Source organism: Luteolibacter yonseiensis, assembly GCF_016595465.1.
In the GTDB taxonomy this organism is placed as follows: Bacteria; Verrucomicrobiota; Verrucomicrobiia; order Verrucomicrobiales; family Akkermansiaceae; genus Luteolibacter; species Luteolibacter yonseiensis.
Genome location: NZ_JAENIK010000002.1, coordinates 1 through 115343, shown reverse-complemented (window position 1 = coordinate 115343; position 115343 = coordinate 1). Strand labels below are relative to the sequence as shown.

The 115343-nt window shown below is 61.2% G+C and carries 77 protein-coding genes, 2 tRNA genes, 1 other RNA gene, 1 pseudogene and 1 riboswitch (1 of these 82 running past the window's edge); of the genes and pseudogenes, 43 read left to right on the top strand and 38 right to left on the bottom strand.

The genetic code is table 11. The features are described 5' to 3' along the window. The 3 genes in view from JIN84_RS01455 to JIN84_RS01445 are tightly spaced (at most 37 nt apart) and all read right to left on the bottom strand, a layout consistent with a single transcriptional unit that may run on beyond the window. Positions 1-6760 carry the 5' portion of a choice-of-anchor D domain-containing protein gene (locus JIN84_RS01455; protein ID WP_200349242.1) on the bottom strand. Its footprint begins 3869 nt before the window's first position, so the window shows 6760 of its 10629 coding nt (coding positions 1-6760); its start codon is at positions 6758-6760; its stop codon lies beyond the left edge, outside the window. A 37-nt stretch (positions 6761-6797) separates the two neighbouring features. After that, positions 6798-8780 carry a hypothetical protein gene (locus JIN84_RS01450; RefSeq protein WP_200349241.1) on the bottom strand — a complete coding sequence of 661 codons (1983 nt, stop codon included), beginning with the start codon at positions 8778-8780 and terminating at the stop codon, positions 6798-6800. Between the two features lie 24 nt (positions 8781-8804). Then, positions 8805-14417 (bottom strand): choice-of-anchor Q domain-containing protein, encoded by a 5613-nt coding sequence (locus tag JIN84_RS01445; protein WP_200349240.1) that lies wholly within the window; start codon positions 14415-14417, stop codon positions 8805-8807. A gap of 748 nt (positions 14418-15165) precedes the next feature. Here JIN84_RS01445 and JIN84_RS01440 point away from each other — a divergent pair. The 5 genes from JIN84_RS01440 to JIN84_RS01420 all read left to right on the top strand — a co-directional run bounded on the left by JIN84_RS01440 (position 15166) and on the right by JIN84_RS01420 (position 23994). After that, on the top strand, positions 15166-18309 hold the full coding sequence (locus JIN84_RS01440) for a DUF1800 family protein (RefSeq protein ID WP_200349239.1): 3144 nt from the start codon (positions 15166-15168) through the stop codon (positions 18307-18309). A gap of 2 nt (positions 18310-18311) precedes the next feature. Next, complete coding sequence (locus JIN84_RS01435; RefSeq protein ID WP_200349238.1) at positions 18312-19853, top strand: DUF1501 domain-containing protein; 1542 nt, start codon at positions 18312-18314, stop codon at positions 19851-19853. 94 nt (positions 19854-19947) lie between these two features. Next, positions 19948-21054 carry a vWA domain-containing protein gene (locus JIN84_RS01430; RefSeq protein WP_234043134.1) on the top strand — a complete coding sequence of 369 codons (1107 nt, stop codon included), beginning with the start codon at positions 19948-19950 and terminating at the stop codon, positions 21052-21054. A gap of 46 nt (positions 21055-21100) precedes the next feature. Continuing rightward, the gene (locus JIN84_RS01425; protein ID WP_234043133.1) at positions 21101-22558 is read left to right on the top strand and encodes a sulfatase; all 1458 of its coding nucleotides are present in this window, start codon (positions 21101-21103) and stop codon (positions 22556-22558) included. A 17-nt stretch (positions 22559-22575) separates the two neighbouring features. Further along, complete coding sequence (locus tag JIN84_RS01420) at positions 22576-23994, top strand: sulfatase family protein (RefSeq protein ID WP_200349236.1); 1419 nt, start codon at positions 22576-22578, stop codon at positions 23992-23994. A 92-nt stretch (positions 23995-24086) separates the two neighbouring features. Here JIN84_RS01420 and JIN84_RS01415 read toward each other — a convergent pair whose 3' ends face one another. The 5 genes from JIN84_RS01415 to cysS form a co-directional block, all read right to left on the bottom strand. Next, positions 24087-24458 carry a Dabb family protein gene (locus JIN84_RS01415; protein WP_325099540.1) on the bottom strand — a complete coding sequence of 124 codons (372 nt, stop codon included), beginning with the start codon at positions 24456-24458 and terminating at the stop codon, positions 24087-24089. A 31-nt stretch (positions 24459-24489) separates the two neighbouring features. After that, positions 24490-24954 carry a TPR end-of-group domain-containing protein gene (locus JIN84_RS01410; protein ID WP_200349235.1) on the bottom strand — a complete coding sequence of 155 codons (465 nt, stop codon included), beginning with the start codon at positions 24952-24954 and terminating at the stop codon, positions 24490-24492. Between the two features lie 214 nt (positions 24955-25168). Continuing rightward, complete coding sequence (gap, locus tag JIN84_RS01405; protein WP_200349234.1) at positions 25169-26215, bottom strand: type I glyceraldehyde-3-phosphate dehydrogenase; 1047 nt, start codon at positions 26213-26215, stop codon at positions 25169-25171. A 459-nt stretch (positions 26216-26674) separates the two neighbouring features. Then, on the bottom strand, positions 26675-28657 hold the full coding sequence (locus tag JIN84_RS01400) for a DNA gyrase/topoisomerase IV subunit A (protein ID WP_200349233.1): 1983 nt from the start codon (positions 28655-28657) through the stop codon (positions 26675-26677). Between the two features lie 94 nt (positions 28658-28751). Then, positions 28752-30149, bottom strand: coding sequence for a cysteine--tRNA ligase (gene cysS, locus JIN84_RS01395; RefSeq protein ID WP_200349232.1), 1398 nt, complete (start codon positions 30147-30149; stop codon positions 28752-28754). 137 nt (positions 30150-30286) lie between these two features. Here cysS and JIN84_RS01390 point away from each other — a divergent pair, with 137 nt between their 5' ends. The 5 genes from JIN84_RS01390 (at position 30287) to JIN84_RS01370 (ending at position 32689) form a co-directional block, all read left to right on the top strand. Beyond that, positions 30287-30637, top strand: a complete 351-nt coding sequence (locus tag JIN84_RS01390) for a Na(+)/H(+) antiporter subunit B (RefSeq protein WP_200349231.1) — start codon at positions 30287-30289, stop codon at positions 30635-30637. A 108-nt stretch (positions 30638-30745) separates the two neighbouring features. Beyond that, positions 30746-31063, top strand: a complete 318-nt coding sequence (locus tag JIN84_RS01385) for an Hpt domain-containing protein (protein ID WP_200349230.1) — start codon at positions 30746-30748, stop codon at positions 31061-31063. A 5-nt stretch (positions 31064-31068) separates the two neighbouring features. Beyond that, complete coding sequence (locus tag JIN84_RS01380; RefSeq protein ID WP_200349229.1) at positions 31069-31551, top strand: hypothetical protein; 483 nt, start codon at positions 31069-31071, stop codon at positions 31549-31551. Between the two features lie 6 nt (positions 31552-31557). After that, complete coding sequence (locus JIN84_RS01375; protein ID WP_200349228.1) at positions 31558-32076, top strand: YbjN domain-containing protein; 519 nt, start codon at positions 31558-31560, stop codon at positions 32074-32076. A gap of 49 nt (positions 32077-32125) precedes the next feature. Next, positions 32126-32689 carry an acyloxyacyl hydrolase gene (locus JIN84_RS01370; protein ID WP_200349227.1) on the top strand — a complete coding sequence of 188 codons (564 nt, stop codon included), beginning with the start codon at positions 32126-32128 and terminating at the stop codon, positions 32687-32689. A gap of 7 nt (positions 32690-32696) precedes the next feature. Here the strand turns inward: JIN84_RS01370 and JIN84_RS01365 are convergent, their stop codons facing one another. From JIN84_RS01365 to ilvD, 6 genes are all read right to left on the bottom strand, one after another. Continuing rightward, on the bottom strand, positions 32697-34415 hold the full coding sequence (locus tag JIN84_RS01365; protein WP_200349226.1) for a hypothetical protein: 1719 nt from the start codon (positions 34413-34415) through the stop codon (positions 32697-32699). After that, positions 34361-35131 (bottom strand): serine/threonine-protein kinase, encoded by a 771-nt coding sequence (locus JIN84_RS01360; protein ID WP_200349225.1) that lies wholly within the window; start codon positions 35129-35131, stop codon positions 34361-34363. Before JIN84_RS01360 ends, JIN84_RS01365 begins: the two co-directional genes overlap by 55 nt. A 52-nt stretch (positions 35132-35183) precedes the next feature. After that, positions 35184-35912, bottom strand: a complete 729-nt coding sequence (locus JIN84_RS01355) for an RNA polymerase sigma factor (protein WP_200349224.1) — start codon at positions 35910-35912, stop codon at positions 35184-35186. A gap of 102 nt (positions 35913-36014) precedes the next feature. Then, positions 36015-36545 carry a hypothetical protein gene (locus JIN84_RS01350; RefSeq protein ID WP_200349223.1) on the bottom strand — a complete coding sequence of 177 codons (531 nt, stop codon included), beginning with the start codon at positions 36543-36545 and terminating at the stop codon, positions 36015-36017. Between the two features lie 355 nt (positions 36546-36900). Then, complete coding sequence (locus tag JIN84_RS01345) at positions 36901-37371, bottom strand: hypothetical protein (RefSeq protein WP_200349222.1); 471 nt, start codon at positions 37369-37371, stop codon at positions 36901-36903. Between the two features lie 10 nt (positions 37372-37381). Continuing rightward, positions 37382-39082, bottom strand: a complete 1701-nt coding sequence (gene ilvD / locus JIN84_RS01340; protein WP_200349221.1) for a dihydroxy-acid dehydratase — start codon at positions 39080-39082, stop codon at positions 37382-37384. A 237-nt stretch (positions 39083-39319) separates the two neighbouring features. On the opposite strand from ilvD, the gene tig reads away from it, so the two are divergent. From tig to clpX, 3 genes are all read left to right on the top strand, one after another. Then, positions 39320-40648, top strand: coding sequence for a trigger factor (tig, locus tag JIN84_RS01335; RefSeq protein ID WP_200349220.1), 1329 nt, complete (start codon positions 39320-39322; stop codon positions 40646-40648). Between the two features lie 16 nt (positions 40649-40664). Then, positions 40665-41324: an ATP-dependent Clp protease proteolytic subunit gene (locus JIN84_RS01330; RefSeq protein WP_234043131.1), complete on the top strand. Its 660-nt coding sequence runs from the start codon at positions 40665-40667 to the stop codon at positions 41322-41324. Positions 41325-41386: 62 nt separating this feature from the next. Continuing rightward, positions 41387-42670: an ATP-dependent Clp protease ATP-binding subunit ClpX gene (gene clpX / locus JIN84_RS01325; RefSeq protein WP_200349218.1), complete on the top strand. Its 1284-nt coding sequence runs from the start codon at positions 41387-41389 to the stop codon at positions 42668-42670. A gap of 102 nt (positions 42671-42772) precedes the next feature. Here the strand turns inward: clpX and JIN84_RS01320 are convergent, their stop codons facing one another. From JIN84_RS01320 to JIN84_RS01305, 4 genes are all read right to left on the bottom strand, one after another. Then, on the bottom strand, positions 42773-42958 hold the full coding sequence (locus tag JIN84_RS01320; RefSeq protein ID WP_200349217.1) for a hypothetical protein: 186 nt from the start codon (positions 42956-42958) through the stop codon (positions 42773-42775). A gap of 147 nt (positions 42959-43105) precedes the next feature. Next, positions 43106-43702 (bottom strand): HupE/UreJ family protein, encoded by a 597-nt coding sequence (locus JIN84_RS01315; protein ID WP_200349216.1) that lies wholly within the window; start codon positions 43700-43702, stop codon positions 43106-43108. A 132-nt stretch (positions 43703-43834) separates the two neighbouring features. Then, a complete protein-coding gene (locus JIN84_RS01310) occupies positions 43835-45916 on the bottom strand; it encodes a TonB-dependent receptor (protein WP_200349215.1) in 2082 nt (693 codons plus the stop codon). Between the two features lie 122 nt (positions 45917-46038). Further along, on the bottom strand, positions 46039-46425 hold the full coding sequence (locus JIN84_RS01305) for a hypothetical protein (protein ID WP_200349214.1): 387 nt from the start codon (positions 46423-46425) through the stop codon (positions 46039-46041). Between the two features lie 230 nt (positions 46426-46655). On the opposite strand from JIN84_RS01305, the gene JIN84_RS01300 reads away from it, so the two are divergent. Then, a complete protein-coding gene (locus tag JIN84_RS01300; RefSeq protein WP_200349213.1) occupies positions 46656-47924 on the top strand; it encodes a PhoPQ-activated protein PqaA family protein in 1269 nt (422 codons plus the stop codon). Between the two features lie 14 nt (positions 47925-47938). On the opposite strand, the gene JIN84_RS01295 is transcribed toward JIN84_RS01300, so the two are convergent. Further along, positions 47939-48637: an exonuclease domain-containing protein gene (locus JIN84_RS01295; protein WP_200349211.1), complete on the bottom strand. Its 699-nt coding sequence runs from the start codon at positions 48635-48637 to the stop codon at positions 47939-47941. 102 nt (positions 48638-48739) lie between these two features. Next, the gene (htpG, locus tag JIN84_RS01290) at positions 48740-50584 is read right to left on the bottom strand and encodes a molecular chaperone HtpG (RefSeq protein ID WP_200349209.1); all 1845 of its coding nucleotides are present in this window, start codon (positions 50582-50584) and stop codon (positions 48740-48742) included. Between the two features lie 136 nt (positions 50585-50720). On the opposite strand from htpG, the gene JIN84_RS01285 reads away from it, so the two are divergent. Further along, the gene (locus JIN84_RS01285; RefSeq protein WP_200349207.1) at positions 50721-53432 is read left to right on the top strand and encodes an MGH1-like glycoside hydrolase domain-containing protein; all 2712 of its coding nucleotides are present in this window, start codon (positions 50721-50723) and stop codon (positions 53430-53432) included. Positions 53433-53718: 286 nt separating this feature from the next. On the opposite strand, the gene JIN84_RS01280 is transcribed toward JIN84_RS01285, so the two are convergent. The 4 genes from JIN84_RS01280 to JIN84_RS01265 all read right to left on the bottom strand — a co-directional run bounded on the left by JIN84_RS01280 (position 53719) and on the right by JIN84_RS01265 (position 59371). Then, entirely contained in the window at positions 53719-54231 is a 513-nt protein-coding gene (locus JIN84_RS01280; protein WP_200349206.1) for a hypothetical protein, read from the bottom strand. 271 nt (positions 54232-54502) lie between these two features. Beyond that, the gene (locus JIN84_RS01275; RefSeq protein WP_200349205.1) at positions 54503-55591 is read right to left on the bottom strand and encodes a Ca2+-dependent phosphoinositide-specific phospholipase C; all 1089 of its coding nucleotides are present in this window, start codon (positions 55589-55591) and stop codon (positions 54503-54505) included. Between the two features lie 129 nt (positions 55592-55720). After that, positions 55721-56413 carry a hypothetical protein gene (locus JIN84_RS01270; protein ID WP_200349204.1) on the bottom strand — a complete coding sequence of 231 codons (693 nt, stop codon included), beginning with the start codon at positions 56411-56413 and terminating at the stop codon, positions 55721-55723. Positions 56414-56458: 45 nt separating this feature from the next. Next, positions 56459-59371, bottom strand: a complete 2913-nt coding sequence (locus tag JIN84_RS01265; RefSeq protein WP_200349202.1) for a LamG-like jellyroll fold domain-containing protein — start codon at positions 59369-59371, stop codon at positions 56459-56461. A 581-nt stretch (positions 59372-59952) separates the two neighbouring features. Between JIN84_RS01265 and JIN84_RS01260 the strand changes: the two genes are divergently transcribed. Continuing rightward, positions 59953-60105, top strand: coding sequence for a hypothetical protein (locus tag JIN84_RS01260; RefSeq protein WP_200349201.1), 153 nt, complete (start codon positions 59953-59955; stop codon positions 60103-60105). A 26-nt stretch (positions 60106-60131) separates the two neighbouring features. On the opposite strand, the gene hrpA is transcribed toward JIN84_RS01260, so the two are convergent. Next, positions 60132-63827, bottom strand: a complete 3696-nt coding sequence (gene hrpA / locus JIN84_RS01255; RefSeq protein ID WP_200349200.1) for an ATP-dependent RNA helicase HrpA — start codon at positions 63825-63827, stop codon at positions 60132-60134. Positions 63828-63948: 121 nt separating this feature from the next. Between hrpA and can the strand changes: the two genes are divergently transcribed. From can to JIN84_RS01240, 3 genes are all read left to right on the top strand, one after another. After that, positions 63949-64560, top strand: coding sequence for a carbonate dehydratase (gene can, locus JIN84_RS01250; RefSeq protein WP_200349199.1), 612 nt, complete (start codon positions 63949-63951; stop codon positions 64558-64560). A 42-nt stretch (positions 64561-64602) separates the two neighbouring features. Further along, positions 64603-64960, top strand: a transfer-messenger RNA (tmRNA) gene (ssrA, locus tag JIN84_RS01245). 384 nt (positions 64961-65344) lie between these two features. Continuing rightward, the gene (locus JIN84_RS01240) at positions 65345-65914 is read left to right on the top strand and encodes a hypothetical protein (RefSeq protein WP_200349198.1); all 570 of its coding nucleotides are present in this window, start codon (positions 65345-65347) and stop codon (positions 65912-65914) included. A 220-nt stretch (positions 65915-66134) separates the two neighbouring features. Here the strand turns inward: JIN84_RS01240 and JIN84_RS01235 are convergent, their stop codons facing one another. Next, on the bottom strand, positions 66135-66842 hold the full coding sequence (locus JIN84_RS01235; protein ID WP_200349197.1) for a PEP-CTERM sorting domain-containing protein: 708 nt from the start codon (positions 66840-66842) through the stop codon (positions 66135-66137). Between the two features lie 319 nt (positions 66843-67161). On the opposite strand from JIN84_RS01235, the gene JIN84_RS01230 reads away from it, so the two are divergent. From JIN84_RS01230 to JIN84_RS01210, 5 genes are all read left to right on the top strand, one after another. Further along, a complete protein-coding gene (locus JIN84_RS01230; protein WP_200349196.1) occupies positions 67162-68169 on the top strand; it encodes a glycoside hydrolase family 43 protein in 1008 nt (335 codons plus the stop codon). Between the two features lie 212 nt (positions 68170-68381). After that, a complete protein-coding gene (locus JIN84_RS01225) occupies positions 68382-68762 on the top strand; it encodes a hypothetical protein (protein ID WP_200349195.1) in 381 nt (126 codons plus the stop codon). A gap of 217 nt (positions 68763-68979) precedes the next feature. Beyond that, on the top strand, positions 68980-70353 hold the full coding sequence (locus JIN84_RS01220) for an ATP-binding protein (RefSeq protein ID WP_200349194.1): 1374 nt from the start codon (positions 68980-68982) through the stop codon (positions 70351-70353). Further along, entirely contained in the window at positions 70350-71624 is a 1275-nt protein-coding gene (locus JIN84_RS01215) for a tetratricopeptide repeat protein (RefSeq protein WP_200349193.1), read from the top strand. Before JIN84_RS01220 ends, JIN84_RS01215 begins: the two co-directional genes overlap by 4 nt. A 73-nt stretch (positions 71625-71697) precedes the next feature. Next, complete coding sequence (locus JIN84_RS01210) at positions 71698-73119, top strand: alkaline phosphatase (protein ID WP_200349192.1); 1422 nt, start codon at positions 71698-71700, stop codon at positions 73117-73119. A 226-nt stretch (positions 73120-73345) separates the two neighbouring features. On the opposite strand, the gene JIN84_RS01205 is transcribed toward JIN84_RS01210, so the two are convergent. Both JIN84_RS01205 and JIN84_RS01200 read right to left on the bottom strand, forming a co-directional pair. Then, positions 73346-73825: a hypothetical protein gene (locus JIN84_RS01205; protein ID WP_200349191.1), complete on the bottom strand. Its 480-nt coding sequence runs from the start codon at positions 73823-73825 to the stop codon at positions 73346-73348. A 452-nt stretch (positions 73826-74277) separates the two neighbouring features. Beyond that, positions 74278-75969 (bottom strand): DUF4407 domain-containing protein, encoded by a 1692-nt coding sequence (locus JIN84_RS01200; RefSeq protein WP_200349190.1) that lies wholly within the window; start codon positions 75967-75969, stop codon positions 74278-74280. Positions 75970-76329: 360 nt separating this feature from the next. Between JIN84_RS01200 and dgt the strand changes: the two genes are divergently transcribed. Continuing rightward, positions 76330-77607: a dGTP triphosphohydrolase gene (gene dgt / locus JIN84_RS01195; protein WP_200349189.1), complete on the top strand. Its 1278-nt coding sequence runs from the start codon at positions 76330-76332 to the stop codon at positions 77605-77607. Between the two features lie 134 nt (positions 77608-77741). Here the strand turns inward: dgt and hpt are convergent, their stop codons facing one another. Continuing rightward, entirely contained in the window at positions 77742-78275 is a 534-nt protein-coding gene (gene hpt / locus JIN84_RS01190) for a hypoxanthine phosphoribosyltransferase (protein ID WP_200349188.1), read from the bottom strand. A gap of 148 nt (positions 78276-78423) precedes the next feature. On the opposite strand from hpt, the gene JIN84_RS01185 reads away from it, so the two are divergent. The 4 genes from JIN84_RS01185 to upp all read left to right on the top strand — a co-directional run bounded on the left by JIN84_RS01185 (position 78424) and on the right by upp (position 82432). Further along, positions 78424-79344: an alpha/beta fold hydrolase gene (locus JIN84_RS01185; RefSeq protein ID WP_200349187.1), complete on the top strand. Its 921-nt coding sequence runs from the start codon at positions 78424-78426 to the stop codon at positions 79342-79344. Between the two features lie 76 nt (positions 79345-79420). Then, a complete protein-coding gene (locus tag JIN84_RS01180; RefSeq protein ID WP_200349186.1) occupies positions 79421-80308 on the top strand; it encodes a rhomboid family intramembrane serine protease in 888 nt (295 codons plus the stop codon). Between the two features lie 113 nt (positions 80309-80421). Continuing rightward, positions 80422-81807: a sigma-54-dependent transcriptional regulator gene (locus JIN84_RS01175; RefSeq protein ID WP_200349185.1), complete on the top strand. Its 1386-nt coding sequence runs from the start codon at positions 80422-80424 to the stop codon at positions 81805-81807. Between the two features lies 1 nt (position 81808). Continuing rightward, positions 81809-82432, top strand: a complete 624-nt coding sequence (gene upp / locus JIN84_RS01170; protein ID WP_200349184.1) for a uracil phosphoribosyltransferase — start codon at positions 81809-81811, stop codon at positions 82430-82432. A gap of 62 nt (positions 82433-82494) precedes the next feature. Here the strand turns inward: upp and purB are convergent, their stop codons facing one another. The 5 genes from purB to JIN84_RS01145 form a co-directional block, all read right to left on the bottom strand. After that, positions 82495-83913 carry an adenylosuccinate lyase gene (gene purB / locus JIN84_RS01165; RefSeq protein ID WP_200349183.1) on the bottom strand — a complete coding sequence of 473 codons (1419 nt, stop codon included), beginning with the start codon at positions 83911-83913 and terminating at the stop codon, positions 82495-82497. Between the two features lie 517 nt (positions 83914-84430). Continuing rightward, complete coding sequence (locus JIN84_RS01160; RefSeq protein WP_200349182.1) at positions 84431-85375, bottom strand: LamG domain-containing protein; 945 nt, start codon at positions 85373-85375, stop codon at positions 84431-84433. Further along, positions 85372-86112, bottom strand: a complete 741-nt coding sequence (locus JIN84_RS01155; RefSeq protein ID WP_200349181.1) for a hypothetical protein — start codon at positions 86110-86112, stop codon at positions 85372-85374. Before JIN84_RS01155 ends, JIN84_RS01160 begins: the two co-directional genes overlap by 4 nt. Continuing rightward, the gene (locus JIN84_RS01150; RefSeq protein WP_200349180.1) at positions 86109-89498 is read right to left on the bottom strand and encodes a hypothetical protein; all 3390 of its coding nucleotides are present in this window, start codon (positions 89496-89498) and stop codon (positions 86109-86111) included. Before JIN84_RS01150 ends, JIN84_RS01155 begins: the two co-directional genes overlap by 4 nt. A 77-nt stretch (positions 89499-89575) precedes the next feature. Further along, positions 89576-90385 (bottom strand): LamG domain-containing protein, encoded by an 810-nt coding sequence (locus JIN84_RS01145; RefSeq protein WP_234043128.1) that lies wholly within the window; start codon positions 90383-90385, stop codon positions 89576-89578. 206 nt (positions 90386-90591) lie between these two features. Here JIN84_RS01145 and JIN84_RS01140 point away from each other — a divergent pair, with 206 nt between their 5' ends. Then, positions 90592-93228 carry a sigma-70 family RNA polymerase sigma factor gene (locus JIN84_RS01140; RefSeq protein WP_200349178.1) on the top strand — a complete coding sequence of 879 codons (2637 nt, stop codon included), beginning with the start codon at positions 90592-90594 and terminating at the stop codon, positions 93226-93228. 26 nt (positions 93229-93254) lie between these two features. Continuing rightward, positions 93255-94178 carry a glycerophosphodiester phosphodiesterase family protein gene (locus JIN84_RS01135; protein ID WP_200349177.1) on the top strand — a complete coding sequence of 308 codons (924 nt, stop codon included), beginning with the start codon at positions 93255-93257 and terminating at the stop codon, positions 94176-94178. 64 nt (positions 94179-94242) lie between these two features. On the opposite strand, the gene JIN84_RS01130 is transcribed toward JIN84_RS01135, so the two are convergent. Together JIN84_RS01130 and JIN84_RS01125 are read right to left on the bottom strand one after the other, a co-directional pair. Beyond that, positions 94243-95220, bottom strand: coding sequence for a HupE/UreJ family protein (locus tag JIN84_RS01130; RefSeq protein ID WP_234043127.1), 978 nt, complete (start codon positions 95218-95220; stop codon positions 94243-94245). A gap of 20 nt (positions 95221-95240) precedes the next feature. Then, positions 95241-96059, bottom strand: coding sequence for a peptidyl-prolyl cis-trans isomerase (locus JIN84_RS01125; RefSeq protein WP_200349175.1), 819 nt, complete (start codon positions 96057-96059; stop codon positions 95241-95243). 133 nt (positions 96060-96192) lie between these two features. On the opposite strand from JIN84_RS01125, the gene JIN84_RS01120 reads away from it, so the two are divergent. Together JIN84_RS01120 and JIN84_RS01115 are read left to right on the top strand one after the other, a co-directional pair. Then, entirely contained in the window at positions 96193-96993 is an 801-nt protein-coding gene (locus tag JIN84_RS01120; protein WP_200349174.1) for a LamG-like jellyroll fold domain-containing protein, read from the top strand. Between the two features lie 37 nt (positions 96994-97030). Beyond that, positions 97031-103447: an SUMF1/EgtB/PvdO family nonheme iron enzyme gene (locus JIN84_RS01115; protein ID WP_200349173.1), complete on the top strand. Its 6417-nt coding sequence runs from the start codon at positions 97031-97033 to the stop codon at positions 103445-103447. Between the two features lie 725 nt (positions 103448-104172). Here the strand turns inward: JIN84_RS01115 and JIN84_RS01110 are convergent. Further along, a tRNA-Pro gene (locus tag JIN84_RS01110) sits at positions 104173-104249 on the bottom strand. 131 nt (positions 104250-104380) lie between these two features. Here JIN84_RS01110 and JIN84_RS01105 point away from each other — a divergent pair. From JIN84_RS01105 to JIN84_RS01065, 9 genes and pseudogenes are all read left to right on the top strand, one after another. Beyond that, positions 104381-105253: a LysR family transcriptional regulator gene (locus JIN84_RS01105; protein WP_200349172.1), complete on the top strand. Its 873-nt coding sequence runs from the start codon at positions 104381-104383 to the stop codon at positions 105251-105253. Between the two features lie 8 nt (positions 105254-105261). Next, a complete protein-coding gene (locus tag JIN84_RS01100; protein ID WP_200349171.1) occupies positions 105262-106191 on the top strand; it encodes a LysR family transcriptional regulator in 930 nt (309 codons plus the stop codon). A 121-nt stretch (positions 106192-106312) separates the two neighbouring features. After that, positions 106313-107251 (top strand): ferritin-like domain-containing protein, encoded by a 939-nt coding sequence (locus JIN84_RS01095; RefSeq protein WP_200349170.1) that lies wholly within the window; start codon positions 106313-106315, stop codon positions 107249-107251. Positions 107252-107380: 129 nt separating this feature from the next. After that, positions 107381-107494: riboswitch (TPP riboswitch) on the top strand. A gap of 132 nt (positions 107495-107626) precedes the next feature. After that, positions 107627-109615 (top strand): phosphomethylpyrimidine synthase ThiC, encoded by a 1989-nt coding sequence (gene thiC, locus JIN84_RS01090; protein WP_200349169.1) that lies wholly within the window; start codon positions 107627-107629, stop codon positions 109613-109615. 79 nt (positions 109616-109694) lie between these two features. Then, positions 109695-110264, top strand: a complete 570-nt coding sequence (locus tag JIN84_RS01085; RefSeq protein ID WP_200349168.1) for a four helix bundle suffix domain-containing protein — start codon at positions 109695-109697, stop codon at positions 110262-110264. A gap of 166 nt (positions 110265-110430) precedes the next feature. Further along, positions 110431-110757, top strand: a pseudogene (locus JIN84_RS01080) (phosphomethylpyrimidine synthase ThiC); the annotation flags it as partial. 9 nt (positions 110758-110766) lie between these two features. Continuing rightward, on the top strand, positions 110767-111705 hold the full coding sequence (locus tag JIN84_RS01075) for a hypothetical protein (protein ID WP_200349166.1): 939 nt from the start codon (positions 110767-110769) through the stop codon (positions 111703-111705). Between the two features lie 38 nt (positions 111706-111743). After that, a complete protein-coding gene (locus JIN84_RS01070; RefSeq protein WP_200349165.1) occupies positions 111744-112490 on the top strand; it encodes a hypothetical protein in 747 nt (248 codons plus the stop codon). Next, a tRNA-Cys gene (locus JIN84_RS01065) sits at positions 112481-112584 on the top strand. The genes JIN84_RS01070 and JIN84_RS01065 overlap by 10 nt, the downstream gene beginning before the upstream one ends. Positions 112585-112799: 215 nt before the next feature. On the opposite strand, the gene JIN84_RS01060 is transcribed toward JIN84_RS01065, so the two are convergent. Beyond that, positions 112800-114044 (bottom strand): hypothetical protein, encoded by a 1245-nt coding sequence (locus JIN84_RS01060; RefSeq protein WP_200349164.1) that lies wholly within the window; start codon positions 114042-114044, stop codon positions 112800-112802. Between the two features lie 404 nt (positions 114045-114448). On the opposite strand from JIN84_RS01060, the gene JIN84_RS01055 reads away from it, so the two are divergent. Further along, positions 114449-115150 carry a DUF72 domain-containing protein gene (locus tag JIN84_RS01055; protein WP_200349163.1) on the top strand — a complete coding sequence of 234 codons (702 nt, stop codon included), beginning with the start codon at positions 114449-114451 and terminating at the stop codon, positions 115148-115150. Positions 115151-115343: the final 193 nt, after the last annotated feature.

Here is a 115343-nt window from a genome sequence, read left to right as displayed (position 1 = left end):
AGACGACGGAGTTCAGTCCGAGGTGCTTGCCATCGAGAGAGGTCTCCGAAGCGCGGTCGGTAGGGATGTATTCCTGCCACAGCGACTGGCCGCTGGCGGATGTCTGGGTGAGCGTGCCGTTCGCAAGCACCTCCTGCGCCACCACGTCGAGCGGGGCGGCGTCTCTGATCCACCACTCGTAGTAAAGGTCGGCGGTGTTCGCGCCGAACTCACCGTTGTGCTGGAGGGTGACCTTCTCACTGAACGCGTCCGAACCCTCGATGACCTTGATCGCGCCGCGATAACGGTCCGGAATGATCTCGATGATGTGCAGGCTGATCGGCGCGCCGACAAGTTCGGTGCGGTTGTTTTCCGCGATGGTGATGTAGATCGAACCGTTCGGGTTCTGGGTCAGCAGGGTCGGGCTGGGAACGAGCGCGGAGCCGACGCCGAAGCTGTCGAGCGGAACCATCGTCGGTGTCGGCGAGGTTGTCTCGGTGTAGGTGCTGCCGTTCTTGATCCAGAACTTGCCTAGTTCGTTCGGGTAATTGGACGGCTTGGGTTTCACGCCCTGCAGGTTTTTGGCCGCCGCAGAGGCGTTCGTGTTGCCACTGGAAATATCCTCCGGATTCTGAACCTTCAGGTAGATGTTATCGATGGCCGTTCTCCAGGCACTGTCGCTGGAGAGCGCGCGGAGACGGGTGTAATCGTCCTTGGTGAGGACGTTCGGCTCGAGAATGTTGAGCGGGTCGGGACCGGCGGTGAGATTGGAATCGCCGCTTTCCTTGTCGTTCAGACGACCGCGGAAAACGAGTTTCGCGGCGAGAGAGTCGAAGTAGAAGCGCTTCTGCAGGGAGCCGGGCAGTTCCTTGAAATACCAGCGCTCCGCGACGATGAACACCTTGGCCGTGGCGGCGGGTGTGAAGCCGGCACCACCCATCTGCGCGACGGTGAACGGGTTTTCCCGGCGGTCCAGCGGACGGATGATGCGGGCGGATGCCTTGCTCAGGTCATGGCTGTTCGTCGCGGTCGGGCCGTATACCATGCTCGGTGTGGAGCTGTCATAGATCACCTCAGCGGAGGCCATGGCGACAAGCGCCGGCAATCCGTTCGATCCGGGAGTTTCATTGAAGTATTCGCCACCTTGGTAGGTGAGCGTCTCGCCCCGCTTGAGCTTCGGATAATCCTTCCGCCAGTAGGAGGTGTAGTTGACCTTCACCGGATTGAGGGATGTTCCCGTGCCGGTATAGGTCCTGCCGTCGTCCGGCAGCCATGCGACAGGAACACCCGCCGTGGCACCGGCGAGATAGAAGTCGGACCGGAAGGGGTAGAAGAACTGGTGGAAGAACTGGCCGCCGCCTGAGACCACCCAGGCGTTGCTGTTCACGTCACGCCAGAGCGTGCGCTGGTTGACACCGTTCACCTGGAGGCTGTTCCCGCGGGCGTCGCGCATCGGGACGTTCCCGATGACGATGTTGAGCGGGTATGGCGGGATGAGCAGGTCGCCCGCGAACACCGGATAGTCGAACTGGTAGCTGAAGTTCAAAGACTTCGCCGGATCCATGGTGAGGAAACCATCCTCGGGGACGGAAGCCGCCTCGTAGGCGAGGCCGGAACCGGCCGTATTCACCACGGCCGTGCTCGGACGAGGGAAGGCGGTTGCCCCGGTCCGGGTCTTGAACACCTGATAGGCCGCCATCTCGGGCTCGCCCGTGGCGAGGTTGTTCACCTGGACCAGCACCCATGGATCCGAAGTGTAGATGGTGGTGGCGGTGTTGATGTCACGCTGGAGCGCGAAGGCGGCGAGCGGCGGATTGTTCGGCACGTCCTCGCCAAGGTTCTTGACCTTCAGGGCCGCACGGTTCGCAGGAGCCACGAGCGCGTGTTCCTCGTTCGGGTTGTAACCGGCGAGCGTCCTGTCAGGCTGTTGATAGATTTTCAGATCCGCATAATCGGCGAGATCGAAGACCGGCTGGGTGAATCCCTTCTGGTCCACCCCTTCCGAACCGATGCGGCTGGCGATATAGATGGCCTTGTCCTTGTTCGGTCCGAGCGCCGGGAAGGTGACATCCTTGTATTCCGTCGCGATGTACGGCCAGGAGACGTTCGGGTTCGACTTGCGGTCGGTGAGATAGGGATTTTCGTAATAGGCGACCTCCAGCTTCTTCGTGACCTCGGTGAAGAGCTGCTTGTCGTTGATCGGGAAGACCGGCCCCCAGGTGCCGATTTCCGCAGCGCGGTTATAAAGGTCCACATTGTAGTTGGACACCGGGTTCAAGACGTAGCCGCTGCCGCTGAAGGCCGCGTTGTCCAACGTGCTCTCCAATTTGGTGGCGACTTCCTGAAGATCGGTGTCCGCCCATTTTCCAGCATACGGCGTGCTGCCCGCCACCGTTCCGACGGCGATGTTCGGCAGCGATCCCTGGTTGGAGAAGCGTCCGGCCAACGGAGTGTCCTCGAAGTGGAACGAAACGAGCGGACCCACGTTCCGCAGGCGCTTCCCGACGACGGTCATGTCCCGCTCGGTCCGCAAACGGCGGAGTTCTCCGGCGTTCAGGTAACCTTCCGGATCCGTTCCGAGATTGAAAATACGGAAATTGTCCAGCAACAGGCCCTGGCTTGCGGTGGCGTCCACGCCGAATCTCAGCGAGTTCGCCGTCAGTCCGCTGCCAACCGTGGAGGTCACGGCGGTAGGCAACCAACCGGTGACAAAACCTTTTTCCTGACGGAGGCCGTCGAGGTAGAAATCCACCATCGCGACATCCACACCGAAGAAGCTGTTGGTGAAAACGTGGATCACGTAGTGCTTCCAGGAGACTCCCGCCTTTGGCAGCGGATGGGTCACCTTCACACCGCGGTAGTCCGCCGTGACGGTGGCTCCCTCGGGATCAAGGGTGACCTTGAGTCCGCCGCCGCCCGTGCTGACGACCGTGACGGGCTTGTTCGTCGCGGACAAGGAAAGAGCGGTGCCGTTCGCGGTGGCCGGGGTGCTGAGCTGCAGCGTGGTGCCGTTCGTAACGGAGGCGATCTTCGTGCCGGCGGGAATGTTCGTGCCGTTGATACCCATGCCGGCCTGGACGTTCGCGGTGGTGGCACAGGTCACTGCGGTGGATCCGCTGACGGTGACGCAGTTCGCCAGCGTGATTGGAGTGGATGTCTTGAGACCCTTGGCGTTCAGCCAGAAGTCCACGACAAACTTGTCACCAGGATTGATGCTGGTGGTGGCGGGAGAGCTGCCGTTCTGCACGATGCCGTAGACGCCTCCGGGGGCCGAGCCGCTGCCCAGCTGGAGCGCATGGCGGCCGAGCACCAGTTTCTGGTCGTTGCGGGTGATGACGCCCACCGGGGTGGATTGCACGACGCGCACGGCGAGGTTTTCCTTTGCCAGATCCCCGTCCGCGACTTCGTCGATATTCGCGCGATAGCTGAAGAGCACCACGCTGCGGCCTGTGCCGCTTGTCGAGTAAGGCACGCCGGGCACGGTGGTTGCGACGGTGGCGGACATGCCTTTTTCGGCGTATGGCATTTCCTGGAAAGCCCATTCGTCGGTGGCACTGATGTCCAGCTTCGTGGGAGGACGACGGGTTGGAAGCGGATCATACAGATGCCGGTAGTGTGCGGCCGGGGCAGCGGGGAAATCGCTGGAGACCAGTTCAAGAGGAGGCGTGCTGACCACATAGTTCGGCGCGACGCCCTGGCGCCTGCCATCCTCGTCCTCACGGGGGAAAACAAGGGGGGCGCTGTCACCAGGGAATGTCGTGACAATCTCGACGGTATAGGTCTCGGCCGAACCGCTGGCGTCCGCCCAATTCAGGCGGTAGCTGCCGGGCTGCACCGGGAAAAGCTCCTTCGCAAGAGGATCCCAGCGGAGCGCCGCGCCGTTCATCGTGCTGCCTTCCGGCGCGTTGATCTTGGCGTCGATCGAGAGATTCGGTCCGCCATCAAGCACCTTCAGCACCCCGCCCGTGGCAAGATCCGGAACCAGTTGGATGTCCGGGCTCTTGGGATCGAAGCTCTTGCCAAGGGGAACCTCCGCGCGGAAGACGGTAGGGCCATAAAGCCAATGGATGTCCGTGGGCGCCATCGCAACCTGCACGGTGAAAATACGGGAAATCTGGGCGGCTCCCCCACCCGAGGGCAATACCGCGGTGCTGTCCGCGAGCGTTGCGACGGAACTGCCGATCGGTGCGAGGTCCGCTCCCGGAGGCGCCGCGAAATCCGTCAGCGTCCAACGGCGGTCCAAGCTCCGGTAGAACGCTCCAGCCTCCACCTTGCTGCCGACATTCACCCACACCGGCATGTCCGCACCATTTCCATAATAGGTGGCGTCCACGGTGGTCCGGTCGGGCTTGTAGACACGGAGGAAGGACTGGGAGTTCAACAAATTGGAAGTCACGCCGCTGGATCTCGCGTCCAGACGGTAGCGGACCTGTCCGGCCCAGCGCCATTTCAGGCGGACCGGAGCCGACATGCTGAGCGGATTCGAAGATACGAACGCACCTGCCGTGACCGGAATCTCCACGCCCATCTGCGCGCCCGTCTTGTCGAAAAGCGAGTAACCCTGCACGATCAGGCGCATGCCCGCCGACTCGGACAAGCCGTCCAGAGGATTGTCGATGATGGCCGTGAACTGGTCACCGGGTTTGTACCAGAAGCGGCCTCCGCCGTTGACCGATCCGCCATTGGGTTTCCCGGACTCGACGACCGCCGCGTATTCCAAACGCCAGCGCCAGATGATGGTGACGTCATGGGACAGGGTGGTCGCGAAGAATTTCTGCGCCCCCTGCACCACCTGCCCGTCGAGGGCGTAGCCATCGTTCACCAGGCGGTACCATGCGGGGTTCGCATCGGTCACCTCCCCTGCGGCGGGCAATACGGCGAAGTCCTTGTCCAGATAGATGAATTCCGGCGCCTCATAGCGTCTCGAAGCGCCATACGGCTCCTTATAGACTCCGATTTCCGGATTCAAACCGCTGGAGAGCGTGCCAACGTCCTGCAGCGAACCATCCGGGCGGGTGAACTTGCTCACCACATCCACGATGACGGGACGGGTGAAAATGATGGCGGTGGGGGCGCCACCGGGAGGAATCGGACGCGCGGTCTGGGCCGTGTATTGGATACCATCGCTTCCGGCGAAGTTCTCGATACCGACGGTGACGTTGCGGCCGGTGGTGAAGCCCGTGAACTTCTTATACTGGATTTCGATCGAGTTGCTGCCTTCGTAAAGGATGACCTGGAAGGAAACACGGGCCGCGCTGTTCGCATACTCCTCCATGTCCTGATAGTCGATGATGAAGGTCCTGTTCGGCGCGGAGCCGCGTGTCGCGTAGAGGATGTTGCTGCCGGCGCCCTTCACCAAGTCAGTCCAGAACGGAGCGACGTAATTGTTCGGGGCCGAGCTGTTGGGAATGGTGTGCGGGCTGTAGGCGGCGGACTCGCTGCCGAATGTCAGGAGGCCGTTCGTCGACGCGGCGAGGGAGGTGTAGGCCTTGTCATAAAGGAAGAAGGTGAAACCGATGTTCACGGACTGGTAGTAGTCGTCGCCGGAAAGGCTGCCCGCCGTCACCACGTCCGGATCGCTGGTTTTCAGGCTGAACGCGTTCACCGGGGTGGAAGCCAGCTTGTAACCGAAGCTGTCCGAACCGCTCGGCGGAGCCGCGCCGGTGCCGGTCAGCGTGATGTCGAAAGGGTTTTCATCCGGATCGTTGCTCGCGATGTGGAGCGTGGCGGTCCTCGCTCCCGCCGCGGTCGGCTGGAACAGGACGTCGAACGTCGTCACTGCGGAAGCCGCGACGGGGGCCGTCGGGTTGGACGCGATGACGAAATCCCCCGGGTTCGCCCCGTCCTTCGTCACGGTGAGTCCGGTGAGGTCGAGGTTGCCGGAGTTCTGGATGGTGAAGGTGATCTTGTCGAAGCCACCAACCATGGTTTGGGAGAAGGCCTGGGACCCCGCATCCGCGATGTTCGAGGCACCGCGGCCGAGCACGACGATCTCCGCGGCCTGTCCGGTGCCGGAAAGGTTGATTTCAAATGAGTCCTCATCCGAGTCATTGCTCGGAATGTGGAGCACCGCCGAGCGGTTGCCGATTCCGGACGGCGTGAACCTGACTGTGAAATTGGTGCTTCCGGACGGTCCGCTCACGGGAGCGGTCGGTGCCGCGGTCACGGTGAAGTCGCCGGAATTCGTCCCGTCCACGTAAAGGGCCAGTCCGGTAAGGTCCGCGTCACCGGTGTTCTTGATGGTGAACGAAAGGTCCACCGGAGTTCCGACCGGAGAATTGCCGAACGCCTTCGAGCCGCCGTCGTTGATTCCGGTACCGGATTGTTCGACGACGATTTCCGGTGCAAGGGCGGTGCCGTTGAGGGTGATGTTGAACGGGCCTTCGTCCGCATCGTTGTTGGCGATCTGGATCTCGGCGGTCCGCGCTCCCTTGGCGGTGGGGTTGAAGGTCACCGTGAACGTCGTGGTGCCGGATGGTCCGGTCAGCGGCGAGGTGGGAGTGCCTGAAATGGCGAAATCCGACTGGTTCGCTCCGCTTTTCGTTACGGCGAGACCGGTGAGGTCGGCATCACCGGTGTTCTTGATCGTGAACGTCAGCGGTTTGTTGGTTCCCAGATCGATGGAGCCGTAGTTCACGGAGCCACCATCGGAAACGTTCGTACCGGCCGGTTGCTCCACAACGATCTCGGGCGCGGCAGCAACGGCGGCACCCGTCGATGCGGCGAGGATGCAGGCGGCGGCGAAGCCTTTCAGGAGCTGGAGCAAAGAATGATGTTTCATCGCGGTTGGGAAAGTCATGGGAAAGGTTCAGTTGGGTTTACTGGAGGGAATCCACAGCACTGACGCGGCTGAACTCGACGCGTCCTGAAAGGGTGAGATTTGACTGGATCAGACCGCTGAGGGTCTCGGTGCAGGTACCACGAAGACGTCCGGTGATCGGCTGGTCCGCATCGAAGGTCACCTTGAAGGTCCGCTTGACCTGCTGGCCTTTCGCAAGATCGCGGTGATAGGCGTGGCGGAAGGGGTTGCTGCGGTGGAACGGGTCGAGCGTGAGATTTCCCGTGAGTGTCTGGCCCGCGCCCACGGCGCCGGTCATCGGTGTGGTGAGATCGTAGGCTTCCGCAAGCTTCGGCGGCCGTCCGACGCTTGAGAGGAGGTAATTCGGCAGCAGCGTGGGGATCTTCTGCTTCGCGGCGGCGATGGCGCTGGAGCTGCTCGCGATGAGGGAATTCTGGGCGGCGGTGCGGTTGATCGGAGCCTCGCTGAGTGCGGCTTGGAGCGCGGACGACAATGTCGTGAGCGTCAGGAACTTCGGATCCTCGATGAGGTTCCCCTGGCTCTCGCCGTCCAGTTTACGCGGCATGTCATAGGCGACGGCTTCAACACGCAGGCCCACGCGTTTGCCATCGCGTTCCTTGACTCCCTCGAAAAACGGGATCTTCGTTTGATCCACCACCAGCACGGATTCCGCGGCGATTTCCGCATCGGCGGTTTTCGTCTGCATGATCGTCACCTGGGAAAGCAACCGGACGGTCCCCGAGCCATCGGAATGCACGATGATGCGCATGGGGGCTTTCCCGGAGGCGGGCCTGACCGGAGCGCCATCTTCGACAATGCTGGTGACGGAGTCGAAAACAACCTCGCCAACCCACAGACCGGTCACCGTGTCGGCGGGAGTGCCGGGTGTGCCGGCGGGCGGCAGCGGGATCTCGCTCGGGACGGCGGTGACGGGCAGCCAGAACGAAGCCCCGTTCGCTCCGGTCTTCAGGCGATAGACATTGGTTCTCGGCGAGTTGTCGTTCCAGTTGCGTCTCGCTCCGATCGTGAGGATTCCATTCTGCTTGCTGGCGATGGTTTTACCCAGCGGGGCGCTGGCTCCCGCGCCCGGCGCGGTGTCCACCTGGTTCCCACGGCCGTAGCCGACCGTGCCCGCGGCGGGATTGACCACATAGAGGGAAAGATTTCCGGAGCCTGCGTCCGGAGTGATGAGATCAAGTTCCGGCGTGGCCGCGACCGGGCCGGCGTTGCTGAACACGATTTCCTCCAGATCCAGGTCCATCGCATCCGTTCCGGTGCCGACGACCAGCGTATCCGCCGGCCCGCCGAAATCGAGCCGTCCGATCGCCGAATGGTCGAACTCGACCGAAACCGGACCGGTGTAGCTGGACTGGCCGGAGCTGAAAACCCAGTAAGCCTTGCCGGAAGCCATCTGTGCGCCACCGGCAACCTTTTCCCAGTTTCCTGTGGCGGCATTCAAGGTGAAGATCCTGGCGACGGGATGTTTCGTACCGGATGGACCGAAAAACGCGTCAAAACTCGGAGTGCCCTGCAAGCCGAAGCCAACAAGGTTGTAGCGGTCCGGTGTCCACTCCGGACGGTAGAAACCGACTTTTCCGGTCAGCGAGAGCACGACCGGGGCGCCATCCGCGACCTTCACCAGATAGGGACGGTTGCCGGTGATCAGGGACAGGTTGGAAATCCCCGCCGGATCATTGCGCTTCCACTGCTGCCACTCGTCCTCGTTGAAACTCGTGACGCTGCCGGGCTCCCCGGCGAAGAACTCGGAAAGACCCGCCAGCGGTTTGGGTGAGGTGACGGCTTCGATGGATGGATCATCAAACACCGCTTCCGGTGTTTTCTTCTGGCCGTCCGCGTCAAACGGCTCGACTTCCAGCCAGACGGCATTCCAACCCGGAGAGAGGGTGATCGTCTGTCCGGCGGTCTGGGCGTCTGCCGCCACGTTCATCACTCCTGCGAGCAAACCGAGGACCAAGCACCAAAATGACGTGGATTTTTTCATGGAAATGGGTGGGTGAGACATGGACTACTGCAAGGTGACGTGAACCCGGAGGAATTTGGCCGAAGCGGGCACGACCGGGGCTGTGGCGCGGATTTGTGAGGTTTCCGAGTCGCCGCCGACGGTCTGCTCGATGACTCCGGCGGAACTCCAGGTGGCGAGGTCCTCCGACCACTCGACGGTGTAAACCAGATCGGTCGCAGCGAGAACCTTGGTGTAGGTGAGGGTCAGCGCACCGCCGCTGAGTCCCATGACGGGAATGCTTCCGGGCGCCGGAGACAGAGGATCAAGTCCGAAGGCATACTTGAGGAGGTTCGAGATGCCGTCGCCGCTTGGATTCGCGGACATGCCGGAGATGAGCGGGTTCCCGGCGTCGCTGCCGAATTTGGCGAATTTCCACGCATCGTAGGTGGAGATCGCCTGGTTGACACCGAGGGTGGCACCGATGGTCGTTCCCCCGCCGTTGGTCGCGATGGAGCGGAAATAATAAGGACCGGAGGTCGGCAGGCCGTTGACCGCCAGCACCACAGGAAGCGTCGTCGTGCCCACCAGTCCGGTGGAGGCTGGAAGCAGGACCTGAAGCGAGGTGATCTTCCGGACGGCGGATGTTCCGGCCTCTCCTACGATCACGCCACCATTCGCCGTCGCCACAAGGGAGATGGGGTTGAAGAATCCGGCGACGTCACCGAAGCCGTCGAGCACCACGGGAGTTCCCGTGCCCGCGATCGTCACCACCGAGCCATCCGGGCTGATGCGGCGGATGCGGTTGTTACCCTTGTCCGCGACATAGACCACTCCGCCGATTCCGACGGAAAGGCCCACCGGGCTGCTGAAACGGGCGGTCGTGCCGGAGGCGTCCGCAAAATCGGCGGTGGCCACATTTCCCGCGAACACGCTGGTGAATCCATCCGGTGCGATCTTGCGGACCGCATGGCCGGCCGATTCCGTCACATAAACGAAACCGGAGGCGTCCCGGGCGATGCCAACCGGTCCGTCGAACTCCGCCACGTTGCCCGCTCCATTGCCGGAACCGGGCTCGCCCGTTCCTGAAAGCGTGCTGACCGAGCCGTCCGTTGCGACGACGCGGATACGGTTGTTTCCGGAATCCGCCACGTAGAGCCGGCCCAGATTGTCGATGGCCAGGCCCGCCGGATGGGTGAAGCGGGCGGCGGTCGCGATACCGTCCGTGAAGCCGATGGTTCCAAGGCCGGAATAAGTGCTGACGACGCCCGCAGGGTCGATGGCACGGATGCGGTGGTTGTTGGAATCCGCGACGAACAAGGTTCCGGCGGCGTTGATGGCGAGACCGACGGGTTGGTCGAACTGTGCGCCCTCCCCTGCCCCGTTCGCATAGCCCGGCGCTCCGGAACCGGCAAAGATGCTCACCGTGCCGTCCGCGGCGATTTTCCGGATGCGGTGGTCCTGGCGGTCCGCGATGAAAATATTTCCCGCGGCATCGGCCACGATGCCAGAGGGTTGGTTGAATTCTCCGGCAAGCGTGCTGACGTTCACACCGTCGAAATCCGGATCCTGAGACCACTCGAACCAGACATCCGTGGCGCTGTCACGAGGGTTGACGGTCGCATTGAAGGTTGCGGTGCCGGCCCCGGGCAAGGTGGCGTCCAAGGTCGTGAGCACGGGTGGATCCAGCACCACGCCTGCGACCGGGAAGGAAAACACCGTCTTCTCCGGTGCGTCGTTCGTGATGACGACGTTTCCGCTGTAATTTCCGGCGACGGCGGCGGTCACCGTGATTTGGAAATCAGCAGTGCCCAGCGGCGGGATGACGACCACGCCACCCGTCTGTTGGAAACCGCCCGGCAAGGCTACCGAACTGATGGTGAGCGGCCAGGTGCCGGGATTCGAAATGGTGAACTGCCGCGTGAACGGCTGGCCGGTAGGCGTGTTGCTGAAGTCCACCACATCGCTCTGGAGATGGCTCAGTTGGGAGGTGTTGGCGAATACCGAAATCTCTCCGCGACGGGTGACGAAACTGAGGATCTCTCCGGTGATCGAGTCACGGTAGCTGGTGCCGCGTGCGCGGAAATAATAGGTGGTGCCGTAGAGAAGAGGACGGTTCACGGCGGAGAGCAGGTCACGCTCGCCATTTCCATCGGCATCAGGAGTGAGGGTGATGGTGGGCAGCGCGGCGCTGCGTTCGATTTTCCGCAGGCTGCCTTCCTGCGTCACGAGCAGGGCACCGTCCGGGTTGATCGCTATTCCCACAGGCAGGTTGAACCGGCTGGCGGTGGCGGGGAAGAGAGCGACGGTGGGCGTGTCCACCTGCCCGGCGATGCCCGAGCCCGCGAGCGTGCTGACTTCCGCATCCGGCGAGATCTCGCGGATGCGATGATTCCCGGTATCCGTGACGTAGACCACGCCGCCCGCCCCTTCGACCACTCCGCGTGGCGAGGAGAATTTCGCGGCTCCGCCCGGACCGTCCTGGAAGCCTTCGTTACCATCTCCCGCGAGGGTGGTCACATTTCCGGCGGAGATCACACGGATGCTGTGATTGCCGGTATCCGCCACCAGCACCCCGCCGCTGGAATCCACGGCCACGGATTGGGGATTGGAGAATTGCGCGCTCCCTACGACTCCGTTCGCAGAGCCGGGAATGCCGTTGCCGGCGAGTGTGGTGACAGTCCCCGCCGAGATCCTGCGGATCCGGTGGTTTCCGGAATCCGCGACGTAGACAACCCCGTTATCGTCCACCGCGACTCCGGTCGGATAAAGGAATTCCGCCTCGCCAGCCGTGCCCTCGGCGAATCCGGCCACGCCGGAACCGGCGAAGGTGCTCACATCGCCCGCAGGGGTGATGATCCGGATGCGGTGGCTCGCCTCGTCCGCGACGTAGAGGTTCCCCGCACCATCGATGGCGAGGGCGGCGGGCTTCTCAAATTTCGCAGCCGTCCCCAGACCATCATGGAATCCCGGAACACCGGATCCGGCGAAGGTGCTGACCACACCCGCAGGGGTGATTTTCAAGATTTTGTTACCGAGGCGGTCCGCAACGAAGGCATCGCCCGCGGCATTCGTGACCACACCGGAAGCATTTGAAAGAGCCGCGACCGTCGTCACCTCGTAGGGATTTTTCAAATCGGGATCGGTGGAGTATTCGAAACTGACGATCGTGCGGCCGTATTTCGGATCCACGGTGGTGTTCAACACTGCGGCATCCGGAGTGAGCGAGGTGGCCGGCACCGTTTCCACCGAAGGGAAATCATATAGGTAGAAGCTCTGTCCCAAAACCTGCGTGATGCCGGTGGAGGTGGATTTCCAACGGAAGTAATAGGTCACACCCGGATCAAGTCCGAGCGGCAGGACATCCAGTTCGTATTTCACCTGCACGCCATAGCTGTCGTTGAAAGGGGTGGCGGGAACCGTGAGCGGCTTGATCGCAACGCGGCGGATCACATGGTTCTCCGCGTCGGCGACGAGGAGATTTCCATCGAGGGTCATGGATACGCCGGTAGGTGCGTGGAACTCGGCGATGTCGGATTTTCCGTTCACAAGACCGTCATCACCGGTGCCGGCGACGGTGGTCACACCACCGAGCGCGTCTATTTTCCGGATCCGGTGGTTCTGTTCGTCCGCGATATACAGGCTGCCCGCACCGTCCGTCGTGATGGCGGAGGGGGTGTCGAATCGGGCGCTGGTACCGGTGGCATCCATGAAGCCTTCCGATGAACCGGCGAAGGTGCTCACCTCACCCGCATTGGCCCCGTTGGGAACCACCTTGCGGATCAAGTGGTTGCGGCTGTCCGCAATATACAGATTTCCACCGGAAATGACCACGCCGTGGGGAGTGTCGAACTTCGCGAGGGACGGAGTCACGGAATTCTGAAGCCCCTGGCTGCCGGATCCGGCATAGGTGCTCACCGCTCCGAGCGCGGTCACCTTGCGGATGCGGTGGTTGTCCGAGTCCGCGACATAGACATTCCCGGCCGCGTCGAGGGTCAGACCGTAGGGAAAACGGAAGCGGGCGACGGAGCCCGCACCTTCGTTGAAGCCAGCCTCACCCGTGCCTGCCAGATTGGTAACCGTCCAGACTCCACCCGGAACCGCCGGACGGGTCACTTTCGCGATCCGGTGGTTGAAGGTGTCGGAGACATACACGTTGTCATCGGGACCGACCGCCAGCGCGGAGGGAAATGCGAATGCCGCCGTGGGTCCCGGACCATCCGCCCGGCCGAACCCGCCGGTGCCCGCGATGCTCACGACCAGACCGTCCGAGCCGACCATGCAGATCCGGTGGTTCGCCGTGTCCGCGAAGAATGTGTTCCCGAGCGAGTCCTGTGCCACACCGGAGGGGAAACCCAGTTGTGCCGACAGGCGTGCGCCGGTGGACGCACCGGAGGTCCCTGTTCCCGCATAGGTGCTCACCACCGGCAGGAAATTCGGATCGGTGGAAATTTCGAAAACCCCTTCCTGATCCGGCGCGGAGACACGCGCATGGATTGTCACGCCGGTGCGGTTGTATTCCGAGGTCGGTATTTCATAGGCCCCGATGTCCGGCGCGTCCCTGAGGACACGCGGCTGGCCGCGCTGGTCGGTGAGCAGGCTGGTGGAGCCGCCTCCGTCGATCGCGGGCGAGTCCGGCAGCGGAGGCATCGTTTTGGTCGCGCCGCCGTAGTTGCCGAGCGGTGAGAGCTTGGGATCCCCGCTGGTGATGTTGTTGGTACCCGTCCAAGGTCCGAAGGTGTTCGGCCCCTGCGGTGCGGTGTTTTCCGTGAGGATGGTGTTGGTGATGCTCACGCTGGGCGAGCCGAAGAAGTCGCTGTAAATCCCGCCACCGATGCGCACCGCGTTGTTGCCCACGATGGTCAGGTTCTTCATCTCCAGCCGCGGACTGCCGTTGAAGATCGCCCCCCCGTAGAAGTTGGCGGTGTTCCCGACGAACGTGGAGTTCGTCAGCATCAGGGTGCTGGAGAAGTCGGTGTAAAGCGCGCCACCTTCGAAGGCCGTGGTGTTCCGGTCGAAGGTGCAACCGTTCACCGTCATGACGCTCGAGTTGAAAATCGCGCCGCCATAAAGTCCGGCGGAGTTGCCGGTCGAACCACCGTCCACCGTGAACGTGCAGCTTTGCACCGTCATCGTCGCGTTCTGGCCGTTGAAAATTCCGCCACCCGACTGCGTGGCCGAATTTCCCTTGAAGGTGCAGCGGTCCACCACGGATGTGCCCAGGTTGTGGAGGGCGCCGCCGAATCCGTCCGCAACACCGGTGCCTTTGCCTGCCGTAAGCGTCAACCCTCTCAGGGTGACGTTCCCTGCGGTGTCCACACGGAACAAGCGCACCGTTCCGCCACCATCGACGGTGATGCCGTTCGCAAGCGCGCTGGCGTCGATGGTCAGGTTCTTGCTCAGAATCAGCTCGCTCGAAAGGCTGATCGTCTGCCCGGCCAGCGTGGGATCGAACGTGATGGTTCCCCCGGCCGAAACGTCCACGATCGCCTGCCGCAAGGTCCCGGCGCCGGAACCGGCCGCGTTCGTCACCACCACATCCGCCGCGTGGGCACCGACGGATGTCAGGGCCAGGAACAGGGCGGGAGCCCACATGCGTTTCCGGAAACGGCCGCGCATTGACCTGCCGATGCGTTTGCTATGACCCGTCGAAAGGGCGATGGTTGCGATCTGTTTCATGATAAATTGCGACAGAAAAAGGTGAGGACTGGTGGGTTTTGACGGATTCGGAATACCTGACGTGTCTCGGAGACTAGCGGGCGAACCGGAGGATCCGGCACCGCGAACCGGGTGTCCGGCGACATCGGCACCCGACGGATTTCCAACCATCGGGTTTCGCATGCTTGGGAAAAATTGAGGTCCCACGCCCGGAAATACGAGAGGAGGTCTTCGTTGAACCGGTGAGCCAGATTCGTCCACCCGGCCGCAAATTCTCCATCATTCCGGCTCCCTCAACGCGAAAGCATTGAGTAGAGACAACGACTTCAGATTTGCAGTCCGACATGAATGAAAAACGGGGAGGGTTTTCGCCGAGTCAGGAGATTCAACCGGTTGCGAGCATTCCATGCCCCGCACCCATCGCCTCACTCGACCGGTGCATGTCATGCAAATCGCGTTTCGTTGTAAACAAAATAAGAATGCAAATGATTTTTTTGGAAAAATTCCTAAGATAATCATGAACCCCTCCGAGCTCGCGAAAAATCTCATTCAAAACAATACAACATTACCCAATTTACTATTTATTCATTGACGGAAAGCTGAAACCTCCCAAGCATCCCGCGTCCTCCTCAAACCCATTACCACGGGGATCGGGGCGGACACCTACGAACGAGCCCTCGCCGCTCCATTCCTAGGGACGGAAGACCAGACTGCTGGATGAGTTCCCTGAACACCCTGCGAACCATCCGCAGGCTTGTCCGGCCTCTCAATGATCCCATTCAAAAATCTTCTTCCCGCCTTCATCCTCCTCACCCATGGATCTCCCGCATCGGCAGGGGTCGCGGAAATCCGCAACAGCGTCTGGGCGGCCAGATATCAGGCAGGAGATTTATCGCCCGATGCCGACACCGATGGAGACGGCCAGGTCAACCGGGACGAAGCCATCGCGGGAACGGATCCCCGCGACCCCGCGTCACGCATTTCCCTCCTCATCTCCCGCCCCGCCGGACATCCGCTGGTCACCTTTCCCAGCGAACCGGGAAAAAAATACCAACTTCACCGTTCCCGCCGACCGGATGCCGGCTGGACTCCGTTGGAAGAACCCGTCAGCGGCACCGGAACCAGCATCTCATTGCCGGTCACCAGCTCGGAGACCGCATCATTTTATAAAATCAGCGTCACCGATCAGGATACGGACGGTGACGGGGTGGACGACTGGTCGGAGCACCAGCTTGCCGGCTTCGATGCCTCCAAGTCCCGATCATTTCCCGCCGGAGGAGACGATCTTGCGATCGCCACCGCCATCATCGGGGATTGGGGCGGTTCGCTTGAATTGGAGTCCACAGAACCGGACGCGTTCGAGAAAGAAGGCCAGGCGGCGCTCCTCACGATCCGCCGGACGGCGGCTCCTTATCCGCTGACGGTTTTCCTGAAAACATCCGGCGCGTCGGATCCCGCCAAATCCTCCGCCTCGAAGGCCCATTATGAAGCGATCGCGGAAAGGGTCGTGATTCCTGCGGGAGATGCGGCCGTCACGGTGTCCATCCGGCCGGTTCCAAATCTACTGCCCGAGGTGCCCCGCCAGCTCACCCTTTCCGCAGGCGGTGGCCACCAGTCCTCCACTTTCTTCATCCGGGACGCCCGGAACACCATCGACAACCAACGGCTCCTGCTCGCCCACCTCAGGCCTCTTTCCGGCATCACCTCCGGAGGCAGCGGGCTGGCCACGATCAAGCTCTCCGGCGACAACAATCTGGCGACCGCCTCGCTATCTTTCTCCAACCTTAACTCGCCGGTCAACTCGACGCAGATCCTCAATGCGGCGTCCTCCATTCTCCAATCCATCCCCCCTGCGAACTACGGCGGCCAGCCATGGAACATCCGGGCCACCCAGTCATTCCCCACGGATCAGGCGGTGCTCGACGCGCTGCTCTCCGGCCAGGTGAAACTGGGCATCTATACCCAGGCGCACGTCACCGGAGAAATCGGCGGGACCTTCCTGCCTGTGTCCGGCTCCATCGAATTCACCGCGCCTCCCGAGGCCCCGGAGATCGCCCCGCTTGCCGACGATGCGCTGGACCGTGACATCGCCCGGTTTCTCACGCAGGCCACCTTCGGCCCCACGCTTGCGGAAATCGAATCCCTGAGGACCCGGGTGGCGGGCGCGGGAGGAGATCGCATCGCCGCCTATTCCGCATGGATCGACGAGCAGCTCGCGCTCCCCTCCCCCTCGCTGCTCGCCTACACCACCGCTGCCAACGCCCAGGAAAAAGAGGCGCGCGAGCCGGACTACAATCTCAACAGCCAGAACCGCCGGCGGGGATGGTGGCTCTTCGCCATCCGCGCGAACAGCCAGCTCAAGCAACGGTTCGCCTTCGCATTGAGCGAGATCTTCGTTGTTTCCGACGTGGATGCGGTCATCAACCGCTATTCCTACGGCGCGACCGCCTATCATGACCTTCTTGCCGAGGCGGCCACCGGCCCCTATCGCGCGCTTCTCCGCTCGGTTTCGCTGAGTCCCGTGATGGGGCAGTACTTGTCCCATCTCCGCAACGGAAAGGCCACCTACGACACCAATGGAAATCCCATCATCTCGCCGGACGAGAACTACGCCCGTGAGATCATGCAGCTCTTCTCCATCGGCCTGGTGCAACTGCATCCGGATGGATCGCTGAAACTCGATGCCACCGCCTCGCCCATCCCGACCTATACCCAGACGGACATCGGCGAGATGGCCCGCGTCTTCACCGGTTGGTCATTTTCCAAACGCAGCGCCGCGGCCCCACCCTACGCCACCATCGACAACAACACGTTCAACCTCGGCGACGGCACGAAGCATCGCGAGGCGCAGTGGACGAATCCGATGAAGGCCTTTCCCGGACAACACGACACCGGGGCGAAAACGGTGCTGGGCCGGAACCTCCCCTCCGGAAGCAATGCGAACCAGGATCTCAACGCGGTCCTCGATCTCCTGCGCGACCACCCCAATACCGCGCCATTCGTCTCCCGCCGCCTCATCCAGCGCCTCGTCACCGCGAATCCCTCGCCGGGTTACCTTTACCGCGTCTCCCAGGCATTCCGGAACTCGACCGGTGATTTCCCCACGGTGATCAAGGCGATCCTGCTGGATCCCGAGGCACGTTCCGGCGGCACGCTCGCCAGTTCGGGAAAGACCCGCGAGCCGCTGCTGCGGGCGACAGGCCTCATGCGGGCCACCGGCGCCGCCTCCGGCATGCCGCTTTCCGATCTCGCCGCCTATGGATACCCAGCGGAGGAACTCGCGAAATTTCCGGCCGGCACCACGCGCTACCGCCTGAACCGCACGCCAGCCCTCGCCCAATCCCCTCTCTCCGCACCCAGTGTTTTCAACTGGTTCCTGCCGGACCATTCGCCATCCGGCATCATCTCCGCCAACGGGCTCGTCTCACCGGAACAGCAGATCATCACCGAGTCCACCGCCATCACCATCACCAACTTCCTTTATAACGGAATCTTCACCAACGCCGGATTCACCCCGAACATGGGACTGCCCACGCTCACGGGAAATCCACAACGCATCCTTCCCAACCTCGCCCCGCTTCAAGCGCTCTACCTCTCATTTCTCGATACGAACCATGACGGATTTTTCTCACCCACCGATGCCACCACGTTCAACAAACCCGCGGCCCTCGCCATCGCGGATGAAGCCCTGCTGGACCGCATCGACCTGCTGCTGACGTCCGGCGAGCTGAAGGCGCGTTTCGGCAGCCAGCCCGGCACACCCCGCCGCATCATCCTCAACGCGCTCGCCGCCACCAACTCCGGCAACAACGCCAGCACCGATCCCGGCGTGCAGGCCGCCTCCATCAACAACCGGATCAAAACCGCACTCTGGCTCGTCTCGGCGATTCCCCAGGGCGTCACCCAGAAATAGTCATGAAGAGACATCAGAAAGAGGATCTCGTCCGACGGCGCGATTTCATCCGCCAATCCGCCTGCGCGTCGCTCGGCGTGACCGGACTGGTGAACGCGCTCGCCCAGATGCGGCTCGTCACCGCGGCCGTGGCGCAGTCGGCTCCGACGTCCGATTACAAGGCGCTGGTCTGTCTTTTCCTCAACGGCGGCCACGATTCCAACAACCTGCTGGTCCCCTCCGGTGCCGCGTCATCCGGATCGCTTCGCGAGGACTACGTGAATGGCCGCGGCGTGCTGGCACTGCCGTCCGCGGGCCTGAATCCGCTCACCCTGCCGGCCGATACCCGCGCCTTCCAGCGGCACCATGCGGGAACGGTGGCGCCGCTCGGACTGCATCCCCAGGCACCCGATCTCGCCGGCCTCTTCAACCGGAAGGAACTCGCGGTCGTCGCCAACGTCGGTACGCTCGCCTTCCCCGTTTCCTCCCGCGCCGATTACCAGAGCGGAAACATCCCGCTGCCGCCCCAGCTCTTCTCCCACTCCGACCAGCAGACACAGTGGCAGTCCTCCGTCCCGGACAAGGCGTTCGCCTCCGGCTGGGGCGGACGGGCGGCGGATCTACTGCATTCATCGTACAACGCGGGAACCTCGAAGGTCTCGATGTCCATCTCCCTCGCGGGCGTGAACTCCTTCCAGATCGGAACCACCGGACAAGTGACCCAGTACGCCATCAATGACGAAGGGACCGTCCCGCTCTCCGGTTTCGGCGATGCCTATGCCGACGCGGTCAATCCGAACGGCACCTACAAGAGCAATCCCGCCGGCATCCGGCTCAAAGCCTTCGACGACATCATGCGCCTCACCCACGCCAACCTCCACGAGGAGGAATACAACCGCGTCGTCATCCGTGCCCGCGCCGCCGAAGGCACCGTCGGAGCCGCGATCACCGCCGCCGCGGCCACCGGAGTGGACTTCGACACCCACTTCACGAACGCCACCACCAGCCTGGGAAACCAGCTGAAGATGATCGCGAAGCTCATCGCCGGGCGCGGCGTGCTCGGCAACAACCGGCAGGTCTTCTTCTGCCAGATCGGTGGATTCGACACCCACCAGACCCTGCTCTCCTCCCACGCGGATCTCATCACCGAACTGAACCACTCGCTCGCCGCCTTCTCCAACACGCTGCGGGCCCTCGGAGTCTGGGACAAGGTCACCACCTTCACCGCCTCCGACTTCAACCGCACTCTCACGCCGAACAACACCGATCCCGAAAAAGCGGGCTCCGACCACGCCTGGGGCAGCCATGCCATCGTCCTCGGCGGAGCGGTGAAGGGTGGCGACGTCTACGGGCATTTCCCGTCGCTGAAGACCGGAGCCGCCGCAGGTTCCATCGATGCGGGAAGCAACCGCGGCCGCTGGATCCCCACCACCTCGGTGGATCAATATTCCTCGAAACTTGCCAACTGGTTCGGTGTTTCCTCGAACGAACTCGAAGCCGTTTTCCCCAATCTCCCGCGTTTCGATGATCCGTCGCTGTCGTCCGCAAATCTCGCCTTCATCTGACAGGGTCATGAAACATACCAACAAAGCGGGTCCGATCGCGGTTCCCCCGCGTTCCGCTCCACGACCTCCGGGACAAGCGCCCCCCGCCCGCCCGATGAAAGCCTCCGAGGGGATCATCTGGTGGAAACCGGGCGGGGCTTCCCTATGGATCGCCATCGGCATGCACGCGCTGCTTCTCATCGTCGCGATGCTCTGTGTCCGGAGCATCCGCGAAACGCCGGAAGCACGGGTGGATTTCGTGGCCCGAGGCAAGGGAGATGACGACGGCGGAGGTGGCGGCCGAACCTACTCGATCGTGAAGCAGAAACAGACCGCTGTTTTTTCCAAGGCAAGCGCGCCACGGGTCGCGGCGCTCGATGTGAAAAGCAATGTCGTCCTGCCATTGCCGGAGGATGGAGCGGGTATCACCCATCTTCCGGCTGTCGGATTTTCCTCTCTCTCGGGAGGGCTTGGAGGTTCCGGTCACGGCGGTGGCAAGGGTGCGGGTGTGGGCAACGGATTCGGCCCGGGGATTGGAAACGGCGGCGGCCTCGCCCTTCCGACCGCCCGCTTTTTCGATCTGGAGGTCAAGGCGAAGCGCATCGCCTACGTGATCGATTTTTCGAAATCCATGAAAGGCAAACGCCAGCAACTGATGCGGACCGAACTGGTGAAATCAATCGGCCAGCTTGATCCCACCCAGGACTACCAACTCATTTTCTTCGCCGGTCCGGTGTGGCTCGGCGGATCGGTCGTCAGGATGGCGGACGACCAGAAAAGCGCCGTGGTCATCGACAACCAAGGGACCGAACACCGCTGGACCTCCATCAACATCGGCAACTGGGAGATGTCCGGCAGACGCCAGCAGGCGCCATGGCTGAGGGCGGGCGCGGAAAACATCCGGCAGTCGATCGAGACGGTCAGGAAGACCGAGCTCGAGTTCGGCACCTATTGGAAACCCGCCATCGAACTCGCGCTCGGCATGCAGCCGGCACCCGAGGTCATCTATTTCATGACGGACGGCATCGTCAGCAAGAAGGTCTATGAAACCATCGACGAACTCAGCCGCACGGCCAGGCGGCGGAGCACCGTGATCAACACGATCTCCATGATGGAGCCGGACGCGGCGGACGCGATGCGCGCGCTGGCCAAACAATCCGGCGGGGCCTTCACCCAGATCAGCGCGGACGGGACATCGGTCGTCTCCAATTTCAAAAACTGAAACAGCATTCAAAAAACGGTTTCCCATCCAAGTCCAACATCACTCCATGACATCCCCATCCCTTAGAAACATCGCCCTTGCGGGAGCCTCCGCGCTGTGGTCCCTCATGCCACAGACCTCGTTCGCGGACCAGAAGCCGCCCAACATCATCTTCATCCTCGCGGACGATCTCGGCTACACCGACACCTCGGCCTATGGCAGCCGTTACTACGAAACCCCGAACATCGAGAAGCTCGCCGCCGACGGACTGAAATTCACCAACGGCTACACGAACGGCCCGAACTGCCAGCCCACGCGTGCCGCGCTCATCAGCGGCCAATACGCCGCGCGCACCGGTGTCTATACCGTGGGAAACATCGACCGCTTCGACTGGCGCAGCCGCCCGCTCCGCCCGGTGGACAACGTCGTCGCCCTGCCTGGGAACAAGACTACCATCGCGCAATCGCTGAAAAAAGCGGGCTACGCCACCGGCATGTTCGGCAAGTGGCACCTTGGAAACAAACCGGCGGAGCACCCGTCGAAGCGCGGATTCGACGAAGCGATCGTCTCCAACGGCAAACATTTCGATTTCAAGACAGATCCCCAGGTGGACTACCCGCAGGGCACCTACCTCGCGGATTTCCTCACCGACAAGGCCGCCGACTTCATCGAGCGCCACAAGGACGGCCCGTTCTTCCTCTATCTCCCGCACTTCGGCGTCCACGCGCCCTATCAGGCGAAACCGGAGCTGATCGAGCATTTCAAGAACAAGCAAGCCGCCGGAGGACACCACGACCCCGTCTACGCGGCCATGCTCGCCAGCGTGGACCAGAGCGTTGGAAAAATCACCGCCCTCGTTGACAAGCTCGGCATCGCGGAGAACACGCTCATCGTCTTCACCAGCGACAATGGCGGCGTGGGAGGCTATCAGAAAGCCGGCATCAACGCCAAGGGCGTCACCGACAACTCCCCTCTCAAGGCCGGCAAAGGCAATCTCCACGAAGGCGGCATCCGCGTCCCCTACGTTTTCCGCTGGAAAGGAAAGATCGCCCCGGGCGGCGTCACGGACACTCCGATCATTTCGGTCGATCTCCATCCGTCCCTGCTCGCGCTCAGCGGAGCACCCGCTCCCGAGAACCAGCCTCTCGATGGCGTCAGCTATGCGAAACTGCTGGAGGATCCCGCCAAGAAGCTCGACCGCGACGCGCTCTTCTGGCACTTCCCCGGCTACCTGGGAGCGAATGGCGACTCGTGGCGCACCAAGCCGGTCAGCGTGGTCCGCTCCGGCGACTGGAAGCTCATCCAGAACCTCGAGGACAAATCGCTCGAGCTCTATGACCTGAAAAACGACATCGGCGAGGCGAACAACCTCGCCACCGCCCAGCCCGGGAAAGCCGCCGCGCTGCTGGCGAAGCTCGATACCTGGAGGCAGGAAATCAAGGCCCCCTTCCCTACGCCGAACGATCCGTCCAAGGCAGGAACCGCACCGAAGAAAAAGAAGAACCGCGACAGCGCGGACGACTGAACCATCCCACCATCCCTATGAGAATCCTATCCCTCGGCATCCTGCTTGCCACCGTATTCACGGCGCTCGCCCAGGAAAAGCGACCCAACCTCCTCTTCATCTACACCGATGACCAGCGCTGGGACGCCCTTGGTTTCATCCAGAAGCAACAGGGCGGGAAGGCCCGTTTCCCCTGGCTGAAAACCCCGAACCTCGACCGGCTCCGCTCGCAGGGCGCGCACTTCTCGAACGCCTTCTGCACCACCTCGCTCTGCTCTCCCAGCCGGGCGACCTTTCTAACAGGCCAATACACCCACACCCACGGGGTCACGAACAACCACACTCCGCTGCCGCCGGGCACGGTGACCTATGCCACTCTGCTCCAGAAGGCGGGCTACACCACCGGGTTCGTCGGCAAGTGGCACATGGGCAACCAGCCGGAGCGCCCGGGCTTCGACTTCTCCGCCAGCTTCGATGGCCAGGGGAAGTTCTACGACTGCCCCGTGACCATCCGGAAGAACGGCGGGGTGAGGCAGGTGATCGAAGAGAAATGGATCGACGACGCGTCCGCGGACTACGCCATCGGCTTTCTCCGCGAGAACAAGGACAAGCCCTTTTCGCTCACGGTCGGCTTCAAGTCGGTGCACGGTCCGCGCGAGCCGGAGACAGACTTCAAGGCCGCCTACGCGGGCAGCGAAGCGGTCCCCGTCCCGAGCCTCCAACTCACCTCGCCCTTCCGCCCGGAGGCGAAAAACGGAAACAGCTATCGCGGTGAAAACCTGCTCAACTACTTCCGGACCCTCACGAGCGCGGACCGGAGCCTGGGAAGGTTGCTGGACGAACTCGACAAGCTCGGGCTGGACAAGAACACGGTCGTCATCTTCACCAGCGACAACGGTTATTACCTCGGCGAGCACTCGTTGGGTGACAAGCGCTCGGCTTACGAGGAATCCATCCGCCTGCCGTTCCTGATCCGCTCGCCGTTCAACAACGTGTCGGGAAAAACCATCGATCCCCTGGTGCTCAACATCGACATCGCGCCGACGCTGCTCGACTTCGCGGGCGTGGAGATTCCCAAGGAAATCCAGGGCCGCAGCCTGCGGCCGCTGCTGGAGGAGAAGCCACCCGCCGATTGGAGGAAGTCTTTCCTTTACGAATACTTCTACGAGCGGAACTTCAAAAATCCGACCATCCTCGGACTCCGCACCACCACCGACAAGATCATCGTCTATCCCGGCCGCGAGCAGTGGAACGAGATTTATGAAGTGGGCAAGGACCCGTACGAACTGACCAACCAGTTCAACAACCCGGACCACGCCGATCTCAAAAAGCAGCTCCTTTCCGAACTCGAAAGACTCAAGCAGGAAACCCGTTTCCAGGTTCCTTCGACCGTCGATCCCGACAACTTCGGCAACGAAAATCCCAAACGGGGCAAGAACCGGGATCTGGATTTATAAATCGTTTTAACGCACTCCCGTAAGAAGCGATTTCCATACCGGTTTCCCAGATGATCCTCATCTGCGGAAACCGGTGTCAGCGGGAACCGGCATCACTCCGCCTTTGCGGTGTAGTCGAAGACGAACGCCTTTTCCAACAAGCCTCCGAGCTTCGCTCCGAAGGCCTTGTGGGCCTCATGAGGAAGATAGGCTTCGAGCCCCGCCTTGTCCTTGAAGCTCACGAAAAAGCAATGGGTGAAGCCGTCGTTCAGTTTTTCCACGCTCTCGCTCGTCCCCCACTCGTAACCGGTGATGCCCGGGATCTTCTTCGGCAGTTCGGCGAAGGCCTTTTCAATCTCCTTCACCTGCTCCGGCGTGGCGCTGGGCTTGAACTTGAAAAACACGACGTGACGGAACTCGCCCCCGGCGAGGGCGCTGCTTGCGGTGATGGCTGCGGACATGAGGATGAGGAGAAATTTTTTCACGCCCGTTGTTTCCCAGCCATCCGGCGGACTGTCAAGCCGGCGGCAGTTTCATCCCCGCGAGATCCCGGTCCTCACGGGCGGATTCGAGGAACGTCCCATCCATGTCGATGGCTTGTTCCAGGTGGCTCCGGGCGCGTGGTCCGTCACCAAGCGTCCACAGGTAGCAGGCGAGGTTGTAATGGAAGATCGCCATGTCGAACAGCTCCTTCGGACCGCGCAACAATTGATTGCAGGCGGCGAGGGTGTCCCCCGTCTCATGCAGGCAATAGGCCGCGCGCAGGAAAAACTCCGGCACGTCCTCGGCCTTCAGGCAGAGCAGGCGGGCGGTCTCGGATGCGGAATTCCACTGCTCCTGCTCCATCTGCGCGGCCAGCTTGAGTTCCAGGGGACCCCGGAGCATCTGCACTTCCGGAGGCAGGGATTGCAGTTCATGAAGCGCCTCGTCCGCCAGCCCCAGATCAAGCCAGCCGGACGCCGCGCGTAACGTTTTCGACACCACCATCCCCGTGACTTTAGGAAAAACTTTTCACCGTGGCAACAAGGGAGGTTTGGAAAAATGACGGAGGCGTCCGTTCCGCCGGATCGATCATACCCAAAGGCCGTTGCCTTTGGATTCCACGGACCGGTTGCGTCCCGAGGGAACAAAAAAACGGCAGTCCTCGCGGACTGCCGTTTTGAGATTGCGACGGTCATCGACCGGCGCCTGAGGATCAGATACCCTTCTTCACGACGTCCGTAAGGAGGTCGATGACGCGGTTGGAGTAGCCCCACTCGTTGTCATACCAGCTGACGAGCTTGAAGAACGTGGAGTTCAGCTCGATGGAGGAGCCGGCGTCGAAGATCGACGAGTTCTTGTCGTGGATGAAGTCGGTGGAAACCACTTCGTCCTCGGTGTAGGCGAGGATGCCCTTGAGGTAGGTCTCGGAAGCGTTCTTGAGAGCCGCCTTGATCTCCTTGAGGGAGGTTTCCTTGGTGGTCTTCACGGTGAGGTCCACGGCGGAGACGGTAGGAGTCGGCACGCGGAACGCCATGCCGGTGAGCTTGCCGGCCACTTCAGGGCAGACGAGCGCGACAGCCTTGGCGGCACCCGTGGTGGACGGGATGATGTTGATGGCGGCGGAACGGCCCCCCTTCCAGTCCTTCTTGGAAGGACCGTCGACGGTCTTCTGCGTCGCGGTGTAGGAGTGGATGGTGGTCATGAGGCCTTCGGCGATGCCGAAACCTTCCTTGAGAAGCACGTGGACGATCGGGGCGAGACAGTTCGTCGTGCAGCTCGCGTTCGAGATGATGTGGTGCTTGGCGGGATCGTAAAGCTCGTCGTTGACACCGACGACGAAGGTGGCGTCCTCGCCCTTCGCAGGAGCGGAGATGATGACCTTCTTCGCACCGGCGGTGATGTGGCCCTTGGCCTTCTCCGCTTCGGTGAAGAGTCCGGTGGACTCGATGACGACTTCCACGCCGAGGTCCTTCCACGGCAGGCCTTCGGGGCTGCGCGCGCTGACGACCTTGATCTCATGGCCGTTGACGATGATCACATCGTCTTCTTCCAGCTCGGGAGAGGATTTCTTCGACGAAACGGTGCCGTTGAAGCGACCCTGCGTGGAGTCGTACTTCAGGAGGTAGGCAAGGTTGTCGGCAGGAACGATGTCACCCACGGCGACGACGTTGAAGGTGATTCCGAGGTGGCCTTGTTCGACGAGGGCACGGAAGACAAGGCGGCCGATGCGGCCGAATCCGTTGATGGCGATGGTAGTCATGGCAATAATTGGGAATGCCGTGCGATTTTGCGCCCGGCGGCGGAAATTGTGCATGCGAATTGCCATGCGTCAATCTTCAGGGCGAAATCGTTGGAAAAACGCGGGATTTCGAGTAGGAAAATCCGCCGTGGCTCGTTCCGGATCCAAGCCGGACACGAAGTCTGTGGATTTCAACGCGATTCCCGGTCACAAGCCCTCCCAAGAACCGGCTCTTTTTAAAATTTCAATTTCCCGTGCTCTCCCCTCTGAAAACCCTGTTCATGGGCATCTTATGAATTCCGGGTCCGCTATGCGAACCGGCCGCTTGCGGGCACAGGCCCGGGCGCGCAGAATTCCAAGGACCTGTGAGATCCTGACGCGGACGGTGAATTCAGAGCGAAGGCTTTGACTGTTTCACGGGAAAACAGACCGACATACCGCCGCAGGCTGATTTCCACAGACATCGCTGCGGTTCTGGTGCTACGCCCCCGCCTTCGGATCATAATCCTTCGGCGCGCGGATGATTTTCTCGATGCCGTGCTTGGTGACGAGGTTTCCTCCGGACGAACGGCCCTTGATGCCGAACTCGGCGAAGTGCAGCGGGCGGATGAGGTTTTTCATCCGCAGGCCGGACTTGAGGTGGACGAGCAGCATCTGCGCGGCGCTTTCCTCGTTGGTCTTGTGGAAGGCGAAGTAGAGCACGCGGCTGTTCGGCGTTCCCTTGGTGAGATCATACTCCTTGTCCCGGGTGATGCCGCCGACGGTGAAACGTTTGGCGAGGATATGACCGTCGCGGCCGTCGCGGTAGATCATCGAGTAGATGAGGTCCTCCTCCTTGCGGAAGATGGCGACCCGCAGCGGCTTCTGGCCGACGAACACCTTGTCCGCGACCTTCATCACCCGCATTTTCCCGTCCTGGGTGAAGGCGATGATGTCATCGATGGTGGAGCATTTTTCCAACGGCTCGCCGTCCTTCTTCAAACCGTAGCCGGCGAATCCGTTCTTCGCATCGAGGTAGAGCGTTTCGGTGGCGGCGATGACCTGCGTGCGGTCCACCCGGTCGAACGATGCGATCTCGGTGCGGCGCTCGCGTTCCTTGCCGTATTTCTTGGCAAGGTCCTCATACCATCTGATGGTGAACTTGGTGAGGTTGCGGAGGTTCTTCTCCGTCTCGTCGATGAGTTTTTCCAGCGCCTTGATCTCCTCGTCCGCCTTGAAGGAGTCGAACTTGGAAATGCGCTTGATCTTGATTTCCGTGAGGCGCACGAGGTCTTCCTCGGTGACCTCGCGCTTGAGGAGTTTCTTGAACGGCTTGAGGCCGTCGTCGATGGCCTTGAGCACGGCTTCCCACGTCTCGCATTCCTCGATGTCGCGGTAGATGCGGTTCTCGATGAAGATCTTTTCCAGCGAGCTGAAATGCCATTTCTCCGCGAGTTCGCCGAGCTTGATCTCCAGCTCCATCTTCAGCAGGTCGCGCGTGTGGTGCGTGGTGCGGCGGAGGATTTCCGAGACGCCCATGAAGACCGGCTTGCCGTCGAAGATGACGCAGGCGTTCGGGGAAATGCCCAGCTCGCTGTCCGTGAAGGCGTAGAGCGCGTCGCGGGTTTGCTCCGGATCCGCCCCTGCGGGCAGGTAAACGAGGATGTCGGCGTGCGCGGCGGTGTTGTCCTCGATCTTCGCGATCTTGATCTTCCCCTTGTCCGCCGCGGCGACGATGGACTCCATCAGCGCGCCCGTGGTGGTGCCGAAGGGGATTTCCGTGATGCGCAGGATGCCCTTCTTGTCGGTCGCGATCCGCGCCCGGACCCGGATCTTCCCTCCGCGCAGGCCGTCGCGGTAGTCGGACGCGTCCATGATCCCGCCGGTGGGGAAATCCGGAACGAGCGTGAACGGCTGGTCGCGCAGGACGGCGATGGATGCCTCGATGAGTTCGTGGAAATTGTGCGGCAGCACCTTGCAGGCGAGGCCGACGGCGATGCCCTCCACCCCCTGGGCCAGCAGCAGCGGGAACTTCACCGGCAGCGTGTCCGGCTCCTTGCGGCGGCCGTCATAGCTAGGCAGCCACACGGTGGTCTTCGGATTGAAAACCACGTCGTTCGCGAACTTCGTGAGCCGCGCCTCGATGTAACGGGGTGCGGCGGCACCGTCACCGGTCAGGGTGTTCCCCCAGTTGCCCTGGGTATCGATGAGAAGATCCTTCTGCCCCAGCCCCACGATGGCGGCACCGATCGACTGGTCGCCGTGCGGGTGATAGTTCATCGTGTTTCCCACGATTCCGGCGACCTTGTTGTAGCGCCCGTCATCCAGCTCGTCCATCGCATGGAGGATCCGGCGCTGCACCGGCTTGAGCCCGTCGAAAAGATGCGGCACGGCGCGTTCCAGAATGACGTAGCTGGCGTAGTCCAGGAAATAGTCGGAATACATCGCTCCCAGCGAATCGTGGTGGTCGGGATCTTGCGTCATGTCAGTGGATGGTTAAAGAGCCGCGGCCAGCCGTGCAAGCCTGCGGTGCCGGGGCGGCGTTCCATGCCCCGGATCAAGGGAAACAGGCCGGTTTTCAACCGACGGGTTCCAACGTGTAGTCCTCCCTGCCGTCCTTCATCAGCCAGCCTTGTTCGGCGAGCTGGGCGCGGAGCCTGTCGGATTCCGCCCAATCCTTGGCGAGGCGGGCCTGCCAGCGTGTTTCGGCCAGAGCCTTGACCGATTCCGGAACCTCGGAGGATTTTTGCGGAGCCTCCTCAGGCAGGGTGAGACCGAGCGCGCCAAGGATGCGGTTGAATCCGGCCAATGCGGCGGCGGCTTCGGCTCCTGTCAGCGCCGCGGATTCCCGCAGGCCGGTGAAGAGGCCGCCGAGCGCCCCCGGGGTGTTGAGATCGTGGTTCAGGCTTTCCCATGCGGCCTGGAACGGACCGAAATCCGCGCGGGTGAGCATGACATCCGAGCCGATCCTCGCGGCGAGCGCGCGGGCGCCCTTCCCAAGCTTCGCGAGCGCCTCGTGGGCGCCTGCCAGGGAATCCAGCGTGAAATTGAGCGGCTTGCGATAATGCGCACCGATGAGGACATAGCGGACCTCCATGGCGGTGTGGCCCTTCTCCGCCAGATCCGCGAGCGTGTAGAGGTTTCCCACGGACTTCGACATTTTCCCGCCATCCACCAGCAGGTGGGTGATGTGGAACCAGTTTTCCGCGAAATGACCGCCGCACGCGCATTCGCTCTGGGCGATCTCGTTTTCGTGGTGCGGGAAGACGAGATCCACCCCGCCGGAGTGGAGGTCGAACGAATCTCCGAGGTATTCCTGGATCATCGCCGAGCACTCGAGGTGCCAGCCCGGACGACCCTCGCCCCACGGGGACGGCCAGAAATTGTCTCCGTCCTCCGGCTTCCGGCCTTTCCAAAGCACGAAATCCGAGAGGCTGTCCTTCTCGTATTCATCCGAGTTCGAGCGGGCATTCTGGGTCTTGCCGAGGTCCAGCTCGCGCTCGTCCAGACGGGACAGACGTCCGTAGCCGGGATAGGAGGAAATCTTGAAATACACCGAGCCGTCGTCGGAGGCGTAGGCATGCCCCTTCTCCACCAGCGTTCCGATCATGGCGATCTGCTGGGGGATGTGTTCGACGGCTCCCGGTTCGATATGCGGTGGCAGCAGGCCGAGCTTTTCGCAGTCGGAATGGAATCTTTCGGTCCAGCCGCTGGTGAAGTCGGTGAGGGATTTGCCGGCCTTTTGGGAATCACGGATCGTCTTGTCGTCCACATCCGTGATGTTCCGGACGTGCAGCGTCCTCATGCCACCGGTTTCCAGCGTGCGGCGGAGGACATCCTGCAGGACGAACGTGCGGAAGTTCCCGATATGCGCGGGGCCGTAAACGGTCGGACCGCAGCAGTAAAAACGGAAGGTCGTCCCATCAATGGGTCTCAGGTCGCGCTCGGTCCGGGATAGCGTGTCGAAAAGCCGCATGGCGCGGTTTAGGGAGCGGCGGGCCGGGAGCCAAGAGCAAACCGTTTCGCCACCGAAAATCCGATCCGGAGGCGGGTGTTTTTTGTGAATTTAGGGGGTTGGATTTCCGGGAGGCGGGGTTTAGACTGCCGCCACGAATGGAACAAGTGCGAGACGAACGGGTAAAACAAGTCGCGATCGCGGCCGGCATCTTGATCTCCCTTGCGGTGATCGTCCCGGGTCTGCTTGTGGGCTGGCGCTTCCTGCCCGGCCTGTGGGGCGAGTGGCTGGGCACCATGATCGGCATCCTCACCACGCCTTTTTTCATGGAGGCGTCTTTCGCCATCCTGGGGCTGGTGATCGTCATCACGCTCAACCACTGGCGCATCTCGCGGGACGGTGACGAGTTCGTGGAAATCGAAGCTCCGGCGGAGCCCCGTGCGGCGGACATGCGGGCCGCACCGCCACCGGAACATCCGGCGGCCGCCGGGTCGTTGAAGGAAAAATGAGAGCCCGGAGCGTGGCTGCTTGAATCTTTGAACACTACGCGATTAATAGCTTCAAGAACCCGGCCATCCCGGTCTTAGGTAACGGCTGTGAACAGCGACCTACTGCCCATGAACTCGACGAACTTTCTCAAGATGGCGCATGGAGATCTCCCCGGGCTGCGCGCGCTTGCTTTTGATTTTTTCAATGACACCCGCCACCAGATGTCGGGCTGGCGGGCCTTGCTGGAAGCTGGGGATTTTTCCCAACTGCGTGACGACCTGCACCGCTGCAAGGGCGGTGCCTCGCTCTTCGGATTGGAGCGGATCGTCGCCATCATCGGCTCGTGCGAAAGCCCCGCCGTCCTTGAGAGCCGGGGCTTCGACATCGATGTCTTCGAGAACGAGCTCAGCGCCGCGGAAAATGCGGTCCTGTGCATGGAGGCCTGATCCGGATGACGGTCGGCATACAGGCACCGGAAAAGGAACTGCGCTTCACGCGGTCCGGGCAGGCCATCGTTTTTTCCATCACCGCCGCCGTCCTCACCGCGGTGGGTGTCACCCTCCTCGCTTCCGCCTGGTATCGGGACATCAATCCGCTTCTCCCCCACCCCGCCTGGGCCCTGGTGCCATTTGCTTTCGCGATCTTCATGGCACACACCGCGGTGCGTCTGACGAAGCACGCCTACCTCATCCTCACGCCGCTCGGCATCGAGATTTTTCCCTTCTTCCGTCCGGCGGACGGCATGCGGCTCGTGACCTGGCAGGAAATCCACACCGCCGAAGTGGACGGACGGACGAAGCGCCTCACCCTGCACCACGACGCCGGAAAAACCTCCGGCATCCACCTCTCGCTCTCACCGATTCGCGCGGACCGGCGGACCTTGCTTGCCAAAGCCGTGCTCGGGCGCGTATCTCCGCCCGGTAACAACGGCTGAACCAACATGCGACCCCACTCCCGACAAATCCTCACCGTCGAAGAAACCTTCGGCCAGAACGGCTGGCACTGCGAACTCGTGGAAGGCCGCGATGTCCTGCGCGCCGGATTCGACGCCCATCACACGCGCGTCGACCTCATCGCCCAGGCATACCCCCAGCTCAACGCGCTCACCGTGGTCACCGAGTCGCGCCTGAGCCTGGATGAGGAACATCTGCCGGTGGTCCTCGAGCTGCTGGCCCGGGCGAACAAGCAGCTCACGCTCGGTGGTTTCGAGTATGATCTGGACCGTGAGTTCCTCGTCTTCCGCATCACCAATCTTTTCGAGCGGGAGAAATACGACTCGGACATCATTTCCTCCATGGTCCACTGCGGCATTGCGGAACTGGACCGCATCGTCCCCTATGCGGCCATCGTCCGCGACACGCCGGCCGATCTGCTGGACGACCTGGATATCCCCCGCCTGCTCATGCGCGAGGACATCATCCCTCCCGTGCCTGGTGACCAGGAGGAAGAATATTATTGATCCGCGAATCGTTCTCGACCGCCACCCGATCCACGGATAGCACCGGGGCATGAAAACCCTCGCACTGCTGGCCCTCCTCGCACTCCCCGCCTCGGCCCATGAAGCGGACAGCTGGGAGTGGACGCTCGAAAGCGGCTACCTCTGGAACGTCGGCAACAACACGGACATCGACTACGAAATCATCCCCACCCAACTCACCTTGCGGTCGCCGGTGATGTGGACCTGGTGGGAGGATGAAAGCGGTGCGAAGATCGTGGTGAGGAACCGCTTCTCCGCCCTCTTCGAAGCGATCACCCACGGGCCGGAGGACATCTACGTCGGTCTCGCCGCCGCACCTTCCATCGAATATTGGTTCCCATCGGAAAAAACCTCGGCCTTCTTCTCCATCGGCGGCGGTTTCGGCTGGATGAACAGCGCGGGCGGAGAACAGGCGATGGGCCAGGACTTCACGTTCAACTGGTTCACCCAGCTCGGTCTCCGCCAGAAACTCACCGAGGATCTGTCACTGCTGGGAGGCGTTTATTTCATCCACCACTCCAACCTCGGAGCCACCGATCCGAATCCGGGAATCGACGCCCTGGGGTTCACCCTCGGGTTCGGCTTCCAATTCTGACCGACGGTCACCTGTCCGTTGCCGGTTCCTTGGCGGGGCTTTTACGGGTGGAAAGCTCGGCGAGGGTTTGATCGCGTTTGGCCGGGTCCCGGATCAGCAGGGCGATTTCAACGGCATCCTTGCGCTGGCCACGGTCGCACAGTTGAAGCGCGGCCCATTGGCAGGTCTCGTCATGGAGCCCGGCCTCGCGAATCCTTTTGATGGCGGCTCCCGCCACCCAAACGTTTCCAGCGGAAGCGGCGTCGCGGGCGATCGCCGCCAATGTTTGAGTTCTGACAGCGGCATCCGAGATCCTGCTGCTGACATCCAGACGGGCGGCCACGTCATCGTCGCCAATCTGTTCCGCCGACCCCGTGGTATCCATGAGCCCGGGTGTTGGAGGGAATACCGCGGGAATCTCGGGCAATTCGGGCATCTGGGGGAATGGCGCGAAGGGAACCGCCACGACCGGGTTTCCCACTTCGTGATGGATCATGCGGCTGCCGCGGGCGGAGCGAGAGAACAGCGCCATCACCGGAATTCCGAACAACAGCACCGCAGCCGTCGCAACGATTCCGGCGGCCACCATCCATTCCTTTCGCGATGGTTTTGATCCAGCCTCATCCCCTTCCCTTTTGAAGGAGGCCTTCGTATTCGCATCAAACAGGAGCAGGATCAGCGCCCACACGGCAAAAGCGAAGCCCAGGAAAAATCCCGGAGGCGTCAACAGCGCTAGCGCCGCTCCGACAACCGACAGCACATGGTTTTGCCGGTGGAACATCTTCCAGGCACCGATGAATGTCACCACCGAGAACGAGCCGAATAAAAACACCAGCGCCGACACCACGAAGATCGCCGGTCCGTCAATCTTGAGAAACGCGAGGGCGGCGGTGAGGAGGAGGATCACCAGATTGATCCCGGAGGCGGCCATGAGCCCCACCGCAGGAATCTTGAGATTTGATATCCCAAGGGTGGATTTTACCGGACCGGCAAGATTGGTTATCCCGAGGGGGGATGTCTCTCCGTTGTTGAAAAGGGACTTCACCGGTTCGCGCAACAGCACCACCAGTCCCCAAATGCCGGCTCCCAGCTGGCCGAGGATCATCAGACCGTCCAGAGGTGAAGTGAACAAACCGGGCAGGGACAGCACCCCTCCCGCGGTGAGGATCACCGCGCTGGCGAAAGCCCAGTTGTAGGACTCCAGTTTCCTCATGCGGTTGGCCCCCACCAGTGAAACCACATGGACGGTTGTCATGACGATGATCCAGCCCAGACCGAGGGCCAGCAACAGCACTCCGAACGCACCTTGGCCCGGCACCATGAATCCCGGCATCCAGGATCGGACGAAACCCGCTCCACCCAGCAGGAACAGGAGTCCCATCAGCACCACGAAGAGATGTCCGCACAATGACAATCCGCTGACCACCATCATGGCGATGGCCGGAGTTTCCACAGAGGTCTTGATTCCGCCGGAAGCGGGAGTTGCGAAAGAAGCGGCCTGGGAAACCGGTGGCGGGACAGGACCAGCGGGAGCGCCCGTGATGCGCTCCACCTCGGTCTTGAGAAAACTCGCCTGTTGGTAGCGCTGGCCCGGATCATGTTCCATGGCCCGGTGGACCACCTCGTCCAGACGCGAATCCACACCGGTCTTGTTTGACGGCGGTTCGAAATTTTTTCCCGGCAGTTCCCCGGTCAGCATCTCGTAGATGACCACGCCGAGCGAGTAAATGTCGGCCCGGTTGTCCACCTGACCGGGTCTCCGGATTGCTCGGGGGCCATGTAGTCGGGTGTTCCCATCGGCCGGTCATCGCCCGAGGCGTCGGCCCCGAGCATCTTCACCAGCCCGAAGTCCGCGACCTTGAGGCGGCCGTCACGATCCATCAGCAGGTTCTCCGGCTTGATGTCGCGGTGGACGATGCCGCGGTCATGCGCATACTGCAGGGCGTCGCAAAGCGGCGGAACCACCCCGAGCGCCTGCTCCGGGGTGAACTTGTGGGCCAGCAGGAGCTGGCGGAGGTTCGCTCCGTCCACATACTCCATGAGCAGATAGAAAAATCCTCCCGCCTGGCCGAAGTCGTGGACGGTGACGATGTGCGGGTGGCTCATCTTCGCGAGCGCCTGTGCCTCGCGGACGAACCGCTGGGAGAACTCGGGATCCTTCTCCCGCTCCGGGGCGAGGAGTTTCAGCGCGACCAGGCGATCCAGCGAAATCTGGCGTGCCTTGTAAACCACCCCCATCCCACCACGGCCGAGGCAGTCGAGGATCTCCAACTGGGGGAAATGAGGGGCGATCTCGCTGACGGGTGGCGGCGGCAGCGAGGAGCCTTCGCCGGTTAAAAAGGTATCTCCGCCGAAATTGATGGCAGCCAGGCAACGCGGGCAGAGCCCCTCCGGCGCGTCATGGGAGAGCGGGTTTCCGCAACGGGGACAGGATGGGCTGGATATCGGATCAGTTGTGGTCATACCCATCTTTTAAGGAACCGCGCCGCATTGTTACCGCCTCGGAGAAAAAACTTCAACCCCGGCTCAGGACGGCCACCACATGGCGGACCTCGTCGTCCACCTCGTCCGCCGCGGAGACGGTGCCTGCGATTTCCTCACGAAACACCTCGCGGAAACGCTTGCGCAAACGATGGAGGGCCACGCGTGCCGCTCCTTCCGTCATACCGAGGGCGGATGAGATTCCGGGATAGGAGACCTCGCTCCGGTCCACCGTGAGATAGACTTTAAGATGGGAGAATTCCACACCCCGTCCGGTCGTCTCATAGTCCGTCCGGAGCCTCCCCATCGCCTGATCGAGCAACGTCAGCGCCCAACGCTTTTCATAAAGATGATCGGCGGGCTCGGATTCACAGGTCTCCATCAGATAGCGGGACTCGGCGAGATTCGCATCGAGCGAGAGGTGGGTGATGCTTCCCCCGCGTTTCACACACCGGCGCTTGTCCCATTCATTCAGCAGGAACCGTTTCAACGCGAAGATCAGAAACGTGCGGAAGCGGCCCTTCTCCCGCTCCACGGCACGGAGATAATCCTTTTCCAGGAGCTTGGCGAAAAAATCCTGGGTCAGGTCCTGCGCGTCGTGGGCCGAGTGCCCCTGGCGGCGGACGAAGACGTAGAGAGGATACCAATAGGCCTGGCACAGGGACTCCAAGGCCCGGGCGGATGCGGACGACGAGGGATCCCTGGCACTGAGCACGATCGTCCAGCGGGTGGTGAGAAACAGGGGCTGGGCGGCGGTATCCATGGAACGACAACCCCTCCATAAGGATCCACCCGCGTTTGTTACAGCCTGAATTGATACGGACGACCGTTCATGGTCTCATCTGAAACGGCCGCGAGGCGGGATTCATTTCTCGGGCGAGAAGAAAACCTTGCGGCGGTCATGCGAGTTGAACTCCTCCGTGATTTTCGAAACCCACTCCTTGTCGGCATCCGTGGCCTTCAAACTCAGGGGAATATCCACAAGTCTTTCCGGCAGGCAGCGTCTGAGGCACTCCAGGCACGCGCGGATGATCTCTTCCCGTGGATACGCATTTCCCTGTGGAACAACGAAGCTGGCGACATCCATCGTCATCTCGGGCGGGACCCTGAGGTCTCCGATGTCATTCGTGTAAAAGTAAACCTTGCACCGGGATGCGATGTTCACATCCTCCACCGCTTCTTTCGGATTATTGGTGGGAGGGACGTTTTTTGCGGAAATGAGGGGGATCGCCGTTGCCTGGCCGCTATGGGAATACCAGTCGTGGCAGATGACGGGAGCGATGGTGATCCTGCTGTAACCCAGCCCGAAGAAGGGTTGATAGGTGGTGGTGAGCGACGACTCCCCTCCGGATGAAATGGCCGCCGTGAGAAGCGAAAACGCGAGGAGTAGTTTCATGATTTTCAAGTATTCGGGTAATTACCGCCAAAAGGTCTGTCGGATTCCGCCGCACGCGGGGCGCACCTCCGCCATACGACATGAAATGCTTCCGTGGCCGTTTGCAACAGACCATTAGCACGATGGCATGCGAATTGGAAACCGACTTGAGGCGACAACCTCGTAACAAACGCCGGAGGCCGATGCCTCGGTTGACTTTCCTCGCGGTTTCTCAGCCAATCCAACGAGGGCAGGAATAGGGTCCAGACCCGGAAGATCCACTCCCTGACGGACTTCCAGCTCAATACATCAAGCCACATCAAAAGACTCAAGGAATCGGAACCGCCGGAAACGGCCCATGCAGGACTGATCGATCTCAGTCCCAATAAGATTTGCAATAATAGACCTGATCGGAAGAAGCGTCATGCCACATGAACTCCCGAAACTGGAAACCCTCATCTGCGGGAGTATCGTCCTGGCTACGCGAATAAAGAAAGCACCGCGGAGGAGGCGGAGGATCCGACTTGGGCCACCATGTGGGAGCGTTCGGAGTATTCCCGAAGCCTGCCATGGATACCTTCGCAAGCTTGTAGTCACCCTTTTTCAATATGGCATCGTAGGTCGCAGCATCATATTTGAAGCTCATCCACCGCTGGTAACCTCCGAAATAACTCGAAAATTCATGGTACCGGATATCCACGGATTTCAAAGGTGCGATGCCGAACAATTCTTCAAACTCGGCTTCCGCGCCGTTCCCGCCGATCAAGGTTCTGGAGCAGCCGACTGTCAGGAAGGCTGCTCCAGTTAAAAGAAAGGTGCGGACCGCTATGGCAACCGACTTCTGCATCTGTTTGCGATCACAGATACTTGTCCGTCACCGCGCCTTCGCTCGCGGTGGAGACGAGCTTGGCATACTTCGCGAGCACGCCGCGGGTGTAGCGCGGGGCGGGCTGGACCCATTCGGCCTTGCGCTTCGCGATCTCCTCGTCGGAAAGCTTCACGTCGATGCGGTTGTTCACGGCGTCGATGGTGATCTCGTCGCCGTCCTCAAGGACGCCGATGGTACCGCCCATGAAGGCTTCCGGAGTGATGTGGCCGACGACGAATCCGTGGCTGCCACCCGAGAAGCGGCCGTCCGTGATGAGCGCCACGTCCTTGCCGAGGCCCATGCCCATGACGGCGCTGGTGGGTCCGAGCATCTCGCGCATGCCGGGACCGCCCTTCGGTCCTTCCAGGCGGATGACGATGACGTCGCCCTTGTTGATTTCCTTCGCGAGGATCGCCTTCATGCCGTCGCCTTCCGAATCGAAAACGCGGGCCTTGCCGGTGAAGAGCTCGCCTTCCTTGCCGGAGATCTTCGCGACCGCGCCGCCTTCCGCCAGGTTGCCGTAAAGCACTCGCAGGTGGCTGTCCTTCTTGATCGGGTTCGAAAGCGGGCGGATGATCTGCTGGTCCGCGGGATATGGGGTGGTGAATTTTTCGATGTTCTCACGCATCGTTCGGCCGGTGACCGTCATGCAGTCGCCGTGGAGCAGACCGCCATCCAGCAGGATCTTCATCAGCGGCATGGTGCCGCCGATGGCGACGAGGTCGGACATGGCGTATTTGCCGGATGGCTTGAGATCGGCGAGGACCGGGACGTTTTTGCCGATGCGCTCGAAGTCGTCGATGGTGATGTCGATCCCCGCGGCGTGGGCGATGGCGGGGATGTGCAGCGCGGCGTTCGTCGAACCACCGAGAGCGATGAGCACGGTGATGGCATTTTCAAAGGCTTCCTTCGTGAGGATGTCGCGCGGCTTGATGCCGAGGTTGATGAGGTTCACCACGGCGGCCCCGGAGTCGAAGCAATCGCGCATCTTGTCCTCGGACACCGCGTTCTGGGCGGAACCGTTCGGCAGCGACATGCCGAGCGCCTCGATCGCGCTGGCCATCGTGTTCGCCGTGTACATCCCGCCGCAGGAACCGGCTCCGGGGATGGCGCAGGACTCGACGGTCTCCAGTTCCTCATCCGTGTATTCCCCATTGGCATGCTTGCCGACGGCCTCGAACACGGAAACGATGTCCAGATCCTTCTTCTCGCCCTTGATGTGGGCGCAGCCGGGCAGGATCGTCCCGCCGTAAACGAACACGGAAGGACGGTTCATCCGGGCCATGGCCATGAGACAGCCGGGCATGTTCTTGTCACAGCCGCCGATGGCGACAAAGCCGTCCATCCCCTCGCAGCCCACCACCGTCTCGATGGAGTCCGCGATCACCTCACGGGAAACGAGCGAGTATTTCATCCCTTCCGTGCCCATGGAAATGCCGTCGGAAATGGTGATGGTGTTGAAAATCACGCCCTTGCCGCCCGCGGCGTCGGCCCCTTTCGAGGACTCGATGGCGAGCTTGTCGATGTGGACGTTGCACGGGGTGACCTGGCTCCAGGTGGAGGCGATGCCGATCTGCGGCTTGGAGAAATCTTCTTTTTTGAAACCGACGGCGTAGAGCATCGCGCGGCTGGGGGCGCGGTCGGGGCCATCAAGCATCAGACTGGAAAAGGGGCGTGTTGTGTCGTTCATCGCGGGCGGAGCATCCTGCGGATAATCCCCTCACGTCAAGTGCGGGAGATTGTTGAAAGTCACGCGGGTTCCGGGCGGGTGGTTTCCTGAAAAACACCTCTTCCGTCGGCCGGCAGGCCCCGCACCACCGGTTTTCGCCCATGACCGGGCCACCGCGCTTTTCGAACACCTCATTTGACATTCGGCGGAAAATTCCTCTAGTTTGCCCGCCCGACGCCAAAGTCGGTACTATCTATTATGAACATTGTTGTCGAGAAGCAGCCAAAGTGCGTCGCCACCCTTCGCGTTGAAATCCCAGCGGATAAAGTCAACGGCCAGCGCGATCAGATCGTCAGAGGCTACACCAGCAAGGCCCGCGTCCCCGGATTCCGCCCAGGCAAGGCTCCGCGTGCTGTCGTGGAAAAACGTTTCCAAAAAGAGATTTCCGAAGAGCTCAACGGCGTGCTCATCAACGAGGCCTACGACGAGGCCCTCAAGCAGGAGTCGCTCAACGTGCTCGACTTCGGCGTGCCGGAAGACGTGACCACCCACGAAAACGGCTCCGTCACCTTTGTTTCCAAGCTGACTCTCGCTCCGGAAGTCACTCTTCCTGAATACAAGGGCGTCACCGTCACGGTGCCACCCGCCGCCGTTCCAACGGAAGAAATCGAGGCGCAACTCACCGCCCTCCAGGAGCGTTTCGCCGATTTCAACGACATCGAGGGCCGCGCGGCCGAACTGAAGGACTTCGCCGTCATCGACTACACCTCGACTGTCGAAGGCAAGCCAACCGAGGAATTCCTCGGCAAGTCCGCCGGCTACCTCTCCGGCCGCGAGGGCTTCTGGGTCCGCCTTGATGAAAAGGCGTTCCTCCCCGGCTTCGCCGCGCAGCTCGTGGGCGTGAACGTGGGCGACTCCCGCGAGATCACCATCACCCTGCCTGAGGATTTCCCCGTCGCGGACCTCCAGAACAAGGAGATCACCTTCCAGGTCACCGTCAAGGAACTGAAAACGGCCGTGCTTCCCGAGCTCAACGACGAGTTCGCCGCCAAGCTCGCTCCGGACCAGACGCTCGAAGGCATCAAGACCATCATCACCGAGAACATGGAAGGCGAGCGCCGCCGCAAGATCGATGACATGAAGGTCAACCAGATCGTCGCGCACTTCAATTCCCAGGTGAATTTCGAGCTTCCGGACGAACTGATCGCCCAGGAAACCCAGAGCCAGGCCGACGCCATCGTCCGCCAGGGTGTGAAGGCCGGCATGACCGAAGGCGAGATCGAGTCCCAGCAGAGCGAGATTTTCTCCAGCGCCGCCGACCAGGCCGTTTCGAACCTCCGCACGAATTTCATTTTGCAGGAAATCGCCCGCATCGAAAAGATCTCCGTGACGGATCAAGAGTTGGTGCAACACCTCGTCCAGATCGCGAATTCCCGTAAAGTGGCTCCCAAGAAGTTCATCAAGGACATGCAGCGCGCCGGACGCATCCAGAACATCCGCAGTTCCATGGCCATCGGCAAGACCATTGACTTCCTCGTCGAGCACGCGAACGTGGTGGAGTCAACCGAAACAACACTCGATGCTTAACTTCCCCACATCATCAATGAGCAACTCCGGCACGCCGAAAAACTACTACGTCCCCGTGGTCGTGGAGTCGGACGGTCGTGGCGAGCGCTCCTTCGACATCTACTCGCGCCTCCTGAAGGACCGCATCATCTTCATCGGTGTCCCCATCGATGATTTTGTCGCGAACTCCGTCATCGCGCAGCTTCTCTTCCTGCAGATGCAGGACCCGAAGAAGGACATCCACATCTACATCAACTCCCCCGGCGGCTCCGTCACCGCGGGCCTCGCGATGTATGACACCATGCAGTTCCTCACCTGCGACGTGAACACCTACTGCATCGGCATCGCCGCCTCCATGGGCTCCGTGCTCCTGACGGCCGGGACGAAGGGCAAGCGCTTCTGCCTGCCGAACTCCCACGTCATGATCCACCAGGTCTCGGGCGGCGCCTCCGGCACCGCGTCCGACGTCGAGCGCACCATCGGGTTCATGTTCAACCTGAAAAAGCGCCTGAACGGCATCCTCGCCCACCACACGGGCAAGACCGTCGAGCAGGTCGAATTCGACTCGGATCGTGACAATTACATGACCGCCGAGCAATCCGTCGCCTACGGCCTCGTGGACAAGGTCCTCGAAAGCCGCAAGCAGCTTCCGGACGCCGTCGCCGCGGCGATCGAAGACAAAACTCCCGAAGCCTGACGCTTCACCAGCAGCCGGGCACCCCCCGGCTGCTCCATTTTCCCCTATTTTCCCGTAACCTCATGGCACGCGCCTCAAATCTCACCATGTGCTCCTTCTGCGGAAAGAGTCACTCTGAAGTCAAAAAGCTCATCGCCGGGCCGGGAGTCTACATCTGCAACGAGTGCATCGACGTCTGCGCGAATATCCTCGAAAAGGAACTCGGCACCACCGCCACCGCGAAGGGCAAGACGCCCGCTGACAAGCCGGGATTCAAGATCCCCTCGCCCGCCAGCATCCTCGCGAAGCTCAACGAACACGTGGTCGGCCAGGAGAACGCCAAGAAAGTCCTCTCCGTCGCCGTTTACAACCACTACCAGCGCCTGCGCCAGGACCAGGCGAAGGTCGGCGATGAGTTCAAGGACGTGGAGATTGAAAAATCCAACATCATGCTTCTCGGGCCCACCGGCTCGGGCAAGACCCTGCTCGCCCGCACGCTCGCCCGCGTGCTCGACGTGCCGTTCTGCATCGTGGACGCCACCACCCTCACCGAAGCCGGTTATGTCGGCGAGGATGTGGAGAACATCATCCTCCGCCTGCTCCAGGCTTCCGAGTTCGACGTCGCCCGCGCCGAACGCGGCATCATCTACGTGGACGAGATCGACAAGATCGGCCGCAAGACCGAAAACGTCTCCATCACCCGGGACGTCTCGGGCGAGGGCGTGCAGCAGGCTCTGCTGAAAATCCTCGAGGGCACCATCTGCAACGTCCCGCCGCAAGGCGGCCGCAAGCACCCGCAGCAGGAATACATCCAGGTCAATACCGAGAAGATCCTCTTCATCGTCGGCGGCGCGTTCGTCGGACTGGAGGACATGGTGAAACGCCGCCTCGGCAGCAACACCCTGGGCTTCCACGTGGACGCAGCGAAGGAAAACCTCGATGATCCTGCCGTGAACGTTCTGGAAAAAGTCCAGCCCGAGGATCTCCTCCATTTCGGCCTCATTCCGGAATTCATCGGCCGAATCCCGGTCATTTCCGCGCTGAGAAAACTCACCGAGGAGGAACTCATGTCCATCCTCACCGAGCCGAAAAACGCGCTGGTGAAACAGTATGGCAAGCAACTGGCCATGAACGACGTGAAGCTCCGCGTCACCCGCGACGCGCTCCGCGCCCTCGCCGAGGAAGCCGTCCGCCGTGGAACCGGTGCCCGCGCCCTGCGCTCGATCTTCGAGAAAATGATGCTCGAGGTGATGTTCGACATCCCGTCCCGCGAGGATATCGAGTCCGTCACGATCAACCGCCAGGTGGTCACCGGCGAGCGTCCGCCCGCCATCCGCCGCAAGCGTGCGGACCAGGACGCCGCCTGAAATGGCGCTCCGATCCGTCACCGGTCACCTGTTGGGCCGCTAACAATCAGCCGATTGAATCGAAACTTAACTTGATTCAACAAACGCAACTGATAGTTGTTTTCAAGTCATCTGGGACAAGATCCCTGATGCAGAGAAACCAACAACCGAAAACAACATCATGACAACCGTTAAATTCATCATCGCAGCCGCAGCAGCTTCCTTCCTCGCCGCTTCCTGCTGCCCGAATCCGCCAGCACCAACTCCGGCGCCAGCTCCGGTGTCCTCGAAGTAATCTCCCCTCTTCATGGAACCCGGTCCGCCATCGCGGCGGATCGGGTTTTTTTGCGCCTTTTTCCTATCCGGGCATTTTGCGAAACCACGTGATTTCCGCGTCGGCTCATTATGGCCGCAAGATCGTTTCCCTCCAGGATTCCCGCGTATTCCGCCCTCCGGTCAGCCGATCGAACGCTCCACCGCCCAGTATAGCCCGGCGCTCGCGATCATGAGCGAAGCGGGCCTCGCAATGACGGTGCGATACCAGTCCCGCTTCCACCACAATGCCACCGCCGCGGACGCGATGCCCACCACCGCGAGCTGGCCGAACTCGATGCCCATGTTGAAGCTGAACAACGCCGGGAGGAAGTCGCCGGAATCCACCAGGGTTTCTTCAAACGAATGGGCGAATCCCATGCCATGGATCAATCCCGATCCGAAGACCACCCACGGCCTCCAGCGGCTGAGTTTGTCCGAAAACAGATTCTCCCCCGCGACAAACGCGATGCTCAGGGCGATGGCGACCTCCACCAGAACCGTCGGAGCGTGCACGATGCCGTAAAGCGAAAGCCCCAGCGTCAACGAATGCGCCAGGGTGAAAAGCGTCATCTGCAACAGCAACGCCCCCGCGTTTTTCGTGAGAAAAAACAGCCCGAGGATGAACAGGATGTGATCCAGCCCCCCCGGCAGGATGTGGGTGAACCCGATGACGAAATACTCCGGAACCACCGCTGTGGCGGTGGTCAGGATCAGCAGGGCTAGCGCGGGGCGGATCATGGAGCGGGAAAGGGATAGAGCGGACAGGGTCCGCTGTGAAGCGTCAAACGGAGCGCCGGCATCAGCCCGGCGGGTGGCGATCCCCCGTCGGCTGAAAACCAGTGCTCCGTTGATTTCACGTCATGTTTCGACCTAGAAGCGGCGTGTCAGCGAAACCCGGAACGTCCTCGGCTCGGCGGGATGGAGGTGGATGTCATCCACACCCGCCGCAGGTTCTCCCGGCAGACGCGAGGTGTAGAAATACTCGATGTCATTGTCATCCCGGCCCAGCAGGTTCAGGCAATCCACCGCCACCTCCCAATCGTTTTTCCGGTAACCGGCGCGGGCGTTCACCTGCCAGCTCTGGCGGGATTCCACACTGCCGTCCTCGATCAAGGGGCGCGGGCTGAAATAGCGGGAACGCAGGCTGCCAAAGAATCCCTCCTTTTTCCCGATGGTGATACCGGTATTGAGCGTCAGCGGCACCGCGCCGGGAATTTCGTCGTCGGAACCCACGTCCAGCAACTCGCCATGACTCACGGTCAGTTCGTTGTCGAGCGTCAGCCACTCCGAAGCATGCCAGTAGGTGGACCATTCCACGCCGTAGCGGCGGGTCGCGGGTCCGGCTTCGGAGGTGCCGGCGTCGCCCACGTAAAGGAGCTCCGAGTCGCTGTGCAGATAGAACAACGCCAGGGTGCTGACCACGTTTTCCAATGCCTCCGTCCGCGTGCCGAGTTCGAATCCATAAGTCCGCACCAGCGGATCGACGGAATCCGCCGGAAGCCCCGTGACGGGATCCACGGTGATCGTCGTGCCGCGCGCGTCATTGCTGTGGAAACCCATGCCCGCGTTCGCATAAATTTCGGTGTCGGCCCAGGGTCCGAAGATGAGACTCACCTTCGGACTGATGATCGCGTCCGACTCATCGCCGGAGTTCGCCGGATTGTCGCTGTCCACATCGAAATGGAACGCGTCCGCCCGCAGGCCCGGCTGCACACGGAACCACGGATTCACGCGGTAGTTCGCCATCGCATAGAGGCCCACATTCGCTTCGTAAACGTCGTCCACCCGCACGGCGCTCGTCCGGACGGTGTCGGTCGTGTTGTAGAGGCCGATGCCGTCCATCACGTCATGTCGCGTCTGGAGTCCCACGGTGAAGGTGTTTTCACTCCCGAGATCCCACTCATGCCGGACCTCGCCGCCGAAGAAATAGCGCCCGTCCTCCTGCTCGAACTGGTTGCCGGTCACCGACTCGTCCACGGCGGTGTCCGGATTGTCGAGGAAGTAGGTGAAGTTTGAAAACAGGTCGAGGTCGTATTTCCCCGCATAGACGTCCACGTGGGTCCTGCCGTTTCCATGATCGCGGTCCCACGCCCCCATCAGGCTGTAGCGGCTGGATTCACCGCCCACGGTGTCGTCCACGTTTCCGAGGCGGTCGATGCCGTTGCCGATGAGACGTCTCGGGATCTGGTCGGTGGAGTCCCATTCCGCATCGTAGCCCATCGCCGTCAGCGAGAAGGTGTCGTTGCCGGACTTCTTGAAATACTTGAGCAGGCCGTTGAAGCGTTGCGAGTTCCCCTCCCTGTCCCAAGGGCCGTCGTAGTAGTTGTATTCCAGCGCGTAGGTCAGGCCGGAGCGGTCGCCGTTGCCCGGCCCGGACTTGGGTGAGGCGGGAGCGGTGAGATCGATCGTGTCCGCCAGCAGTCCCCGGAGATAGTTGTGCTCGCCGATGCCGATGCTGGCGATGCCCTGTGGCAGCATGTCGAACAGGCGGAACTTCGCCGCGCCCGCCGTGCTGAGATCCCCGAGCTGCCCGTAAAACGGCCCCTTCCAGTAATCGAGGGTTTCCACCATTTCAGGAATGATGGGGTTGAGGTCGGCATAGCCCTGGCCATGCGCGTGGGTGACGAAGTTGACCGGCTGGCCGTCGACGGAAATGGAGAAATCCGTGCCGTGGTCGAGATTGAAGCCACGGACGAAATACTGGTTCGCTTTTCCATCACCCGAGTGCTGGGTGATGATGACGCCGGGCACGACTTCCAGCAGCTCGCCGCGGCGCAGGTAGGGGCGCTCCTGGAGTTCCGCGGCGTTCGCCTGGCCCTTGGACGCGCTCGGTGCGGAACCGATGAGGCTCTCCGCCTTGCCGGTGACGATGAGGGGAGCGAGTTCCTCCGATTGCGCGGAGACGGTGACAGTGAGAAAAAGACAGAGTGGTGTGAATTTGAAAGGTTTCATGATGAGGGAAAGTGGAGAAATGAATCGCAGACACGCGCCCGCCCGACGGCTGGCAACGCATGGGAGACGGACAACGCGCCCGCTCCCGAACCACCGGTGGAACATCACCGGTCACGATCGATTCACACCACTCTCGGCGGCGGACCCGGCGGGGCCTGCGGCCACGCGGGAGTCCAGATCCTCGCATGATCCACCACCTTGCAAAGGCTCGACGACCGCGCGATGGCCAGCGACGTGGACTCCCAAGGTGCCGCATGCAGCTTGGATTTCTCCAGCTTCACCTTCGCGGGATCCGAGGGGGACGGCGACTTGGAATCTCCCTTTTTCCCGGATTCCTCGACCGCGAGGACTGCTTGGAAATCGTCCGAATGCCAAGCTTGCGCCGCAGCCTTCGCCACTCCGGCACGCGGAACCTCGTGCATCGCGACCTTGCAGAACATCGTCACCTGCAACAGCACCAGCGGACCGCCCACCAGCTGGGCAAGCGCCAGCAGGTAGAGCCATCTCATTTTCCCGGTGCGGAAGAAATCCATTACCCGGACACGCTGCGGGAAAGCTCCGGATTTGGCAATCCATCAAACACCGGACCGGATGAATGATCCGGAATGCCCCTGGACAAGCCGGAATCTTCCTCTTGTTTCGGACCGGTGGTCGGCTAGGTTGGCGGATGCGTCTCATCGGGAAAATCATCCTGCCCCTCATGCTGTCGGGCTCCGCGGCTTTCTTGGAAGCCAGGGAAGTGTCCGCGATCCCCACGGACCTCGCCAATTATGTGGCGAAGCCGGAACCGCAATCCACCTGGACCATTGAAGACACCCGTACATTCGGCACCACCACGGCATGGCGGCTGAAGCTCACCTCTCAGGTCTGGCAGGGCATCACCTGGACGCATGACCTGCTGGTCGTGAAACCGGACGGCGTGCCAACCGACAAGGTGCTCCTGCTGAACGACGGCGGCGGAGCATCCGTCCAGCGGGCCATGTATGCCGCCCTCCTGGCCGGCAAGATCAAGGCCCCGGTGGCCATGTTGCTCGGCGTTCCGAACCAACCGTTGTTCGAGGGGAAAAAGGAGGACGACCTCATCGCGGAGACCTTCGTCCGCTACCTCGACACCGGCGACGCGTCCTGGCCGCTGCTGTTCCCCATGGTGAAGAGCGTGGTGAAGGCGATGGACACCCTGCAGGAATTCAGCAGGAAGCAATGGCAGCAGCCGGTGGAGAAATTCATCGTCGGCGGGGCCTCCAAACGTGGCTGGACCACCTGGCTGACCGCCGCCAGCGATCCCCGGGTGATGGCCATCACCCCGATGGTGATCGACGTGCTGAACATGCGCGAGCAGCTCACCCATCAACAACAATCCCTCGGCGGTCCCAGCAACGAGATCTCCCCCTATACCAGCCGCGGCCTCGTCCCCATCGCCGACACCCCACAGGCGAAAAGCCTGTGGACCATGGTCGATCCGTGGACCTACCGGGAGCGTTTCACCATGCCCAAGCTGATCGTCCTGGGGAACAACGACCCCTTCTGGAGCACGGACGCCCTCAACCTCTACTGGGACGCCCTGCCCGGAGAAAAATACATCTCCTACTCCCCGAACGCCGGCCACGACCTGATGGAACGCGACGCCGCAGGCAAGAAACTCAACGCGGACCGCGCCATCAACAACGTCTCCGCATTCGTCCGCCACCAGCTCACCGGCAGGCCTCTGCCAAAGATCGGCTGGAAACACACCACCCTGCCCGACGGCACCCAGACCCTCACCGTCACCACCACCCCCGCCCCCCGCGAGGCGCGCCTCTGGATCGCCCGCTCCGACACCCGGGACTTCCGCAAGGCCCGCTGGGAATCACACCCCATCGAACTCAAGGAAGATCAACCCATCACCGTGAACCTCCCCAAACCGGAAAAAGGCTTCACCGCCTCCTACGCCGACCTCGGCTACCAGATAGATGACCTTCCGCAATGGCTGTGCACGCAGATGCGGGTCGTGGGAAGTGATGTTGATTGACCCTCCGGCCACCTTCAAACCGGCAGGTGGGTGCCGTGCCTTTGGACTCCGTTGAACGCCCGGTCGAGGCCGAGACGCTGCCACATGCCCAGGACGGCCTGGCCGAGGATTTCCACGTCGCCGCGCGCGTCGTGGCGGCGGATGCCTTGCTGGTTGATGCGGAGGCGGGCAATGAGGTGGTCCAGCGAATGGCCGGTGCCACGGGTTTTACCAAAGAGCATCTTGGACATGTGGATGGTGTCGATACCGTGGACCTCGCGCATGGGCAGGCCATGGCGGCGGCAGGTGGCGGTGAGGAATTTGCTATCGAAGCGCAGGCCGTTGTGCGCGATCAGGGTGGCGTCGCCGGACCAGGCGGCGAATTCCATCAGCACCTCCTCCGGCCGTTTCGCATCCGCGACGTGGCGGTTGGTGACGCCGGTGTAGCTCTCGATGAATGATGAGATCCTCCGCCGGGGTTTCGCATAACTCGCGAAGGTCTCCTCCGGACACAGGCAGCCCGCCGTGAACCGCATGGCGGCGATTTGGATGAACTCGTCCTGCTCGGGGTCCAGGCCGGTGGTCTCCAAGTCGTAAACCACGAAGCTTTCCCCCGCGTGCCAGCGGTCGGTCCAGTAGAAGGAATGCCGGCAATCGGGGCAGGCGACACGGGTCCCCATCGCGGACTTCGCGCCTGCGATGGAGAGCGTGCAGCTCGGGCAGTTGACTTTCATAGGTGGGGATCAGAACCACGAAAAACACAAAGCTTCACCAAAAATGTGGAAACCGGCATTTCGTGCCTTCTGGTGTTTTTCGTGGTTTGTCCGGAGCCTTCTTCAGCCCATCGCTTTTTCAATGAGCGCGTTCATGCGCTTCACGGTGTCGCGGGCGTCTTCCAGGAGACCCGCGGCGATGAGGGCGTTGTCGAGAAGCTGGAGCGCGACGAGCTTGGCGAGTTCGGGATTGGAGTCCTTCGCCTCGGAGAGCTTTTTCACCAGCGGGTGGCGCGGGTTGATCTCCAGCTCCACCTTCACCTCGTCTTTGAAGTTCTCGTCCATCGCTTTCATCATCTGGCGGATCTGCGGGCTCATGCCATCGCTTGGAACGAGGGCGATGATCGGGCTGTCCACGAGGCGCTTGCCGCTGGCGACGGAGGTGACGCGGTCGCCCAGCTCTTCCTTGAGGAAATCGCACAGCGCGGTGGTCTGCTCCTCCGTGAGTGAATCTCCTTCGGCGGAATGGTCCTCAAGGTCCACACCACCGTGGCGGATGGAGACGAGTTTCTTGCCATCGAACTCACCGAGCTGCTCGACGACGTATTCGTCCACGGCATCGGTGAAATAGATGACTTCCAGTCCCCGTGCCTTGAACGCCTCGATGTAGGGGCTGCTCTCGACCTGCTCGCGGCTGCCGCCGACGAGGTAGTAGATCGACTCCTGGCCATCCTTCACGCGACCGACATAATCGGCGAACCCGCAGACGGAACCGGCGTCGGTAAGGGAGGTTTCGAAACGCAGCAGCTTGGCAAGCGCGTCCTTGCTCGAGTAGTCCGTGGCGATGCCTTCCTTGAAATAGCGGTCGAACTTCTTGTAGAACGCGCGGTATTTGTCCGGGTCGGCTTCCGCTTCCTTTTCAAACATCTTGATGATGCGCTTGCTGATGACGCTGCCGATCTTCTTGACCAGCGCGCTGTCCTGCATGGTCTCGCGGGAGATGTTCAGCGGGATGTCCGCGCTGTCGACCACGCCCTTCACGAAACGCATCCAATCGGGAAGCAGGCCCTTGGGGTCGGCGTCGATGAGGACTTTTTTCGAATAGAGCGCGACTCCGGCCTCGGTCTTGTTGAAGCCCATGCGCTCGGGATTCTCGCTTGGCACGAAAATGAGCGCGTTGATGGCGATGGGGGCGTCCGCGCTGAAATGCAGACGGTAGGACGGCTCGTCCCATGCCTTGCAGGCGAATTGGTAGAACGCCTTGTATTCCTCCTCGGAAATCTCGGACTTGTTCTTCAACCAGAGCGCCTCGACCTCGTTGATGCGCTTGCCGTTGAGGAAGATCGGGAAGCCGACGAAATTGCTGTAGGTCTCGATGAGGTGCTTGAGACGGGTTTCCTCGGAGTATTCCGACAGCTCCTCCTTCAGATGCATGACGATTTTCACGCCGCGCTCCTGGCCAGGGGATTCCTCGATCTCGTAGCCGGTCTTGCCATCGCTGGTCCAGACGAGCTCCTCGCCGTCGTTCCGCCAGCTGCGGGTGTGGACCTTCACCTCGTCCGCCACCATGAAGGCGGAGTAGAAGCCGACGCCGAACTGGCCGATCATGTTGCCCGGCGTACTGCCGCTGTCCTTCATGTTTTTCAGGAAAGCCTTGGTGCCGGAGTGGGCGATGGTGCCGAGGTTCTTCACCAGTTCCTCGCGCGTCATGCCGATGCCGTGGTCCGCGATGGTCACGGTCTTCGCCTCGGCGTCGGTGGTGATGTGGATCTCCAGCGGCAGCCCGGCGCTGTGGATGTCCTTCTCCGTGCTCTCGATGAGACGGAGTTTTTCCATGGAGTCCGAGGCGTTCGAAATCAGTTCGCGGAGGAAGATCTCCTTGTCCGTGTAGAGTGAGTGGACGACGAGATCGAGCAATTGCTGGATTTCGGCCTGGAAGCTGTGTTTTTCAACGGTGGTATCGCTCATATGGTTGGAAAGTGGTTGGTTCGGAGGAACGGCGGGACAATAGCCATCACGGTCTGCGTGTCAAAATATCCGCGATTTTCCCCATCCATTCTTCAAGGTTGGCAGGTCTGCACGGTTCCTGCTTAACTTCCCCCGCATGCATCGGGAAAACGAGCGACTCGCTGAGGATAAGGCACGTGAGAAAAAATGGAAACGCTGGGGGCCCTACCTCAGCGAACGCCAGTGGGGCACCGTGCGCGAGGATTATTCGGACCATGGCAACAGCTGGGCCAGCTTTCCCCACGACCACGCCCGCCGCCGCGCCTACCGCTGGGGTGAGGACGGATTGCAGGGCTGGACGGACCGCCAGTGCCGCATGTGCTTCGCGCCCGTGCTCTGGAACGGCAACGACACCATCCTCAAGGAGCGTCTTTTCGGTCTCGGTGGAAACGAGGGCAACCACGGGGAGGACGTGAAGGAATGCTATTATTACCTCGATTCCACCCCCACCCATTCCTACACCAAGGCCCTTTATAAATACCCGCACGCGGCGTTCCCCTACACCGCCATCCGCGAGAAAAACCAGGCGCTCGGCCGCACCGGTCCGGAACTGGAACTCGCCGACATGGGTCTCTTCGACGACGGAAAATACTTCGACGTCATACAGGAGGTCGCCAAGCGCAGCCCGGAAGACCTGTTGTGGCGCATCACCGTGACGAATCGCGGGCCGAAGGCGGCGACGATCCACGTCCTTCCCACGCTCTGGTTCCGCAACATCTGGAGCTGGGGGGAGAACCGCGAATCCCCCGCGAAAAAACCGGCCATCAAGGCCGACGGAACGGGCGTCTTCGCCTCCCATGAGACGCTGGGCGACTACCGGTTCTTCGTGGATTCGCCGAATTCGAAAAAAGTCGCACCGTGGTTGTTCACGGAGAACGAAACCAATTTCCAAACCGTCTTCGGCACGGAAAATCCGGCCCCCTACGTCAAGGACGCGTTCCATCGTTATCTCATCCAAGGCGAAAAATCCGCCATCTCCCCCACCCCCTCCGGCACGAAATCCGCAGCGCATTTCAAATTCGTCGTCCAGCCGGGAAAATCGATCACGGTCCGCTGCCGGCTCCACCTGGCCACCGAGGACAACGGAGTGAAGGGATTCCAAGGCTTCGACGAACTCTTCGAGCAACGCATCTCGGAAACCGACGCCTTTTACGAAGACATCATCCCCAAGGGCATCTCCCATGAAGAGCGGCTCATCTGCCGCCAGGGCTATGCCGGCCTGCTGTGGACCAAACAGTTCTTCTACTACGTCGTCGAGGACTGGCTGAAAGGAGACAACGGCGCGCCGCCCTCCCCCGCCCGGTTGAACGGCCGCAACAACGACTGGCAGCATTTCTTCGCGCGGGACGTCCTGTCGATGCCGGACAAGTGGGAGTATCCCTGGTTCGCCGCGTGGGACACCGCCTTCCACATGATCCCGTTCTCCGGGGTCGATGCGGATTTCACCAAGGACCAGCTCCTGCTGCTCCTGCGTGAGTGGTACATGCACCCGAACGGCCAGCTCCCCGCCTACGAGTGGAATTTCTCCGACGTCAATCCGCCGGTGCATGCCTGGGCCGTGTGGCGGGTTTACAAGATTTCCGATCCGAAAGGCAAACGCGACATGCTTTTCCTCGAGCGCGCTTTCCAGAAGCTCCTGCTCAATTTCACCTGGTGGGTGAACCGCAAGGACGTGGAAGGACGCCACGTCTTCGGCGGCGGATTCCTGGGGCTCGACAACATCGGGGTCTTCGACCGCTCCCACGCCCTGCCCGGCGGGGGGCGCCTCCATCAGGCGGACGGCACCGCGTGGATGGCATCCTACTGCCTCACCATGCTCTCGATGGCGCTGGAACTCGCTCTGGAAAAACCCGCCTACGAAGACATCGCTTCCAAATTTTTCGAGCACTTCGTCAACATCTGCGACGCCATCAACGCCCTCGGCGGCACAGGCTTGTGGGACGACGAGGACGGGTTTTATTACGACCAGCTCATCATCGACCATCAGGAGCCGATCCCGCTGCGCATCCGCTCGCTCGTGGGCCTGCTGCCGATGTGCGCGGTCACCGTGCTCAAGCAGAAGACCATCGACGCGCTGCCCGCCTTCCGCAAACGCATGGACTGGTTCCTCGCGAACCGTCCGGACATCCTGAAATACATCACCGCCCGCCGCGTTTCCGGTGACAAGAACCCCGGCCGCTGCCTGCTCGCCATCCCGTCGGAAAAACGCCTGCGCAAGAGCCTGGCCTACATGCTCGACCCGAACGAATTCCTCTCGGACTACGGCATCCGCTCGCTCAGCAAGGCTCATGGTGAGAAACCGTTCATCTTCGACCACGATGGGAAGCGCCACGAGGTCCCCTACACTCCGGGTGAGGCGACCACCGACATGTTCGGCGGAAATTCCAACTGGCGCGGACCCATCTGGTTCCCGACGAACTTCCTCATCATCGAGGCTCTCGAACGCTACGACTATTTCTACGGCGACTCCTTCACCATCGAGTATCCCACCGGTTCGGGAAAAATGGCGACGCTGCGGGAGATCGCCATCGATCTCTGCGACCGCCTCATCTCGCTCTTCCTTCCGGACAAGGACGGCTACCGGCCCTGCTATGGAGACGCCCACCGCTACAGCGATGTGGACCACTGGAAAGACCTCCTGCTTTTCCACGAATATTTCCACGCCGAAACCGGCGAAGGCCTCGGAGCGTCGCACCAGACCGGCTGGACCTCGCTGGTCGTCCGTCTCGTCCGCGAGAGAAGGGAAAAACTCATGAACGTCCGCAAGCCCGGACCCGTCGTGGGGACCACCGTGCCGGTGCCGTTCTGAAACCTTGGACTGCGCGCAGCTAGCTGCCGCTTTCGATTGCCAGCTTGCTGGCCGGGGTGGCGTGTCGAAATTCGAAACCGGGTCCCCTCCCCCTTTGTTACAGCATTTCACGAAATAGCATTGCCGCCGTACAAAAGGATCGTGACTGCGGTTCCCAACCACCAGCCCCCCTTCCTCACAGTCCATGACGGCCACACCATTTCACAAAATGCGTTGGCAATCGATGGGCAGCTTCCTTTGGCTTCGCCCGGCCAGCCACCGGCAATCCGAGGGCCAGCGTCTCCTATCACTCCCCATCCTTTGCCGCGATCTCGTCATATCTGAAACTCGCTATGGTTTTCAACCATGCCGGACTGACCGCCTTCTTGAAATCCGCGGCACTGCACCATTTCCAATCAGATCCCACAGTCACCAGCTTGTGATGCACGGCATTCTGATGGACATAATGGAGCCGTGCCAGATAACTCCGCTGATGAGTCAGAAGGGTTTCCCGATAGTTCTGCCACAAGCGGGTCCGACCATGTGTTCCCTCCCTACGATTCAGTTCCATCGTGGCCAACGCATGGAGTTTCCGGATCAATAATCCAAGAGACTTCCCCGCCCCATCTGCTGTCGACGGGCTATGCCCTATGAAATGATAGTGATTCGCCAAAACCGCCCAAGCCTCCAGCTTCCAACCCGCTTCACCCGAGAGCGAAAGCAACTTGTCCAAAAACCAGTCCTTCATCTCGTCATCAGCAAGTAGGTCCTGTTGGTTGGCCGCGCGTGCCGTCACAAAATAAACACCAGCGGATTCCAACCGATGTGGCGGGGCATGAGGCCAATCACGACTTCCTTTCTTGCAGTCCTCATCCGTTGGATACGACTCCGGCATCACTTGTTTTCCTTGAGATAGATGTGATTCACGGGTCAGGAAGGTAACTATCCGGTATTTTCCCTGTCAATCTGGTGTTCCCGATATTCGATCGATATGGCGGAATACTTCGCAGCGAGCTGCGTCACCAAAGCGGCAGCAAGCTGCTCGCAGTCCAAGATGTCAGCTGCCTCACCGGGTTGGACGAGAGTATCCATCAGGGCTCGACTGGATCACCTGAACCGGACATCGGATTGATCCTCACCAGACGCTTCTTTCCAAAGCCCGCGTGGTATTCCGCTCCGGTGTCGAAATGGTCGGTGCTGATCCACTGGGCGCCGCTGTCGAAAGCCTTCGTCCTCATTTCCGGGTCCGGCTTGTTGGTATCGGCGCGGGTCCGCACGAGGAAACCGGCCTTCACCAGATCACGGATCTTCTCCTGCTCCCGGATCGGATCATTGCATTTGAACCACGCGGCCGCGGGATCGCCGGATGACGGTGCGCTGACGAAAAGCAGCCGCCCTTCGAGCGATGGATTTCCTTCGAGATACAGATCCCTGGTCCGGTCGGTGTTATCGAGCGCGAAGATGAATTTCCCACGGAGTGATTCGATACCCGGCCATCCCTGCTTGATGACACTCTCGCGCAACGTGGGTTTGCCGCCCCTCACATCATCCGGCTTGAGAATCCGGTCCGCCGGTATCACGGAGAGGATCTCTTTTTCAAGATCCATGAGCAGGGAGCGGTTCAGTGTCTCGGGAACGGTCGGAGAGGTCTTCTCTTTCTGATCCTTGCACTCCACGAGGATCATGACCGGCAGATGTTTTGGATTCCGCCCGGACCATTCGAACATCTGCCTAAGCGCGAGGACGAGGGTCGGAGCGTTGCTCCAGCAGTCGATATCGGGAATGTGGAACACCTTGAAACCCGGCTTTGAAAGCAGATCGGGTTGGTGGGGAATGGCCTTCGCCTCGTTTTTCCCCGCCAGTTCCAGCGCTTGGGGAGAAGCGAAGAGCCCGCCTTTTGAATCGGCGAAAATATCGAGTTCGAACTGCCGGACCCCGCCGTCCAACTGATTGGCCAGCGGCGGGTGGGTGTAGTTCCATGATTTCGCCCCAGGATTCGATTCGACGATCTTCGCGAACAACTCCGGAGGCGAGGCGATGTGGTAGGAGTTGTGGCTTCCGATCACCTGGATCTGGTTCAATGCAGGTTCGGCAGACGCCGGAGCGCAGACGGTGGCCAGAATGAGAAAGAAAAAACGCATCCACCATCCGTCGCGGATGAAGGTGGCGCGTCGATTCAAACAACAAGGCGAAATCGTAACAGGCCGGGCGGGATAACGCCCATCCCGACTTCAAGTGAAAGCGGCGGCAGAACGAACTGCCGCCGCCATTGATGATGCGGTCACACGATGGATCCCGCGGTTTCCGGGTCACGCCCTGCGGCGGCGGAACAACGGAATGATTCCCAGCACCCCGAGCAGTGCCGCCGAGGGTTCCGGAACCACGACGTTTCCGACCATCAGCGTGGAGGTCCCGACATAGTCGGTCATGTCCACCACGCCGAAGACGATCTCCACCGGCCCGGCGGACGTGAACTCGTAGCTCACGGTGGAGAATCCGGCCTCATTGCCGAAGACTCCGTTAGCGACGTTGACCGAGAGAGCGGACGAGAACGTGTTCACCACCACGCCGTTCACCATGAAGAACGCGTAGTCCGCGCCCATGGAGTCGTGTGTCCGGAGGTTCCAGTCGAATTTCAACACGTCACCCGCGGCGACGGTCATGCCCAGCTTGACCACGGAACCTTCCGTGGCCTGCTCCAGCACGTCGCGGTCCAGACCACCCGGAGCGATGCCGGCGAAGTCCTCGAGGTCCCCACCCGCCACCAGCGGATCGAAGCCGGATTGATTGATCGCATCCGCACCGGACTCGAGCGTCGAGTGCGCGGTGGTGAGAACCGCCACGTGCCGGCCCGAGTGCAGGCCGGTGGTCACGTCACCACCGGCGGTCCATCCGGCGAGGCCGTTCTGGAATGACGGGATGACCGAGGCGGCGTTCGCCATCATGGATAAACCCGTGGCGGCCGTGACAAAACAGATGGAAGATATTTTGGATAATTTCATGGGATAAGATTCGGTTGTTTGAAGTGTGTGGGCGGTCTGGATCGGTCAGAAGATCAGCACGCTCTTGCCGTGGAGCTGGGTGGCGGGAACACCCGAGAACAGCACCAGGTTCCGGTAGGAACCGGGACGACCCGGCGTCTCGAATTGCAGGACCGCTCCGGACGCGCTGTCCGTGAGGCGCAGCTTGCCGTCCGTGAACGGGTCGCGGCCGGTGTAGTTCAGCTCGTCCAGAAGACCGGCGACGTTCACCATGTCCTCGGCCGGGTTGAAATCCGTGATGGTGTCCATGCCATCACGGGACGAGGTGAAGACGAAGGTGTCCGCGCCACCGCCGCCGGTGAGGTTGTCGACGCCGGGATTTCCGGAGATCATGTCGTCCGACGCCGTGCCGAGGAGGGCCTGGCGGACGCCCGTGCCCTTCACGCGGTTCTTGCGGGCGGTGAGCCACTGGTTCGAGGCAAGCGCACCCTTGGAAACGCGGATCTCGCTGATGTTTCCGAAGAAACCGCCCCCGCGTCCGTTGTTCCACATGCCCGCACCGATGACCCATGGGTTGTTCGGGAATCCGGCGATGCCGTCCGCGGCGTTCACATTCCGCAGCACCGGAGCACCGGCCACATACATGGTGGTGTTCTTGCTTTCCGGGTCGTTGACGATGGCCACGTGGGTCCAGGTGTCGTTCATGATCTCGCCGGACCAGGCGGCGGTGGCGTACGGAGTGTTGTTCGCACGATACATGGTCGGCTCCCACTGCACCTCGCGCAGGTTCGAGATGGCGAACTGCAGCGGCGGGGACTCCGTGCCGCCGCCGCTCCAGCCCGGAAGTTCCCCACGCTTGCCGTCGCGGCCCATGATGAACATCCACGCGTTCGTGGTGGCGGACCACTCCGGGTCCACCTTGAAGATCGCCTCCACCGTGTAGCCCGTGCGGAGGAACTCGCCGTTCAGCGGCGCGGTCGTCCGGGTGGCGAAGTGGCTGCGGCCGGAGCCGATCGTGGTCCGTCCGACGAACCTCACGCTGCCGCCCGCGGCGGAAAGCGCGTGGGAATCGTTGGTCCACACCAGGTCACCGGCCTCCGCACCGTTCGCAAGCGCGACACGGGACATCGGATTCAGGCCGTTCTTCGATTGGTCCGGAATCGTCTGTCCGAACGCCACCGCGCTTCCCACGGCACCGTGGTTGAAGCGCCAGTGGGCGAGCGTCTTGTCTCCGTTGTGCGGGTAGTCCTCCGAATCGAAGGGGCGCACCGGGGCCGTGGCGGCCGGCTGGTCGTAGCCATCCAGGGTCATGTCGCGCACGGTCTCGATGAGCGGCTCGTTGCGGTTGATCGTCCCGGTGATGAAGTCTGGCGCGAACCTCGCGAAGCGCTGGGCGAAATTCATCGGGACCTCGTACTCATTGCTCGCGTCATCCATCACGGCGACGTCGAATTCGTTCAGGCTCTCCTCCGGCTTCACCGGCACCCATGGCGAGAAGCTCAGGGAGCGGATGACATTGCTCTTCAGGTCGAACTCACAGAGGCGGAGGTAGCCGTTGCCGCCTTGGTAGGCCATCTGGTAGTCCACCACCACCTCCAGCACGTCGTTGCCGAAGTCGTTCTTCTTGAGACGGTGCGCGGAGCCGTGGTTGTGACCGCCGATGCCCATGAAGATCTGGTCGTTCTTCTTCACCAGGTTTTCCCACAGGTAGTCGCCGAATCCGCTCGGACGCGCCGTCACGCCGTCGCTGTCCACGGCGAGATAGTCGTGGGTGGAAAGGATGACCGGAAGCGTCGGGTGCGTGTCGATGACCTGCTGCGCCCATGCCACGGAGGCGAGGTCCGCGTTCCACGAGAGCGCGAGCTGGAGGAACTGCTGCCCCTGGAACTCGAAGATGTGATACTGGTTGAAGCCATCCGCACTCATGCCGCGGAAGGTGGACTGCTGCTGCGCGCGGGCCAGCGGGAAGCTCGCCCGGAATGGCTCGCTCGCCAGGTTCCGCTCGTTGCTCCACTGGCCGCCGTTCATCACGTCGTGGTTGCCGGCGAGGATGGAATACGGATAGTCCGCATCATCCAGCGTCTTCATGGCGAGGGACGCGTGGTCCCACTCTCCCGCCGTGCCGGCGCGGTCCACCACGTCGCCTAGGTGCACGGCCATGGGGATCTGGAGCTGGTTCGCGAACTTCGCGATCCACTCCGTCTGCACTTCGAACGGATTCGAGCCGAAGCGTACGGCGAACTGGTTGCCACCGGCCGGAGCCGAGTAGCGTGCGTAGAACTGGGTGTCCGGGATAAACATGATGCCGAAGCTGCTCGTCTCCTCACCTGCGGGTACAACCGTCTTCGGTCCCGCGAAGTGGACGATCGTGCGCTCCGCTTCCACGCCGCGCACGTTGTCTCCGGGAGCGAAAATGCCTCCGGCAGCCGAGCCGAGCTGGATCTCCCCCACCTGCATCAGCGTGGTGGAGGCGCCGCGTACGGCCGGGAAAACCACGAGATAGCTGGTATAGGCCTGCGTGTTCGCGAACGATTTCGTCCACGAGCGGCTCTCGTCCAGCGCGGTCTTTCCGGAAGTGCTGCGGAGGGTCGGAAGGGACACCATGCCCTGCGAGACAAGCGTGAAGTCATCGGATTGGAAGGTGGAACCCGTGAGCGCCTTGTTGGTGCCGAAAATCTGATAGAAAGCGGGATCCCGGCCGGAATCGTCATCCGCGGTCCACAGCTTGATGCTGGTCGCCACGGTGGCTCCCTTCGCGGGAGTGACGAGGATGCCGGTGTTCCCGCCCTCGTAGTTCAGGTATTTCGCGGCGAATCCGTCGATGGCCGCGGCAGGCGGCTCGCCGCCGGGCCAGCGGTTGTTCACCGTGATGGTGGTGGCCTGCGATGCGGCCGTGAGCGAGCCGAACGCGAGCAGGGCCAGGAGACGATCCGTCCGCATCGACCGTTCCAACATATTGAGAGATCTATTATGGGTCATGTTAAGGTATATATATGGTATGTTCGCCCCGCTTCGGAACGCCGCGCGTCCCGGGCGGGGCGCGCACTAGATGGATGCTCGCTCCCATACCCGCAACCGACGGGTCGTGACACAATTGGAACGAGATTATCCCTTGCGCTCACCACCTGAAAAAATTTCAGGCAACCCACAAATATCATCCTTCATCAGGCAGACGAATTGTCATGTGACAGTTCCGCGACACTCTTTTTTCATATAAGTGACACCCTTGCCACAACCACCCCTGAACCCTCTCCCAAGCCGGTTAATTCGAAAAACATCGAAAAATACAGCACGCCACCCCTTTTTCCGAACACCCCAACCACGCGCCCGCCCCACAGACCACACCCTCTTTCCTGAACCACGGATGAACACGGATAAAGATATTACAAAACAAACTCCACACCAAAAATACATTAATACAAAACATCACAGACACCAATACATATACATCCATTACTTCAACATCTAATACTGATCGATAGTACCCAAACCCCCATCCACAAACCCACCCCCCTCTTCCTCCGTGTGTATCCGCGTCCATCCGTGGTTCAAAAATCCAAATGCGAGCGAATCGACATGACAAATTCGGCACCAACGGAATTCCGGCACGACACGCCACCGACGCCACCGACGCCACCGACGCCACCGACGCCACCGACGCCACCGACGCCACCGACGCCACCGACGCCACCGACGCCACCGACGCCATCTAACGGCGGAGGGCCGCGCGGGATACGAGTTATCTACCCAGCATTTCCTCGATCTTCTTCTCGGACACCTTCCCCAGGAGCGGCACGTCCGGAGCGAACAACGAGATCCGGTATTCCTCGAGCACCCAGCCCGGATTCCACAGCGCGGGATCTTCCGGGGCCGCCATATGATCCCCATACCATCTCTCCCACAGCTTGCGGAAGCGATCCATCTTTTCCAGATCCTTGACGATCGGCAGCGAGGAAAGCCGGCCCAGCCGCGAACGGATCGCCTTCAGCCTGCGCGGATATTCCCTCAGCTCGGAAAAACCGGCCCGCCATGCGAAGTCCTTGCGGAACAACCAGGCCAGCTGCTCCTCGATGTCATCCGCGATCTCCCCGAGATTGCGGTCCTTCTTGTTCGCCGCCACCCACCTCTGGATCTCCGGCAGAATGTCAAAAATCTCATCAATGGATTTCCCGATGACCGAAGCGGCATCATACCAGCGTCCCCTGGCGGATTCGGCAAGAGTGCGGAACTCATCCGGGGATCTCGGAAAAACACCGCCCGCCGCGCCCTCCGCCGCCAGCAGGATGAGCGTGTCCAGCGAGGTGCCGCCGGGACCGAGCCGCGGCATCTCCACTTTCGCCATCAGGCCCAGCGGAAATTTTTTCTTCAGGTAATTCACCTGATCCTGATGTGCCAGCCAAAGCAGACGCACACCGCCCTTGCGGTGGGATTCCGCGGCGAGCGCGGCGCTGGTGAACGCGCGGACGCCCACCGATTTCCCCTCATCCACCAGTGCGGGATATGCCGCTCCGCCGGGAGTCATCACCAGTTCCGGCAGGCTTTCGCCATCCCATGAACCGATCCCCGTCCGCTCGATGTCCGCATTCGCCGCAGCTTCGAACCGCACGCGCATGCGTTCGGCGAGCTGGAGTTTCAGCACCGCCACATTGTCCCCCATCGCGAGCTCCGCCCCCTCGTCATCGCAAACCCATATCTTCGTCACCAGTTCCGGCGGAAGCTTGCCGGCGTCGTATTCACCGGCCGGGACATAGGCACCGTTGCGGTCCTTCATGTATTCCGACAACGCCTGATGGATCGACCTGTCTTTCGGTGCGAAGCTCCACAACTCCGAGAAACCGTCCGCCGCCGGGCCGATGGGCTGGCAGATGCGGCGGTAGTCCTTCGGCAGAGAACGCAGCAGGATTTCCGCACGCTCCCGCAGGTTCCCATCCACCCCCCACGCCGGCAGCCAGTCGGGAAACTTCGGCAACTTGTCCACATGCACGCCGATGGTCACACCGTCGTCACGCTCGCCCTGTGCGGCATGATAGTAGAGCGGATATTCCCGGCCCGCATGGATCAAGGTATCGGGAAAACCATCCAGTCCGAGATAGGACAGGTCCTCGTCCACCACATCGGCGACGCCGGGAATCAGGCGATCCTCGTTTTCCTCCAACCATTTGTAAAACGCGGCGGCGGTGTTGATGTTTTCCGGGATGCGCTCCTGATAGAAACGCAGCAGCGCCTCGTCGCTCCACAGCCCGGAGGGACGGCGCAGCTTTTGTTCGATGGCTTCGATCTCCAACCGCATGTCGTTGGCGTGATCGAGGAAACGGCAGCTTTTCTTCAGGCCGTTCCCGATGACGCCCTCGCGCAGGAAGATATATCTCGCCGCCTTGGCATCCACCCGGCCGTAATGGATGCGACGCCCCGCGACGACAGGCAGTCCACCGCAGATGACGGTCTCCTTGCCATAGACAGCGCCCTGGTTCTCATCCCAATGCGCCTCGCCATACTTGCTCTTGCACAAATGCGGGGCGACCTGCTCGACCCATGCCGGATCGATCCTCGCCACGCGCCGCGCCCACAGCCGCGACGTCTCGACCAGTTCCATTCCCATCACCCACTCGAAACGCTTCGGCAGGGAAAACAGGCCGGAGCCGGGGAAAATCGCGAAAAAACCGCCATTCGCGCTGCGGTAGGATTTCGACTCACGGTCCCACAGCCCGAACTGCCGCGGCACACCGGCGAGCAGGGCCTTGTGGATCGTCGTGTAGGCACCGGTGCCGGACAGGTCCTTGCCGATGCCGCCGAGCTTGAGCTTCCACTCGCGCTCCAGCAGGTCCGCGAGTTCGTCGCGCACGTTCGCCCACTCCATCACCCGGCGGGCGTTGAGAAAGGCGGGCCCGCAGAATTTCCGCAGCGCGTTGCGCTGCCAGCGGCCGCGGTTGTCGCGGAATTTGGAGAGATCGTTCCACAGCCGCAGCAGCGCGATGAAGTCGCTGTCGCCATCCTTCCACCTCGCATGGGCCGCGTCCGCCTCGCGCGCTTTTTCCGCAGGACGCTCGCGGGGATCGTTCGACTCCAGCGCGGCGACGATGGGCAGGACTTCCGCCAGGCAATGTTCCTTGCGCGCCTCGATCAACATGCGGCCCAGGCGCGGGTCCACCGGCAGGCGGGACATCTGGCGGCCGTAGTCGGTCAGATTCTTGTCCTTATCCAGCGCGTTGACCTCGCGCAACGTGCGGTAGCCCTCGGAGACCGCTTTCGGCGATGGGGGGTCGAGGAATGGAAACTCGTCGATCTCCGGCAGCCCGAGCGATTTCATCCTGAGGATCACCCCGGCGAGGGAACTGCGGCGGATCTCGGGATCGGTGAATTCAGGTCTCTCGGTGAGCTCCTCCTCATCGTAAAGGCGCACGCAGACACCATCCCGCACCCGTCCGCACCGCCCCTTGCGCTGGCGGGCGCTGGCCTGGCTGACCGGCTCCACCTGCAGGCGCTGCACTCCCTTGGCCGGACTCCAGCGGCTGACACGGGCCACCCCGGAATCCACCACACAGGCGATGCGTGGAATGGTGAGGGACGTTTCCGCCACGTTCGTCGCGAGGATGAGCCGCCGCTTGTTTCCGGGATTGAAAACACGCTGCTGGTCGCCAAGTCCGAGGCGGGCGAAAAGCGGCAGGACTTCCGTGCCGCGATACTGCCGCCCGTCCAGCACATCCGCGCATTCGCGGATCTCGCGCTCGCCCGGCAGGAAAATCAGCACGTCTCCGTTCGGCTCCACGTCCCCGAGGTAGTCCACCGCGCGGGCGACGTGCTGCGACAGATCCTCGTCATCCGAGGGAGGCAGGAAAAATTCCGCGACGGGGAACATCCGCCCCGGTGCCTCGATGACCGGCGCGGGCACTCCGTTGTGGGAGAAGAACTCCGCGAACGATCCAGCATCGAGGGTGGCGGAGGAAATGATCAGCTTGAGGTCCTTGCGACGCTCCAGCACCCGCTTCACATAGCCCAGCAGGAAATCGATGTTCAGCGAACGCTCGTGCGCCTCGTCGAGGATGAGCGCCTCGTATTGTTTCAGGTCCCGGTCGCCCTGCGTTTCCGCCAGCAGGATGCCGTCCGTCATGAATTTGATGCGCGTTTCCCGCGAGGTCTTGTCCTCGAAGCGCACCTGGTAGCCGACGTAATCGCCCAGCGGAACCTTCAGCTCCTCCGCCACCCGCTTCGAGACACTGGCCGCCGCGATCCGCCGTGGCTGGGTGCAGCCGATGCGACCGCCGTCCACGCCCAGCGCCTCGGCGACCATCTTCGGAAGCTGGGTGGTTTTCCCGGATCCCGTCTCACTGACGACGACCACCACCGGATGGGCCCGGACGGCCGCGAGGATCTCCTCGCGATGCTCCACCACGGGGAGCTCGGCGGGGTAATTCCAGTTTCCAGAAAACGCACTCATGTCGGCCCGGCTTCCATGGTCAGGGCCGGCTCGTTTTGTCGAGCGCCTTCGACATGCTGCCTGAAACAAATCGACGATGGACGCGGGCGTCCATCGCGGGTTTACTCCGCCCAGCACCCTTATGGACGTTCTCAAACACCTATTGGACAACAACCGTGCCTGGGCGGACTCGATCAGCGCGCAGGATCCCGACTTTTTCAAGAAGCTCTCCACCCAGCAGAATCCCGAGTACCTCTGGATCGGTTGCTCGGACAGCCGCGTCCCGGCGAACCAGATCACCGGCCTCGCACCGGGTGAGGTCTTCGTCCACCGCAACGTCGCGAACATCGTGGCCGAGACCGACTTCAACGTGCTCGCCGTGCTCCAGTACGCCGTGGATGTGCTGAAGGTACAGCACATCATCGTCTGCGGCCACTACGGCTGCGGCGGCGTGCGTGCCGCGCTGGAAAATTTCCGCCACGGCATGATCGACAACTGGCTGGCCGGCGTCCGCTCGCTCGCCCGCAAGCATCAGGAGGAACTCGCCGCCCTCGATTCAGACGCCGCCGTGGACCGCCTTTGCGAACTGAACGTCCTCTCCCAGGCCGCCCACGTCGCCCGCACCACCATTCTCGAAGACGCGTGGGAACGCGGCCAGGAAATCAAGATCCACAGCTGGATCTACCGCCTCAATACCGGCCTCATCACCACCCTCGCGCCATCGATCAAGGGGCCGCTCGATAATTCCCATTGAAATGTCCGTGGACTGGTGCATCTTCCCCCTGTCACAAGTGACGGGGGCGTTCTGGTTTCGACGGGATGTTTGACGCGCTGGTTGCACGTAGAGGTTGATCGGTTGGCCTCTTAAAAAAGCCGTTCAAACAAACAAATGCAGACTCTAACGAGCTCGCACTGGCCGCTTAATTGACGACCACGTCAGAACCCCGACACCTGCTGAGGGGGATGGCGACAACTTAGCAGGCTGGGATGGAAGTCGGGTGACCGGGCTTCCATCCGAGATCAAACAGGTTTCTAGGATGGGCAACGCCGCATGCGGGCCCAGCGCATCCGAAATTACAGACCGTATGCTAAACGTGTAGATGTCAGTGTAGATGGCGTTTCGGACAGGGGTTCGACTCCCCTCGCCTCCACCATTTCAACTGCCCGTTACCAACGGGCCGGAAAAAGTTCCCAAGTGTTCTCACTTGGGAACTTTTTTATGCGCCGGCAAAACAGGAAAAATCGTCACTGGAGATGTCGGTCCAGAACGCGGTTCTTTCAGGTGGTGCAGGGAGATCGCTCCAGGAGGATTCCCTCCGGAAGATAGACGATCTTCGCGGTGGGAGCGTCACCAAGGTCGGATACGATTGCGGCAAGATGAGCTTGGACATGCCACCGTGATAGAGACGGAACTCCCGTGCAATCCCGCGACGGAGTTGTCCCCGGAGAGCCATCTAACACAATCCTCTAACTTCTAACAAATTATACGCGGAATTTGCTAGACCTCCGAATCGCGAGACTCCTACGATCCGACTGCAATGAAATCTCTGACAACCGTGTTCCTGTTTGCCGCTCTGGCATCTCCTCTCTCAGCCGCAATCATCGTTACTGGCAACGTTTCGACTCCGAACGCGCCCTGCACTTTCGAAATCACCTCGGATATCAACGTCACCATCACCGCAAACGCCGTCAACCAGATAGTCGCGGTGATGTTCGACAACTGGGTGACGACAGACGGAACACGCACTGATCGCCCGCTGTCACCCGGCTTTTCATACCAACTCAATGGCATCGCCGGCAGCCAAACCGCGACACTCGGCGACAACATCGACAACACCTTCGGAATCATCACTCCAGGAGACGGGTTCATCTTCCTCCAGTTGCCGACGCCTGCCGTGATTGGTGACATCCTGACCCTCAAAGCGGGCGTTTACAATTTCACCGGGGATGCCGCTTTCAACCCGCAAACGGTCGGAACTTTCAACGGAAACCTCGTCGTCATTGATAACCTGGCCAATCCCATTGCTGCGCCGACAGCCGTGCCGGAGCCATCAGGAGCGCTTCTCGGTCTTGTGGGTGCGGCCCTTCTTTTCCGCCGTCGCCGCTGACCTTTCATGGAGATTGAATCTCCCTGATCCACCACTCGCAACCCACCATTCGGCAGACCTGCGAAGGTCTGCCGAAATTTTTGTGCCATGAGGTGATCACCGCGCTTCTCCGCAGCCTCGAGGCCGCGTTGGAGTATTTCAGCCGGACACCCGCAGCAGCTTACTTGGCGGCTTCCTGCGGGGATCCGTCTTTTCCCGACCCTCAGCTCCTCGAGGAGCTTCACACGGACGTCACACGCCGTCTCGAAAAGGAGAACACCAGGAACAAGCTTGAAAGAAGGGCCGTTGATGCGGGTTCGGGAACCGCGGTGACGGCCAGTCGGGGTGCCAATGCGGGGTCGTTGCCAAGACCGTACCAAGAAGTCGCGGTATTGTCCGTCTGGGGCGATTCCGCGAAAATGAAACGGATCGTCTCACCGGCATTGATTTTGGCCTTCATGGCGGATTCCACGGCAGACAGGTTGATGTTGATATCCATCGTGCCGAGAACATAAAAAGAGGCCGCCACCTTGGTCAGTCCGGCCAAGGATGCGGGAGGTGATGCGGGGTTGAAGCCATATACCGTGTATTCGGCGAAAACCAGCTCGGTCGATCCCGTGGTGATGGACGGGGAGGAGTTTTCCACGTAATACACGTCAAACCGTCCGGCGACACTCGCTCCGCCGTCGTGGGTGAGGGTGATGGTGGCTTGGGAAATGTCGTCGAGGGCATCATAGCCGAAGGATGCCGCGGTCAGATTGAAGTCCATGACCAGATACGCGGGGTTGAACCCACGCGTATTGTAGTAGGAAGCCATGCGTGCGGTGCTTTGATCCCCCAACACTCCCGTACTTGAAACGGAGCCATGATGGGTGGTGGTGGTGCTGACGGTGGCTGCATCCGCGGCGATGGCCGAAGCGAAGATGAACAGGGGGAGGGCAAGTCTCATGGGGGTTTTGGCAAACATTGGAATCATTTCGCCGCCACCCCAGACTAACAGATCACAATTGGCCAGCGCATTCCCGCAATCATGCTAAATTCAATCCCGCCGCGTATAATGCAGAAATGCACCTGGCGCGGCACATGCTTAACCCTCTCAAAATAAGTCGTCGGTGGAGCAGTCCCATCGATCCACACTTCCCACAACCGCTGCTTATCCTTTCCTCCGGGTGGTCGGCGGAACGACGGGGTACCCGAATCATGACTGAATTGGAACGGTGGAATTAGCCTCGATCTGCCGGGGCACCTGGCGAATGATCCGACCCCATATGAAAATCAAGCCCGTTGCCGCCGCCATCTCCCTGATTCTCACCCTCGCCTGCAGCGCCGGGGAAATCACTTACACCAACCCACTCTGGGAAGGTTACCTCGCCGACCCCCACGTTTTCAAGGTGGGCGAGACCTACTACGCCGTTGGCACCGGCAAGGCGTCTGACGGGAAACAGTTCCCTATCCTGCGCTCCCGGAACTTCACCGACTGGGAGGAGGTTGGCGGGGCGATGAACGCCATCGAAGGCATGAAGGAGTATTGGGCTCCGGAGATCGTCGAGCGGGACGGGAAATTTTACCTCCACTACGCGGGAGACCGCAAAATGCGGGTCGCGGTATCAGACAGTCCGACCGGGCCGTTCAAGGACACAGGGAAACTGATGTTTCCGGACTTGGAATTCTCCATCGACGGTCACGCATTCAAGGACCCCGGCAGCGGGAAATGGTATTTCTTTTTCGCCAAGGATTTCTTCGACCAGCGGCCAGGCACCGCGCTCGCCGCCGTCCAACTGGCCGACGACATGATCACGCCGGTGGGCGAGCAGAAGACCGTGATGCGTGCGTTCGCCGACTGGCAGATCTATGAGCGGGATCGCGACCTCTACGACCGGAAGTGGGACGCCTGGCACACGGTGGAAGGTCCGGCTGTCATTTTCCACGACGGGAAATACCGGATGTTTTACTCAGGTGGAAATTGGCAAACACCAGGCTACGGTGTCGGCTGCGCGGTTTCGGATACCATCACCGGCACTTACCTCGACAGTCAAAGCAAGGAGAAGGCCAGCGTGATCCACACCATCCCTGGAGAACTTATCGGTCCTGGGCACAACTCCGTCATCCTCGGCCCCGACGGGAAAACGTGGTTCAACGTCTATCACTCTTGGAACGACGACCGCACCAGACGCCAGATGTGCATGGACCCCATTGTCTGGAAAGACGGCGCACCCGTCACCCTGAACCCCGGTCGCGGCAAGAAAACCGTTGTTTTACCCGCAGTGGCGGAGTGATTCTCCGCTGGTTTTGAGAGATTTGTCCCGCAGGTTGGTTTCTCCCGATCTGCGGGATTTTCATTCCTCCCGGAAAAACGGTAATCGTGCAAATTTCAATCCCGCCGCGCATAATGCAGAAACGCATCGGGCTTGGCACATACTTAACCTTCTCAAAATAAGACATCGGCGGATTGGCTTCCGGAATGCAAGGGAGGTCCATACCCTGCCCCATGAAACCGAATTTAGTCATCATCCAGCCCCCTCATGTCGGCATGGACGCCGAAGTGGAACAACTCTGCGAGGAGTTCTGCGAATCGCATTACGTCTACCTGATCCGCCCTCACTCGGCGGTGCGTGACGACTCCCCGGCGGGAGTCCGTTTTTTGAACCACCCTTTGGATAATCTGCCCGGTTTCGGCAGGGTGGATACGGCGATCTCGGTGATGGATCCCGAGGCGATGGACAGCCTCAGAACCTTCTATCCGGATTCCCGGACGGCCGTGTGGGATCCCCGCGAGAAGAATGATTTCATCGATTCCTTGTTGAAGCCAACCGTGATCCGCGGCGACTTCGGCGAGCATGAAAGCAGGGAGCTCGCCCGCGCGATGTGATTGATTTCAGAAAATCACCACCATGAATGTTCTTCTCGCGATCAAGGATGAGATCTGCAGCGCGCTGTATCTGTTGGAACAGAAGGCGCGGCAGATCCGTTCGCATGCCGCTCCCTAACAGTCCTGCATGCGGGCTTCCCTTACGAACGCGGCACAGCTCTTTTTTCCGCACACATCCGCGCTTGCCGGGATCACCTGACCTGCATTTTATTCTGGCATGGATCTGGACGCACTGCGTGTCGCGCTTGCCGCTTCGCCCGAAAATATTCCTTTGCTGCTGATGGTGGCGAAGCTGGAGGAAGACCGGTTCGCCATCGGAGAGGCAAGGGAATTGCTGGACCGGGTGCTCGCTCTTGATGCGGGAAACCGCGATGCGCTGCTTGGAATCGCAAGGCTGCTGGATTTTTCCGGTGAAAGCTCGCAGGCGATCGTGCGTCTCGAAGATCTCTGTATCCGGCATCCGGGATTCGCGGCGGCCTGGCTGCTGCGGGCACGTCTCTCCCAGGAGGAGGGAGAACCTTCGAAAGCCCGCCAATATTACGACCGGGCGGTGGAGCTTGACCGCTCGCAGGCCGACGATTCCCTGCTGGAGGAAATCCTCCGCGCGGGAGGAACCAGGCGTGGCGTGATGACATCCAACGGCGACATCCGTGATGCGGAAGACGACGACGACGCGGCATTCGAGGGTCTGGATGCCGCCGCCGCACTGGATCTCGGGATCGATTTCAAGGTGAAGTCGGACCTTAAGTTTTCCGATGTCGGCGGCATGGAGCAGGTCAAGGACGACATCCGGATGAAGATCATCCATCCCCTGAAAAACCCCGATCTTTTCGCCGCCTACGGGAAAAAAGCGGGCGGCGGAGTGCTGCTTTACGGCCCTCCCGGCTGCGGCAAGACACTGATGGCGCAGGCGACGGCGGGCGAGATCGACGCCACCTTCCTCGCGGTGGGCCTGCACCAGATCCTCGACATGTACATGGGCGAGTCCGAGCAGAAGCTGCACAAGATTTTCGAGCTCGCGCGCAAGTCACGCCCATCGGTTCTGTTTTTCGACGAAACCGACGCGCTCGCCGCGGACCGCCGCGACATGCGCCAGTCCGCGGGGCGGACGCTGGTGAACCAGTTCCTCTCCGAGCTCGACGGAGCGCAGGCGCAGAATGACGACCTGCTCATCCTCGGCGCGACCAACGCGCCGTGGCAGCTCGACAGCGCGTTCCTGCGTCCCGGCCGCTTCGACCGCATCATCTTTGTCCCGCCGCCGGACCGGGCCGCGCGTGAGGAAATCGCGAAGATCCACGCCAAGGGCAAACCTCTGGCGGATTTCGATCCCGCCGACGTGGCGAAACGCACCGAGGGATTTTCCGGAGCGGACCTGAAAGCCGTCTTCGACCAAGCCACCGAAGCCGCGCTCACCGAAGCGATGCGCAAGGGCAACATGGTCCCCGTCACCGGCAAGATGCTGGCGAACGCGGCGAAAAACGTGAAGCCATCGACCAAAAAATGGTTCGAGAGCGCGAAAAACCACGCGCTCTACGCCAACCAGAGCGGATTCTACGACGATATCCTCACCTACATGGGACTGAAAAAATGAGCTCCGACTTCGCCCGTGCCCGTCTCCTGCGCGAACGCGGCCGCCATGAGGAAGCCGTCGCGATGCTGCTCTCCCATCTGGCCCACCAGCCGGAGGATCCGTCCGCATTCATCGAGCTGGCACTGAACCGTTGCGAGATTCCGGGCCAGCGCCAGCTCGCGCTTGAGGACGCGCGCACCGCCACCGGACTGCTGCCGTCGCATCCCTACCCTCTCTCGTTGCAGTCCCGCATTCTCTCCGAACTGGAACGGCAGAAGGAAGCCCTGCCGCTCGCCGAGTCCGCCATCTCTCTCGATCCGGAATTCGGCCACGCATGGAATTCGAAGTGCCTCGCCCTCATCGGCCTCCGCCGGTGGAAGGAGGCGGAGGCATGTGCGCGCATCTCCCTGGGCCTGGACGCCGACGACGAATCCGCCTCCAATCTCCTCTCCCTCGCGCTGCGGCTCCAGAACCGTCTGGACGAATCGGAGGACGAGTCGAGGCGCCGCCTCGAACGGGATCCCGAGAACGCGTTCTCCTTCGCGAACTCCGGCTGGGCCGCCCTCCAGCGCGGCGACATCAAGGGTGCGGAAAACCATTTCAAGGAATGCCTCCGCATCGACCCCCAGATGGAATACGCCCGCGACGGGCTGAAGCAATCCTACCGCGCCCGTTCGGCGTTCTTCCGGCTCTTCCTGAAGTGGACGTTTTTCCTCCAGCGCTTCAGCAAGAACAACCAGCTTCTCATCGTCATCGGGATGATTGTCGGATTCAGGGTCCTCCGCAACCTGGCCGCCACCGTGCATCCCATGCTCGTCGTTCCGGTGGTGCTGTTGTATTTCCTGTTTGTCTTCGGCAGCTGGCTTGCGGGCGGACTGGCGAATTTCTTCCTGCTGCGGGACCCTGTCGCCCGATTTTCACTCGATCCCGGAGAGAAGGCGGAAGGAGCCGCCATGGGCGGGCTTTTCTTCGGCGGCCTCATCGCGCTGGTCGCCGGATTTTCCCTGGGGATTCAGCCTGCCGGCGTCGTCGGAGGCGCCATGATGATCGCCACCCTGCCGGTCTCCATGGTGTTCACCAATCCCTCGCGCATCGGTCGGATGGTCTTCGGACTCATCTCCGTGGCGATCCTCGTTTTCGGGGCCGTGATGGCCGTGGACGTGGCAGCACACCCCGGACGGGACATGCTGGAGGGCACCGCGGATCTCTGTTTCGGCATCATCATCCTGCTGGGTGTGGGCAGCACGTGGGTCGGCATGATCCCCGCGCTGCGGCGGGCCAAACCGGAGTGAAGTGACAGAAACGTCGCATTCGGCGCGTTCCATGGCTCTTGCCGCCGTCGCCGGTGGTGCTAAGAATCGCCACATGAACACACACTCCACGTCATCTGAAATCGGTCGCCGGGATTGGCTCAAGGCCGCGTCACTCACTTCCGCCGCCGCGCTTTTCTCCAATTCCATCGCCACCGCCGAGTCCACGGGAAAACCGGCCGGCAAGGTGCGCGGCGTCATTTTCATGGTTTCGGACGGCATGAGCCCCGGCGTGCTCACCCTCGCCGAGTCCTATTCCAAACTCACCCGTAACAAGGGGACCCAGTGGTGGTCGCTGATGAATGACCGCAACGCCGCCCGCGGCCTGATGGATACCGCATCGGCGAACTCCATGGTGACGGACTCCGCCGCGGCCTCCAGTGCGTGGGGCGGTGGCCAGCGCGTGAACAATGGCGCGATCAACGTTTCTCCCGACGGCAAGGAAATCACGCCCATCGCCGCCATCCTGAAGAAAAAGGACGTGCGCATCGGGCTGGTGAGCACCGCCACCATCACCCACGCCACCCCTGCAGGGTTCGCCGCCACCACCGCGAAGCGCGGTGACGAGGACGACATCGCCCCGCAATACCTCGACCGCGTGGACGTCATTCTCGGCGGTGGCTCCGGCCACTTCAACGGCAAGGACCGCGGGGACAAGCGCGACCTCTCCGGGGACTTCGCCAAAGCGGGCTACGGTGTCGTCAGCAACCGCGACGGACTGCTCGCCGCCCGTGAGGAAAAGCTGCTCGGCACCTTCACCCGCGGCCACCTTCCCTTCACCATCGACCGCGACCAGAACGCCGAGATGGCCAAGGCGGTGCCCACGCTCACCGAAATGTCGCAAGCCGCGCTCACGCGTTTCCTCGCCAGCGACAAGCCTTTCCTTCTCCAGATCGAGGGCGCCCGCATCGACCACGCCGCGCACCTGAACGACATCGGGGCGCTCCTCAACGAGCAACTCGCCTTCGACGACGCGCTCGCCGCGGTGCTCGTGCTCATCGCCAAACGCGATGACGTCCTGCTGGTCGTCACCAGCGACCACGGCAATGCCAATCCCGGCCTCAACGGCACCGGAAACGCCTACACCGACACGACCAAGCGCTTCGCCCGCATCGCGAACATGAAGTCGTCCTACGAGCGCCTCTTCGGCGAATGGGAAAAAATCAAGGACGGCGATGCCGGACAGCTCACCAAGCTCATCAAGGAGAACCTCGACTTCACGCTCAAGCCCGACGAAGCCACCGCGCTCATCGAGATTTTCCAGAAGCATCCCGTCGTGGAATGGAACGAACAACTCAGCAAGCCGGAAGGGCTGCTGGGCCAGTTCGCCGGCAACCGCACCGCCATCGGCTGGACCGGCACCAGCCACACCTCCGATCCCACCCTCGTCTCCGCCCTGGGTCCCCAGTCGGACCGGTTCGCCGGGATGGTGAAGAACTCGGATGTCTTCGGACACCTGATGGAAGCGCTGGGCTGATTAATCACCCCTTAGGTAACGCCGAGGCACCATCGGTGCTGAACAAAATCGCCACCTTCCCCGCCATGGAGTGCGGGAAGGCTGCTGATGGAGTGTGGCGACAGAGCGATGGATAAACCGGAGCCCCGGGGGCTAAATATCCACGGCAATGTTTCATCACGACGATGAAGCATCCGGCTTGGCGCTGACGCATGTAGCTTCCCGCCGCACTCCATAGCCGCCATTCTCAAATCCGCGGCCGTCCGTCCCGCGCCTTCAAAAAGCACACCATCATCGTGATCCATCCGATCAACGCTCCCGCGTAGCTCCCGAGGTGGATTCCGGATACCTGATAGAACGCATTCAGATCCGTCACCTTCATCTCCCGAAGCGCGTAGAGCCAGTCCTTGCGGTTTTCAAACATCGCAGGCCCGAGGAAATAGCCGAGCGCACCAAAGGCGAGCGTGATTCCGACCATGACCGCCATTGCCTGCATCACCCGTTTTTCCGGCGATTCAAATTTCCGCATCGCGATCCGCGCGAGAAACCAGGCAGCGATCAAGCCGACCCACCATGTCGCGAGAAAACCAATCTCCGCGACAAACACGCGCTCCGGCAGCCCGACATCCGCCCAGCGGAATTGATCGAACTTCATCCGCGTGAAGTATTCCGGGGAAATCGTGTAGGTGACCTGATCGTGGAGGATGCCGAAGCCTCCCGCGATCAAAACGCCGCCGAACGAAAGTAACGCGGCCTTCCGCAAATCGGCGGCACTGGCGGTGGGGACGAGGAGTGAGCGGATTTTGTTGATTCGCAGAGATTGGGGCTCCTTTACCGGATCGCCAGATTTAAGTTATACCATTTTTCATAAATAAGGTGACTTGATCCCGAGTCGCGGCTCCGTGGACTGCGTGCGGCTCGCCGCCGCTTTCGTCTGCCAGCTCGCTGGCCGGAACGGAGGCTCGAATTCATAGGTCGCGCCTCCCCTTGTGCGACAGCCTGCGGAGCAATCAATGATCCGCTTTGGTTCCGCCATGTCAGCAAGCTGACTACGGAAAGCGGCGGCGAGCTGCGCGCATTCCGAAAGCTTCGCCGGCTCCAATCGTCACTTTATTTCCGGAAACTGGTATTAGATCCCCGCATCGAGTTTTCGCGCAGAATGAATTCCGCGCTCCAATTTCACACTCCCTCCGGCACGTGCCTTGAAGAGAAGAAGATTTCCATGCGATGGTTCAGGTCGTCATAGAAACGCTTCTTGATCGCTTCCAGCGCGGCGCGCTTGTCGCTCTCCGCCACGCCGATGGTCTGCTCCTCGAGCTTCATTTTCTCGGCGAAGGCCTTTTCCATTTCGATGAGTGAATCCAGGAACTCCCTCGCGGCGCGGGTGTGCTCCACGCCGTCCACCAGCGCGTGTTCCAGGCGTTGGTTGCGTGTCACGGCGATGAGGTTCCCGGTGGAAAGCTGCTCCATGTAGCGCACGCGGCTCTGGCGGAAGGCGCGGTGCTCGGAGTCGAACGTGATCTCGTCGCGGTCCACCAAGGTGTCATATGGACCCGGCTTGGTGAAAAATTTCACGATCAGCGGGATGGTATCCACCAACATGAAGAGCAGCGTGAGAACGATGTAGGTGTAAAAGGCGAATTGTCCGCCCTCGTTGCCCGCCTTGAAAAGGGCGTGCAGCGCGAGGGTCTGGGTGAGGATGTCCCGACGCGGTTCGGCACGCATCGCGGCGAGGCGGTTGGCTTCCTCGGTGGCCACGGCGGCCAGTTCGCCCTGCGTGCGGTTGAGCTCGGCGAGGCGGGTGTCGATCTGTTGCTTGATCGTCTCGCGCAGGGAGTTCTGCTGGGTGACGAACTGCCCGGCCTGGTCGTTCTCCACTTTCTGCTTCAGTCCGGCGACGCGCTCCGCCTCGACCCTGTTCGCGGCGGCGATCTCCGCGAGCTTGGTTTCAAACTGCTTGATCGCGGCGGCCTCCGCCTGGCGTGACTGGGTTTGAAGGGTGGATTTTTCCGCGGTAAGATGCTCGAGCAATCCGCCGAGGCGCTTCGACTCCTCGCGCCGCGGTTCGAGCTGGTCGGAGCGGACGGAGCGGGCGCGCGGCCCCTCCCCTTTCATGCCCGAGCGTTGGCCGTTGAGCTCGCGTTCGAACTCCGCCTGCCAGAATCCCAGTTCGGACTGGAGCTTGGCGTATTGCGGGGTGAGTTCGTCGGATTGTTTCTCGATGGCGGTGAGGCGTTCGCGGAATGGCGCGGTCCCTTCATCAATCGCCGCTTTCAGCTCGGTCTGTTGTTCCGAGGTCAGGCCCGGGATCGCCGATTTCGCCTCCTCCGTTTCCTGGATGATGAACTTCGCCTGGAACGACTCGTTCCACTTCGCGCGCTGCTCGGCCAGAGCGGTTTCAAGCGTCGTGACCTGGCCACGGATTTTCTCCTTCTGCTTCTCGAAACCACCGCGCACGACCTCGATCTCCGCCGCGCGGTCTTTTTCGATCACCGAGGAAACGGTGTCGCGGAACAACAGCAGCACCAGCGGGTGCGCGATGGTGATGCCCATCAGGACCGCCACCACGAGACGCAGCGAGAACTGCGACAGCTTGCGCACAAGAGACATGTAGGGCCGGTAGCTGGCAAGCAGCGCGCGGTCGATGGTGAGGATGATGAAGGCCCACACCGCGGCCACCGGGTAAATGACGCGGGCGTTGTCGGTGAGTGTCGAGAGCGCGTAGGCGCACGCGATGAAAGCGAAGGCGCAGGGCACCAAAACCGTCGCGCCGAAGGCGACGTATTTGCGCTGCTCCCATGGAGGACATTGTTCCAAAGTCTCGGTGCCGGCTCCGGAAAGCCAGAAAAACGCGCGTTTGAGGGAGTGCATGGTCGTAGGAGATCAATCGAGCCTTACTCGCACATTTTTCTTTTTATTACAAATCTTCCGGCATTTTTCCGGGCAGCAATCTTGACGGGCCGAGGGAGGATTGTTCCAAATCGACAGATGAAGGACGCGCCCGCACCAATCACTCCCCATGATCCGCAAGGCCCGGCGATGGATCGCACTCCTCTCCAAGCGTTGGATTGGCTGCAAAGCGGTGGCGGAATTTCTCATGCCTGCGGAAACCGGTTGAAAACCGACATCCGGTCGGAGCGGCTCGCGAAACGCCATTGGTGGGAAGCCTGACCGGCAGATTGACGCAAGGTTGGGATTGCCGGATTTCACGAAGCCGGTAGTCTCCGGCAAATGTTGAACCGCTTTTACGGGGCTTTTGACACGGAGCGGCGCTCGGGTGCCTGCGACGGAGACTACCGCACGCCATTCCAGATCGACCGCGACCGGGTGCTGCACACCCCCACGTTCCGACGCCTGCAGAACAAGACGCAGGTCTTCTGGAGCGGCGAATATGATTTCTACCGCACCCGGCTGACTCATTCGCTGGAGGTCGCGCAGATCGGGAAATCGATTTCCTACTGGTTGAAAAGCCGCCCGGACGGACCGCTGGGTGATGACTTCTTCATCGATGCCGATCTCATCGAAGCCATCTGCCTTTCGCACGATCTCGGGCACCCTCCCTTCGGCCACGCGGGCGAGCGCACGCTGAACCACCTGATGCGGGACTACGGAGGCTTCGAGGGAAACGCCCAGACGCTGCGGCTACTGACCGAGCGGATCTTCTCCGCCCGCCGCAGCGGCATGGACCCCACACGCGCGTTCCTCGACGGCGTGCTGAAATACAAGTCGCTGTGGACGGAATTGGGAAACCAGCCCGAGCACCACTTCATCTACGACGAACAACACGCCCACCTCGACTGGGCGATGGGCGGAAATGATTTCCCGCTGGAACTCACGCCCGGGAAGACCCGGGACACGTTCAAGTCCATCGAGTGCCAGGTGATGGACTGGGCGGACGACACGGCCTACTCGCTCAACGACCTCTCCGACAGCGTGCGCGCGGGATTCCTCAACATCGAGAAAATCGAAGCCTGGGCGGAAAAACAGGGAGCCGACACCGGGGACGGCACGCCGCTGGGCGACCTGATGAAAGCCATCCGCAGGCGGCGGGTGGATCCCTTCGTCGGCAAACGCATCGGGAAATACATCCAGTCCACCCAACTGGTGACGGATGTGAATTTCCTCAGCGGCACCACGAACCGCTACCGTTACCGGCTCGTCATCGATGAGTCGGTGAAAGCGGAGTCCCGGCTCTTCAAGAAACTGGCCTTCGAGGTGGTGTTCCTCTCACCCCAGTTGAAACAGCTCGAACACAAGGGCAGCCGCATGCTGCGGCAGTTGTGGGAAGTGCTGGGGCAGCGATACATTTCCGAAGGAACCATCGACGGGCAGGATTTCCAACTCCTGCCGGCGGACACGGCAGCGGAAATCCAGGCCGCGCCGGACGAAGCGGCGCGGGCCCGCCTCGTGTGCGATTTCCTCGCGGGCATGACCGACGGCTATGCAGCACGCACCTACAAGCGGCTGTTCTCGCCGGACTTCGGATCAATCGGGGATCTGGTCGGATAGGCTCCCTTGTTTCTGAGAAAATCGACAGCTCCACACCGCTCATCGTCACGGCACCTCTCACAAGATGGGCGATCATGTATCGCCCCTCCGCAAGGAAAGGCGATACGCCATCGCCTGCACTGGAACAGTGCGCATCAAACCGCCGAGGGTTTGAGCACGCCTACGTAGGGCAGGTTCCGATACCTGCCTTTGTAATCCAGCCCGTAGCCGACGACAAACTCGTCGCCTATTTCAAATCCCACATAATCGGCGTTCACTTCCTCCGCGCGTTCCTTGTCTTTCGCCAGCAAAACGGCGGTGTGCACCGCGACAGCCCCTTCTTCCAACAGTCTCCGTTCGACCGCGTGGAGCGTGCGTCCGGTATCGAGGATGTCGTCCAGCAACAGGACATGGCGGCCTTTCACCTCGGGAAAATGGCGGTCGAGGAAATCGACCTTTCCCGAGCTTTCCAATCCACCGTGGTAGCTGGCGACGTTGAGGCATTCGATCTCCAACTGGCGGGGAACCCGGCGCAGCAGATCGGCCGCGAAAACGAGCGCGCCCTTGAGAAGGATGATGACGACCAGGGTGCCGCCGGGAAAATCGCGCTCGATATCCAGCGCCATCGCGTCGAGGCGTTTTTGGATCACCGCCTCGTCGATCAGCACCCGTTCGATGTCGTCCCGCATGCCGGAGGGATAATGGTGGGAGATGACGCTAGCAAGACCGGATGATGCCCATCCCTCCTCATGCGGGCGACAGGAAACGTTTGGGATCCATCGATGCGTGGATTGATTGGACCTTTCGTTTTCTCCCGATACGTTCCGAGCCTCCGCCATGATTGATTTCGCGAAAAACCTGCCGTCTGCGGGTGAACCCCGGTTTTGGGAAATTTCTCCGGGCAGGCACCTGGCATGGAATGAATATGGTGATCCGCAGGGAAAACCGGTGATGTATTATCACGGCTGGCCGAGTTCCCGGTTGCAGGCACGTCTGGCACATCATCTGGCCCTCGAGCGCGGCCTGAGATTGATTGCCATGGACCGGCCGGGCATGGGCAGATCATCTTTTGAAGGAGGGCGGCTGCTGGATTCATGGCCCGGGTTGATGGAGCGGTTCGCGGATGGTCTGGGGATCGGGAAATTCGCCCAACTGGGTGTGTCCGGCGGCGGACCATATGTGGCGGTCTGTGCGGCGAAAATCCCGGAACGCCTGACGGCATCGGCGGTGCTGGGCGGGATGGTGCCCGTGGATGGTCTGGCCAGCGGCGTGCGCGGCCTGCACCCGGCCTACCGGGCGTTGATTCCACTCCGCAAGCTTCCTGCCGGTCTGTTCACTCCGGTTTTCCGCACGGCGGCGGCCATGGGATGCGGTTGGAAACCGGCCGCACCGCCGATGTCCTGGGCGCTGCGCACCGTTGGCACGGCGGACAAGCAACTGGTACTCGGCTCGCCCGAAGTGTGGACCGTCATGGCGCGGAGTTTCAAAGAAGGCGTCCGCATCCATGGCGGCCACGGAGCGATGGCGGATGCGGCGGTTTATTTCCAGTCTCTGACATTCAATCCCGCAACCGTGCGCCACCCGATCCGCTACTGGCATGGCGGGGATGACCGGAACATTCCGCCGGAAATGCTGCGCGAGTTCACGGGAAAAATCGCTGGCGCGGAACTGGTGGTGGACGGGTCGCTCGGCCATTTTTCGCTGGTGGTGGAGCGCGCTCCGGCGGCGTTGGATCATCTGGCGGCGGCGTCCGCATGAAAAAATCCTCCCGCGCTCCGGAATACGTCGCCTCACACCGGGGATTGACGGATGCGTTTGAGGGTGGATCTTCGCGATGAACGAACGGATGAATTCAAATCCCAACACCGAAACACCGCCTGAGGAGGACTGGGTCCATGTGGGCCGCTATCCATCGCTGGACCAGGCCTACGAGCACGGACTGGTGGTGCTGGCGATGGGCGAGGCCTGCCGGGTGACGGAATCCGAGGTGCCCGGGGAATGGGAGCTTCAGGCGGAACCCCACCCCGCTCCGAAGATTTCAGAGGAACTCGACGCTTACGGACGGGAAGCGGCCCCCTTCGTCATCCCGGCGTGGAGTGGAAAGGAATGGACGCGGCATCCGGCGGGCTGGGGCCTCACCGGGCTCTGGGTGCTGGTATTGCTCGCGGTGTTTTACTGGCAGGATGTGGATTACAAGCTGGCGGACCGCGCGGCTTCATCCAGCGTGGGATTCATCGGCAGGGGTGAATGGTGGCGTCCTTTCACCGGGCTTTTCCTACATGCGGACCTGGCCCACCTGATGGGCAATCTCGCCGGCGGGGTGGTTTTCGCAGGGCTGGTCGCAAGGTCGGTCGGCCCCATGGTCGGCTGGTTGCTGATCCTCGGGTGCGGCACCCTGGGAAATGCGCTGGTCTCGCGGCTGGCGTATCCCGGGTCGTTTGTCTCCCTCGGGGCTTCGACGGCGGTGTTCGCGGCGTTGGGGATCCTGTGCGGGGCGGGAGTGGCGGAGGTTTTTCATGAACGGGTCAAAATGCCGTGGATGAGGATCTTCGCACCGCTGTTCGCTGGGCTCGTCATTCTCGGCTGGCTGGGAGGCAACAACGACGGAAACACCGACATCCTGGGACACGTCTTCGGCTTCGGATCGGGCGTGGTGGCCGGGATCGCCACCGGTGCCTACGAAGCCAGGCGCAGCGAGATACGGGTCCCGTCGGCCACCTGAAGCGCGGCATGCGGCATTTTCCCGGAAAAACCGACATCCGTAATGTTTCCCGGCGCGATTTTTTTTGTCGTGTGATGGGCTCCCGCCCTGATTGACTTTCCGCCGTTCGCCCGATGCCGGAAAATCCCACTGAAGATACCCTGTTGTTAGTCGATCCCGATCTGGATTTCCTGGATTGGGCCACCAAGCATCTTTCCGCCAAAAACCTGCGGGTGCTGCGGTGTGACAATGCCGCGAACGCCATCAAGGTCATTGAGAAAACCCCGGTCAGCGTGGTGGTCGCCGCGATGGAGCTCGAACCCTTCGACGGGATGGAGCTGCTCGGCCGCATCCTCCAGCAGAGCCCGCAGACGCTGGTGGTCCTGACCGCCGGTTTCCCGACGACCGGGCAGATCATCGAGGCCACCCAGCGCGGCGCGCACGATGTGCTGCGCAAGGAGTCGCTGGCATTCGAACTGCGCCCCGTGGTGGAATCCGCGCTCCAGACGCAGGACGACCGCCGCAGCGCGGGCCAGCCGGATCCGGAAATGCCGAAGCATGACAGCCGGGTGAAGATGATCGGGATTTCCCGAGCGTTGCAGGAGGTTTTCAAACTCGTGGGCCGCGTCGCCCGCTCGGACGCGCCCATCCTCATCGCCGGGGAAAGCGGCACCGGCAAGGAGCTTGTCGCGAAGGCGGTGCACGAGTACAGCCCGCGCAAGCAGAAGGAAATGATCACCATCAACTGCGGCGCCATTCCGGAAAACCTTCTGGAGAGCGAGCTCTTCGGTCACGAGAAAGGTTCCTTCACCGGAGCGATCGCCCGCCGTGCCGGACGCTTCGAGCAAGCGGATGGCGGCACGCTTTTCCTCGATGAGATCGGCGACATGCCGCTTTCCATCCAGGTAAAGCTCCTGCGCGTCCTGCAGGACGGCTCGTTCTCCCGCGTGGGTGCGAACGAAACCCTCACCACGGATGTCCGCATCGTCGCTGCCACCCACAAGAATCTCAGCGAGGAAGTGGCCGCGGGGCGATTCCGCGAGGATCTCTACTACCGCCTGAACGTGGTGGAGATCAAGATCCCCGCGCTGCGCGAGCGGCTGGAGGACATTCCGCTGCTGGCCGAGTTTTTCCTGCAGCGCATCACCCGGAAAAACGGCATGGCGCGCATCCGCATCTCGGCGGAGGCCATCGCCACCCTGCAATCCCACAACTGGCCGGGGAACGTGCGCGAGCTGGAAAACACCATCGCCCGCGCCTGCGCGCTCGCGTCCTCACAGATCCTCCTGCCTGCGGACATCCCGCTGGCATCCGCCCCGCGCAAGTCCCCCGCCGGTTTCAATGCCGCGCTGGACCAGCTCATCAATGCCGCGCCGACCGGAGTGAACCTGCTCGACTGGCTGAACGCGGAAATCGCCGGACGCGTCCTCGAGCGTTCGGACGGCGATTTCAAGGAAGCCTCCAACACGCTGAACCTTCCCCTGCCGGATCTCCGCAAACTTCTCGCCCAGAAAGAGTGACATGCTGCACGTCGTCGAACATCCGCTCATCGCCGAGGAACTCACGAAACTCCGCGACCCCGGATGTCCGTCACCGGAATTCCGCCAGCGCGTCCGCCGGATCTCCTCGCTGATGGTTCCTTCCGTCACCGCGAATCTGGAAACCGAGGTGGTCGAATGTGCGACCCCGCTGGAAATCACCTCCGGCGTGCGGGTCTCACGCGGCATCATCCTCGTTCCCATCCTGCGCGCGGGCCTGGGATTTCTCGATGGATTTCTCGACCTCATCCCGCAGGCCTCCGTCGCCCACATCGGTGTCGCCCGGAACGAAGTCACGCTGGAGGCGGAGCCCTACTATCTGAAACACCCTCCGACAATCGGTGAGCATGAGATCATCGTGCTCGATCCCATGCTCGCGACGGGCGGATCCGCCATCCACGCCGTCCGCACCCTGCACGCCGCCGGAGCCCGCCACCTGCGGTTCGCCTGCCTCGTCGCCTCCCCCCAGGGAGTCGCCGCGCTGGAATCCGCCTTTCCGGAAATCCACATCCACACCGCCTGCCTCGACCGCTGCCTGAACGACCGCGGCTACATTCTCCCCGGCCTCGGTGATGCCGGAGACCGGTTGTTCGGGACCTGTGCGTGAAGCGCCCGCGGACCACGTGTGGCCCGCAGTCCGAAGGAGCCGCCATCAACCGCCCGGCAATATCACAGGATGGAACCCGGTCCGTAAGCCGCGGCCTGCGGACTGGCTTTTTCCAACTCCCTGACCGCTGCGGCGAATGTCTCGATCTGTGTCTTGGCGGCACCGGATTCGCGGTCGCCTTTTGCCAGGATGGCATCCAGCGCCTCGCGTGAGAGGCCGAGGCGGCTGTCCCCCGCGAGGCGTTCGATAAGGTTGTTGCGTTCGATTTTCCCAGTGCGGAGATCCGCGACGGTGGCGACGGCGTGCTCCTTGATGGCCTTGTGCGCGGTCTCGCGGCCGACGCCGGATTTCACGGCTTCCATCATGATGGTGGTGGTCATGAGGAATGGCAGGTAGTGCGCGGTCTCGGCATTGATGACCGCCTCGTAGGCGTCCATCTGGTCGAGCACGGTGAGAAAGGTTTCGAACATGCCGTCGATGGCGTAGAACGAATCCGGCAGCATGATGCGGCGGACGACCGAGCACGAGACATCGCCCTCGTTCCACTGGTCGCCCGCGAGACCGGAGGCCATGGCGAGGTAGCCCTTGAGGATGACGTGGAAGCCGTTCACCCGCTCGCAGGAGCGTGAGTTCATCTTGTGCGGCATGGCGCTGGAGCCGGTCTGGCCGGGGGCGAAGCCTTCGCTGGCGGTTTCGTGACCGGCCATCAGGCGCAGGGTTTTGCAGAAGGAGGAAGGACCGGAACAAAGGTCGGTCAGCGCGGCGACCACGCGGAAGTCGAGCGAGCGGGGATAAACCTGGCCGACGTTCGTCCAGACGGCGGGCATGCCGAGGTGCGCGACCACGCGTTTTTCGAGATCCGCGACTTTTTCCGCATCACCTTCGAAAAGGGAAAGCTGGTCCATCTGCGTGCCGACCGCGCCTTTCAGACCGCGCACCGCGTAGGTGGCGATGACGGCGTCGAGGGCCTGCAGGGCGCTGAGAAGCTCCTCGCCAAACATTGCGATGCGCTTGCCGAGCGTGGTCGGCTGGGCGGCGACGTTGTGGGTGCGGGCGGTGAGGATGAGCTCGCTCCACTGCTCCGAACGCTCGCGGAAACGGCGCAGCGTGGCGACGGTCTTGTCGCGGACGATGAGCAGCGAACGGTAAACCTGGAGTTGCTCGACGTTCTCCGTGAGATCGCGCGAGGTCATGCCCTTGTGGACCTGCTCGTGGCCGGCGAGGTCGTTGAATTCCTCGATGCGGGCCTTCACGTCGTGGCGGGTGATTTTTTCCCGGGCCATGATGGAGGCGGTGTCCACGCTGTCTTTCACCTTCTCGTAGGCGTCGATGGCATCCTGCGGGACGTCGAGGCCGAGATCGCGCTGCGCTTTCATCACGGCGATCCAGAATTCACGCTCCAGCACGATGCGCCCTTCGGCGGACCAGATGGCTTGGAGTGCGGGCGAGGCGTATCGTTCGGCGAGGACGTTTGGAATCACGCGCGGACCATGGAGAACTAAAAATGAAGTTTCAAGAGACAGTTGCCTGAAATTTCAGGGCCTCGACCGTGGAAATGACGGGAGAAATGGTGCACGGGTTCCGACCTAAATCACTGAAATGAAGTGGTCGGGGCGGCCGGATTCGAACTGACGACATCCTGCTCCCAAACAGGTGGATCAAACATATCAATTGATTTAATACATTTTGGCATTGAGCCACCAAGCCAATAAGACATTAAATATTAGATAGTTGCATATGCAAATCTTGATATATGTGAGTGATCGGCAGGTGTGGCATGTTCAAGGTCTGCAACAACTCAGTACGATCTTTCACTCCAGCGGGCATTCGCCGGCGATCCAAGGTGGGTGGATCGTCCGCAAGAGTTCGAAATTTCCAGCGGAAAGTTTTCTTCCATCCTTGCTCAAGGCGGTCCCACGGGACACGCGTCGTTTGGACAAATGGCCTCCTCTCTTGGCGCGGGCCGGCGCTCCTCCCGACCTTGGCAGCTTGCGTTCATCACGGAAGCGGCAAACGATAGAATCCCTTGCCGGCACCTTCGCCGGCATCCAGTTCATATTGATCGCCCACCACAACAGGGGTGCCCGGGACCGTAGTCCATGGATCGGCAAGGTCATCACTGTGGAGCGGGATCACCTCGGGTGCCACGGACTTGGGCCAGCTGAGGATGATCCGCGACCCCGGTTGCCGGATCCGGATCGAAAGGACGGTTTCATTTCCAGCGGCAAAGGGAAATGTGAGGGATGCGACGGGATTGTCGGTCTGCGGATCGAAAGTGAAGATACGGATGTGATCGAGATCTCCCAGCAGGCAGGCGGTCGATCCTGAAAAAATTCCAAGGTGCGCGTTGCTGCCGTGAAACGGCTGCCCCGCCTGGGTGGGAACCTGCGCGACACCATTGATGTAAAAGGTGGACACTCCCTGCTTGCGGATCACCGCGAGATGCGTCCAGACATCGGGGCGCGCGACCTGGGAAGGCGAGATTCCGAAGTCCGCCCCGATCCAGCCGATGCCCTTGTAGCTCGCCGCCCAATAACCGCCCTCAAGGTGGAATCGGAGATTTCCGTCGTCTTTCTTTCCCGTGGCGAAAAGGCCGACGGTCTGATTCACATCCGGCACCCGGACCCAAAGTTCCGCAGCGAAATTATCGCTGGGAACCGCGGTCAGATCCGATTGAAACTGATAATCGTTCACGCCGTTGAAACTGGCGAAGTGGCTGGAAACCGGCGAGGCCGGGGTGGTTTCGATGCCGAGTTTGTTCCCGAGGGTGAAGTGCTTCCCTCCCACGGTGTCTTGGACGAGATCGCCGACGAACGATCCGTCCTCTCCCAAGGGGAAAAGTGTCGTTTCCCGGACAGTGGCAACACAGGTGAATGGCAGGCAGAATGGCAGAAGCAGCGCCCGGCGGAGATTCTTCATTAGTATCGATGTCTTTTTGTTCATGGATCGGTGGTCTGTTTTGAATTGGAAATGGGGGGAACTCCGGCAGGATCGAAATCTGGAATAGAGAACACCCGGGGTACGGTGCGGCCGGGAGCGGGCACGATGAAGACAAGCTGCCTCGCATCCGGCTCCCGGCGCCAGGTCCCCCGTAAAAGGGGGCGTCGCTCCTGGGACCCTTTCGCCACGCAGTCGATCATCACCGGATAGTCACCGACCTGTTCGTTCGGGGGCTGGACGAGGCCCATCGAAGCGGGTTCCATCTGGATTGTCCTGGACCCGAGACGGCCGATCACGCGGAAGTTCGTAAGGTTCGCCAAATGGACTCCGCCTTTCGGAAACACCTCCGGAGACGCATTGATCGCGTGAATGCGGAACAGTCCTCCACCCGTGGAGCCGGGAAAAACAATCAGGACAACCCGCCGCCATTCCGTATCCAGCGCCACCTGGCAGGCTTCGGATGGCGGGCGTCCGTCCCGGAGTTGTTCGGGAAGATCCGCGACGGAAATTTTCCCATCCGGTTCCGCGATCCTGAGCGAGTCCGAAAGATTCATCTTCGCCAGTTTCACAGGGGTCACTGTTCCGGCATGGCGGATGTAGATCGTATTCGACGCCGCACCATCCCGGAGGTCCAGCACCCTCACTTCGGTGGCTGCCCATGCGTCCGGACAGAGCAGGAGCACCGATAAAAGCCCGGCGATCGCGTGGAGGAATTTCAATGGTTCGTTCAAGTTTTTCATACTTCTCCAGGATTGAGCCAACGGAATGAAACGATCTCGAATTTCCGTCCGAAGCGCCGCTTGGATTCCGGATCGTCCGCTTCGGAGGGAGCCGCGCCATCCCCGACGAAAGGCGCACATCGTCTCACAACCACCTCACACCAGGCTCGTGACCGGATATCTCCCTCCGGGGATCGGGAATCGCCGTAGCAACGGATCACGAAGGTGTCGTCCCTCACGCTCAATACCGGAGCGATCGGGCGGAGGATGTCCGCCTGCCGGATCCAGCCCGGCACCCCGTAGGCGGCATGACCTTCCGCCGCTTTTGGAAAGCGGTAGGCCGCGGTGGAGGACGGGAGATCGGAGGAAGTGATCCTCCGCGAGTTCTTTTGCAAAGTTTCGTAGGGATTCAGGGCACCTGTCGCCTTCGCAAGCTTGTCGAGCCCCGCCTGCACGGTGCCGGTGAGGGACAGCTCCTCATCGCCCCCCAGACTCCGGTTCACGAACTCGGACAACGAAAGATACGGACCACGTTTTCTCACCTGCCCGACGATCTCCCGGGCGAGGCCGTCGATCTGCTCCTCACTGAGCGCGCGATGCCCCGTGAAATCATTCGCCTCGGGAAACAAGCCGGAGCCTCCCTGTTCTCCGGGCCTTCCATCCGCCGCGATCGAGAAGCGGGAAACGGCATGGTCCACCGCTTTGGAAGGCTTCACCGCCCATCCGCCGCCGCTTTCCACAAGTGTGGGGACCTGCGTTCTGGTCATCCCTGAAAGCAGCGCTTTCCAAGCCTTCACCGAAGTCGAATTCACATTGAACATGCCATCCACCTCGAGCTTGCCTGCGATGTCCAGATAGGCCCCGGAGCCATCCACCATGGCCTCCAGGGCATCGCGCGACAGGCCGGAGAGACCAGGACCGGCGATGTAGCAGCGGTTTGGGAGTGCCATGGATTTCTCCACCGCGTCTGCGAACAGCCTCCCCTTCGGCGTCCCTCCGGATCCTTTCCATCCATCCGGACGGGATGTGATGCCGGATACGAACCAGTCGTCGAACAACAGATGGTTCGCAATGTAGGAGTCATCATGCTGGAGAGCGTTCAAACGGACCCCGTCGGACGGCAGCAGAGGGTTGGCGTCACTGTTTCCAATCAGGTTCAGGGAAAAGGGCGGCACCGCGTTGTTGTTGCGGAAATCAAAATGGGTCAGCTCCGCGAGCGAGAGCACCGGACGCACGGGCAGTTCCACCAGCACGCACCGACCGAGGCCGTTGGAGGCATCCTGCCCTGAAACGATGAATCCCCGCCCCGTCGAAGGATCCGCCTGCGGCAGCCCCGAATCGCTCCACCCGGCATGGGCCTGGAAGCGGAAATCGTAGGGTGAGTTCGCCGGATGGTCCACACCGGCGGCGGCGACGCCGAGCGCGGCGAGCGCCTTGTCCCCGAGCTCCGTATTGAACACGAGCGGATTGGTCTGGAGAAGTCCCCTCGTGGCGATGCTCACATCCGACGCCATCCGGAAACCGAACATCGACGAGCCGAAAACCTGGTTCGAGGCGGCGGCCGTCTCCAGGCTGACCGACGGCGTTTCCTCCCGCGGGATGGGCGGATAGAATTTCTCATTCCGCGCGATGTCCTCACGGATCTCCATGCGATGCGTCGCGAGCTTCTGGGTGTCCCCGCCGAATGCCGGAGACCCGTGGATATCCATGAAGATACCGATGCGTTTCTTGCCGTAGCGCACATCGGCATTGAAAGTCATCGAAGCGGAAAAAAGATCGCCTCCGCCGGCGATCAACGGCTTCGCGCCATCCCGCAGATTCTTGAAACGATACCCACCGTAGGTCCGGTAGCCCGGCGTGAGCTCCAGCTCCCTGGCGGTGAAATCCTGAGGCTTCGCCGAGGTGGGGCTGAACACACGGGTTTCCCCAGGCTTGAAAGTGTGAGCCCCCCCGGGATCCTTGAGCACGAGCTTGAGCGAGATTTGTTTACCGGAGGAAAAGGCGAGCCTGCTCAGGGGGACATTGTCCGCCACCTCCCGTCCGACACTGAAAGAAAAGCTCACCGGGGCCGCCTCCTCCACCTCGATCTCGAACCGGTCTATCGTGATGCCGACGTTGTAGGGATTCCACAAGGTCACCACCGGATTGACGATGAGTTCCGCCTGATAGCGTCCGTCCTGGAGTTTGCCGGCTCCGTATGAATAGACCCATTGCACCCGCGCCACCGTGGGAAACCTCCGCACCGTATCGCGCCGGTGCGCCTGGGTGGAATTTCCCAGTTGGTTCGAAATGCTCGGAGGGAAATGAATCTCCCCGCCCGCTGAGGCGGATGCGATCTGCCGGTACTGCATCATGAAATCGCGAAGGGCGTTCCAACTCACCACGGCTCCGTTCATGTTCCATTTCGATGTCGTCGAGGGCCCTTCCAACGGTGCCGCCCATGGATACAGGAGCATGCCCGGCGGATGGTTTTCGTCCGCCTTCGCCGCCTTCGTGGATTCGCCAGGCTTGAGGCCGAAAAACGGCAGGCCACGGGAAGGCAGGGAATCCCAGTTTTCCGACATGAGGGAGAGATCCTTCCGCCAGCCGCCGGTCGCACTGTTGGTCATCAGCCCCCTGGCCCAAGGACTCAGATCATGATAAGTGCCGGCAGCTCCGCCGGTCCCGGTTTCAGCCACCAGGAGTTCATAACTCCGGCGCGTCTCCACACGATCCAGCAAGGCTTCGTCCCGCAGTCCGAATGAACCGGGGGAGGCATCGGTCCTGGACTTCATCCGGTCCACCCAATCCGCCGGTGCGAGATCCGAGACATCCTCGTGATCCACCTTCGCCTTCTGATTCTCACCGCCCACCCACCAGGCGTAGCCACCCCGGGTCTTTCCCGATTCGATCAACACGGGTTTCATGTGGATCTCCTTGCCATGAACCGCCGCTCCAAGGCTTCCCCCCGCCAGCAATGCCACCCTGCCCTCTCCTGCCGCGACATCGGGAGGGACGTTCACATCATCCCGTGATTCAGCTCCCGATACCAACCATCCGAGAAAGCGCCCCGCTCCGTCCGGTTCCCCGGCATTTCCGTTCTGCCGCTTCCTTCCGTATCCGGGTATCACGGGCAGCCCGTCCGCGCCATGGTCGGTTCCCTCCCAACTTCTCCAGACGCCCACGGTGGGGCCGGATGCCGGGTCGATCAGATCGGACGGAGCGGTGATACGGGTGTCAGGACCAGCCAATACCTGCAGCCGGCCGATGGCATCCATCATCGCCAGGCGTGCGTTCGCCTCCGCTTCACGGCGGGAGGATGGGGAGGAACGAAGCGAGATGCCCGACAACGAAATCATCCCGATCAGGACCGTCATGAGCAGGACCATCATCATCAGTGTCGCCACCAATGTGAATCCCCTCCGCACGGAGGCATCGCGGCCTCGTTGAAGAGCTTCTCGTTGTTTCCCGGCCATTGCGGATGATGGTTCGAACCCTGCCGCCTTCACTTCCGGCGGCGCGTCACGAGGCAGCCGATCGCTCCCAGACACAGGACAAGTGCGGACGGCTCGGGAACCTGAAGGGCTGAAACCGGATTGTCCGTATCGGGATCGAAGGAGAAGATCCTGATTTCGTCGATGTCTCCGGAGTAACGCGAGAGGCCTTGGTTGAACACACCCAGGTGCGAGCGTCCCGTCTCGTGCACGGGAGTGGCGGTGCTGGTCCCTCCTTGGGCGAGCCCGTTGATGTAAAATGTGGAGACTCCTTTGCTGCGGACCACCGCGAGATGGGTCCATTCGTTCTCCGTGATCGCCTGACCCACGGTCCCTCCGTCCGTGGGGTCGTCTCCGATCCAGCCGACGCCTTTGTAGCTGGCCGCGAAGTAACCGTTCTCCACATGGAACCGCAGGTTTCCATCGGCGCGGCGTCCGGGCGAGAAGATCCCGGCCTGCCGGTCCGCGTCCGCCACCCTCACCCACATCCCGATCGCGAAATTATCGACCGGAATCGTCGCCATGTTCGCCCCGAACGCATCGGACGACCCATCGAAATGCGAGTAGGTTCCGGAGGCCGGAGAAGGAAGGATCGTGCTGGTGGTGATCGCGCCTGTGGATCCGGTGTAGTGGGCCCCGGCGCCCGACCCGTCCTGCGGCAGCAGCCCGTCGAAGGAACCCGCCTCTCCGAGATGATATTCCCGCAGCAGCGTGACCGCGGCATCAGCCGATGGAACGGACCACGCCGCCAGCAGCATGCAGACGGCGTTTCTCAGCAGGCCGGGGGCGGGAATCATGATGGGTGACACTGGAAATTTCATGGGAATTGACGGGCTGGTTGAATGATGGAAAGACCGGCTGGACTTTGATTTCAGTGGGGCTCTTTCATGATGTATGACACCGCAGGGTTTGCGAAAACGGACAACAATCACTCTTCCGCGAGGAGACTTTTTCGTCACCGTAATGGCGTTGTGAAGAAGCTCCGGCTGGCTGAATCGACTGGTGCGGAAGCACCTCTCCCATGCATATGGAAAACCGGCACAACGACCAGTATCTGCTCGAACGTTTCAGAGAAACCGGTGACGAAGGAGCCTTCCTTCTTCTCTATTCCAGACACTTGCCGTCCTTGCGGAAGAGGGCGGCGAAAATTCTCGACGGTGACCATGCCGCCGCGGAGGACATCGTCCAGCAAGCGTTCGCCGACCTTGCCCATGAATCCGGAGAGTCGCCCTCTCCGAGGAATCTCGCCTCCTGGCTGTCCCAGTGCGTGACGAACGCCGCGCTCAATCTGCGCCGCTCCGCGAAGCGGCGCTCCCGCCGCGAGGAAGAGTATGCCGAGCTCGCGCGGCCCGCCACATCACCCGCCGGATGCCCTGAAAAGATCGACGCGGTCCGCCGCCTGATCGACAATCTGGATCCGTTGGACGCGCAGGCGATTCTTGCCCGGCATGTCGAGGGGCTGAGTTATGAAGAGGTATCCCGCCGTTATGGGTTTCCGAGTCCGGATGCCGGGCGAAAACGCATCCGCAGGGCCATCGACCACCTACGGCTGAGCACACCAATCATCAGTATTCTGGCCGCGGTGAATTCCACGGCGCGTGGTGCCCGGTTGTATATGATGAAATGGACGGCGGGAGCCGGCGGACGGATTACCTATAGATCCATGTTGTGGCCGGGCGGCGCCTGCTTTTGTCTTGGACTATGTTTTTGGTTGGCCAGGGATTCCACGGCAAAACAGATGAACATGCCCGGATCCGCCGACGTGAGGTTCGCCGGGGTTGATGGACATCCGCGCCCCCTATCATACATCCCGCCCTCATCCGGCACCGTAGCTCCGGCAGGCGGCACCGGCACCACACAGGCATCCGCCACCACAACCGGCGGCGCGGGAATCCTCGCGCATTGGAAATTCGACACAGTCAGTGCGGATCTGACTTTCGACGAGATCTCCCGGAATCCCGCCCGTGCGGAAGGAGGCCTGGTCACGACGGCCGGTAGAAACGGGCGTGGTGCCATCAGGGTCATCCGGGGAGCGGGACTGGAGGTGGCGGACGCGCGGTTTCTCAACGCGTCCTCCCGCTCCGGAGCCGTCTCCATCTCATTCTGGCAGCAGAACGAGGGCACCATCCGCTCCAGCTCCTTCTTCGGCGCATCCCGCAACTCATCCGACCGGAGGGGCATCCAGGCTCATGTTCCGTGGGAGGATGGCAGGATCTACTGGGATACCTCGGGAAAGGAACGCCTGGTCGCCGATCCTTCTTCCCTCTTCCCGGACTGGGATTGGTCGGACCGTTCCTGGCATCACTATGCGTTCGTCAAGGATGGCGACATCCACCGCCTCTGGCTGGACGGCGTGTTGCTGACGGAAGGTCTGGCCGGGGATCTTCCAAAAGATTTCACCTCCCTTTGGATCGGCGGCAACGATGGCAAAAACCCGGTTCCGAATCCGGGTGCCATGGATGATTTCGCGGTTTTTTCCGGACCTCTCCGCAGGGATCAGGTCAGGTTGCTCGCCTCTGGAAAATCCCCCGACAGCGTCCTGGCCGACCACGATAGGGATCAGGACGGCCTTCCCGACTCCTATGAGACCGACCATGGACTCGATCCCTCCCGGGCCGACTCCGCCGCTGACGCTGACGCGGACGGTCTCACGAATCTCCAGGAATTTCATCTGGGCACCGATCCCAACTCGGCGGACTCGGATGCCGACGGACTTTCCGACGCGGTGGAAACGGGGACCGGTCTGTGGATTTCCCGCAAGGACACAGGCACACAGCCACTCATCGCGGACACCGATCAGGATGGACTCCCCGACGGAGCGGAAACAAACAGCGGCTACTTCATCTCCCTTTCCAACACCGGCACCCATCCTCTCGAACGTGATTCCGATCATGACGGCTGTCCGGACCGTTCCGAAATCGTTTCGCAAACCGACCCGCTGGATCCCTCCTCATCGCCCATCAAGGGTCCCCTGCCCGCTCTTGCCGCCTATTGGGACTTCGACTCTCCGACCGATCCCTGGCGCGACCTCGTCAGCGGAGCCGGCGCCATCCCCGGCGAAAGCAACCGCCTCATCCAGGGTGCGAAAGGCGGGGCCTTGCGGGTCGGGGCGAAGCTCGGCCTGCGGGTTCCGAAGTCCTCCTTCCAGTCTGTCGCCGGCTCGCTTGACACCCTTGTGATCACCTTCTGGCTCAAAGGAGCGGAGTGCTCGAAAGGATGTGCCGTATTCGCGGAATCCCCTTCCAGCGAGGGCATGATCGGACTCCGCATCCATGCTCCGTGGAAAAACGGTGAAATCATTTTCGACACGCCCCGCCAGCCTCAGTACCGGGGAAGTTCGCGAGGCGCCGTCTCCACCGAGTTCATGGATCCGGCCTGGAGCTGGAAGAAAAAACAATGGCATCACTTTGTCTTCTCCAAGCACGGCAGGGAAAAACAGATCTGGCTTGATGGCGAGCGCGTCTTCTCCGGAGAAGCGGGTCCCCTTCCCGAAGATCTGGCTGATCTATGGATCGGAAGTGATCCGGGAGGTCATGGAATCCCGGGAATGCTGGACGACTTCGCCATATTCCTCAGCCCTCTCTCGGAAAACCATATCACCCTGCTCGCCCGCGGAACGCGTCCGGATCAACTGGACATCCCCGCCACACCAGCCATCCGCTGATCACCCCCCTCTGTAGATTTCCAAGCATGAAATTCATAACACATCCGATCATCTGCCTTCTCGCCATTTCACTATCGCTCTCCGCCCAAACCGCGGAGGTCCCCAAGGACAGGATCACGGCCCTGCGCGAAGCGATGTCGGATCCCTCGGGAAAACAGGTCCTCATCGCAGCGCATCGCGGTGATTGGAGGAACCATCCGGAGAACTCGCTCGCAGCCATCCGGTCGTGCGTCACCGCCGGCTTCGACATCGTGGAGATAGACGTCCGGCTCACCGCGGATCGTCAACCCGTCATCATACACGACAAGACATTGGACCGCTCGACCGACGGCGAGGGTGGCGTCTCCCGGCGCACCTTGGCAAGCTTGCGGGAAATACGCCTCAGGGACCATGCCGGCCATCCCACAGGGGAAGGCATTCCCACTCTTCGGGAAGCCCTCGAGGCCTGCCGCGGACAGATTCTCGTCTTCATCGACAAGGCGGAACTATGCCTTCCGGAAGTAGCCGCTGTCGTTTCCGAAATGAAAATGGATGATCAGGTCATCCTGTTCCTGAGAGAACGCATGACGGAGGACTCGTTCCGGCGCCAGTTCGCCCCGCTCGTCGGCAGCCGGGTCCTGTTCATCCCTCTCATCCGTACCGCGGATGGTCCCGCCTCGGACTATATCTCCTCGGTCGAGAGATACTTGAATCCCGTCGCCTACGCGTTGGAATTCGACAAACCCGATTTCGACCTCGGCGCCATTTCCAAGGAGTTGTCCGGCCATGGCGCGCGTCTTTTGGTGAGTCCCTTGTGGCCCTCCATCTGTGGTGGATATGATGACGAAACGGCGGTCCGGAATCCCGACGCCACGTGGGGGCGTCTTCTGAGAACCGGCACGACGATCATGGTCACGGACAGGCCCCATGAAATGCTCGGTTACCTGCGCTCGGAATCAAGGCACCCTTGAACAACCCATCATTCCTGACAGCAGCGGCCGACCGTCCGTTTCGTGCGGTTGATTCCATCCGCGCTCATTGGAAAATTTCCACAGTCCGTTCTAGAAACCAATAGGCGGAAAGAATGCCCAGCACGTAATGCCCGGACAGCCGCAGGGACGCGGGGCAATCCGCTTTTACCGCGCGCAACGGCCACAGGATGAGAAGGCACGCGCCTGCGAACAGAAGCTGGCCCGCTTCCACCCCGAGATTGAAGAACAGCAAGGCGGGAGCGATCTCCGTCCGGGTCAATCCCAGGTCCCCGAGCGCGCCGGCGAATGCCAGTCCGTGGATCAGTCCGAATCCGCCGGAGACCAGCCACGGCCAGCGTGAGGTGAGACCGGCCCGGCCACGCTTCGCCGCGAGCCCCTCCACCGCCAGAAGGAGGATGCTGAGCGCGATGATGGCTTCCACCGGTTCACCCGGCACGTGGATGACGCCGAGCGCCGCGAGAGCCAGGGTGAGGCTATGGGCGATGGTGAATGCGGTGATGGTGAGGAAGAGGCGTTTCTTGCCATTCACGAGGAGAAGAAGCCCGGCAATGAACAGAAGGTGGTCAAGACCGCCGGAGATGTGCTCGAAGCCGATCCGCGTGAACCTTCCGGCGGCGGCGGCCATGGAGCCGTCGGTCGCGTGCAGCATGCCCATCCTGACGATGATGCCCTCGGCACCGCTGCGGAAATACTCGCGGGCCTGGTTCCCGTTGCGCCAGCGCATGGTGACGAGCACGCCGTTTCCCTGCCAAGGCAGGATGATGCGGTCGTCCGGCCCCAGAGCGCGGTTGTTGGCCTCGAAGACCAGGCTGGTGGAAACCTCGCTTTGCGGAATGGCGTCCAAGGGCACCCAGCGGCAGTCTCCGGGCAGCACCGGTGCGGCGAATTCCGAGAGGCCCGGCGGAGGCGCGTCGTAGCGGATCTCATAGCGCTGGTCGGTCAGTTCGGTGATCGTTACGCTCTCGATCCGGTTCCGGTGGGCGTGCGCCGTGGCCGCCCCCAGCAGGAATACGATCAACAAGTGGAGAAACCATCTTCCGTTCATGGCTTCGCAGGGGCTGGGGTGGCGGCTGGGTCCGGCAGGACGATCCGGTAATTCTGTGCGAGTTTCGCCGCCTCCACCGCGATGGTCTCGTTTTCGCGACCTTCGATCCATTTCGCCTCCAGCATTCCCCGTATCTCTGCGAACGGAATCGGCCGCTCCACCTCACGGGTGGTGACACGGACGAAGTGGACGCCCCGAGTCGAACGGATCGGTCCCTGCCATTGATGGAGCGGCAGGGTGAAGACAGCGTCGCAGAAAGCGGTCCCCAACAAACGATCAAGCTGGGGACGGTAGGTCGGCGGCAGAGGGTTGGCGAGTTTGACCGCGGCGGTGGAAGCGGGGACGGGCGCGCCGTCCCTCAGTTTCTTCAACAGGTCGGGAGGAACATCGGCATCGTTGGTATAGGTGACGCTCTCAAAGCCGATCTGCGCGGGCAACATGATGTTTTCCTTCGGCGAGTTTGACAGGACCTCCTTGAGCTCCTCATCCGTGGGCGGCGTCACCGGCGGTTTCAGCGCGCTGCGCATCATCCCCACGAGCGAGCTCCGCACCCGGTTGTCCGTGGCCATCTCACGCTTGAGGGATTCACGGAAAAGGACCTCTTCCGTGGCGAGGTCGCGGGCGATTTGAGAGCGTTGCCCGGCCGTCGGAGCAATGCCGCTGGTGGCCTGCCACTCGCGCGCCCGGCTCTCCACGGCGGCGGCGCTCACAATGATTTCGGGCTTGCGGAAACGGCTCCACATGCCGTCGGCGGCAAGGATCATCGCGGCAACGGCGAGAAAGTGGAACAATGGCTCTCTGAGGATTCGATGCATGGTCGGAAATGTGACGGTGGCCCGGCGCGCTTGGTATGCCATGTGTCGATTTCGACAACATGCGAAGGGGTGACACTAACGTCACATCAGGGGAGTCGGCAGAGTCCCGGGCCTCTGGCTCCTTCCCCTGCCGATGAAACCGATTTATCTCCTGATACCCGCCGCCCTTCTTCCGATCGTCCCGACGGCGCATGCCGCCACCCTCACAGGCCTGTGGGAGTTCAACGACTCCGCGAACATCGGCAAGGCGACGGTCGGCGCCGATCTCACCATCCAGGGGACCGCCCCCTCCCATTCGTCCTCTCTTTCCGACGGCGCCACCTCTCTCAATGGCGTTGTGACCACGGTCGTGGGTCCGGCGAACTATCTGATCGCGAACCACGGCATCCTCGCCAACGGCGGAGGCAGTCTTGTCAACGAGTGGACCATCGTATTCGACATCCTTTCGCCTGTCGCAAGCCGCTCTTCCTGGCGGACCCTCTTCCAGACGAGCACGGCGAACTCGAACGACGGCGACTATTTCATCCGGGACAACAACAATACCATGGGCACGAGCGCGCTTGGCTATTCCTCGGCCCAGTTGGACGAAGCGGTATGGAACCGTGTTGTGATCACCTTCAATCTTGGAACCGCCAATGCCGAGGACGAGATCAAGACCTACGTCAACGGCACCTTGTTCCGAACCTCCATCGATCAGCCTCTGGAAGGCCGCTACTCGCTCGATCCATCCATTCTTCTTTTCGCGGACAATGACGGCGAAAACGCCAGCCTGAACGTGGGAACGGTCGCGATGTTCGATGGCGCGCTGAGCGCGTCCGAAGTTTCGGCCCTCGGTGGCTCCCTCCAATCCGTGCCGGAACCTTCCGCGGCGCTGGTCGCCGGGCTTGGTGTGATCGCCACAGCCTTCCGCCGTGCCCGCGGCCGACGCGCCTGAATCCCTGTCGAACCGCCGCTACCCGCCTGAATTTGCCATGAAACACTCCTTCGTTTTCTCAGCCTTGTTTTCGCTGGCCCTGCCCGGCCTGTTGGGACAGACCGTTCCCGATCCCGCGGGCCTGTGGGATTTCGCCGATGCCGCGCAGATCGGCAAGGCGACCGTGGGGCCCGCGCTGGCGACGGTGGGATCCGCGCCGGGGCAGCTGGCTTCGCTCGCCGATGATGGAGGAGTTGTTCAGAACGGGGTGCTTTCGACGGTGGCGGGACCGGCGAACCGTCTCCGGCTCACCCACGGCATCGCTGCGAACGGCGGCGGGAGTTATGTGAATGAATACACGCTGCTTTTCGACATTTTCTCACCGTCGGCCAGCCGCGGTTCATGGCGTTGCCTTTTCCAGACGGACTCGGGAAATACAAGCGACGGAGATTATTTCATCCGCAACAACAACGACCAGATGGGCACGGCCGCGCTCGGCTACACCACGAACGCCCTGAATGAGACACGCTGGAAACGGGTCGTCATCGTCGCGGACCTGCCGAGCGTGAAGGTCTATGTCGATGGCGCGCTTTTCTTCACCCATGCGAATCAAACGGTGGACGGACGCTATGCGCTGGGATCAACTCTCCAGCTTTTCGCGGATGAGGACAATGAGAACGCCTCCCTCCGCGTGGCGGCCACGGCGATCTGGAACAAACCCCTGACCGCGGTGGAAGTGGGAGCCTTGGGACTCCCGGGCGCGCCCATTCTGGGAGCCGCTGTCCCGAACGCGGCTCCGGTCATCACGGAAGGGACCAGTCTCCAGATGCCGACCGCCAGCCTCAACGGCCCGGCGGTGACCGCCGCCCTGAACGCCACGGATGCGGAAGGCGATCCCATTTCATGGTCGGTGGGCACACAGGCATCCCACGGCACCGCCGCCATCGTTTCGAGCAGCGGGTCCGGGTGTGTGGTCGGTTACACCCCCGCTCCGGGATTCTCCGGCCTCGACAGTTTCCAAGTCAGTTCCTCGGATGGCCAGGATTCCGATTCCATCGAGATGAATGTCCTGGTGCTTGATCCGAACGCGCCGCCTTGGCGCGCTCCGGTGGGACTCTGGGAATTCGACTTCCCCGTGGACCCGACCCTCGCGACCATCGGCACGAGCCTGACCCCCAGCGGCACCGGTTTCACTCCGGTGAACGGCGCCTTCGCCGATGATGCCGCGCAGCAGGTCGCGCTTGGCAGCTATTACAGGGTCTCCAATCCGGTGGGAGCGAATGGCGGCGGCACCATTTCGAACCGCTACACCCTCATGTGGGACATCTTCATTCCCACCAACGCCGCCTCGCAGTGGAAAACCTTGTTCCAAATCAATCCGGCGAACTCCGACGACGGAGATTTGTTCATCAACACCAGCCGCCAGCTCGGCACCGCCGCCGGACTCGGCGGATACTCCACCAACACCCTCAGCGCCGGAACATGGAACCGCGTCGTGCTCAAGGTCGTCAACGGCACCACCAACGGCACATCCATCTGGGTCAACGGCAGCAAATGGATGACAACGACCACTGCGGACGGCATCGACGGCCGCTATGGCCTGGGCAGCCAGTTCCTGCTCTTTGCGGACAACGATGGGGATGACGGCACGATCCAGGTCTCAAACGTCGCGATCTGGGATGACGCCATCGGCGACGCGGAAATCGTGGCCCTGGGTGGCGCGACCGGACGGGTAAGCACCCTGGCCAAGCCCACACCGAACCACCCTCCCGTCATCGCCGGGACCGACCCCATCCCGCTGGTGGCACAAATGAACGCCACCGCGACTCTGGCGTTGGAAGCAAACGACGAGGACGGCGATCCCGTCACTTGGACGGTCGGCACCGCGGCGGCCAACGGGACGGTGTCCATCAATAACAGTTCGGATACCACCGCAGCGGTGGTTTACACACCCGCACTGAATTTCACCGGATCGGACACTTTCACCATCAAGGCGTCCGATGGAGAGAAGAGTGACAGCGTGGTGGTGAACGTCAGTGTCCAGAACGGCGCGCCCGTCATCGCCGAGGGAGATTCCTACAACCTGAGCGCCATCAAGGACGGCGGCGCCCGCACCGTCGTTTTCCAAGCCTCGGATCCGAATGGCAACCCGCTTGTCTGGAACATCTCCTCCGCTCCATCACACGGCGTCGCGGAAATTTCCGGAAACAACAACACCTCGGGCGAGGTCCGCTACACACCCGAGCCCGGCTACTCCGGCAGTGACAGCTTCATGGTCGGCGTGACCGACGGCGTGCTGATCGACGGCATCGAGGTCCGGGTGGTTGTCACCGATCCCGGCGCGGATCCGAAACTGACGGTGGTCTCCGCACATGGCAGCACCCATCCGGCTCCCGGAGCATACCCGCATCCCCGCGGTACCAGCCTCACCAACAGCGCGAGCAATGAGACCGGCGAAACCACACGACACATCGTCACCGGCTGGACGCTCACCGGTGACGGCCCCTCCTCCGGAACCACCAATCCGATGACTTTCACGCTCACCCGCGACTCGGTCCTCACCTGGCAGTTCCGCAGCGAACACCGGGTGGAAACCGCCGTTTCCGGAAACGGCACCGTGTCGCTGTCAAGCGGCTGGTTTGAAGCGGGCAAGCCGCTGGTGATCACCGCCGTACCTGCCGCCGGTCATCACTTCACCGGCTGGACCGGAGACACCGCGGGCTGCCAGACCGGCGCGAAATCGATCGCCCTGCCGATGGACCGGGCCTATGCCACCATCACCGCGAACTTCGCCACGGACGAGAATTTCACCTTCGTCGCTCTGCCGGACACCCAGAACTACACCAGCATCACCTCCCCTACCGATCTCTACACCCGTCAGACCCAGTGGGTGCTGGACAACCGGGAGACGATGAACATCAAGTTCGTCACCCACCTCGGAGACATCGTCAACTCGCCGAGCAGCCAGGCCCAGTGGCAGCGCGCCACGGACGCGATGAACCTGATGGACAACCGGATGCCCTACGGCACCTGCCCGGGCAACCACGACATCGGCTCCGGAAACACCGACTATCTCCGCCGTTTCGGCCCGAACCCGACACACGCCTCCTCGGTCGGGCGCTGGCTGGATCCGGTGACCAACCAGACTTATGATTGGTATAAAGGCGCGTCGCCCCGCGGATACAGTTCGTATCAGGTGGTGCACGTGAACGGCCGGGATTTCATGTTCCTGCACATGGATCATGATGCGCCGGATCAGGATCTGGCCTGGGCCGCGAGCGTTCTCTCCGCCCACCCGAAGGTGCTCACCATGGTGACCACCCACAACTACCTCGCGGAGACCGGCGGCACCGGCATCTTCGGCAGCGGCACCGGCGAGCGCGGCTATACGGCGCAGGCGAACGTCGGCACATGGGGAGACCGCCCGGATACCAACCGGCCGCAGGAAGTCTTCGATGCCATCGTCAAGCCGTTCAACCAGGTGTACATGGTCATCTGCGGCCACATGTTCGCGACTTACAACCTGGAAAAAACCAACAACGCGGGCAATACCGTCCACGAGGTGCTCGTGGACTACCAGTCGCTGCCCAACGGCGGCAACGGTTTCCTCCGCATCATGGATTTCCGCCCCGGCGAGAACAAGATCTACAACACCAGCTACTCGCCCTACCTTGGGCGCTACATTGATCCGAATCTCAATGCCGACCATCAGGGAATGCTCGATCTGCATGACCGGAACGGCGGAGAATTCGTCCTGAACACCGACTTCGACACCCGTTTCAACAACACGCTCAATGTGGTGTCCCCTTACGGCGGCGTCTCACCCGCAGCCGGAGCCCACGACATCGAGGACGGCACCCCCGTCGCCATCAACGCGGAGGTGTTCCTGGCAGGCCAGACCCGCCGCCGCCCGGTCGGCTGGACGCTCACCGGCAGCCAGACCGCCAGTGGCGCGGGCTCGTCCGCCGTCATCACCCAGAATGGCGACGCGACCCTCACCTGGACCTACTCCACAGAATACCAGCTCAGCACCGCCACCGTCGGCGGCGGCATTGTCAGCACCGGCGGCGGCTGGCACACGGCGGACAGCATCGTGAACATCCAGGCCCAGCCGGATGCCGGACAGAGCTTCCTGCAATGGAGCGGAGACATCGCCGGCTGCATCATCAATGGCACGACCATCTCCGTGACAATGGACCGCCCGCGAGGCCCGATCACCGCGGAATTCTCTTCCGCGCGTCCGAGCTATTCGGTGGAGGTGGTCTCCGCCTTCCCCGGTGCCAGCCCTGCCGCGGCGACCTATACCTACGACGAGGGATCGACGGTGACCTTCACCGCGGCAGACCTCCCGGGAGCCGATACCCGTCGCATCTGCACCGGTTATCATTACTCGAACGGATCCGGGGTCGTCAGCGGCAACGGCACCAGCGTGACGCTCGTGGTGAATGAAAACACCGTGCTGACCTGGGATTGGAAATCGCAATACCTCGTCACCACCGCTGTGTCCGGTCCGGGTACGGTCAGTGCCGGCGGCTGGTTTGATGAAAATTCCGCCGTAACACTCAGCGCGACTCCGGAACCCGGTGCCATGCTTTCCGGCTGGACCGGAGACACCGCGCTCGGCAGCCCCGCGGGCAATGATTTCAAAATCCTCTCGCTCACCCGCCCGGCAGGCCCCGTCACGGCATCGTTCGAAGCTGCCAGCCATGTCCTGACCGTCAATTCCACACAAGCAACGGTCACCCCGCCTCCAGGGGCCCACGGTTACTCGTTCGGCCAAACCATTGAATTCTCCGCCGTATCTGACGAAACGAACGGCTCCCGCCAGCGGCCTACCGGATGGACCCTCAGCGGTGGCACCAATCTCAGTGGCGAAGGCACCAAAGGTTCGTTCGTGATGGCGGGTGATACGACCCTCACCTGGACCTTCACCCCCGAGGTGCTCCTGGCGGTGACCGGAGGCAACGAAGGTGCGATCCTGCCCATGGACTCCGCCGGTTGGAAAGCCCTCGGCAGCCGGGTCGACCTGCACGCCCTCGCCCCACCGTTCTTCACCTTCCGTCGATGGACCGGTGATGTGCCCGCCGAATCCTTCTCCGGCACCATTTCCCTCATCATGGACCAACCCAGGTCAATCACCGCCGACCTCATGCCGCTCACAGTCTCCGACGGCACTCCGCGGTGGTGGCTGAAGGACTTCACCCAGGTGACCGCCGGGGATTACGAGTCCGCCCGCCTGAACGACTCCGACGGAGATGGCGAAATCGCGGCCGACGAATATGTCGCCGGCATGAGCGATCTGGATGCCAGGCAACGTTTCGGAATCCTGAGCTTCACGCAAAATGCGGCCACCGGCAAATTCCACGTCACCGCTCCCGCCCGCGATCGCCGTCTCTATCAGGTCGCGGAGTCCGCCGACCTCGCGGGCGCGTTCGAGGCCATCGGTAGCCCGGTCGCCTTCACCGGCGCGTTCGCCGACTTCGATGTGACCCGTCCCGCCGGAGCCTCGCGGAACTTCTACTCGGTGAAAGTCTCGCTGGGAACCACCGGCCCGCGCGACGCGGATCCGGCGGCGGCGAGTTCCGCTCCATTGCCTGGCAGCCTGGAGCGCGAGATGAGACGCATTCCCGGCGGCACCTTCCAACAGGGCGATGCCGAAGGCCCCACGCCGAGCCGTCCGGTTCACCCTGTCCAGGTGGCAGGCTTCATGATGGACCGCTTCGAGGTCACCCGCGCGGATTGGGAGAAAGTCGCCACCTGGGCGCAGGCACACGGCTACGACATCCCCATCCTGCTCCGCTTCAACCAGCCGCCCTACAACGTCCCGGCGAACCACCCCGCCGTCGCCGTTTCCTGGTATGACTCGGTGAAATGGTGCAACGCCCGCTCGGAAATGGAAGGCCGCCGGCCCGTCTATTTCACCGACACCACCGCCACGACGGTCTATCGCACCGGCGAGGTGGATCTCGTCGCCGCGAACGTGAACTGGTCCGGAGACGGCTACCGCCTGCCAACGGAATCCGAGTGGGAGCGGGCCTCCCGCGGTGGTCTTGAAGGCAGGAAATTCCCATGGGGTGACGAGGACGCGGACCTGCGCTCGAACAGTTGGAACTTCCAACTCTTCACCGGTCGCGCCCCTGACGAGGAATTTCCTTACACCGAACGCGTGGGCTACTTCGACGGCACCCAGCCGGGCGGAATGCCGAACATGGAGAACGGCTACGGTCTGCACGACATGTCAGCGAATGCCTGGGAATGGACCTGGGACCGGATGGGCGACTACACGCGTGACAAGCAGTATGATCCGAAGGGACCGGATTCCGGAACCGTCCAACGGGTCCAACGCGGCGGCTCGTGGTGGAACTATGTGGATCAGGCGACGAACTTCCAACGTCTGCCCTTCCCGCCCAACGGCAGCGACGACTACGGCATGATCGGATTCCGCTGCATCCGCGGCCTGCATCCGAACGAATGACGGACAGGGAGGCATCACCCCTGCCAGCGTGATCGGCCGCAATCCCCGCAGCCGGCTTCTCCAGATCAGCCTCGCGACCATGGACCACCTGTCGGCTCCCTCCAAGACCGGCAGGTGGAGGGATTGCCAGGTGCCACAGTAACATGGCCATCCAGGCATTCGTCGAAAGCCGGGAGGAAGGCAGCCGGCTGGATGGAAGTGGGCACAGTGGCCCGTTATGAAGGCCAAGGGCCGGTAGCTTCATCTGGTCGCTCACCTGTGCGGAGATCTCACCGGCTGGACGAAGACCCGCCGCATCCCGAACCACGGCCGGCACTCGATCCCTGCCGGGTATTGGAAAATCGGCAAGGGCCGGCCCCTTCGCCTTGAGAAAGATCGGCAGCCACGGAGAGTGCCGGCTTGTCAGGGCTCTCCAGACGCCCGCCCAACGGTTGTCCGCAACCGCTCAACGGTGACGAACGCCGGCGGAAGTGGATCAATCAAAATGCTCCCTCTCTTCAGCTGATCCAGCTTGGAATTGCACACTCTCCACAGCCTTCGACCACCACGGGAGCCCCCCGGCGATTCCAAGCTCCCAAGATATCGCTTCCGGGAAATTTCATCTTCGGATGACATACCGTTGCGCGCTGACGACAACACGCTTGCGAACGACTTAATTCGTGAAATCCGGTGCCATCAACGGAAAACGGCTTGCAGCATTTCTGCTGCAAGCCGTTGAAAACCGGTGGTCGGGGCGGCCAGATTCGAACTGACGACATCCTGCTCCCAAAGCAGGCGCTCTACCAGGCTGAGCTACGCCCCGGTGCACGGGCGGACCCTTGTGGATTCTCCGGACCGAATCAAGAAATTCCTTCATAAAAGTTTCACTTTTTTGATTCCGGCGATTTCCCTTGAAGGAAAGCGTCCACCACGGAGAGTTGCCATCCTGTCCGGATGAACGAAACCACGCGGAAAAACCTGCCCGATTTCCAAGGATTGCCGAACATCACGTTCCGCCAGCTTGAGGTGTTCAGCGTCGTCTGCCGCGAGGCATCGTATGCGAATGCGGCCCTGGAGCTGAGAAGCACGCGGGCGAACATCAAGCGGGTGTGTGAGGATTTCCAGAAAGCGGTGGGCCGTCCCCTCTTTGAAGAATGCGCGGACCGCCGCCTGCAGCCGACCGCGTTCGCGCAGGATCTGTTGACGCAGGTCAGCCCGCTTGCCCGCGGACTGCGGCGGTTGGGGGAAAGCGTGAGAAACCAGCACGCGGGCGGCCGCATCCTGCGCTTCGCCGCGGCGGGGGAGTTTTTCAAAGGCGGACTTTTCACCGATTTCCTCGCCCGCGTGCGGATCACCGATGCCTTCCGTCCCTGTTTCCTGCGCATCGAGACGAAACGCTTCCGCACCGCGCTGCTGAATGCGGAGTGCGATGTGTATTTCGGTGTCGGCATCAGCCCGTCCGACCGGCTGGATCTGATCAACCTCGGTCCCGTCGCGTGGAAGATCCGTTGCGAGGGCGATCCTCCCGCCCGGCCCGCCGACCTGCCCGCGGGAAAATGGTGGATCGCGGACGCGGGTGAAACGGAAGCCACCGCCGCCCTCATCGAGGCGTTCCATGCCGCCGGAGCGGAAGGCGGACGCATCCACACCACAGACTCCGGGACTTCTCCGGCGCAGGATGACATCGTCTTCTCCCACGACACCGCCGCCATGGCGGGCAGCCCCGCCGGCGACGCGTGGCCGCGCTTCCATTTTTTCGCGGTATTGAGAAAACACCACCCATATTCCGAACTGATGCCACGGCTCGGCGGAGCGGCCATCCACTGATCAAGGGCATGGACATCGACCTCTCAAGCCTCCTTGTTTTCCGTCATCTCGCGCTGACAGGCAGCTTCACGGAAACGGGCAAGCGTTGGAAAATCTCCCAGCCCGCGGTGAGCCTGATGATTTCCCGGCTGGAGTCGGAGGTCGGTCTGGTGTTGTTGGAACGGTCCAGCGCCGGCACCCGGCTCACCAGCGCGGGCGTCCAGTTCCTCGCACGGTCAAACGAAGTCTGCGACGCCTATCTCACCTTCATCGACGGCATGCGGAACATCGGCCGGAGGATGGACCGCGAGGTGCTGATCGGCATCGACCGCTCGTGGTTCGGAAACCTCCTGCGCGAGGAGCTCGCCCAATCCCCTCCTCCCGACGGCATCACCGCGCTGCTCTGCGATGCTTCGGAAAACTGGGGTGAAGCGCTGGAGGCGACGCAGTATGACGTGGTCGTCGCCGGAAGATTCCTCCGGGCCGGTCTCACCGGCGGCATCCAGGAAGCCGTCATCCGCCATGAACGCGGCATCACCATCGCCTGGAACCCGGACTTCTATCCCTTCGATCCGCTCAATTTCAGTTTCCCGGAAATCCTGCGGACCAGCGTGCTCATGCCGGATGCGGGGGTGGTCACGGGTTTCGATTCCCATCTCAAGCTCTGGTGCGAGCACGCCTATGGCATGCAGCCTGCCAATGCCATTTCATTCACCTCGGAAACGGATGCCGCCACCGCGGCGGGCGCCGGGCTCGGAGTCTTCCTGGGCCCCGGCGACGCCATGAGCCGCCTTGGTGAGCTCGGGGCCGGGTTGGTCCATGTGAGGACGTTCGAGTTTCTCCTGCCACAAGCCTTCACCTTCGGCGTCTATTGCCGGAGTGACGAGCATTCCAAGGAGGTCCTCTCGATGGCCGCTCTCATCGGCAGGCTGGGCATGAAGCGGCTGGCCTCGCTTTGAGGTAAAATACGGAAGGGATATACCCCTATTCCGAATTGGTTCCTCCGGTTGGTGGGCATCGCCCGGATCTGGGGTTATCTCGTTTCCGTCGCTAAAGACGAACATCAACCTCGATAAAACCATGCAATCTTCCAACCTCATCGATGAACTCGCGCAGAACTCCTCCGGCCACGGCGCCAGCCTTGGCGGCCGCCGGAATTTCCTCCGTAAAATCGGACTCGCCACCGCGGGCAGCGCGGGCCTCGCCGCCCTCGCCTCTCCTGCGAAAGCGCAGCCGCTGCCGGAAAACCTCGATGTCGCGGTGCTGAATTTCGCCCTCAATCTTGAATACCTCGAAGCCGAATATTATCTGCGCGGCACGACCGGCAAGGGCCTCGAAGCCATCGGCATCTCGGTGGACGGCAGCGGCGGGGAACCGGGCGGCAAGGTTTTCGTCAAGGACAAGCCTCTGGTGAAATTCGCCACCCCCGCGTTCGAGGAATATGCGAACGAGATCGCCGTGGACGAGAGCAAGCATGTCAGCTTCATCCGCGAGGCGCTTGCCGCGAATGGCGCGGAAATCGTGGCTCGGCCACAGATCGATCTGAAATCCAGCTTCAACGCGCTGGGCAAGCTGATCGGCCTCAAGTCGTTCGATCCCTTTGAAAACGAGATCAATTTCCTCATCGGTGCCTTCATTTTCGAAGACGTCGGCGTGACCGCCTACAAGGGCGCGAGCCCGCTCCTCACGGACAAGGGCATTCTGGAAGCGGCCGCCGGCATTCTCGGCGTCGAGGCTTACCATGCCGGGGTGGTCCGCACCCTGCTCTACGGCCAGGGCAAGGCGGTCCGCGGTCTGGTCGGGAAAATTTCCGATGTCCGCCAGTCGCTCGACAACACCTCGGGAGTGAATTCCGATCAACGGCTGGTTCGCAATGGCGCGGCCAACCTCGTGCCGACCGACGGCAACTCCATCGTCTTCAGCCGCACCACGCGCCAGGTGCTGAACATTGTTTACGGCGGTGTGAACGCCGAAAAAGGACTCTTTTTCCCAAAAGGACTCAACGGCGCCATCCGCTGAGCTCCCCCACCCCCTTTGGGAAAAAGTTGGTTAATCGCCAGCCCGCGTCACGACGCGGGCTGGTTTTTCGTTTCCCGGGAGGCTGAAATTTCCAGCTTGGCACTTCCGCCGTCCGGGTTCACATTCCACCCCACACGACAGGGGAGCTTCACGATCATGGAGCCGAGATTTTCCGATGCGCGGAATACACCCTCCGAACCTGACGCGGGTCATGCCGCCGTAGGAAGTCGAGAAACAGCCACCCGTTTCCCCTTCCCCGGCCGTGCCTCATCCGCACGGCCTTTTCCATTTCCAACTCCTCTTTCGTCCAACTTCTTCCTCTTCACCTCTTACTATCAACCATCAACTCTCAACCCTCAACTTCTTCCTCTTCCCATGATCTCCACCGACGAAACCACCGGCGCTCCCGCTCCTGAAACCCACGACGCCTCGCTCGCCCCCCTCCCCGCCTCCACCCGGGTTTACGTGAATGGCGAGATCCACCCGCAGGTCCGCGTGCCGATGCGCGAGATTTCCCTGTCGGACACGAAGTCGTTCAACGGCCGCATCGAGAAAAACGAGTCCGTGCGGGTCTACGATTGTTCGGGACCGTGGGGCGATCCGGAGTTCAAGGGCAGTTCGGAGGAAGGTCTGCCACCGCTGCGCCGCGACTGGATCATCGCCCGTGGCGATGTGGAGGCCTACGAGGGCCGCGCCGTGCAGCCGCAGGACAATGGCTACCTCACGGAAAAACACGTGGAGTTCGCCTCCAAGTCGGAGCGTGCGAACAAGTTTGTCGAGTTCCCCGGCCTCACCGCCGACCGCCGCCAGCCGCTGCGCGCCACCGGCAAGCCCGTCACTCAGAAATACTATGCGGACCAGGGCATCATCACCCCGGAGATGGAGTTCGTCGCCATCCGCGAGAACATGCGCCGGGCGAAGATCGCGGACCTGAAGGAGGACATCGTCCGCAACCACCTGGACAAGCAGCACGAGGGCTCCACGCAGAACCCGAACAGCCCCTACACCCCTTCCATTTTCGGCCGCTTCCCACAGCGCATCCCCAAGGAGATCACCGCCGAGTTCGTCCGCAGCGAGATCGCCGCGGGCCGCGCCATCATCCCGCTCAATGTGAACCACCCGGAGTGCGAGCCGATGATCATCGGCCGGAATTTCCTCGTGAAGATCAATGCGAACATCGGCAACTCCGCCGTCGCCTCGTCCATCGAGGAAGAGGTGGAAAAAATGCGCTGGTCCACGAAATGGGGCGCGGACACCGTGATGGACCTCTCCACCGGCAAGAACATCCACGCCACCCGCGAGTGGATCCTGCGGAATTCCCCCGTCCCCATCGGCACCGTGCCGATCTACCAGGCGCTTGAAAAAGTGAACGGCAAGGCCGAGGACCTCACCTGGGAACTCTACCGCGACACGCTCATCGAGCAGGCCGAGCAAGGCGTCGACTACTTCACCATCCACGCCGGCGTGCTGCTGCGCTTCGTGCCAATGACCGCCAGCCGCATGACCGGCATCGTCTCGCGCGGTGGCTCCATCATGGCGAAGTGGTGCCTCGCCCATCACAAGGAAAACTTCCTCTACACCCACTGGGACGAGATCTGCGACATCTGCGCCGCCTACGACGTCTCCTTCTCCATCGGCGACGGCCTCCGCCCCGGCTCCATCGCGGATGCGAATGACAAGGCCCAGTTCGGCGAACTCGAGGTGCAGGGCGAACTCACCACCCGCGCCTGGGCGAAGGGCTGCCAGGTCATGAACGAAGGCCCCGGCCACGTCCCGATGCACATGATCGAGGAAAACATGGCCAAGCAGCTCGAGTGGTGCCATGAGGCCCCCTTCTACACCCTCGGACCATTGACCACGGACATCGCCCCCGGCTACGACCACATCACCAGCGGCATCGGCGCCGCCATGATCGGCTGGTACGGCTGCGCCATGCTCTGCTACGTCACCCCGAAGGAACACCTCGGCCTGCCGAACAAGGACGACGTGAAAGTCGGCGTCATCACCTACAAGCTCGCCGCCCACGCCGCCGACCTCGCCAAAGGCCACCCCGGTGCCCAATACCGCGACAACGCCCTCAGCAAGGCCCGCTTCGAATTCCGTTGGGAAGACCAGTTCAACCTCTCCCTCGACCCCATCACCGCCCGCTCCTACCACGACGAGACCCTCCCGCAGGACGGCGCGAAAACCGCCCACTTCTGCTCCATGTGCGGCCCCCACTTCTGCTCGATGAAAATCAGCGAAGACGTCCGCCAATACGCCGCGGAACAGGCGATCTCCGAAGAAGAAGCCATCCAAAAAGGCATGGCGGAAAAATCCAAGGAATTCGCGGAAGCAGGGGCGGAGGTCTACGTGCCTGCTTAGTCAAAGTGCCAGCTTGACTGAAAAAATAGGTCCTATAAGTCCCATAGGACCTATTTTTCACCAGTCCTGTCGCACGACCATGCCCTCCCCCGAAGATCCCCCCGGCTTCCTCCCCCCTGGCGGCAACTACAAGGAGCTCCTCTCCTACCGGAAATCCGAAGTCATCTACGACTTCACCTTCCGCTTCTGTGAAAGATTCCTCAACCGCGGAGACCGCACCATCGACCAGATGGTCCAGTCCGCCCGCTCCGGCAAACAGAACATCGCCGAAGGCAGCAAGGCCTCCACCACCTCCACCGAGATGGAGCTGAAGCTCACCAACGTTGCTCGGGCGAGTCTTGAGGAACTGCTCCTCGACTACCAGGATTACCTCCGTGTCCGCGACCACCCCCTCTGGGATAAAAACTCCAGAGAAGCCCTTTACGTCCGCAAGCTGGGCAAAACCAAAGATGAGTCCTATGAGACCTATAGGACCTACATGGACACCCGCCCGCCGGAAGTTCTGGCAAACATCGCCATCTGCCTCATCCACCAAGCCGGCTACCTCCTCGACCAGCAGATCAAACGTCTGGAAAAAGACTTCCTCAAAAAAGGCGGCCTCCGCGAAAACATGACCAAGGCCAGGCTGGAGTATCGGAGAAAAGATTAGTAGCCCCCGTCGCCCATAGGTCCCACTGCATAAGTTCCATAGTCCCATCACTCGCGGCCCCAGACCGCATCCCCACTTCCCTGTTGCCTCTCTAACTGACTTCTGAAAGTCTCCCTAAAACCCAATGATCTCCCTCATTCCATCCTCCCCACTTCCCAGCCACTTCGCCAAAGCCCCCCCCGGTGCCCAATACCTCGACTACGCCCTCAGCAAGGCCCGCTTCGAATTTCGTTGGGAAGACCAGTTCAATCTTTCACTTGACCCCATCACCGCCCGCTCCTTCCGCGACGAGCCCCTCCCTCAGGACGGTGCGGAAACCGCCCACTTCTGCTGGATGTGCGGCCCGCACTTCTGCTCGATGAAAATCAGCGAAGACGCCCGCCAATATGCTGCGGAACAAGCGATTTCCGAGGAAGAAGCCATTCAAAAAGGCATGGCTGAAAAATCCAAGAAATTCGCAGAGGTGGGTGCGGAGGTTTACGTCCCGGCTTAAAGGAGCACGATGCCAAAAGAACTGTCAACAATGCAACGAGTCGGGCAAGCTATCTCCGAATCGTTGAAGATACTCCTGTCAGAGAAACATCTTTATCAGTCCGTAAAGGTAGATTTTTCATGCCTCGATTCCATCGCATCGGAAAATCACAGAAGAGCACAAGCAATTGCCAGCAGGCCGCTAATGGGCGGTGGTGGAGCGAGAGGATCAGCCCCGCCCCTAAGTAAATTTCAGGCCGAATTAAACCAATATCCGCAATGTGGATGGTTTCCTTCAAATGCTGCTGCACTTGCTGGCGTAGCGACTGAAATTTTCCATCTGAATAATCAAGACGCGCAAAAGTATTTATTACCAACCATTAAAACGACCTGTAATCATTGCGACGAAAGAGGCCCATTCAATCCAGTTGGAGCCTTTGTCGAGAATTCAAAACTTGTGATGACCGATCAGTGGCTATCAGTGTCTTACCAGTGCCAAAACTGCAAGAAGGAGCCGATGCGATTTCTAATTCGGAGAAACAACGATAAATTCACGTTATGCGGACGCGATCCATTTGAAACAATCGGATTGCCGTCGTTCATCCCCAAACAACACTCTTCCAACTTCAGAAACGCGATTATCGCAAATCACGCGGGCCAAACCCTTGCAGGCATATTCCTAATGCGGGTATTCGTTGAGCAATTTTGGAAGTCCGTCCCCGAAGTCGCCGAAGCAATGATAAATACATTGCGGCCAACAGGCGATGAGCTTGGAGAAGCCTACAAAGCCACTCTATCAACCTCATTCAAAGACAGATTTCCAACTCTGTGTGAAGTTTATAGCTCTTTGAGCGAAGCAATGCACTCAGGCCGACCCGATGCTGAAATTTTTTCAACGTGCCACGACCAAATTATCGAACATTTTGACGCCCGCCGCCTATTTAAGATGGTCATGCCAAGCATCGAATAACGCGACAGATGGCCTTTCGATACCCCTGCTATAGACGCTTGACGAGCAACCTAGGAAAAATCGATGCGATTTGTGGCTATGCTACCCTCGCTGTCGACCTCTTATCCGAAGAGCTTCAGCAAAATAATGATCCGCGTGAATGGCTGTCAGGTACGGCCAAGCTCCACGGCATGATTTTGCACGATGTAGATGAGTCTCTGTTATCTCATCGCCTTGCACAAATGTTTGTCGTGACAGTTCATGCACAACTCGAAGATTTTTTGAATGCCTACCTTACGGAGCACAGCGCTTCGTCTGAATGGCCCAAAAAAAAGGACGGTGAATCACTCTTTCACCGTGTTCTTTCAAATCTTCAATTGATTTTTCGAAAAGATTGCGAAAAAGATCGCGAGACATGTGAATACTATCGTTTGATACGAAATCGTTTCTCACATATCGAGGAGAACGACCAGCGGCTCAAGAATCAGAGGAGCAAGCTCCGAGCACTGATGAATATCGACAGTGAGCACCTGCCTCCAAAAGAATACGATCAGCTTGACTACGGAGACTTTGATCTCTTCACTCGAGCAGTAAAATCTATTGCAGCTAGAATTTGCTCCGAATCGCGCCCCCCAGATGCAACTCTCGTTGAAATCGCTAAGAGTGGCCCATTCCGAGAACTGAAGAGATATCAGAAGAACCCAACCAGATACAGAAACGCGCTGCGACAGAAACTACTAATGGAGTTTGGACTCGACGAAAGTGAGTCCGCGAGTATCGTCGAGTCAGTTGTAAGCGGGCGTTAGCTTATCGGTAGAGCGGCGGCGACAATCAGGGAAGAGGCTTCTGCTGCTTCCTTGATTATTGCCGCAGAGTAGGGTTCGACTCCCTAACGTTCGTTCGTTTGCATCGAATATCAACTAAACCACGATATCAGGCGCGCCCTGATCGTCGCTCTCGACTCCTCCGTGCGGCAGTGAAGCCTTTTGAGCCCTGCCTTGCTGAGGGGCAGGCGGGAGGGAGTACTTCGCACATGGTATCTGTTCGGTGAAACAAGGAGCGGCGAAGTCCGCAGCGTCCTCAACCCAAATCAATTGTCCACAGCAGAATTTTTCTCAAATAGTGCGATACTCTTGCGCATCAAATAACTGAGGATCGAAATCACCAAAATTCAGCAGGTTTAAATCATTTTCAAACTCGATCATCAGCACGCCTAAGGGCTGATCGCACTCATCAACTTTGCAACCAAAGATACAGATAGACTTTTTCAATTTATTCTTCCGACAAAACTCCCAACCTATTGCCATTATATCCATATGAACTACTTCGAAATCCCGTCTGCTCGCGAACAAAAGATAACCTTCTTCAAATCCTTCAAATATTACTCCGCCAAATGAACTTTCCTTCGGCATCGTCCTGCATCGCGCTACCTTTTCAAGGTAGCACTTAATCACCTCTACTCGGTAGCTTCGCTTTAAGCGAGCCAGCAGCGGAATTAGCGCATTGTTAGCAGCTTGAGAATTAGGAGGCTCAACTAAATTAGCAATTTTATCCAGCCGTGAATCAATTTTCCAGTTTTTCCCCACACCATTACTCAAATTTTCAATTAAAATATCTATTAGATAACTATTTTTTTCTTTTTCTTCTAGCAACATCAACAAGTTCGAATGCTCCTCTTCTCTGCCCAATATACCGAGTGGCTCCATAGATTTAACCGCCGAGGAAATTATTTGTTTTTCGAATGTCTGCATTTTCCATTCGTCCACAGGATCAATCGATGGTTTCAGCAACTTGAGCGAATGAAGCGCCCATGATACCTCAAGAAATTGCAGGAAGTCGGGCAGAGTATCCGCAAGCGACGCAAGAACGTGAAACTGATGTAATGAAAAAATATGAAGTGGAATTTCTGCACCCTCCTCCACCATACAAGTACGCGAGGGTCGAAACAATTGCCCCAAGTCCCCATCTTCACAAAATGGATCCATGATTAGCAACAATATTATATCTTTGATCGATTCTCTTTTAAATTCAATTTTAACACCTCTGGAATTAACCAATATATTAAAATCCGGCCTTTGCAGCGCCTCGGCGAGTGCTCTGAACTGACGAATGCCTTTTTCCATTGTTGAGGTGATTCTTCGCATTTCTATTTCACCTAATACCCCACCTTCCATTTTTACCTTTTTGGTCTTGATCTGAATCACAAGAATCTTACTATCAAGTATTACGAGAATATCAGCCGCTTCTTTCTCTTGACCATCAGCTTTTTTATATTTTGGACTGCGATACGTGAAGTCAGCAAAAAACCGTAGATTGCAGATATCCTGAACAATACTTTCAATATCGTTTCCTCGATTCATTGGTAATTATTTTTAAAAAACGACCTGCTAAATTTGATCTTAAACGATGTCAGTGGTCAAGAATTCATATCGCCGAATCATGGCTTCCGACTGGTTTTGAGTTCGACCATCTCGGACTGGAGGGTTGTTAGCCGAGCCTTGATGGCGACACGCCAATCGTTCTCCGCAGAGTTTTCAGAGGTCGCGTGCCGGACAGCGGTGACAGAGGGCTGTCCACAGCGGCAGATGACAGGAGGTGGGCGAACTCTCTTACCCGTTGGCCTTTGCCGAACGGAATTCGTCTGACGAGGGGTCAGTCGGCGGGGGCAGTCCTCGCATGGTAACATTTTCGTTAAGAATGGTCGCGGCTGACCACCGCAGGACGAAAGAAGTTGCAGCCACTGAGGCCCCCCCTACTTTCCCAGATGAAACCATACATCGCCACCTCGGGATTTCAGTATCCGGAATGGAAGGGCAAATTCTATCCGGAGAAGATGGCTCCGGCGAAGATGCTGGCTTTCTACGCGGCGGAGTTCCGCAGCACGGAGGTGAACTACACGTTCCGCAGCATGCCGAGCGCGAAGACCATTGGCCGTTGGCGGGACGAGACGCCGGAGGATTTCCGGTTCAGCCTCAAGGCTCCGCAGCGGGTCACCCATTTCGCCAAGCTGCGTGGCTGTGGCGACACGGTGAACGAATTCCACGACGCGGTGAAGGGATTGGGCGGGAAGCTCGGGCCGGTGTTGTTCCAGCTTCCGGAGACGTTCAAGGCGGATGCGGTTTTACTGGGGGAGTTCGTGCGGGCGCTGCCGAAGGGCCTGCGGGCGGCGTTCGAATTCCGGCATGAATCGTGGTTCACCGACGGGGTGTTCGACACGCTGGCGGAGGCCAATGCCGCGCTTTGCATCGCGGAATCGGAAGACCTCGCCACCCCGCGGATCGCCACGGCGGATTTCGGCTACCTCCGGCCGCGCCGCCTCGACTACCGGGAGGGCGACATCCGCGATCAGGCGCGGTTCATCCGGGAGCAGGATGGGAAATGGTCGGATGCCTTCGTTTATTACAAGCACGAGGAAACCGCCGCCGGTCCCGGGTTTGCGAAGGCGCTGAAGCAGTCGCTGGAGTGAATGGGGTTTGGATCAATCGAAACGCAGAGATGCGGAGGTCGCGGAGAAAGACGCGGAGGAATATCGGGTTTGTATTATTCTCCGCAGGCCTGTTCACAGCCTTTTGATCTCCTTGGTTTCGATTTCCACCATCACCTATCAGGGGTGGTTTTTGTTTTGAATCAATCGAAACGCGGAGTTGCGGAGGACGCGG

Excerpts from the sequence above, each read along its gene's own strand:
- JIN84_RS01450 (WP_200349241.1), bottom strand. The coding sequence starts at position 8,780 with ATGAAAAAATCCACGTCATTTTGGTGCTTGGTCCTCGGTTTGCTCGCA.
- JIN84_RS01445 (WP_200349240.1), bottom strand. The coding sequence starts at position 14,417 with ATGAAACAGATCGCAACCATCGCCCTTTCGACGGGTCATAGCAAACGC.
- JIN84_RS01440 (WP_200349239.1), top strand. The coding sequence starts at position 15,166 with ATGATCCCATTCAAAAATCTTCTTCCCGCCTTCATCCTCCTCACCCAT.
- JIN84_RS01435 (WP_200349238.1), top strand. The coding sequence starts at position 18,312 with ATGAAGAGACATCAGAAAGAGGATCTCGTCCGACGGCGCGATTTCATC.
- JIN84_RS01430 (WP_234043134.1), top strand. The coding sequence starts at position 19,948 with ATGAAAGCCTCCGAGGGGATCATCTGGTGGAAACCGGGCGGGGCTTCC.
- JIN84_RS01425 (WP_234043133.1), top strand. The coding sequence starts at position 21,101 with ATGACATCCCCATCCCTTAGAAACATCGCCCTTGCGGGAGCCTCCGCG.
- JIN84_RS01420 (WP_200349236.1), top strand. The coding sequence starts at position 22,576 with ATGAGAATCCTATCCCTCGGCATCCTGCTTGCCACCGTATTCACGGCG.
- gap (WP_200349234.1), bottom strand. The coding sequence starts at position 26,215 with ATGACTACCATCGCCATCAACGGATTCGGCCGCATCGGCCGCCTTGTC.
- JIN84_RS01400 (WP_200349233.1), bottom strand. The coding sequence starts at position 28,657 with ATGACGCAAGATCCCGACCACCACGATTCGCTGGGAGCGATGTATTCC.
- cysS (WP_200349232.1), bottom strand. The coding sequence starts at position 30,149 with ATGCGGCTTTTCGACACGCTATCCCGGACCGAGCGCGACCTGAGACCC.
- JIN84_RS01390 (WP_200349231.1), top strand. The coding sequence starts at position 30,287 with ATGGAACAAGTGCGAGACGAACGGGTAAAACAAGTCGCGATCGCGGCC.
- JIN84_RS01385 (WP_200349230.1), top strand. The coding sequence starts at position 30,746 with ATGAACTCGACGAACTTTCTCAAGATGGCGCATGGAGATCTCCCCGGG.
- JIN84_RS01380 (WP_200349229.1), top strand. The coding sequence starts at position 31,069 with ATGACGGTCGGCATACAGGCACCGGAAAAGGAACTGCGCTTCACGCGG.
- JIN84_RS01375 (WP_200349228.1), top strand. The coding sequence starts at position 31,558 with ATGCGACCCCACTCCCGACAAATCCTCACCGTCGAAGAAACCTTCGGC.
- JIN84_RS01370 (WP_200349227.1), top strand. The coding sequence starts at position 32,126 with ATGAAAACCCTCGCACTGCTGGCCCTCCTCGCACTCCCCGCCTCGGCC.
- JIN84_RS01360 (WP_200349225.1), bottom strand. The coding sequence starts at position 35,131 with ATGACCACAACTGATCCGATATCCAGCCCATCCTGTCCCCGTTGCGGA.
- JIN84_RS01355 (WP_200349224.1), bottom strand. The coding sequence starts at position 35,912 with ATGGATACCGCCGCCCAGCCCCTGTTTCTCACCACCCGCTGGACGATC.
- JIN84_RS01350 (WP_200349223.1), bottom strand. The coding sequence starts at position 36,545 with ATGAAACTACTCCTCGCGTTTTCGCTTCTCACGGCGGCCATTTCATCC.
- JIN84_RS01345 (WP_200349222.1), bottom strand. The coding sequence starts at position 37,371 with ATGCAGAAGTCGGTTGCCATAGCGGTCCGCACCTTTCTTTTAACTGGA.
- ilvD (WP_200349221.1), bottom strand. The coding sequence starts at position 39,082 with ATGAACGACACAACACGCCCCTTTTCCAGTCTGATGCTTGATGGCCCC.
- tig (WP_200349220.1), top strand. The coding sequence starts at position 39,320 with ATGAACATTGTTGTCGAGAAGCAGCCAAAGTGCGTCGCCACCCTTCGC.
- JIN84_RS01330 (WP_234043131.1), top strand. The coding sequence starts at position 40,665 with ATGAGCAACTCCGGCACGCCGAAAAACTACTACGTCCCCGTGGTCGTG.
- clpX (WP_200349218.1), top strand. The coding sequence starts at position 41,387 with ATGGCACGCGCCTCAAATCTCACCATGTGCTCCTTCTGCGGAAAGAGT.
- JIN84_RS01320 (WP_200349217.1), bottom strand. The coding sequence starts at position 42,958 with ATGAAGAGGGGAGATTACTTCGAGGACACCGGAGCTGGCGCCGGAGTT.
- JIN84_RS01315 (WP_200349216.1), bottom strand. The coding sequence starts at position 43,702 with ATGATCCGCCCCGCGCTAGCCCTGCTGATCCTGACCACCGCCACAGCG.
- JIN84_RS01310 (WP_200349215.1), bottom strand. The coding sequence starts at position 45,916 with ATGAAACCTTTCAAATTCACACCACTCTGTCTTTTTCTCACTGTCACC.
- JIN84_RS01305 (WP_200349214.1), bottom strand. The coding sequence starts at position 46,425 with ATGAGATGGCTCTACCTGCTGGCGCTTGCCCAGCTGGTGGGCGGTCCG.
- JIN84_RS01295 (WP_200349211.1), bottom strand. The coding sequence starts at position 48,637 with ATGAAAGTCAACTGCCCGAGCTGCACGCTCTCCATCGCAGGCGCGAAG.
- htpG (WP_200349209.1), bottom strand. The coding sequence starts at position 50,584 with ATGAGCGATACCACCGTTGAAAAACACAGCTTCCAGGCCGAAATCCAG.
- JIN84_RS01285 (WP_200349207.1), top strand. The coding sequence starts at position 50,721 with ATGCATCGGGAAAACGAGCGACTCGCTGAGGATAAGGCACGTGAGAAA.
- JIN84_RS01270 (WP_200349204.1), bottom strand. The coding sequence starts at position 56,413 with ATGAAATTATCCAAAATATCTTCCATCTGTTTTGTCACGGCCGCCACG.
- JIN84_RS01265 (WP_200349202.1), bottom strand. The coding sequence starts at position 59,371 with ATGACCCATAATAGATCTCTCAATATGTTGGAACGGTCGATGCGGACG.
- JIN84_RS01260 (WP_200349201.1), top strand. The coding sequence starts at position 59,953 with ATGCGAGCGAATCGACATGACAAATTCGGCACCAACGGAATTCCGGCA.
- hrpA (WP_200349200.1), bottom strand. The coding sequence starts at position 63,827 with ATGAGTGCGTTTTCTGGAAACTGGAATTACCCCGCCGAGCTCCCCGTG.
- can (WP_200349199.1), top strand. The coding sequence starts at position 63,949 with ATGGACGTTCTCAAACACCTATTGGACAACAACCGTGCCTGGGCGGAC.
- JIN84_RS01240 (WP_200349198.1), top strand. The coding sequence starts at position 65,345 with ATGAAATCTCTGACAACCGTGTTCCTGTTTGCCGCTCTGGCATCTCCT.
- JIN84_RS01235 (WP_200349197.1), bottom strand. The coding sequence starts at position 66,842 with ATGAGACTTGCCCTCCCCCTGTTCATCTTCGCTTCGGCCATCGCCGCG.
- JIN84_RS01230 (WP_200349196.1), top strand. The coding sequence starts at position 67,162 with ATGAAAATCAAGCCCGTTGCCGCCGCCATCTCCCTGATTCTCACCCTC.
- JIN84_RS01225 (WP_200349195.1), top strand. The coding sequence starts at position 68,382 with ATGAAACCGAATTTAGTCATCATCCAGCCCCCTCATGTCGGCATGGAC.
- JIN84_RS01220 (WP_200349194.1), top strand. The coding sequence starts at position 68,980 with ATGGATCTGGACGCACTGCGTGTCGCGCTTGCCGCTTCGCCCGAAAAT.
- JIN84_RS01215 (WP_200349193.1), top strand. The coding sequence starts at position 70,350 with ATGAGCTCCGACTTCGCCCGTGCCCGTCTCCTGCGCGAACGCGGCCGC.
- JIN84_RS01210 (WP_200349192.1), top strand. The coding sequence starts at position 71,698 with ATGAACACACACTCCACGTCATCTGAAATCGGTCGCCGGGATTGGCTC.
- JIN84_RS01200 (WP_200349190.1), bottom strand. The coding sequence starts at position 75,969 with ATGCACTCCCTCAAACGCGCGTTTTTCTGGCTTTCCGGAGCCGGCACC.
- dgt (WP_200349189.1), top strand. The coding sequence starts at position 76,330 with ATGTTGAACCGCTTTTACGGGGCTTTTGACACGGAGCGGCGCTCGGGT.
- hpt (WP_200349188.1), bottom strand. The coding sequence starts at position 78,275 with ATGCGGGACGACATCGAACGGGTGCTGATCGACGAGGCGGTGATCCAA.
- JIN84_RS01185 (WP_200349187.1), top strand. The coding sequence starts at position 78,424 with ATGATTGATTTCGCGAAAAACCTGCCGTCTGCGGGTGAACCCCGGTTT.
- JIN84_RS01180 (WP_200349186.1), top strand. The coding sequence starts at position 79,421 with ATGAACGAACGGATGAATTCAAATCCCAACACCGAAACACCGCCTGAG.
- JIN84_RS01175 (WP_200349185.1), top strand. The coding sequence starts at position 80,422 with ATGCCGGAAAATCCCACTGAAGATACCCTGTTGTTAGTCGATCCCGAT.
- upp (WP_200349184.1), top strand. The coding sequence starts at position 81,809 with ATGCTGCACGTCGTCGAACATCCGCTCATCGCCGAGGAACTCACGAAA.
- JIN84_RS01160 (WP_200349182.1), bottom strand. The coding sequence starts at position 85,375 with ATGAACAAAAAGACATCGATACTAATGAAGAATCTCCGCCGGGCGCTG.
- JIN84_RS01155 (WP_200349181.1), bottom strand. The coding sequence starts at position 86,112 with ATGAAAAACTTGAACGAACCATTGAAATTCCTCCACGCGATCGCCGGG.
- JIN84_RS01145 (WP_234043128.1), bottom strand. The coding sequence starts at position 90,385 with ATGAAATTTCCAGTGTCACCCATCATGATTCCCGCCCCCGGCCTGCTG.
- JIN84_RS01140 (WP_200349178.1), top strand. The coding sequence starts at position 90,592 with ATGGAAAACCGGCACAACGACCAGTATCTGCTCGAACGTTTCAGAGAA.
- JIN84_RS01135 (WP_200349177.1), top strand. The coding sequence starts at position 93,255 with ATGAAATTCATAACACATCCGATCATCTGCCTTCTCGCCATTTCACTA.
- JIN84_RS01125 (WP_200349175.1), bottom strand. The coding sequence starts at position 96,059 with ATGCATCGAATCCTCAGAGAGCCATTGTTCCACTTTCTCGCCGTTGCC.
- JIN84_RS01120 (WP_200349174.1), top strand. The coding sequence starts at position 96,193 with ATGAAACCGATTTATCTCCTGATACCCGCCGCCCTTCTTCCGATCGTC.
- JIN84_RS01115 (WP_200349173.1), top strand. The coding sequence starts at position 97,031 with ATGAAACACTCCTTCGTTTTCTCAGCCTTGTTTTCGCTGGCCCTGCCC.
- JIN84_RS01105 (WP_200349172.1), top strand. The coding sequence starts at position 104,381 with ATGAACGAAACCACGCGGAAAAACCTGCCCGATTTCCAAGGATTGCCG.
- JIN84_RS01100 (WP_200349171.1), top strand. The coding sequence starts at position 105,262 with ATGGACATCGACCTCTCAAGCCTCCTTGTTTTCCGTCATCTCGCGCTG.
- JIN84_RS01095 (WP_200349170.1), top strand. The coding sequence starts at position 106,313 with ATGCAATCTTCCAACCTCATCGATGAACTCGCGCAGAACTCCTCCGGC.
- thiC (WP_200349169.1), top strand. The coding sequence starts at position 107,627 with ATGATCTCCACCGACGAAACCACCGGCGCTCCCGCTCCTGAAACCCAC.
- JIN84_RS01085 (WP_200349168.1), top strand. The coding sequence starts at position 109,695 with ATGCCCTCCCCCGAAGATCCCCCCGGCTTCCTCCCCCCTGGCGGCAAC.
- JIN84_RS01075 (WP_200349166.1), top strand. The coding sequence starts at position 110,767 with ATGCCAAAAGAACTGTCAACAATGCAACGAGTCGGGCAAGCTATCTCC.
- JIN84_RS01060 (WP_200349164.1), bottom strand. The coding sequence starts at position 114,044 with ATGAATCGAGGAAACGATATTGAAAGTATTGTTCAGGATATCTGCAAT.
- JIN84_RS01055 (WP_200349163.1), top strand. The coding sequence starts at position 114,449 with ATGAAACCATACATCGCCACCTCGGGATTTCAGTATCCGGAATGGAAG.